Origin of the sequence: Bradyrhizobium sp. B124 (assembly GCF_038967635.1) — a bacterium.
In the GTDB taxonomy this organism is placed as follows: domain Bacteria; phylum Pseudomonadota; class Alphaproteobacteria; order Rhizobiales; family Xanthobacteraceae; genus Bradyrhizobium.
Window position 1 is genome coordinate 3,560,087 of record NZ_CP152413.1, and the last position, 111,141, is coordinate 3,671,227.

107 protein-coding genes, 1 tRNA gene and 21 pseudogenes (2 of these 129 only partly in view) are annotated in these 111,141 nt (G+C 59.9%); 76 read left to right on the forward strand and 53 right to left on the reverse strand.

The window, feature by feature from the left end; all coding sequences use genetic code 11:
- Positions 1–6, forward strand: a pseudogene (locus tag AAFG13_RS17060) (SOS response-associated peptidase); its annotated part reaches 96 nt to the left of the window's first position; the annotation flags it as partial.
- Between the two features lie 1,212 nt (positions 7–1,218).
- Here the strand turns inward: AAFG13_RS17060 and AAFG13_RS17065 are convergent.
- Positions 1,219–1,635 (reverse strand): hypothetical protein, encoded by a 417-nt coding sequence (locus AAFG13_RS17065; protein ID WP_342712717.1) that lies wholly within the window; start codon positions 1,633–1,635, stop codon positions 1,219–1,221.
- Positions 1,636–1,691: 56 nt separating this feature from the next.
- Here AAFG13_RS17065 and AAFG13_RS17070 point away from each other — a divergent pair, with 56 nt between their 5' ends.
- The 4 genes from AAFG13_RS17070 (at position 1,692) to AAFG13_RS17085 (ending at position 4,499) form a co-directional block, all read left to right on the forward strand.
- Positions 1,692–2,336: a response regulator gene (locus tag AAFG13_RS17070; protein ID WP_342712718.1), complete on the forward strand. Its 645-nt coding sequence runs from the start codon at positions 1,692–1,694 to the stop codon at positions 2,334–2,336.
- Between the two features lie 273 nt (positions 2,337–2,609).
- On the forward strand, positions 2,610–2,990 hold the full coding sequence (locus tag AAFG13_RS17075; protein WP_342712719.1) for a hypothetical protein: 381 nt from the start codon (positions 2,610–2,612) through the stop codon (positions 2,988–2,990).
- A gap of 223 nt (positions 2,991–3,213) precedes the next feature.
- The gene (locus tag AAFG13_RS17080) at positions 3,214–3,396 is read left to right on the forward strand and encodes a hypothetical protein (RefSeq protein WP_342712720.1); all 183 of its coding nucleotides are present in this window, start codon (positions 3,214–3,216) and stop codon (positions 3,394–3,396) included.
- Positions 3,397–4,259: 863 nt separating this feature from the next.
- Positions 4,260–4,499 (forward strand): hypothetical protein, encoded by a 240-nt coding sequence (locus AAFG13_RS17085; RefSeq protein ID WP_342712721.1) that lies wholly within the window; start codon positions 4,260–4,262, stop codon positions 4,497–4,499.
- 480 nt (positions 4,500–4,979) lie between these two features.
- Here the strand turns inward: AAFG13_RS17085 and AAFG13_RS17090 are convergent, their stop codons facing one another.
- On the reverse strand, positions 4,980–5,738 hold the full coding sequence (locus AAFG13_RS17090; RefSeq protein WP_342712722.1) for a hypothetical protein: 759 nt from the start codon (positions 5,736–5,738) through the stop codon (positions 4,980–4,982).
- Between the two features lie 247 nt (positions 5,739–5,985).
- On the opposite strand from AAFG13_RS17090, the gene AAFG13_RS17095 reads away from it, so the two are divergent.
- From AAFG13_RS17095 to AAFG13_RS17130, 8 genes and pseudogenes are all read left to right on the forward strand, one after another.
- Positions 5,986–7,507, forward strand: a protein-coding gene (locus AAFG13_RS17095) for an IS66 family transposase (RefSeq protein WP_342712723.1) whose coding sequence is annotated in 2 segments (ribosomal slippage) — positions 5,986–7,137 and positions 7,139–7,507 — 1,521 coding nt in all. Because the reading frame shifts where the segments join, the coding sequence is not laid out codon by codon here.
- 96 nt (positions 7,508–7,603) lie between these two features.
- A complete protein-coding gene (locus AAFG13_RS17100; RefSeq protein ID WP_342712724.1) occupies positions 7,604–7,855 on the forward strand; it encodes a hypothetical protein in 252 nt (83 codons plus the stop codon).
- 840 nt (positions 7,856–8,695) lie between these two features.
- A complete protein-coding gene (locus AAFG13_RS17105) occupies positions 8,696–8,911 on the forward strand; it encodes a dodecin family protein (protein ID WP_342712725.1) in 216 nt (71 codons plus the stop codon).
- 437 nt (positions 8,912–9,348) lie between these two features.
- Entirely contained in the window at positions 9,349–10,911 is a 1,563-nt protein-coding gene (phaC, locus tag AAFG13_RS17110) for a class I poly(R)-hydroxyalkanoic acid synthase (protein WP_342712726.1), read from the forward strand.
- A 172-nt stretch (positions 10,912–11,083) separates the two neighbouring features.
- A pseudogene (locus AAFG13_RS17115) lies at positions 11,084–11,497 on the forward strand (hypothetical protein).
- A 210-nt stretch (positions 11,498–11,707) separates the two neighbouring features.
- A complete protein-coding gene (locus tag AAFG13_RS17120; protein ID WP_342712727.1) occupies positions 11,708–11,902 on the forward strand; it encodes a hypothetical protein in 195 nt (64 codons plus the stop codon).
- A gap of 588 nt (positions 11,903–12,490) precedes the next feature.
- Positions 12,491–12,994 (forward strand): ferritin-like domain-containing protein, encoded by a 504-nt coding sequence (locus tag AAFG13_RS17125; protein ID WP_342712728.1) that lies wholly within the window; start codon positions 12,491–12,493, stop codon positions 12,992–12,994.
- Between the two features lie 120 nt (positions 12,995–13,114).
- Positions 13,115–14,032, forward strand: a complete 918-nt coding sequence (locus AAFG13_RS17130; protein ID WP_342712729.1) for a DUF72 domain-containing protein — start codon at positions 13,115–13,117, stop codon at positions 14,030–14,032.
- On the opposite strand, the gene AAFG13_RS17135 is transcribed toward AAFG13_RS17130, so the two are convergent.
- The 5 genes from AAFG13_RS17135 to AAFG13_RS17155 are packed head-to-tail and all read right to left on the reverse strand — an operon-like array spanning position 14,029 to position 16,994.
- Positions 14,029–14,754 carry a hypothetical protein gene (locus AAFG13_RS17135; protein ID WP_342712730.1) on the reverse strand — a complete coding sequence of 242 codons (726 nt, stop codon included), beginning with the start codon at positions 14,752–14,754 and terminating at the stop codon, positions 14,029–14,031. The two genes, AAFG13_RS17130 and AAFG13_RS17135, sit on opposite strands and share 4 nt — an antisense overlap.
- Positions 14,751–15,146, reverse strand: a complete 396-nt coding sequence (locus AAFG13_RS17140) for a phage holin family protein (protein ID WP_342712731.1) — start codon at positions 15,144–15,146, stop codon at positions 14,751–14,753. The genes AAFG13_RS17135 and AAFG13_RS17140 overlap by 4 nt, the downstream gene beginning before the upstream one ends.
- Entirely contained in the window at positions 15,143–15,685 is a 543-nt protein-coding gene (locus AAFG13_RS17145; RefSeq protein ID WP_342712732.1) for a hypothetical protein, read from the reverse strand. Before AAFG13_RS17145 ends, AAFG13_RS17140 begins: the two co-directional genes overlap by 4 nt.
- Positions 15,682–16,683 (reverse strand): DUF3618 domain-containing protein, encoded by a 1,002-nt coding sequence (locus tag AAFG13_RS17150; RefSeq protein ID WP_342712733.1) that lies wholly within the window; start codon positions 16,681–16,683, stop codon positions 15,682–15,684. The genes AAFG13_RS17145 and AAFG13_RS17150 overlap by 4 nt, the downstream gene beginning before the upstream one ends.
- A gap of 5 nt (positions 16,684–16,688) precedes the next feature.
- Positions 16,689–16,994 carry a YhjD/YihY/BrkB family envelope integrity protein gene (locus AAFG13_RS17155; RefSeq protein ID WP_342713350.1) on the reverse strand — a complete coding sequence of 102 codons (306 nt, stop codon included), beginning with the start codon at positions 16,992–16,994 and terminating at the stop codon, positions 16,689–16,691.
- A gap of 4 nt (positions 16,995–16,998) precedes the next feature.
- Between AAFG13_RS17155 and AAFG13_RS17160 the strand changes: the two are divergent.
- Positions 16,999–17,423: pseudogene (locus AAFG13_RS17160) on the forward strand (transposase); the annotation flags it as partial.
- A 116-nt stretch (positions 17,424–17,539) separates the two neighbouring features.
- On the opposite strand, the gene AAFG13_RS17165 reads toward AAFG13_RS17160, so the two are convergent.
- Both AAFG13_RS17165 and AAFG13_RS17170 read right to left on the reverse strand, forming a co-directional pair.
- Positions 17,540–17,743 carry a cold-shock protein gene (locus tag AAFG13_RS17165; protein ID WP_076865209.1) on the reverse strand — a complete coding sequence of 68 codons (204 nt, stop codon included), beginning with the start codon at positions 17,741–17,743 and terminating at the stop codon, positions 17,540–17,542.
- A 366-nt stretch (positions 17,744–18,109) separates the two neighbouring features.
- Positions 18,110–18,262 carry a hypothetical protein gene (locus AAFG13_RS17170; protein ID WP_342712734.1) on the reverse strand — a complete coding sequence of 51 codons (153 nt, stop codon included), beginning with the start codon at positions 18,260–18,262 and terminating at the stop codon, positions 18,110–18,112.
- A gap of 1,541 nt (positions 18,263–19,803) precedes the next feature.
- On the opposite strand from AAFG13_RS17170, the gene AAFG13_RS17175 reads away from it, so the two are divergent.
- Positions 19,804–20,214, forward strand: coding sequence for an ATP-binding protein (locus AAFG13_RS17175; RefSeq protein WP_342712735.1), 411 nt, complete (start codon positions 19,804–19,806; stop codon positions 20,212–20,214).
- 480 nt (positions 20,215–20,694) lie between these two features.
- Here the strand turns inward: AAFG13_RS17175 and AAFG13_RS17180 are convergent, their stop codons facing one another.
- Complete coding sequence (locus AAFG13_RS17180; protein ID WP_342712736.1) at positions 20,695–21,102, reverse strand: hypothetical protein; 408 nt, start codon at positions 21,100–21,102, stop codon at positions 20,695–20,697.
- Between the two features lie 3 nt (positions 21,103–21,105).
- Between AAFG13_RS17180 and AAFG13_RS17185 the strand changes: the two genes are divergently transcribed.
- The 4 genes and pseudogenes from AAFG13_RS17185 to AAFG13_RS17200 all read left to right on the forward strand — a co-directional run.
- On the forward strand, positions 21,106–21,351 hold the full coding sequence (locus AAFG13_RS17185) for a hypothetical protein (protein ID WP_212320283.1): 246 nt from the start codon (positions 21,106–21,108) through the stop codon (positions 21,349–21,351).
- Positions 21,352–21,499: 148 nt separating this feature from the next.
- A complete protein-coding gene (locus AAFG13_RS17190) occupies positions 21,500–21,802 on the forward strand; it encodes a GlsB/YeaQ/YmgE family stress response membrane protein (protein ID WP_342712737.1) in 303 nt (100 codons plus the stop codon).
- 85 nt (positions 21,803–21,887) lie between these two features.
- Positions 21,888–22,103, forward strand: a complete 216-nt coding sequence (locus AAFG13_RS17195; protein WP_342712738.1) for a hypothetical protein — start codon at positions 21,888–21,890, stop codon at positions 22,101–22,103.
- Positions 22,104–22,214: 111 nt separating this feature from the next.
- Positions 22,215–22,322: pseudogene (locus AAFG13_RS17200) on the forward strand (3'-5' exonuclease); the annotation flags it as partial.
- Between the two features lie 169 nt (positions 22,323–22,491).
- Here AAFG13_RS17200 and AAFG13_RS17205 read toward each other — a convergent pair.
- The 7 genes from AAFG13_RS17205 to AAFG13_RS17235 form a co-directional block, all read right to left on the reverse strand.
- Positions 22,492–23,742 (reverse strand): adenylate/guanylate cyclase domain-containing protein, encoded by a 1,251-nt coding sequence (locus tag AAFG13_RS17205; RefSeq protein ID WP_212320288.1) that lies wholly within the window; start codon positions 23,740–23,742, stop codon positions 22,492–22,494.
- Entirely contained in the window at positions 23,739–24,128 is a 390-nt protein-coding gene (locus AAFG13_RS17210; RefSeq protein ID WP_342712739.1) for a response regulator, read from the reverse strand. The genes AAFG13_RS17205 and AAFG13_RS17210 overlap by 4 nt, the downstream gene beginning before the upstream one ends.
- Positions 24,125–26,716 (reverse strand): ATP-binding protein, encoded by a 2,592-nt coding sequence (locus AAFG13_RS17215; RefSeq protein WP_342712740.1) that lies wholly within the window; start codon positions 26,714–26,716, stop codon positions 24,125–24,127. The genes AAFG13_RS17210 and AAFG13_RS17215 overlap by 4 nt, the downstream gene beginning before the upstream one ends.
- A gap of 248 nt (positions 26,717–26,964) precedes the next feature.
- A complete protein-coding gene (locus tag AAFG13_RS17220) occupies positions 26,965–27,945 on the reverse strand; it encodes an ABC transporter substrate-binding protein (RefSeq protein ID WP_342712741.1) in 981 nt (326 codons plus the stop codon).
- 133 nt (positions 27,946–28,078) lie between these two features.
- Positions 28,079–29,068, reverse strand: coding sequence for an ABC transporter substrate-binding protein (locus tag AAFG13_RS17225; RefSeq protein ID WP_342712742.1), 990 nt, complete (start codon positions 29,066–29,068; stop codon positions 28,079–28,081).
- A gap of 353 nt (positions 29,069–29,421) precedes the next feature.
- Positions 29,422–30,399, reverse strand: a complete 978-nt coding sequence (locus AAFG13_RS17230; protein ID WP_342712743.1) for an ABC transporter substrate-binding protein — start codon at positions 30,397–30,399, stop codon at positions 29,422–29,424.
- 235 nt (positions 30,400–30,634) lie between these two features.
- Entirely contained in the window at positions 30,635–31,615 is a 981-nt protein-coding gene (locus AAFG13_RS17235) for an ABC transporter substrate-binding protein (protein WP_342712744.1), read from the reverse strand.
- A gap of 674 nt (positions 31,616–32,289) precedes the next feature.
- On the opposite strand from AAFG13_RS17235, the pseudogene AAFG13_RS17240 reads away from it, so the two are divergent.
- From AAFG13_RS17240 to AAFG13_RS17250, 3 pseudogenes are all read left to right on the forward strand, one after another.
- Positions 32,290–32,493, forward strand: a pseudogene (locus tag AAFG13_RS17240) (Hsp20 family protein); the annotation flags it as partial.
- A gap of 72 nt (positions 32,494–32,565) precedes the next feature.
- Positions 32,566–32,885: pseudogene (locus AAFG13_RS17245) on the forward strand (hypothetical protein).
- Positions 32,886–33,234: 349 nt separating this feature from the next.
- A pseudogene (locus AAFG13_RS17250) lies at positions 33,235–34,031 on the forward strand (RNA polymerase factor sigma-32).
- A gap of 54 nt (positions 34,032–34,085) precedes the next feature.
- Here AAFG13_RS17250 and AAFG13_RS17255 read toward each other — a convergent pair.
- On the reverse strand, positions 34,086–34,568 hold the full coding sequence (locus AAFG13_RS17255; RefSeq protein ID WP_342712745.1) for an NUDIX domain-containing protein: 483 nt from the start codon (positions 34,566–34,568) through the stop codon (positions 34,086–34,088).
- Between the two features lie 30 nt (positions 34,569–34,598).
- On the opposite strand from AAFG13_RS17255, the gene AAFG13_RS17260 reads away from it, so the two are divergent.
- From AAFG13_RS17260 to AAFG13_RS17290, 7 genes and pseudogenes are all read left to right on the forward strand, one after another.
- On the forward strand, positions 34,599–34,868 hold the full coding sequence (locus AAFG13_RS17260) for a hypothetical protein (protein ID WP_342712746.1): 270 nt from the start codon (positions 34,599–34,601) through the stop codon (positions 34,866–34,868).
- A 33-nt stretch (positions 34,869–34,901) separates the two neighbouring features.
- Complete coding sequence (locus tag AAFG13_RS17265; RefSeq protein WP_342712747.1) at positions 34,902–35,438, forward strand: isochorismatase family cysteine hydrolase; 537 nt, start codon at positions 34,902–34,904, stop codon at positions 35,436–35,438.
- The gene (locus tag AAFG13_RS17270) at positions 35,435–35,755 is read left to right on the forward strand and encodes a hypothetical protein (protein ID WP_342712748.1); all 321 of its coding nucleotides are present in this window, start codon (positions 35,435–35,437) and stop codon (positions 35,753–35,755) included. Before AAFG13_RS17265 ends, AAFG13_RS17270 begins: the two co-directional genes overlap by 4 nt.
- A gap of 151 nt (positions 35,756–35,906) precedes the next feature.
- Entirely contained in the window at positions 35,907–36,029 is a 123-nt protein-coding gene (locus AAFG13_RS17275; protein WP_342712749.1) for a hypothetical protein, read from the forward strand.
- A gap of 18 nt (positions 36,030–36,047) precedes the next feature.
- Positions 36,048–36,599: pseudogene (locus AAFG13_RS17280) on the forward strand (HAD hydrolase-like protein); the annotation flags it as partial.
- 729 nt (positions 36,600–37,328) lie between these two features.
- On the forward strand, positions 37,329–38,900 hold the full coding sequence (locus AAFG13_RS17285) for an ATP-binding protein (protein WP_342712750.1): 1,572 nt from the start codon (positions 37,329–37,331) through the stop codon (positions 38,898–38,900).
- Positions 38,901–38,902: 2 nt separating this feature from the next.
- Positions 38,903–39,058 (forward strand): annotated as a pseudogene (locus AAFG13_RS17290) (DNA ligase); the annotation flags it as partial.
- Between the two features lie 136 nt (positions 39,059–39,194).
- On the opposite strand, the gene AAFG13_RS17295 reads toward AAFG13_RS17290, so the two are convergent.
- The gene (locus AAFG13_RS17295) at positions 39,195–39,653 is read right to left on the reverse strand and encodes a hypothetical protein (RefSeq protein WP_342712751.1); all 459 of its coding nucleotides are present in this window, start codon (positions 39,651–39,653) and stop codon (positions 39,195–39,197) included.
- Between the two features lie 483 nt (positions 39,654–40,136).
- On the opposite strand from AAFG13_RS17295, the pseudogene AAFG13_RS17300 reads away from it, so the two are divergent.
- Positions 40,137–40,367: pseudogene (locus AAFG13_RS17300) on the forward strand (DUF892 family protein); the annotation flags it as partial.
- Positions 40,368–40,911: 544 nt separating this feature from the next.
- Here AAFG13_RS17300 and AAFG13_RS17305 read toward each other — a convergent pair.
- On the reverse strand, positions 40,912–41,112 hold the full coding sequence (locus AAFG13_RS17305) for a hypothetical protein (protein WP_342712752.1): 201 nt from the start codon (positions 41,110–41,112) through the stop codon (positions 40,912–40,914).
- A 1,399-nt stretch (positions 41,113–42,511) separates the two neighbouring features.
- On the opposite strand from AAFG13_RS17305, the gene AAFG13_RS17310 reads away from it, so the two are divergent.
- From AAFG13_RS17310 to AAFG13_RS17320, 3 genes are all read left to right on the forward strand, one after another.
- Positions 42,512–42,685 (forward strand): hypothetical protein, encoded by a 174-nt coding sequence (locus AAFG13_RS17310; protein ID WP_342712753.1) that lies wholly within the window; start codon positions 42,512–42,514, stop codon positions 42,683–42,685.
- A gap of 1 nt (position 42,686) precedes the next feature.
- Positions 42,687–42,944: a hypothetical protein gene (locus AAFG13_RS17315; RefSeq protein ID WP_342712754.1), complete on the forward strand. Its 258-nt coding sequence runs from the start codon at positions 42,687–42,689 to the stop codon at positions 42,942–42,944.
- Between the two features lie 178 nt (positions 42,945–43,122).
- Entirely contained in the window at positions 43,123–43,587 is a 465-nt protein-coding gene (locus tag AAFG13_RS17320) for a response regulator (RefSeq protein ID WP_342712755.1), read from the forward strand.
- Between the two features lie 548 nt (positions 43,588–44,135).
- Here AAFG13_RS17320 and AAFG13_RS17325 read toward each other — a convergent pair.
- Complete coding sequence (locus AAFG13_RS17325) at positions 44,136–44,900, reverse strand: IS5 family transposase (RefSeq protein ID WP_342712756.1); 765 nt, start codon at positions 44,898–44,900, stop codon at positions 44,136–44,138.
- A gap of 671 nt (positions 44,901–45,571) precedes the next feature.
- On the opposite strand from AAFG13_RS17325, the gene AAFG13_RS17330 reads away from it, so the two are divergent.
- The gene (locus AAFG13_RS17330) at positions 45,572–49,039 is read left to right on the forward strand and encodes an autotransporter outer membrane beta-barrel domain-containing protein (protein WP_342712757.1); all 3,468 of its coding nucleotides are present in this window, start codon (positions 45,572–45,574) and stop codon (positions 49,037–49,039) included.
- 74 nt (positions 49,040–49,113) lie between these two features.
- Positions 49,114–49,902 carry an autotransporter outer membrane beta-barrel domain-containing protein gene (locus tag AAFG13_RS17335; protein ID WP_342712758.1) on the forward strand — a complete coding sequence of 263 codons (789 nt, stop codon included), beginning with the start codon at positions 49,114–49,116 and terminating at the stop codon, positions 49,900–49,902.
- A 337-nt stretch (positions 49,903–50,239) separates the two neighbouring features.
- Here AAFG13_RS17335 and AAFG13_RS17340 read toward each other — a convergent pair whose 3' ends face one another.
- The 3 genes from AAFG13_RS17340 to AAFG13_RS17350 all read right to left on the reverse strand — a co-directional run bounded on the left by AAFG13_RS17340 (position 50,240) and on the right by AAFG13_RS17350 (position 53,784).
- Positions 50,240–50,860, reverse strand: a complete 621-nt coding sequence (locus AAFG13_RS17340; RefSeq protein WP_342712759.1) for a hypothetical protein — start codon at positions 50,858–50,860, stop codon at positions 50,240–50,242.
- Between the two features lie 38 nt (positions 50,861–50,898).
- Positions 50,899–51,201, reverse strand: coding sequence for a hypothetical protein (locus tag AAFG13_RS17345; protein WP_342713351.1), 303 nt, complete (start codon positions 51,199–51,201; stop codon positions 50,899–50,901).
- A gap of 201 nt (positions 51,202–51,402) precedes the next feature.
- A complete protein-coding gene (locus AAFG13_RS17350) occupies positions 51,403–53,784 on the reverse strand; it encodes a PAS domain S-box protein (protein WP_342712760.1) in 2,382 nt (793 codons plus the stop codon).
- A 645-nt stretch (positions 53,785–54,429) separates the two neighbouring features.
- Here AAFG13_RS17350 and AAFG13_RS17355 point away from each other — a divergent pair.
- The 5 genes from AAFG13_RS17355 to AAFG13_RS17375 all read left to right on the forward strand — a co-directional run bounded on the left by AAFG13_RS17355 (position 54,430) and on the right by AAFG13_RS17375 (position 58,281).
- Complete coding sequence (locus tag AAFG13_RS17355; protein ID WP_342712761.1) at positions 54,430–54,609, forward strand: hypothetical protein; 180 nt, start codon at positions 54,430–54,432, stop codon at positions 54,607–54,609.
- Positions 54,610–55,527: 918 nt separating this feature from the next.
- Entirely contained in the window at positions 55,528–56,376 is an 849-nt protein-coding gene (locus AAFG13_RS17360; protein WP_342712762.1) for a Ku protein, read from the forward strand.
- 555 nt (positions 56,377–56,931) lie between these two features.
- Positions 56,932–57,432 (forward strand): hypothetical protein, encoded by a 501-nt coding sequence (locus tag AAFG13_RS17365; RefSeq protein WP_342712763.1) that lies wholly within the window; start codon positions 56,932–56,934, stop codon positions 57,430–57,432.
- A gap of 80 nt (positions 57,433–57,512) precedes the next feature.
- Positions 57,513–57,830, forward strand: coding sequence for a hypothetical protein (locus AAFG13_RS17370; RefSeq protein WP_342712764.1), 318 nt, complete (start codon positions 57,513–57,515; stop codon positions 57,828–57,830).
- 217 nt (positions 57,831–58,047) lie between these two features.
- Complete coding sequence (locus AAFG13_RS17375; RefSeq protein WP_342712765.1) at positions 58,048–58,281, forward strand: hypothetical protein; 234 nt, start codon at positions 58,048–58,050, stop codon at positions 58,279–58,281.
- Between the two features lie 30 nt (positions 58,282–58,311).
- Here the strand turns inward: AAFG13_RS17375 and AAFG13_RS17380 are convergent, their stop codons facing one another.
- From AAFG13_RS17380 to AAFG13_RS17395, 4 genes are all read right to left on the reverse strand, one after another.
- The gene (locus AAFG13_RS17380) at positions 58,312–58,488 is read right to left on the reverse strand and encodes a hypothetical protein (protein WP_342712766.1); all 177 of its coding nucleotides are present in this window, start codon (positions 58,486–58,488) and stop codon (positions 58,312–58,314) included.
- Between the two features lie 106 nt (positions 58,489–58,594).
- Entirely contained in the window at positions 58,595–58,771 is a 177-nt protein-coding gene (locus tag AAFG13_RS17385; protein ID WP_342712767.1) for a hypothetical protein, read from the reverse strand.
- Positions 58,772–58,856: 85 nt separating this feature from the next.
- Complete coding sequence (locus AAFG13_RS17390) at positions 58,857–59,066, reverse strand: hypothetical protein (protein ID WP_342712768.1); 210 nt, start codon at positions 59,064–59,066, stop codon at positions 58,857–58,859.
- Between the two features lie 442 nt (positions 59,067–59,508).
- Positions 59,509–60,690, reverse strand: a complete 1,182-nt coding sequence (locus AAFG13_RS17395) for a CoA-binding protein (RefSeq protein WP_342712769.1) — start codon at positions 60,688–60,690, stop codon at positions 59,509–59,511.
- Positions 60,691–61,118: 428 nt separating this feature from the next.
- On the opposite strand from AAFG13_RS17395, the gene AAFG13_RS17400 reads away from it, so the two are divergent.
- Positions 61,119–61,367 carry a hypothetical protein gene (locus AAFG13_RS17400; RefSeq protein WP_342712770.1) on the forward strand — a complete coding sequence of 83 codons (249 nt, stop codon included), beginning with the start codon at positions 61,119–61,121 and terminating at the stop codon, positions 61,365–61,367.
- 377 nt (positions 61,368–61,744) lie between these two features.
- Here the strand turns inward: AAFG13_RS17400 and AAFG13_RS17405 are convergent, their stop codons facing one another.
- Positions 61,745–62,071, reverse strand: coding sequence for a hypothetical protein (locus AAFG13_RS17405; protein WP_342712771.1), 327 nt, complete (start codon positions 62,069–62,071; stop codon positions 61,745–61,747).
- Positions 62,072–62,707: 636 nt separating this feature from the next.
- Here AAFG13_RS17405 and AAFG13_RS17410 point away from each other — a divergent pair.
- A pseudogene (locus tag AAFG13_RS17410) lies at positions 62,708–63,039 on the forward strand (PIN domain-containing protein).
- Between the two features lie 264 nt (positions 63,040–63,303).
- Positions 63,304–63,885, forward strand: coding sequence for an HAD hydrolase-like protein (locus tag AAFG13_RS17415; RefSeq protein ID WP_342712772.1), 582 nt, complete (start codon positions 63,304–63,306; stop codon positions 63,883–63,885).
- Between the two features lie 730 nt (positions 63,886–64,615).
- On the opposite strand, the gene AAFG13_RS17420 is transcribed toward AAFG13_RS17415, so the two are convergent.
- From AAFG13_RS17420 to AAFG13_RS17435, 4 genes are read right to left on the reverse strand one after another with little or no spacing between them, the layout of a single operon-like run.
- A complete protein-coding gene (locus AAFG13_RS17420; protein ID WP_342712773.1) occupies positions 64,616–65,344 on the reverse strand; it encodes a hypothetical protein in 729 nt (242 codons plus the stop codon).
- Positions 65,341–65,736: a phage holin family protein gene (locus tag AAFG13_RS17425; protein WP_342712774.1), complete on the reverse strand. Its 396-nt coding sequence runs from the start codon at positions 65,734–65,736 to the stop codon at positions 65,341–65,343. Before AAFG13_RS17425 ends, AAFG13_RS17420 begins: the two co-directional genes overlap by 4 nt.
- Positions 65,733–66,272, reverse strand: coding sequence for a hypothetical protein (locus AAFG13_RS17430; RefSeq protein ID WP_342712775.1), 540 nt, complete (start codon positions 66,270–66,272; stop codon positions 65,733–65,735). Before AAFG13_RS17430 ends, AAFG13_RS17425 begins: the two co-directional genes overlap by 4 nt.
- Positions 66,269–67,111: a DUF3618 domain-containing protein gene (locus tag AAFG13_RS17435; RefSeq protein WP_342712776.1), complete on the reverse strand. Its 843-nt coding sequence runs from the start codon at positions 67,109–67,111 to the stop codon at positions 66,269–66,271. The genes AAFG13_RS17430 and AAFG13_RS17435 overlap by 4 nt, the downstream gene beginning before the upstream one ends.
- Before the next feature lie 835 nt (positions 67,112–67,946).
- Here AAFG13_RS17435 and AAFG13_RS17440 point away from each other — a divergent pair.
- On the forward strand, positions 67,947–68,870 hold the full coding sequence (locus tag AAFG13_RS17440) for a YihY/virulence factor BrkB family protein (protein ID WP_342712777.1): 924 nt from the start codon (positions 67,947–67,949) through the stop codon (positions 68,868–68,870).
- 184 nt (positions 68,871–69,054) lie between these two features.
- Here the strand turns inward: AAFG13_RS17440 and AAFG13_RS17445 are convergent.
- Positions 69,055–69,298 (reverse strand): annotated as a pseudogene (locus AAFG13_RS17445) (hypothetical protein).
- An 895-nt stretch (positions 69,299–70,193) separates the two neighbouring features.
- On the opposite strand from AAFG13_RS17445, the gene AAFG13_RS17450 reads away from it, so the two are divergent.
- From AAFG13_RS17450 to AAFG13_RS17465, 4 genes are all read left to right on the forward strand, one after another.
- Positions 70,194–70,322, forward strand: a complete 129-nt coding sequence (locus tag AAFG13_RS17450) for a hypothetical protein (RefSeq protein ID WP_342712778.1) — start codon at positions 70,194–70,196, stop codon at positions 70,320–70,322.
- A gap of 81 nt (positions 70,323–70,403) precedes the next feature.
- On the forward strand, positions 70,404–70,766 hold the full coding sequence (locus AAFG13_RS17455; protein ID WP_092126131.1) for a PRC-barrel domain-containing protein: 363 nt from the start codon (positions 70,404–70,406) through the stop codon (positions 70,764–70,766).
- Between the two features lie 676 nt (positions 70,767–71,442).
- On the forward strand, positions 71,443–71,655 hold the full coding sequence (locus AAFG13_RS17460; RefSeq protein WP_342712779.1) for a hypothetical protein: 213 nt from the start codon (positions 71,443–71,445) through the stop codon (positions 71,653–71,655).
- 384 nt (positions 71,656–72,039) lie between these two features.
- Positions 72,040–72,321 carry a hypothetical protein gene (locus tag AAFG13_RS17465; protein WP_342712780.1) on the forward strand — a complete coding sequence of 94 codons (282 nt, stop codon included), beginning with the start codon at positions 72,040–72,042 and terminating at the stop codon, positions 72,319–72,321.
- A gap of 193 nt (positions 72,322–72,514) precedes the next feature.
- Here the strand turns inward: AAFG13_RS17465 and AAFG13_RS17470 are convergent.
- Positions 72,515–72,882: pseudogene (locus AAFG13_RS17470) on the reverse strand (DNA ligase); the annotation flags it as partial.
- Positions 72,883–73,148: 266 nt separating this feature from the next.
- Between AAFG13_RS17470 and AAFG13_RS17475 the strand changes: the two are divergent.
- From AAFG13_RS17475 to AAFG13_RS17495, 5 genes and pseudogenes are all read left to right on the forward strand, one after another.
- Positions 73,149–73,484 carry a nuclear transport factor 2 family protein gene (locus AAFG13_RS17475; protein ID WP_342712781.1) on the forward strand — a complete coding sequence of 112 codons (336 nt, stop codon included), beginning with the start codon at positions 73,149–73,151 and terminating at the stop codon, positions 73,482–73,484.
- 811 nt (positions 73,485–74,295) lie between these two features.
- Positions 74,296–74,695: pseudogene (locus AAFG13_RS17480) on the forward strand (hypothetical protein).
- The gene (locus AAFG13_RS17485; RefSeq protein WP_342712782.1) at positions 74,692–75,150 is read left to right on the forward strand and encodes a hypothetical protein; all 459 of its coding nucleotides are present in this window, start codon (positions 74,692–74,694) and stop codon (positions 75,148–75,150) included. Before AAFG13_RS17480 ends, AAFG13_RS17485 begins: the two are co-directional and overlap by 4 nt.
- Complete coding sequence (locus AAFG13_RS17490) at positions 75,147–75,413, forward strand: hypothetical protein (protein ID WP_342712783.1); 267 nt, start codon at positions 75,147–75,149, stop codon at positions 75,411–75,413. The genes AAFG13_RS17485 and AAFG13_RS17490 overlap by 4 nt, the downstream gene beginning before the upstream one ends.
- A gap of 189 nt (positions 75,414–75,602) precedes the next feature.
- Positions 75,603–75,818, forward strand: a complete 216-nt coding sequence (locus AAFG13_RS17495; protein WP_342712784.1) for a hypothetical protein — start codon at positions 75,603–75,605, stop codon at positions 75,816–75,818.
- A 742-nt stretch (positions 75,819–76,560) separates the two neighbouring features.
- On the opposite strand, the gene AAFG13_RS17500 is transcribed toward AAFG13_RS17495, so the two are convergent.
- Complete coding sequence (locus tag AAFG13_RS17500) at positions 76,561–76,932, reverse strand: hypothetical protein (protein ID WP_342712785.1); 372 nt, start codon at positions 76,930–76,932, stop codon at positions 76,561–76,563.
- A gap of 85 nt (positions 76,933–77,017) precedes the next feature.
- Between AAFG13_RS17500 and AAFG13_RS17505 the strand changes: the two genes are divergently transcribed.
- Positions 77,018–77,206, forward strand: a complete 189-nt coding sequence (locus AAFG13_RS17505) for a hypothetical protein (protein ID WP_342712786.1) — start codon at positions 77,018–77,020, stop codon at positions 77,204–77,206.
- Positions 77,207–78,270: 1,064 nt separating this feature from the next.
- On the opposite strand, the pseudogene AAFG13_RS17510 reads toward AAFG13_RS17505, so the two are convergent.
- The 3 genes and pseudogenes from AAFG13_RS17510 to AAFG13_RS17520 all read right to left on the reverse strand — a co-directional run bounded on the left by AAFG13_RS17510 (position 78,271) and on the right by AAFG13_RS17520 (position 80,330).
- Positions 78,271–78,828: pseudogene (locus tag AAFG13_RS17510) on the reverse strand (BamA/TamA family outer membrane protein).
- A 171-nt stretch (positions 78,829–78,999) separates the two neighbouring features.
- Positions 79,000–79,545 carry a PRC-barrel domain-containing protein gene (locus tag AAFG13_RS17515; protein WP_092117866.1) on the reverse strand — a complete coding sequence of 182 codons (546 nt, stop codon included), beginning with the start codon at positions 79,543–79,545 and terminating at the stop codon, positions 79,000–79,002.
- Between the two features lie 152 nt (positions 79,546–79,697).
- Positions 79,698–80,330 carry a hypothetical protein gene (locus AAFG13_RS17520; protein WP_342712787.1) on the reverse strand — a complete coding sequence of 211 codons (633 nt, stop codon included), beginning with the start codon at positions 80,328–80,330 and terminating at the stop codon, positions 79,698–79,700.
- 382 nt (positions 80,331–80,712) lie between these two features.
- On the opposite strand from AAFG13_RS17520, the gene AAFG13_RS17525 reads away from it, so the two are divergent.
- Both AAFG13_RS17525 and AAFG13_RS17530 read left to right on the forward strand, forming a co-directional pair.
- Complete coding sequence (locus AAFG13_RS17525) at positions 80,713–81,573, forward strand: SDR family oxidoreductase (RefSeq protein ID WP_342713352.1); 861 nt, start codon at positions 80,713–80,715, stop codon at positions 81,571–81,573.
- Positions 81,573–81,956 carry a hypothetical protein gene (locus AAFG13_RS17530; protein ID WP_342712788.1) on the forward strand — a complete coding sequence of 128 codons (384 nt, stop codon included), beginning with the start codon at positions 81,573–81,575 and terminating at the stop codon, positions 81,954–81,956. Before AAFG13_RS17525 ends, AAFG13_RS17530 begins: the two co-directional genes overlap by 1 nt.
- A 103-nt stretch (positions 81,957–82,059) precedes the next feature.
- Here AAFG13_RS17530 and AAFG13_RS17535 read toward each other — a convergent pair.
- Positions 82,060–82,299: pseudogene (locus AAFG13_RS17535) on the reverse strand (transposase); the annotation flags it as partial.
- Positions 82,300–82,335: 36 nt separating this feature from the next.
- Between AAFG13_RS17535 and AAFG13_RS17540 the strand changes: the two are divergent.
- The 4 genes and pseudogenes from AAFG13_RS17540 (at position 82,336) to AAFG13_RS17555 (ending at position 84,081) form a co-directional block, all read left to right on the forward strand.
- Positions 82,336–82,479 carry a hypothetical protein gene (locus AAFG13_RS17540; RefSeq protein ID WP_171947784.1) on the forward strand — a complete coding sequence of 48 codons (144 nt, stop codon included), beginning with the start codon at positions 82,336–82,338 and terminating at the stop codon, positions 82,477–82,479.
- A 122-nt stretch (positions 82,480–82,601) separates the two neighbouring features.
- On the forward strand, positions 82,602–82,733 hold the full coding sequence (locus AAFG13_RS17545) for a hypothetical protein (protein ID WP_338062332.1): 132 nt from the start codon (positions 82,602–82,604) through the stop codon (positions 82,731–82,733).
- 131 nt (positions 82,734–82,864) lie between these two features.
- A pseudogene (ligD, locus tag AAFG13_RS17550) lies at positions 82,865–83,772 on the forward strand (non-homologous end-joining DNA ligase).
- A 36-nt stretch (positions 83,773–83,808) separates the two neighbouring features.
- A complete protein-coding gene (locus AAFG13_RS17555; protein ID WP_342712789.1) occupies positions 83,809–84,081 on the forward strand; it encodes a hypothetical protein in 273 nt (90 codons plus the stop codon).
- 1,150 nt (positions 84,082–85,231) lie between these two features.
- Here AAFG13_RS17555 and AAFG13_RS17560 read toward each other — a convergent pair.
- Complete coding sequence (locus tag AAFG13_RS17560; RefSeq protein ID WP_342712790.1) at positions 85,232–85,417, reverse strand: hypothetical protein; 186 nt, start codon at positions 85,415–85,417, stop codon at positions 85,232–85,234.
- Positions 85,418–86,172: 755 nt separating this feature from the next.
- Here AAFG13_RS17560 and AAFG13_RS17565 point away from each other — a divergent pair.
- The 3 genes from AAFG13_RS17565 to AAFG13_RS17575 all read left to right on the forward strand — a co-directional run bounded on the left by AAFG13_RS17565 (position 86,173) and on the right by AAFG13_RS17575 (position 90,781).
- Positions 86,173–86,721, forward strand: coding sequence for a GDSL-type esterase/lipase family protein (locus tag AAFG13_RS17565; protein WP_342712791.1), 549 nt, complete (start codon positions 86,173–86,175; stop codon positions 86,719–86,721).
- Between the two features lie 3,440 nt (positions 86,722–90,161).
- Complete coding sequence (locus AAFG13_RS17570; protein WP_143046727.1) at positions 90,162–90,539, forward strand: hypothetical protein; 378 nt, start codon at positions 90,162–90,164, stop codon at positions 90,537–90,539.
- Positions 90,530–90,781, forward strand: a complete 252-nt coding sequence (locus AAFG13_RS17575) for a hypothetical protein (protein WP_342712792.1) — start codon at positions 90,530–90,532, stop codon at positions 90,779–90,781. The genes AAFG13_RS17570 and AAFG13_RS17575 overlap by 10 nt, the downstream gene beginning before the upstream one ends.
- 194 nt (positions 90,782–90,975) lie before the next feature.
- Here the strand turns inward: AAFG13_RS17575 and AAFG13_RS17580 are convergent, their stop codons facing one another.
- Positions 90,976–92,379, reverse strand: coding sequence for a TAXI family TRAP transporter solute-binding subunit (locus tag AAFG13_RS17580; protein WP_342712793.1), 1,404 nt, complete (start codon positions 92,377–92,379; stop codon positions 90,976–90,978).
- Between the two features lie 198 nt (positions 92,380–92,577).
- Here AAFG13_RS17580 and AAFG13_RS17585 point away from each other — a divergent pair, with 198 nt between their 5' ends.
- Entirely contained in the window at positions 92,578–92,940 is a 363-nt protein-coding gene (locus tag AAFG13_RS17585; RefSeq protein ID WP_092117893.1) for a DUF1236 domain-containing protein, read from the forward strand.
- A 568-nt stretch (positions 92,941–93,508) separates the two neighbouring features.
- Here AAFG13_RS17585 and AAFG13_RS17590 read toward each other — a convergent pair.
- On the reverse strand, positions 93,509–93,925 hold the full coding sequence (locus tag AAFG13_RS17590) for a hypothetical protein (RefSeq protein ID WP_342712794.1): 417 nt from the start codon (positions 93,923–93,925) through the stop codon (positions 93,509–93,511).
- A 667-nt stretch (positions 93,926–94,592) separates the two neighbouring features.
- Between AAFG13_RS17590 and AAFG13_RS17595 the strand changes: the two are divergent.
- Positions 94,593–94,907: pseudogene (locus tag AAFG13_RS17595) on the forward strand (DNA ligase); the annotation flags it as partial.
- Positions 94,908–95,042: 135 nt separating this feature from the next.
- Here the strand turns inward: AAFG13_RS17595 and AAFG13_RS17600 are convergent.
- Together AAFG13_RS17600 and AAFG13_RS17605 are read right to left on the reverse strand one after the other, a co-directional pair.
- Positions 95,043–95,360: a hypothetical protein gene (locus AAFG13_RS17600; protein ID WP_092117902.1), complete on the reverse strand. Its 318-nt coding sequence runs from the start codon at positions 95,358–95,360 to the stop codon at positions 95,043–95,045.
- A gap of 25 nt (positions 95,361–95,385) precedes the next feature.
- Positions 95,386–95,952 carry a DUF1236 domain-containing protein gene (locus tag AAFG13_RS17605; protein WP_342712796.1) on the reverse strand — a complete coding sequence of 189 codons (567 nt, stop codon included), beginning with the start codon at positions 95,950–95,952 and terminating at the stop codon, positions 95,386–95,388.
- A 385-nt stretch (positions 95,953–96,337) separates the two neighbouring features.
- Here AAFG13_RS17605 and AAFG13_RS17610 point away from each other — a divergent pair, with 385 nt between their 5' ends.
- From AAFG13_RS17610 to AAFG13_RS17625, 4 genes and pseudogenes are all read left to right on the forward strand, one after another.
- Positions 96,338–96,520 (forward strand): hypothetical protein, encoded by a 183-nt coding sequence (locus AAFG13_RS17610; protein WP_342712797.1) that lies wholly within the window; start codon positions 96,338–96,340, stop codon positions 96,518–96,520.
- Between the two features lie 201 nt (positions 96,521–96,721).
- On the forward strand, positions 96,722–96,949 hold the full coding sequence (locus AAFG13_RS17615; RefSeq protein ID WP_283086397.1) for a hypothetical protein: 228 nt from the start codon (positions 96,722–96,724) through the stop codon (positions 96,947–96,949).
- 818 nt (positions 96,950–97,767) lie between these two features.
- A complete protein-coding gene (locus AAFG13_RS17620) occupies positions 97,768–98,223 on the forward strand; it encodes an Hsp20 family protein (RefSeq protein ID WP_092117911.1) in 456 nt (151 codons plus the stop codon).
- 67 nt (positions 98,224–98,290) lie between these two features.
- Positions 98,291–98,613 (forward strand): annotated as a pseudogene (locus AAFG13_RS17625) (hypothetical protein).
- Positions 98,614–98,668: 55 nt separating this feature from the next.
- Here the strand turns inward: AAFG13_RS17625 and AAFG13_RS17630 are convergent.
- Positions 98,669–99,790, reverse strand: a complete 1,122-nt coding sequence (locus AAFG13_RS17630; protein ID WP_342712798.1) for an ATP-binding protein — start codon at positions 99,788–99,790, stop codon at positions 98,669–98,671.
- Between the two features lie 219 nt (positions 99,791–100,009).
- On the opposite strand from AAFG13_RS17630, the gene AAFG13_RS17635 reads away from it, so the two are divergent.
- Positions 100,010–100,207 (forward strand): hypothetical protein, encoded by a 198-nt coding sequence (locus AAFG13_RS17635; RefSeq protein WP_342712799.1) that lies wholly within the window; start codon positions 100,010–100,012, stop codon positions 100,205–100,207.
- Between the two features lie 474 nt (positions 100,208–100,681).
- Here AAFG13_RS17635 and AAFG13_RS17640 read toward each other — a convergent pair whose 3' ends face one another.
- Together AAFG13_RS17640 and AAFG13_RS17645 are read right to left on the reverse strand one after the other, a co-directional pair.
- Complete coding sequence (locus AAFG13_RS17640) at positions 100,682–100,960, reverse strand: hypothetical protein (protein ID WP_342712800.1); 279 nt, start codon at positions 100,958–100,960, stop codon at positions 100,682–100,684.
- 296 nt (positions 100,961–101,256) lie between these two features.
- Complete coding sequence (locus AAFG13_RS17645) at positions 101,257–101,655, reverse strand: hypothetical protein (protein WP_342713353.1); 399 nt, start codon at positions 101,653–101,655, stop codon at positions 101,257–101,259.
- Positions 101,656–101,746: 91 nt separating this feature from the next.
- Between AAFG13_RS17645 and AAFG13_RS17650 the strand changes: the two genes are divergently transcribed.
- Positions 101,747–101,822 (forward strand) — tRNA-Arg (locus tag AAFG13_RS17650).
- A 757-nt stretch (positions 101,823–102,579) separates the two neighbouring features.
- On the opposite strand, the gene AAFG13_RS17655 is transcribed toward AAFG13_RS17650, so the two are convergent.
- On the reverse strand, positions 102,580–103,149 hold the full coding sequence (locus AAFG13_RS17655) for a peptidase S14 (RefSeq protein WP_342712801.1): 570 nt from the start codon (positions 103,147–103,149) through the stop codon (positions 102,580–102,582).
- 962 nt (positions 103,150–104,111) lie between these two features.
- On the opposite strand from AAFG13_RS17655, the pseudogene AAFG13_RS17660 reads away from it, so the two are divergent.
- Positions 104,112–104,320 (forward strand): annotated as a pseudogene (locus tag AAFG13_RS17660) (hypothetical protein).
- 1,650 nt (positions 104,321–105,970) lie between these two features.
- Here the strand turns inward: AAFG13_RS17660 and AAFG13_RS17665 are convergent.
- The gene (locus AAFG13_RS17665; protein ID WP_342712802.1) at positions 105,971–106,225 is read right to left on the reverse strand and encodes a hypothetical protein; all 255 of its coding nucleotides are present in this window, start codon (positions 106,223–106,225) and stop codon (positions 105,971–105,973) included.
- 25 nt (positions 106,226–106,250) lie between these two features.
- Complete coding sequence (locus AAFG13_RS17670) at positions 106,251–106,430, reverse strand: hypothetical protein (RefSeq protein WP_342712803.1); 180 nt, start codon at positions 106,428–106,430, stop codon at positions 106,251–106,253.
- A gap of 71 nt (positions 106,431–106,501) precedes the next feature.
- Between AAFG13_RS17670 and AAFG13_RS17675 the strand changes: the two genes are divergently transcribed.
- From AAFG13_RS17675 to AAFG13_RS17685, 3 genes and pseudogenes are all read left to right on the forward strand, one after another.
- Positions 106,502–106,909, forward strand: coding sequence for a hypothetical protein (locus AAFG13_RS17675; RefSeq protein ID WP_342712804.1), 408 nt, complete (start codon positions 106,502–106,504; stop codon positions 106,907–106,909).
- A 157-nt stretch (positions 106,910–107,066) separates the two neighbouring features.
- Positions 107,067–107,724 (forward strand): annotated as a pseudogene (locus AAFG13_RS17680) (Ku protein); the annotation flags it as partial.
- Between the two features lie 530 nt (positions 107,725–108,254).
- Positions 108,255–108,416, forward strand: coding sequence for a hypothetical protein (locus AAFG13_RS17685; RefSeq protein WP_342712805.1), 162 nt, complete (start codon positions 108,255–108,257; stop codon positions 108,414–108,416).
- A 191-nt stretch (positions 108,417–108,607) separates the two neighbouring features.
- Here AAFG13_RS17685 and AAFG13_RS17690 read toward each other — a convergent pair whose 3' ends face one another.
- Both AAFG13_RS17690 and AAFG13_RS17695 read right to left on the reverse strand, forming a co-directional pair.
- A complete protein-coding gene (locus AAFG13_RS17690; RefSeq protein WP_342713354.1) occupies positions 108,608–108,850 on the reverse strand; it encodes a hypothetical protein in 243 nt (80 codons plus the stop codon).
- A 193-nt stretch (positions 108,851–109,043) separates the two neighbouring features.
- The gene (locus AAFG13_RS17695) at positions 109,044–110,549 is read right to left on the reverse strand and encodes an FAD-dependent oxidoreductase (RefSeq protein WP_342712806.1); all 1,506 of its coding nucleotides are present in this window, start codon (positions 110,547–110,549) and stop codon (positions 109,044–109,046) included.
- A gap of 193 nt (positions 110,550–110,742) precedes the next feature.
- On the opposite strand from AAFG13_RS17695, the gene AAFG13_RS17700 reads away from it, so the two are divergent.
- Positions 110,743–111,141, forward strand: partial view of a ferritin-like domain-containing protein gene (locus tag AAFG13_RS17700; RefSeq protein ID WP_092117678.1) — the 5' portion only. It continues 117 nt past the right edge of the window; the window shows 399 of its 516 coding nt (coding positions 1–399); its start codon is at positions 110,743–110,745; the stop codon falls past the right edge of the window.

Below are 111,141 nucleotides of genomic sequence, written 5' to 3' on the forward strand. Positions count from 1 at the left end.
TTATGAGGGCAACCGGAAGATGTTCAGCCAAGCGCAGCTTTAAGATCGAGCGATCCTAGACAGCAAGTTGACCGCCCTTGGCTTCGGCGGTGCGACCTTTGCGACGGCAACGGGCGAAAGGTCTGATCGGTAGTGATCCGACAAGGGTGTAACGCCCGCATGAGCCCTGATACGGCGCCGTGCTAAACGATGCAACCGATGCAACACCGCCGGAATTGCAGAATTGATCGTCGTATAAGACTTTATTAGGGCATCAGAAATACCGTTAGGTCGTCTGGACCCCTATTGCTCGGCCCTGACTTTGTTGTGACGTGACCCCGCCACGTTCTCAGCGCGGCGGGTCACGGAGCCGCAGAGCTGCCTTGCGGTCACGGCCAACGACGCCCAAAGCGAACGGCGCACCATTTTTCAAGTACCAACGCATTATCGAAACAACGGACGACCAACATGCCGCTCGCTGTTTGTCTTATCTGTCAGGTAGAACGGAAGTTGATCGGGCTTTCGCCTATTGCGGAACGCTATCAGCTTAGGTCGTTCGAGTGTCCGATCTGCAAGAACGTGCTTGACCTCGTTGAGCACGAAAACAAGCGCGTCCCGGTATACGGCGTTCCGCGAGCGCTGCAGCCAACCTCATGATCCGAACACTTCTCATTGCGGCAATTTTGGCCACGGGCTTGTACGTTGCAGATCAGCATTTCGCAGGAGCCAAATACACCGACGCGATTCGCCGGATGACGGCTCAGATGCGTCATTCTTTTAGGATTTAATCAGACACAGGCGCTAAATCGATGGATGACAAAGTCAAAATTCGTTGTCCAGCCTGCACGCGCGTCTTCAGAGAGAAGGCCAATCGAATTCGCGACGGCCTGCAAGTCAACTGTCACAATTGCAATAAGCTGATAACTTTGACGAAGGAGACTGAAGACCCGTTTCTACGTCGGGCACTGAAGACCGCTCGTGAAATGAGAGCGGCGCAGGACGCGGCCGCCTTCGCGAAGACCTACAGCACTGCGGCGACTGCTCCGAAGCGTGAACCGTCCTAGTCTTTGCTCTTCGAACGATGCGGTCGCGCTGGGCTGACTTCGAATAGTTCATAGTCAATGGCGGCGCCCGTTCCTTGGGCGGCGGCCGAAGCCGCCGCCGGTGAGGTTACGCCGTTGCACCCGCGACGCGGAGCACCGCATCGGCAAGCTCTCGGCTGAGGAGCAGACCCCGCCCCTATTCGCCGCCGTCATAGTTGCCCCGCTGTGCCTCTTCGAAGAGCGTCACTGCGCGCGCAAGGATCAGAACGCCGGTCATCGTTTGCGGTGGATGCTTCCGAATTTTGGATAACAGCGAGTGGATTTCGCGCGCCCGCTCTTGCGCTGCATCCTTTGCGGCGGCGATGCCTGATGCATCGATCGCGTTCACGCAGTCGACCTCGTATCCCTGCGCCGCGGCGATGCGCCCGGTCAGGTCCGCTTCCAGCCGTTGCCGAGCCTTCTTCCCTCCCCAATCCTCGGGGTCTTTACGGACCGCGGCAGGGAGCGGTCGGAGGCAATCCGACCTGAGTACGTTGAACGTGGGTTGCCCAAAGCCGCCCGCCTGCTCGAAGCAGCCATGGAAGGCGCGCCGATCGGCCGCGGACGTGATCACGATCGACGCCGGTGGCTTGGGCCAGAGTTCGGCAGCGACGGCCGGAAAATGGCCGCGTGGCGCTTCACATGCTCGAGGCAAATCCACATGTCAAGTTGCTATTTACGGACGTTGGATTGCCGGGCGGCATGAACGGGCGGCAATTGGCGGATGAGGCACGGCGACAGCGACGAGGACTGAAAGTCCTGTTCACTACCGGCTACGCGCGCAATGCGATTGTACACGGCGGACGGCTCGATCCAGGCGTCGAATTGATTACAAAACCGTTCTCGCAAGCCGCGTTGGCCGCGAAGCTACGAGACATACTCGATGCAAGTCGAGAGCCTGGTCGGGTCCTGCTCGTCGAGGATGAAGTCTTAATCCAGATGCTTGCGACCGAGTATCTGGAAGCTGCGGGGTTTAAGGTGAATGCGGCGGGTTCGGCAACCGAGGCGATGAATAAGTTGGCGCGAGTGCCGGGCGGGCTGGACGCTGTCGTAATTGACATTGGCCTGCCCGATCGCAAAGGCGATGTCTTGATCGAAGAAATAAGAGCAATCTTCCCCGCACTTCCAATCGTCCTTGCCTCCGGGCATAACGCGCGTGACCTGCGCGCAAGTTTCAAAAGCCACGACCGGATCGTGGTCATATCTAAGCCATACACGGCTTCAGATTTGATAACCGCTCTTCGCAGCCTGGGCATCAAGGTTGTCGGACATTGACTAGGACGCGCGCCCATAAACACCGGCATGATGCGGCACAGCGTGGGCCAATATCCCGCCGAAAAGCAGCGATCCGATCTGCTTAACTGCCTGCCTGTCCGAGCCGCGGTTGTTCCCTCCGGCCCAGACTGGCTGCATGAGATCAAGCACGACGGCTACCGCCTGCGCCTGGAGCGCGAGGGGGAACGTATCCGGTTGATCACTAGTCTAAGGGTGCCATCGCGCAACTACATGTGTGCGGGGCTCAGTTGCGTGGAGTCGTGGAGTTGCGTCATGCGTCGGTCCAATTGGACCCCGTCGATCGTCCCCTCGACGGATCAGACCGTCTACCTGGTCGCCGACGACTTGGGCCCGATCGGCCGCGCCTGGCGCGAGGCCGACCTCGAGGCGACCGACCTCGAGACGGTGATCCGGAACCTGCTTGCCGGCGAATATTGCAGCCCAATCCGGGTGGTCGGCTTCAACGCCGCCGAGGGTTGGAGTGAGGACGGCTCGGAGGATATCGCGCTCGAGCTGCAGCGGCGCTGCGACCTGCAGCAGATCGAGATCCCGGCCCCGATCGAGGCCTTCGTTGATCGCCATACCGGCGGCCGGCGTCAGCTGACGCTGCGGCTGGGTGCTGGCCTTTTTCCGACACTTGGTGGCCCAGTTTGAATTTCGCAGTGGCCTGTTATTTGACCTCAATCCGTTTCCGTTCTCGGTCGTCCCTCGGTCCCTTGATCTAGATCAAAGAGATCTAGTCCTAGGAGAACAAAAAGATCTCCCCGCCGCGCCTATCACGCCTGCAAGCTTCCGCAGGGGCCGCCCCGATCCAAAAAAGCGAAGTGTGGCAGGATCACTGGCTTGTAGCTGGCCACCGTCGGCGCATAGTCACCCGATGATCGAGCAGCTACCAGCTTTCATGGCTTGCAAAAATCCCGGCACCGGCTGGAGGATCGACATTCTGTGGCCCGATGGCGAAACGGAAGTCGTCAAGGGTTTTGTTACGGAGCACGACGCCATCAAGTGGATTTCTGAGCACTCGACGACGTGGCAAGAAAGTCCGAACCAACCGCGTTAGACGATTGACCCACCATTGGTGATCGCCCCCCATCGGCAACCGATTCCTAGCGGCTTTTCTCTGCGTATCATAGGCGCGATCATCGGCGCATGCCCTGGCGCCGCAAGCCCGCTCACTTCCTTCGCTACTGGACCGGTCCCGTCGATCGCAACGCCGGCTTTAAGGACGGTGCTTGTCGGCGCCAATCCGACCATTGCAGGAACTGAGGTGCATATCCGATTGTTTGCTTAGTACGAAGACATTGGAGGTTTCAGTGCGGGACCGATTAGCATTGATGTTCGTCATGCTGTCCTGCGGATTAGCCGCGGCGCAGCCTGCGACAAAAGGGGACGTCAATGCGCCAACTGGGCGTTCGGCGCCCGAAGACAAAGGTCAATTGCAGCCCCAAGGCTGGACTGGGCCGCTTAACACCGGCTCAGGCGGAGCGCCACCGGAAAGCCCCCAGGGACAAAGTCCGCCAGGGATGCAGCCGGCGCCGGACGGATCGACAAAAACGACGGTCGCGCCTCCTAAATAAGTAGGGCAGCGCCGAAATAGGACAAGCTAGCTGACCTTCATATTTTAATGCGAGCGTCCGAGCGGAAATGCAAAATGGCATCATGTCTGATCGTCACACTGACAAAGTAGAGTACGGCTTCCTCGGCGTTGCCGCAGCCGCACTTGTCGTCAGCGTCGGCTGGTTGCTGATTGGGTGGCGATCCATCGTCATGGATGACTGTACCTTGGCCTCAGCTTGTTCCCCCTAGCTGGGGCCATTCTTTGGGATAATGAGGGCCGCAGTGGGTCGCCGCCTCTCGCCAGTTACTGCTATATTATCCTGATGGACCTCCTTCTCCGCCCCACGGTCACAGCCGGCGACCGCCATGGCTGACCCAAAGATCACCTTAGGCGAGATGCGGGAGATGGGCGTCCGCGGCCTGCTCGTCTACTGCTCTGATCACCAATGCAGCCATTCGGTCGAGCTGAATCCGGCCGGCGTCGATCAATGGCCGGATGACGTCAGGCTCTCCGATCTCGAGCCTAAGTTCACCTGCAAGGCTTGCGGGCGCCGCGGAGCCGATGTTAGGCCCCACTTCCCGCAGGCTAGAATGGGCGCGCGCTGATGATGACCGCACTTACTCCGACCCCGAGAAAGCCGCCCGCTGGATCATGGAAGCACGCGCGGGCGTTTGAGCCCATCCAGGATGGCGGTATCACGTCATTAACGCGGATTGTTTTTGCCTCGACTTTTTCCCTAACTCATACTTCTAACGGACCTACGGTATTATGAGCCAAGAGCAGTTTCGGACAGTCGAAGGGAGATTCAAGGTCTATTTTTCATGCCGCGGCTGCGGCACTATTTATTCTGCGTCGCAGGAGCGAAGCTCCACTCCTGCCTCAGGCCTCTATAGCTGCTTAACTTGCGGCAAGCCCGTCCATCATTGGTCGGGGATCTACGATTACACCCACTGGAAGCGCGTCTTTAAGGCATAAGCAAAACGGCCCCAGCATCCGGCTTGCTGACGTAATCCAACTGTTCAAGCTGATACGATGAAAACCGTCTGGATATATGTCGATACCAGTAAGCAGGTTGGTGATCCTGATCACCTCAAGGTGTTCGAGACCATCGAAGCCGCAGAAGCCTGGTTCGAGGAGAACGACCCGGAAGGCGTGTCGTTTGAATATAAGGTCAGCGCCTGATCAGGCATTCCCGGCCGGCGTCGCCGCTTGGAGAGAACTAAGCGCTTCCTGCTGCTGTTGAGCCTGCGCAGTGTCACACCATGCTGCGATTTCCCGTACCACCTTGTCGGCATCCCGCGCGAGGTCCGCGGCAGCGGTTGCGGCTTCGGCGAGCCGAAGACGAGAACTTCTGCGGCGGCGCCGGCAAGGAGTTCGACGACGTTCTCATGAGCGGCCCGCAACCACGATTCGAGATCTTTCCTGGATTCCCCGGGATGCGGCGCATGTTGATCAACCACGTCGCAAATCGAGCCGACCTGTGCACCGCTTTCGGCAAGCGAGAGATAAACTGGACTTCCCCCGCCAATCATCGCGCAGCCGGCAAACCCAAGCTCAGGACTGGGCACCACTGTCACCGAATGTACGGGCCGATCGCGCAGCCGCGCCACTAAGCAGTGACCCGCCTCATGTATGGCGATGCGACGCAAGTCATGCTCGGGCGTTTTGTCATGCCGAGGCTCGCCTGCCACCATATCGGCCAACATGCAAAAGCCTTGGCGATCCGCTGGGACCGGACCGCAGCCAGCGCCCGGTCCCAGCGTCGCCGCATCGCGGCCGTCCATCCGGGCCGCGATTTTGCAACGGTCAACCTCCGTCGCAAAAATGGAAGTTGCATGTTTCATTCAATAAGATCCTCGGCGAGACGCGATAGCTTGGCGCGCGTGCATCCGGGCCAAACTGGCGCGAACCCGCGGATCTGTGATGTGAGTTGAGATCGATCGAATCATTGCGGAACTGTCAGCAGGACAGGCCACAATGCTCGCCTCATGCAGAGACCAGTCCGTGGCCGTGAACGTAAGATCGTCGTCGTCCCAGCTTATCCGCGCTGGATCGACTACGCGGCCCTCACTGTCAGTTACAAACCATTCGTTGCGCGCCGAGCGAGCGGCCCGTTTGGCCGCGGAAGCCGAGGCCCAGGCGGGGACATTGCTGATCGAGAAGCTCAAGCTCACGATCAAGAAGCTCCGACACGAGCAGTTCGGACAGTCCTCCGAGCGAGGCGCATTGCTGGACCAGCTCGAGCTACAGCTCGCCGATCTGGAGGAGAACGCCGTGCAAGCCGAGACCGCGGCGCAGATGGCAGCCGAGAAGATCGCGGTGCCATCGTTCGAGCGTCGCAAGCCAGCCCGCCGGCCCCTGCCGGAGCATTTGCCGCGGGAGCGCATTGTCTATCCAGTGCCTGCCATGTGCCCATGCTGCGGCGACAGCCGATTGCGCAAAATTGGCGAGGACGTGACCGAGACGCTGGAGCTCGTTCCGCGCCAGTGGAAGGTGATCCAGCACGTGCGCGAGAAGCTCGTCTGCCGGGCCTGCGAAGCGATCACCCAGCCGCCGGCTCCCTCGCATCCGATTGCGCGCGGTCGTGCAGGGCCCAAGCTGCTGGCCCATGTCCTGTTCGCCAAATACGGCTTGCACCTGCCGCTTCATCGCCAGAGCGACGTCTACCAGCGTGAAGGCATCGATCTCGACGTATCGACGCTCGCGGACTGGGTAGGCGCCTCGGCGGCAACCCTGATGCCTCTGGTCGATGCGATCCAAAGCCACGTCTTCGCAGCCGAGCGCATCCACGCAGATGACACCACGGTGCCGGTCCTCGCCAAGGGCAAGACCCGGACCGGCCGACTCTGGACCTACGTGCGCGACGACCGTCCGTTTGCCGGCCCAGATCCGCCGGCGGCCGTGTTCTTCTACTCGCCCGATCGTGGCGGTGCGCATCCGGAGCAGCATCTGGCCGGCTATGCCGGGCTGATGCAGGCCGACGCCTACGCCGGCTTTGGCAGGCTCTACGAGGCCAATCGTAAGGGCGGCCCGATCATCGAGGCCGCGTGCTGGTCGCACGGCAGACGCAAGTTCTTTGATCTGGCACGGCTCACCAAGGCGCCGATCGCGGCCGAGGCGGTCAAGCGCATCGGTGTCCTGTTCGCCATCGAACGTGAGATCAACGGTCTTGCTCCCGAGGTGCACCTGCGTGTGCGCCAGGAACGTAGCCGCCACCTGATCGTCGAGCTGGAGGCGTGGTTGCAGCGAGCAGCGCGCCGAGCTCTCCAGGATCAACGACACGACCAAAGCGATCAATTACTGCATCAGCCGCTGGCATGCATTTAGCCGCTTCCTTGATGACGGCCGGCTTTGCATGTCGAACAATGCCGCCGAGCGCGAACTACGGGCGGTCGCTGTGGGACGGAAAAATTGGACCTTCGCCGGGTCCGACGAGGGCGGCCGGCGTGCGGCCGCCATCTACAGCCTCATCGCTACGGCAAAACTCAATGACATCGATCCGCAGGCTTGGCTTGCCGACGTGCTGGCGCGCCTACCGGATCACCCCGCCAAGCGCATTTACGAACTCCTGCCTTGGAAGTGGCAGCCTCAAAGCGTTGCTCACGCCGCTTAAGGGCGATACTGTCGAGACTGCGATACGGCCTCCTACGGACTGGCTTGGACAGCCCGCGATGTACACTCCCAACCGCGAGCGACGAAAGGACGAGCGATGGCATTGGGAAAGGGAAAATATGACGAGCTCTGCCGCGAGATCCGCGAGAAGGTCGGCCTCGGTGGTGGGGAGATCCGACAAAGCGGCGGCGTGCTGCTGATCGTGATGGGCGGCGAGCACGGCAACGGTTTCTCGTGTCAGGCCGATATGGATACGACGCTTGCGCTCCCGGATCTGTTGGAGCGCGTAGCTCGCCAGATCCGGGAGACGGGTCCGTTCATTCCTAATCGAAGTAGTAAACCGCGATGAGCACGAGAAGGGCCAAAGCCCTGAAAAGCATCATCCAGGCCGCTTAAGCGCGATCAGCCTTCCGCCAAAAAACGGTTTGCCCGGGGGCCTTCGCCGGATGCGTACCTCACGCAAGCATGACGACGAGGTGCGGACCGCACTTGGAAGCTCCGTCGAGGCGTTAGCGTGAGCCGATCAGCAAGCTGGCAACTGACAAGACTAAGCAAGAGCTATTCGCCACGCTGGCGGCGCATCACCGCGCACTAGCCGATGCAGTCCGTCGCGTCAGTTGCCGAGATGGGATTTCTGTTCGGCCGGGAACCTGCCCTCGCCGGAACCAGTAACGGCATCCATTGCGCTCGACCGAGGTGGCGTCCGATTTTTTTGAGTCATAAGGAATTCTCCCTGACGAGTCATTTTTTCGCTCGCTGCAGGTTCGGTCAGCAATTGTCTACGAGACGATGAAGTAGCGCAGGCAATTCAAGTGATTGGCCTACTTCGCAACTAGGAGCGCCCTTTAGGCCATATCCATCACTCGGAAGTCGATCGAAATACCGCGGAAAGTCGCCCGCCAGTTCGCGGCGGACAAGCGCGCCTATTTTGCCGAGCAGGATGACATCCGACGTGACTGAATCGCGGTCGGCACCAGGCACATGACCCTCGAGCACATGCAGACGGCACGAAGCTGCGTCTCACCGAAGTTTAAACGGCTCTTCGAACAGATGCGGTGAGACGACGTATGCGTTCCCCCGTGCCGGCGTTGGCCGTCCTGCACGTATCGTCGCCGATATCTTGATGCTAGGCTCGACAACGGCAGGGTGCACCTGCTCCCTGCTTCACACTGAACGGGAGGAGGACGACATGCCTGAGAGCGTCTACAAGGTCATAGAGCTGATCGGTACCAGCAACGACTCCTGGGAAAAGGCCGCAACCAATGCGGTCGAGCAAGCTGCAAAATGTCTGCGAGATCTCCGCGTTGCCGAGGTCGTCAAACTCGATATGCAACTGGATGAAAAGGGAAAAGTAGAAGCCTATCGCGCCAAGCTCAACGTATCGTTCAAGTTCGAGGGCACCTGAACCTCACCACCTCGCCCCGCAAGCGGGGCGAGGTTTGGCCCATTGGAGAAAGATGTCAGGCGCGGTCGCCGGATTTCATGCCTTTGTTCAGACGAGATGGCTTGGAGACGCGCTCGACCACGGCAGGGAGACAGAATGCCCAGCCGCCTCGCGCGCTAGGCTTTTCCCTGGAGAGCGGCGGCGTAGGTGCTCCACTCGTTCGTCTCCTTCGTGCGACGCAAACCCCGAACCGCGCAGACAATGGCGCGCCGCCCAGGAGAGCATATTGCGATCCATGGATCCTGATTGCCTCGTTGTCTTAGATTTCCACGGTGTTAGTCTTTCGAAAAACGCCCTAAGGAGGGAGCCATGGCAGATCGATCGACACAACCACCGACTTGGAACCCCTCCTCATCGCAGGCCAATTGCACGCGATAGCGAAGCAGAGCCAATCGCTCATGAAGCGCTTTGCCGCGCGCCAGACCGACGCCACCAGAATCGGCATGGGAGACACCTCGACGCTCGGATTCGACTTCATCGACCTCATGACGAACATGATGTCCGACCCTACCCCGGCCGCGAAGGCCCAGATCGACCTCTTCAACGAGAGCGTAGCGCTTTGGCAGAAGACCGCAGAGCGCATATGGACAACACGCCCTTCCGAACCCGAAAAGCCGTCGGACAAGCGATTCAAACACCCGGATTGGACCGAGAACGCGGTCTTCAACTACGTCAAGGAGAGCTATCTCGTTGCCGCCAAGTCGATCCTTTCGACCGTCAGGGACATCAAGGGCATGGATGAAGGCACGGCTCGCAAGGTCGATTTCTACACGCGTCAGTTCGTCGACGCCATTTCTCCCTCGAACTTCGTCGCAACCAACCCTGAGGTCCTCAAGGCCACGCTGGATACCGGGGGACAGAACCTGCTCCGCGGGCTGGAGAACCTGCTTTCCGATCTCGATCGCGGCGACGGCCGCCTGTCGATCACGATGACCGATATGAAGGCTTTCCGGCTCGGCGAAAACATCGCGACGACGCCGGGAAAAATCGTCTTCCAGAACAACCTGATGCAGCTGATCCAGTACACTCCCTCGACGGCCGACGTTCGGAAGCGGCCGCTTCTCATCATTCCGCCGTGGATCAACAAGTTCTACGTTCTCGACCTCCAGCCGAAGAACTCCCTTATCAAGTGGGCGGTCGACCAGGGCCATACCGTATTCGTGATCTCATGGGTCAATCCGGACGAGAAGCTCGCCGGAAAGGGCTTCGAAGACTACATGCTCGAGGGTCCCGTAGCGGCTTTGGATGCGGTCCAGAGAGCCACTGGCGAGCGGCAGGTCAACGCGGTCGGCTACTGCCTTGGCGGCACCCTGCTCGCCTCGACGGCTGCCTACCTTGCGGCGAATGATGACGACCGCATCGCAAGCGCGACCTATTTCGTGACGCTGGTGGATTTCTCGGAGGTCGGCGACATGGCCGTCTTTATCGACAAGGAGCAACTCGCCTCCCTGGAATGGCGCATGCGCGAGCGCGGATATCTCGAAGCCCATGACATGGCAACGTCGTTCAACATGTTGCGTGCGAACGACCTGATCTGGTCCTTCGTCGTCAACAACTATCTGCTCGGCAAGGAGCACCTTCCGTTCGACCTCCTGTTCTGGAATTCGGACTCGACGCGGATGCCGGCGGCCATGCACTCGTTCTACTTAAGGAAGATGTATCTCGAAAATCTTCTGGCCAAGCCTGGTGGCATTGTGCTCGCTGGCACGCCGATCGACCTGTCCGGGATCAAGATCCCGACCTTCATCCTGTCGACGCGTGAGGACCATATCGCACCCTGGAAATCAACCTACGCGGCCACGCGGCTGTACTCGGGTCCAGTCAAATTCGTATTGTCGGCATCAGGCCACATGGCGGGTGTCATCAGCGCGCCGGGAAGCAAGTATGGCCACTGGACCAATGACGAGTTGCCGGCCGATCCCGACCAATGGTTCTCCGACGCAACCAGCCATCAGGGCTAGTAATGTTCCCGGCATGGATTGGTTCCTATCATCAGTGACCTGTTTCGATTTTGCGAGTGGTCTTTTGGCCAGTGCCTAACGTCATAGCCGGCGCCCATTGACCAAGTCCGGTGCAGGCTGCACGACAGCTCTAGTGGCTTCCCACCCTGGTGGATCGCCCAGATCATTGGGAATGGGATCCAAGCCTCCCGAGTACATGTTCGGTTCGACGGTCAGGCATCTGGCCGAGCCTGGCGCCGATGCTCGACGGGATGCCGACATATTGGCCTGCCAGGCGTGGAACGCCCGGATGCTCGCCTTCCAGGGACCGGCCCTGCCTCCCCGGCCCCTCGGTGACGCGCTCAACGCCGGGCATCAGTACCTCGAGGTGAAGTGCCTTGGCTGCGAGACCAACCAGACGGTCGCGCTCGACATCGTCCGGCGGCCGAAATGGACGCCGATCCATGAGCTTGAGCGGTACAAGCGGTGTAAGGGCTGTTCCCGCGAGCAGGGCTAATCCGTTCAAGCGGAGCCCCTCGTGGCGCTGCGGACGACTAAGATCTCGGCCATACATCCGCCGGCGACATGGTGGCCGGGAGAGCGCTAGGGTCGGGTCGTCGCTTTGTTGCTTCCAAGAAGCAAAATTAAAACGATTGACGAAATCCGCAGGTAACATTTGACGGCTAGCCTTTTCCCCATATATCGGCGGGGCATGTAGCGAATGCTGGTCGGATCTGCATGAGCCTATGCGAGCAATAGGACGATTGCCCGTACCTTCACGGTGTTGGCGCCCGGCGTCGATTGCTAAATCGGCCGCATGCCCACCACGCATATACACAGAGGCGTCACCTTCAGCGTAGCTCGGCAATACGAGGATCAATTCGAGATCGTCATCGAGCTTGGCGATGAAACGGTACACGGAACGGTGCGCACGAGGCTGCCCGAGTTGGCAAAGCGGCGGGCCGAAATGCTGATAAACCGCAAGCTCAATGAGAAGATCAGACCAGTTTGAAAATGCGAGAGCTTTCCGACTGATGCACAAAAGCGAGTCATCCAACGATGAAGATGAAGGGCGACCGTCCCTACTCCGCCCCGGCCTCTGCGATGGACTTTGGGCGAGTTGCCAGGTTTCGGCGATGAAATCCGACGACCCGTATGTCAGCCCGTATCCGATCGCTTACGGATCGCACCGACCGCTTTTTTCGCCACGGGCCGCGTTCCTTTTCGGGAACGGGGCAGCCCCGCGCAACGATTAAAAGACCGTTTCTTTCGTTCACATAGACATCGAACATCAAGACTCTCCCGGACCGCCGAATATAGGGGGACCGGTCGAATGCGTGGTGACGCAAACGTCACAATGATCGGGAATAGCTACGCGGCCTGGTTCGCCTAAGTTTATGCATGGCCCGCCGCGCCACGGCTTCAAGCGCTCCGAGGGTGGTCTTCCCGCGCTGCGCTGCGCGAAGCAGCCGCATGGCGACGAACTTGCGGCTCTCGTGATCTCCGCAAGGGAGCATCAGGAGCGCCCGATCAGAACGCCACAGGAACCCTATTTTCGCAGAATGGTTTGCTCCTCATGTGAACCCCCACGGAGGAAGCCATGGGCTTTTTCACAAAAGACATCAAAACCCTTGATGATCTCTTCGTCCACACGCTGCGGGACATTTATTACGCAGAGCAGCAGATAGCCAAAAACCTTCCCGACATGGTCGAGAAAGCGACAGACCAGTCCCTAAAGACCGGCTTTGAAACTCACCTCGCCGAGACCAAGGAACAGATAGTCCGCCTTGAAAAGGTCTTTCAGATGCATGGCGTCGAAGCCAAAGGCGTCAACTGCCCCGCCATCGACGGCATCCTGAAGGAAGCCAGCGAAGTTGCTGGCGACGTTGACGACAAGAGCGTGCTCGACGCCGCGCTGATCGCAGCCGCGCAGGCCGTCGAGCACTACGAGATCACGCGCTACGGCACCCTGATCGCATGGGCGAACATGCTTGACCGCAGCGACTGCGCCTCCGTCCTGCAGCAGAATCTCGACGAGGAAAAAGCAACGGACAGCAAGCTGAACACGATGGCGCTGAAGAGCGTGAACCGTAAGACAGCGTAGTAGAGGCGTGTAAGCGGAAAACCAAGGGCTGCTCAGACCGGTCGGACAGCCCTTTGCTTTTAAGTAACGAGCATGCTCCAGCCACCAGCCGGCACGCCCAATGACGAGATTTAGGGAGGCATGCCGCGCGCGCTGAAAGAAGATAAAGGGCCGATTTCCGTCCGCGAAGAGTGGCGCGCAAGGCGGAAGATTCGCCGGGAAAAGCAGCGCCAAGACAACATCCGTCGCGCGGCCAAAATGCATGCCGCCCGGTTGGCGAGCGACACGCACACCCCGAGACTCCCCCGTCCGCTGAAACAACCCCTCTACGTAGGATGCTCCGGCTGGCGCTACTGGAAATGGCGGGACTCGTTTTACGAAGGGGTGCGGCAGAACGACTGGTTCGAGCTTTATCTGAAGCGCTTCGACACCGTCGAAATCAACGCCTCGTTTTACTCGTGGCCCACTGTCGCCGGTGTCCAGTCTTGGCGCCGGCAGCCCGGACGGAAAAAGTTCGTCTACACCGTCAAGGTCTGTGAACTCATCACGCACATCAAGAGGTTCAAAGGCACGAAGACGCTGGTGAAGGATTTCGGGATGATCGCCGATATCCTGGGCGACCGGATGGGCTGCTTCCTGTTTCAGCTTCCGCCCAGCTATCGCTACACCAGGGGCCGGCTCAATAACATTGTCGGCCAGCTTGATCCTGCCCGCCGCAACGTCGTGGAATTTCGGCACGCCAGCTGGTGGAATGAAGAGGTTTACGGCGCCTTTCGTGAAGCAGGCATCATCTTCTGCTCCTGCAGTGGGCCTAGACTACCGGACGGACTGATCCGGACCGCGGATGAAGTTTATGTCAGGTTGCATGGTCCCAAGCGCTGGTATCGGCACGACTATACAAAGGAAGAGCTGACGGTGTGGACCGACAGGATTAACGCCAGCCGAGCCAAACGAGCCTGGGTCTATTTCAATAACGATAATGACGCCTATGCGCCGAAAAACGCCACCGCACTGCGGCGCATGTTGCGAAGCTTTGGGCCGCCAACCTCCGCGGCCTAACGCGTCCTTAGATGCTCAAGCACCACATTTGCCGCAGTCCGGCCAGTTTCTTGCAGCCGCTCGAGAGTTTCGGAGCCGATGTCGTCAGCTTCAGCCTTGAGCGCATCGGAGGCTTCGCGCACGCTTTGGGATACCGCTTCCGCCCGAGCATTCAGGTCCTTTTTGACGCTGTCGCTGAGCTTTCCGGCCCATTTGTTTTCGAATTCTGACCCACTGAACGCGCCGGCTACCGCCACTCCAACCGTCAAACCTATTGCGCCGATCAGAAGCGGTTGTCTCTCGAGCAGCGCCGAGAAGGATGATTGGACCTCTGCGATCGTCTCCTTTCGGGGCAGTGCATCGCCGAGCTTGCCCAAGTTTTTCTGAGCATAGGTAACGCCTTCATCCAACCCCTGCTTGACTGCATCCGCGGCGCTCGACATGGCAGCCGACGCCGTGCTTTTCGCATCGCGCACGGTGTCGCCCAAGTGTTGTGATAATCCGGCTTCCGTTTCCGGAGCGGTCGGCGGACTGCTCGTGAATTTTGGCGCGCTCGGCCGCAGATTGGCTCCAATATCGGCGAGCGGTCCTGTTGCCCCGCTCACCGATTTTGCCGCGTTCTTCAGCGTCTCGTTACCCAACAAGAGCCATATCGCGCCTCCGCCGATCAGCGCGGCGGCAAGCGGATTTTCCCGGACCGCGTCGCTCAGATTATCCAGAAAGCCTGATCGTGTGCCGGTCATCTCACCATTTCCTTCACGCTAATCTTGTCCTTCTCTAGCTGACGCACCGTTTCGCGAAGCGCCAAATTGCGGGCGTCCAGGCGGTTCATGCCGACGGCGAACAACACGCCGGCAACCGCTCCCGCAACGATGGCTGAGACAAGGTATGAACTCGGCTGCGACCAGCCGGCCGAGATCAAGGCTGCTGACAGCGCAAAAAGCGCCATGACGAGCGCGGGAATGACTAGAACGGCGCCCCCGGCGAAGAAGTCTCCAGCGCTGCCGATCTGCTGCACGTTCTCGCCCGCTTCGGCCTTGGCGAGATCAATCTCATTCTGGAAGAGCCTGGCGAACTGCGAGAGCGCCTCGCCAAGGAGGGTCGAAATCGCCTGAAGATCCGATTGAGTGTTCATGATGCATCCTCGCCGCCCGAGGATGTCTGACTTCCTGACGCCTTGAAGAAGCGTATTGCGGCGAAGCCAGCGAGCACCGACAATCCGAGAAAGGCAGCCGGCTGCCGTTTCGCGAAGTCGGACGCCCCGTCCACGAGATCACGAAAAGTTCCATTGCGGATCTTCTCGGCAGCGTCTTCGACGTAGTCAGCGGCGGAATTGATGCCGCGCGCGGCAAATGGTGCGTCGCTTTCGAAAGCATGGCCGGCTTGCCGAATGTTTCCGGCGAGCCGAGTCACGAAATCTGCCCCCGAGCGCTGCTGCTCCTCGGCCTTGTCCTGGAAGCGATCCGCGGCTCCCTCCGCCACGTCCTGTGCCGCGTCAGCCGCCTCCTTGAACTTGTCACGCGCGGCCTCGGTTGAGGCCCGCAGCGCATCGCCCGCGCGTTGTTCGACGTCGGCGCCTGCTTCGGCGATTTGGTCCTTCAGAGTGTTAGAGGCGGTCGAATCCTGTGCCTGAGAAGACGCGGCTTGTCGAATATGGGTCTCAAATTCGCTCATGACGATTTCTCTTCGGTTCGAGAGGGATTGAATGCCGCCGTCACCATGTCGTCGGCTGCTTCCTTCAGTCTTTCGGACAAATCCCGGGTCATCCGGCTGGCGTGTTTGCTGAGATCCGCATCCGACACGCTCTTGGCAGCGGCATCGGCAGCCGACAGTACCGCGTCCCTGGCCGTCTCGAATCCCGACTGAGCTGCCTTGCCTGCAGCACGTTTGACACCATCACTCGCCTCGCCGATTGCAGAGGCTTCAGCCCTTGTGTTGGGAAGAGAGGCCGCAATAATCGCTCCGATCGCGACCCCCACACCGGCGATCAAGGCGGCGTTGTCGTGGAAGACCTGACGCACGGCTTCCGGCGCGGCCGTCGCCTTTTCGCGCGCGGTCGAGCGGGCTCGATCGATGCTATCGTTTGTCGCGTCCGAGGCGGTGTCGATGCCTGCCCTCACTCGATCGACTGTCTGGGCTACCCGCTCTTTCAGGTCGCCGGCAAGCCCGGTCGCCGTGGCTTGCGCTTCGCTCGCCAGGTCGGCGGCCTTATGCCCCGTTGCGGATATCGCATCAGCTATACCTTCCCCTAGGGATTGAGCGCGTTCGGCTGCCTCACCTCCCATTTTCTTGGCCTTATCGATCGTAGGCCCCGTCGCCTCCTTGGCGCGCCTGCGAACGGTCTTCGACGTCAGGGCAAGACCGGCACCGATCATCAGAAGGGGAAGTGGAAAAACACGAGCCAGCCGCAGCACGGGCACCGCAACCGCAGTCCCCGCAGCGATCGTCTGGATCGGGTTTTCCATGGCTTGCTGCTGAAGCGAGTCGAGCCAACCTTGGGCTTTTCGGCCGACAAACTCGGAGACTTCTGACTTGATCCCCTGCGGGGAGACCTTGTAGCGCAAGTCTTCTGCGGTATCGGTGATCTGCTCTCTTAACCGATCGACGGTTGCCGAAAGCTGCGCGCGGCTCCGCTCGGACTCGCGCCTCAATTCCTCAACGGATATTGTCATGGCTGTCACCGATCTATCGTTCTTGTTTGAAGCGAACTCACGCTTTGTTGAATCGTTCCTCTGGCAGCCTCGCCTGCGGACGTGCACTCATCGGCGATGGCCTTGGTCAACTCGGCGCCAAACAGGAATCTCTGGGCGGAATAGTAGGTCCAAAACATCGGAATGATCAGCGCACCCGCTGCGCCATAGGTCGAGCTCGGCGCCGTCCGCCCGAGGTAAATGCCGACGAGCGATTTGCCGACCTTAAAGAATACGGCGGTGACGAATGCGCCCAGCATGAGCTCGCGCCACGGTATCGCTGTATCGGGCAGGACAGGTGCCGATCCGCCGGGCGTTGCCTATGTCTAGTCTATGGCCCCGATAGCAAAGCCGATCGGCCGATCGCCCATCTCGCAGGCTTCGAAGGGATCCTGCAGGTCGATGGCTATGCCGGCTATGGCAAGCTCGCCGAGCGTGGCGATGTCCAACTTGCATTCTGCTGGTCGCACATGCGACCTGGCCACACCCGGTCCCGCGCCCATTGCCAGCGAGGCGCTCAAGCATATCGCCGAGTTCTACGCCATTGAAAGGGACAGCCGTGGTCGCGGCGCCGAGGAGCGCCGTCTCGTTCGGCAGCAGAAAATCCGGGCGCTGCCGGAAGCGTCGAGCGATGGCTCCGCGCGAAGCTCGCGTTGATCAGCCAAAAGGGCAAGTTGGCCGACGCCATTCGCTGTGCGCTCTCACGCTGGGAGGGCCTGACGCGGGCGCGCCGCGCACGCCGAGGTCGCCATTCTCACCCCCGAGCGGGTTGGGGGTGTGTGGGCGCCGGGAGTATTCCCCAGACTTGCGACGCTGCCGGTTGTTCCTGAAGTCTGCGTCAGCCCACCCGCAGGTTTTCGGCTGAAGTCTTGCCCCGATTTTCCCTCTCTTCGTAGCTTACCTTTGCACCCTCATTGAGGCTGCTGAGACCGGCCTTTTCGACCGCAGAAATATGCACGAATACGTCTTTGCCACCGTTGTCGGGCTGAATGAACCCGTAGCCCTTGGTGGGATTAAACCATTTGACAGTACCTGTAGCCACGTCGTCTCTCCAATTTAAGTAAGGCTCCCAGCCTAGCGCTCGCGCGGGACATCGCAAGCCGGAACCGGGCGCCTATGCACTCCTCGCGACGAAACCGTTTCCGCGTTAGCAAACCAGAAACCAGATCGGCGCAGGCTTCTTTGCGGGACGGGACCGTTGGGGACTTAGATCGGTCGCGTTTCGGGAGGAGCTGGCGTACCGGCCCTGGCGCCAGCTCTTCTTCCTAACTTGTGTGAACCAGGCACAAGCGTTGCTAGGTTATCGGTGCTGGGGATTTCAGGGCCCAGAGGCTGGAAGAACAGGGCGCCGTCGGGACAAACGATTTCGGGCCCGGCGGCGTACTTTTCCCGCTTGCGTGAATCGGCACTATGCTGCCTTGACAGCGTCATTCCGTGCTAACTCTTCCCTGCACTCGGCGGCGAAAGACTTCAGTCGATCAATCGTGAGTTTGTCAAAGGCTCCTTTGGCCATCCGTTCAGCGCGGGCGAGTTGCTCTTTCAGGTACTCGATACGATCCATGTGCCGATCCTCCGGCCTGGACAACTTGAAGTAAATTGTCCCGTTCCGAGCATGCTCTCGACGTGCCTAACGGAGTATGAAGCGGCGCTGTCGGCTTTCAGTTTTAACGGGCGCGGCGCCCGATACCGAAACGCAGTGCCCTTCGGCGCACTAGCCGGTCCATAGGAACTAGTTCGTGCGGAGCTCGCCCGAGATGGTGCTGTCCGAATTAGGGGCACACGCGACGGGGAACTAGGACACCTTCCGGTTGGTTAAATTGTCGCGGCGAATCCCTTGTCGCCGGGAGGCCAGTTCGGTGCGGCTGTATTCTGATCGGATCGACAGTGGAGAAATTGCCTTCGCAAGCATGGTGGCGGGGTCGTTCATCGCGCTTCTTGGCAGCATTGCGTGGCTATTGATGGGATGCCGTTTGCGACGTGAAGCTGGGCACGCGCTGTGCTGACTCCTCACATGTCGGGATTTTGCGTACCTTCCTGGGGGCTAGATCAGCGCCGCCAGCGAGTATTTTAAGCAGGCGGCGTTGTTGTTCGCGGGGTGCGATAATCGCCACCGCGGTTCTGCTTCCTAATAAAATAACCCATGTGAATCTACGTGGTAATATTGCCACGTATACGCGGCGTCGTGACGAGAACTTCCGTTCTCGCTTGTCTCATCTCCGGATTCGGTGTGCGATCAAGTTGACCAATCTCGACTGACGCGGGACTGGCCATGCGGCCTCAGCAATCGCCCCTCGGGCCTCCAAGGGTTGCTGGGGCCGCGTCGTGTGTTTCTAAGCTCCGAGCAAAGCCGCTCTAAATCGTACGCCGGATGCCGCCGAAACGGGCAATTGAATTGCAGGTAGTACAATGCGCGTCGCGTGCCATGCCCTGAAGCCGACGCGAAGATAAATCCGGCGGCGGCGGAAGATAGGGCGTGTCAAGCCGCCCTTCTTCGCTTCTCTGGCACCTGTCGCTCGACATGCGAAGGGCCGCTTCCGAAGAAGCGGCCCCGCCATGATTCGTGGACGATTACCAGCCGCGTGTGCCGAAGCTGAAGCCGATACCCGGCCCGCCGCCGTAGTAACCATGGCCGCGACGCCCGGCGCGGGCCAGTACTGTTCGTAACCGGCACGGCAACAGTTTCACACTCCGTTGGCCACGCGAACGTTGCCGGTTTTTCGATCTTAGGAACGACCCGATTCGTCCCAAGTTCACCGTTCGAAGCAAAAGCGCAGTGGCTGAGGTGGGCGCTGGCGATCAGTTCGCATGCATGTCGGTGGTGGCAGTATTCTCACTCGCGCTGATCGTGACGTCTGTTCGCAGAATCGAGAGCGGCAAAGAACCTCGCAATGCCGGCCGTGCAAAAGGTCCGCGCCCCCGCTAGCCGGGCAAGGCAAAAAGACGCCGCTTCTTTCACGCTGGCTGCCTTTGAACTGTTTGAGGGCAATGCGGTCGGCTGAGTTGTTGCATCAACACGCGCCAGGCAGTCGACGACTATCTAAGGGGTACTGGAAAACGGTCAGGTGAGTTTTTGTTCACCGGCCGTCGTGTCCACACCGCTGCATGACAACGCGCCAATATGCCGTGTCTGCATGGATCGGAAGCGCCGGGCTGGACCCGAAGCTGTTTGGGAGGCATTCACTGCGGCGAACAAAAGCGACCGACAAGGCCATTCCGCTGGGCCTTCTGATCAACGAGATCGTGACGAACTCCGCCAAGCATGCTTACCCGAACGGATCGGGCGAGATCCGCGTTTCGGGCGCACGGCACGCCACCGGTTTGCGGGTGGAAGTATCAGATCAGGGTATCGGTCTGCCGAAGGATTTCGATATCGACCAACCTCGGGCGAGTCTTGGCTTCAAGGTGATCAAGAGCTTGATCGCCCAGCTGGAGGCACGCATTGCAGTGACGTCCAATTCGCCAAAAGGCGTCATGATCCAGCTTGACGTGCCCTTGGACGAGAACACGTCTTGAGCCGCAGCGAACATCGAAGAGGAAGGCCTCCCCTCACAAGGGAACAAAGCAGCGTTCCGACCGGGGCAACCCCGAAATATCCCCCGGAAAACATCATGTACCGCCGTGGCTGCGCCGCTGATTGCCGACCAACCGGAAGCTCGGACAGCAACATTCAGAACGTTCGCATGGTCTGCAATGAAGAAGGTCGTTGCTGGCGCGAACGCGGCGAGCGGTGCGTCGTCATTCGCGACTCCTATGGCTAGGCCCTCGAGAGCGTTACATCGATCGTCCGGCCTTGAAGACCGCAGGGTATCGACTTCCGCGCTCCCAGGGTCAGCGGTGGCATCGGCACCGATCGCTCCTGAATCGAACGAAGCTATCAGCGGAAGGCCGTCGAGAATCCGCGGCCTTTTCTAACTGCTCGACTTTTGAGAACCGCATCGGGCTGAACGGACCAAGGCGGCTGAAGCCGCTCTTTGCGTGGATCGTCGGACCGGCTTAGCCCTCGATGATATCGACGAGCTCGTGGCGGACGAAGAATGACCGTGCACCAAGACGAAATCGCATCCGGACCTCCGGATAGATTTCCACGATGCGGTCAACACCGGATGATACGCTGGCCGGGACGGCCGTGCCGATCGGGACGTTGAAGTCCACGTTGGTGACTTCGACGATGAAGCCGGAGAAGGTCGAGGAAGTGAACTGGGCAGGCTTTTCGGCGGGAGGCGTTGCGGTTGCTGTGGTGGCGGCGTTGCCGGTCGTCTTGCTGACTACAGCTTTTCTCGGCGCACCACTTGCACCGCGATTCAGATATAGGTGGTATTCGAGGAACTTTAGAAGGATGCCCTTGTTGTGTCGGTGGTCCCCGAACGCAGCGGGATCGCCAACCGCCACATGCAGCAGCATCACATGAACAACTTTCTTACGTCCCTGGCCGTATTCGGCCTTCTGGGAGCGGCAGTCATTGCCACGCCGGGCTTTGCTCCTCAGGTGGCGGCGGGCGAGACTTCCGTGTTGACGAAATCCGACCGGCTGGAAATTTCGGCGGTTGCGCGAAATTGCTCGCAGCACGTTTGGCCCCGCTTCGACGCGCAGTGTCTGCGCAGCAATGAAGCGATGGTTCCCAAAGTCTCGACAGTCACCGCCCGTCGCTAGGTGAAGCGGCATTTGCCGACGGGACGAACTGGAAGACCTTCATGAGGAGCTCGAATGGCCAAAACGTCATTCGGATCGGCCCTGCCTGTAGTACAACGTCTCGTTACGCTAATGGACGCCATTCGAACCAACGATTGAGGTATCAAAAATGAATATGTCGGGCGAAAGCCTCTTGATCATATTGTTCGTAGGTCTCGTCGCCGGCTGGTTGGCGGGTCAAATCGTACGAGGGACCGGATTTGGGATCATTGGTGATTTGATTATCGGTATCCTAGGGGCCTTTGTCGGCAGTTGGTTGATGCCTCGGCTCGGCATCCATCTTGGCAACGGCATCATTAGCGCGATCATGAACGCTACCATCGGCGCGATATTGCTGCTCTTCGTCGTGCGGCTGGTCCGCGGTAGCGCTGGATGGGGCAGCAGATGGCGCGGTCGTCGATGGGGATGGTGATACATCCCGGCGCGGCGGCAGCGGCACCATGCGGTGAGACGAAAGCAATGACGAGAACCGACTTTTGCGCCGGATCGCTGCCAGCATGAAGGATTTTTCGAATGCGTCGTTTCCGCCTGAAACGATCGCCATCATGAAAGCTGCCTTGGATACAGCGGTAGCTTCACTTCCCGATCCGGTCAGTTCTTCGCATGTCCAGGCGATAGCGGAGACGATCCTTCGCACCGCCAAGGACGGCGAGCGAGATCCCGTCATACTGCAGAGAATGGCATTGATCGAGCTTGGTATCTCAGCACGTTGATGCCCGCAGCAGCTCCGGCTTCAGCCCACTCATTTGTTGGCAGGCGGCAGCCGCAAGCCTCGGGCTCATCGAAGCACTCCTCCAGTCGAATTTAACTGTGTATTATAGTGCCGGCGGCGCGGCTACCGCTGGAGCGACGGCAGCGATGGCCGGCCTTGGTCCTGGTACATCGACGTCTGCGAGGCAGCACTCGATGCCGAACTCGCATTTCTCCGGTCAGGATAGTCGCGGACATCTCGCAACAGTGCCGTTAACCGAACTCTTTGCAGTCACCTTTCAGCAGCAAGAGCTGCCGTTCACAAATGGTACGCTAAGCTAGCAAGCTATCCGACTGCTAGTGGCACCGCCCTTGCCGCGCAGGAGTTAATCTGCAAATGGAGCTGAAACATCAGCCCACTTCTATCTGAACGCCCTTGCCGCCGTTGAGTAGACGTCTCAAATGGAAGCCCGTGAGGGGGTCATCGGCTTGCATTCCGACCAACGACGCGAAAGCCTGCACTGCCGAGATCTCGCCCGCCTCGAGTTTCGCGAAAGCCGCCGCATACTGCTCAGTGGCTGGTGCAGCGAACGCGCCCGGCAGTAGTGGCTCATGGGCGCGGAGGGGTTCACGCCGACCTCGCAGCAGGAGATCGCCGACCGGGCGGCCGCTAAAGCTATCAGCTGCGTTGGCGACCACAGCGCTGACGCAGATGCGCGTTCCCAATAGCTTGTTCGCACTCTCGAGCCGCGCGGCAATATTGATGGTGTCTCCGTAAGCGGTGTAGTCAAAAAAGCGGCTCCCGCCGAAATTTCCGACGAGCGCGGGCCCGGCGTGCGCGCCGATGCGGGTTGCGCCGAAGCTTACGCCCTTACTCTTCCATCGCCCGCGAAACTCCTGCGCCCAGCTGTCGAGGTCGAGGGCGCAGGCTACTGCGCGGGTGGCGTAATCGGGCTGATCACCGGGCGCATTGAATAACACCTGGATTGCGTCGCCGATCACCTTTGCCACAGTGCCCTCATGAGCAAATACGACGTCGGTCATGCCGCCCACATATTCGTTAAGTAGCTCGCTCAAGACTTCCGGCGCGGCGGCTTCCACCAGTGAGGTAAAGCCGGTGATGTCGGTGAAGATCGCGGCGACTTCCCGCCTGTGCACTTCCATGCCGCTTGCTCCGGCACTCGCCGCCAGGCGCTTGGCGATCTCGGGAGAGAAATAGCGGGCGAGCGAAGCATGGGCGCGCTCTGCCTCAAGCTGCCGACGCCGCGCCTCGCGCAACATCTCGACATGCCGGACTGTCTTGGCGATGGTCGCTTCCAGGTCGACAAAATCGATTGGCTTCGTCAGAAAGTCGAACGCTCCGCGATTCATTGCGGTGCGGATGTTGCTCATGTCGCCATATGCCGAAACGATGATGGTCGACTTCTTCACCTCGGCCTCCTGCAAGCTTTGCAGGAGCGACAATCCATCCATCCGTGGCATGTTGATGTCGGTTACCACCAGATCGATTTGCGGGTGCAGTTCGATCAGTTGGAGAGCTTCAATTCCATCACGAGCGAATAGAAAACTGACGGCCTCGTCGCGGATCTGCTTGCGGAATTTTTGCAAGACCAGTGTCTCGAGGTCTGGCTCATCATCAACCACGAGGATGGTCGAGCTCATGCCGCTTGCCCGAGTCGTGAATCGATTTCCAGGCGCACCAGAGCGAAGTCAATCGGCTTGGTTAGGAATCCTTGCGCGCCCTGTTCGATTGCTTTGCGTCTCGTTTCCGCATCTCCATAGGCCGTGATCATGACGACCGGTACGTCAGGTCTTCGCGCTCGCACCATCGGCAGCATTTCGAGTCCGCTCATGCCGGGCATGTTGATGTCAGACAGGATCAAGATCAGCGTGGCATCTCGAAGTTCTTCGGCGCGTTCCAGTGCCATTGGCGCGGACGTTGCGAATTCTATCTTGAATCGACCGGCACGGAGATCGCGCCGGAACTGCTGTCGAAACAGCGCCTCAATATCGGGCTCGTCGTCGACGACAAGGACATAAACGCTCAATTCCTGCCTCCAGCATGGTTTTGCGCTGCCAGTGCGCGTCGCAGCGTGATTATGAATTCGGTAAATACGCCCGGCTCAGTCTGGACATTGATTGTGCCGCCGTGCTGTTTCACGATGATATCGTGGCTCATCGATAGCCCCAGTCCCGTTCCCTCGCCCGGCGGCTTGGTCGTGAAGAATGGATTGAAGATCTTCTCCCTGACCTCCGGCGGAATACCGGCGCCGTTGTCGCGGATGTGGACTTCGACCCTGTCTCCCAAATTGTTAGTACTTGCCGTCAATGTTGGCTCAAAATCCTCACCTTCGACGTCTTTGCGCTTGCTCGCGGCGTAGAAGCCGTTGGAGATCAGGTTGAGGAAGACGCGGGTAATTTCCTGGGGATAGCAATCGATCAGCCCGGCGTCTGGAGCCAGCTCGCGTTTAAGCGTGATATTGAATCTGGGCTTCTCCGCGCGCGCGCCATGATAGGCAAGATTGAGACTTTCCTCGACGATCGCGTTGATATCAGTCGGCTGACGCTCGCCTGAACCTTCCCGGGAATGCAGCAGCATGTTTTTGACGATGGAATCGGCGCGCTTGCCGTGCTGCACGACTTTATCGAGATTGCCCCTCAGCATTTGCGTGAGCTCGCCAACCTCTTCTCTGGTCCTGTCATCGAGAGCGGCTGAGTGCAGCAGCTGGTCGAGCTCGTCGATCAGCTCAGTCGAAAGTGCCGAGAAGTTGTTGACGAAGTTTAGCGGGTTTTTGATCTCATGAGCGATACCTGCGGTGAGCTGGCCGAGCGAAGCGAGCTTCTCGGTCTGGACCAGGCGGTCTTGCGCCGTGCGCAGATCATCGAGCGAGCGCGACAGTTCCCTCGTCCGCTTACGCAGTTCGTTCAGCAAGCGGGCATTCTCGATCGCAATGACGGCTTGGGCCGCGAAGTGCTGAAGCAGTGCGATCTGCTTCTCCGAGAACAGGCGCCTTTCCTGTCGGAAGATCATGACATTGCCGACGACGCGATTGTCCTTTCTCAACGGCACCGCGAGAAGGCTGCGCGCTCCGCCAAGATCAACCAGCGCGCGCCTATTCGGTTCGCCGCTGCGATAAGCCGCGGACTCCAGGAGATCGGCGATTTCGACAAAGTCCTCACCTTCCAACAAGCGCGCCGGCGCCGTGTCCGGACCATAATGTAGCGGGTGGTTCCGCCGGTGTTCGTCATATGCCGGGGGTAAGCCCCGCGTGGCGGCGGTGTGAAAGGACACGCCATCGAATGTGTTCAGCACGCCAAAATCTGCGCCGCAGAGCTGCATTGCGTTATCGAGCATCGCGTCAAAGACGGGAATGAGATCGCCGGGCGAGCGGCTGATTACACTCAACACCTCCGCGGTCGCGGTCTGTTGCTGGAGAGTTTCTCTCAGTTCCGCCGTGCGCGCCTCGACCTTTTTCTCCAGGTCCGCATAGGATTCCTGAAGGCGAGCGGCCATGTCGTTGAACTGCTCCGCAAGGCCTTCGAGCTCGTCGCCAGTCCTGATCGAGATGCGCTGTGAGAAATCACCGGCACCGATCCGAGCTGCGCCGACCCCCAGGGCGTTGATTGGACCCACCATCCGTCGCGCCAGGAAGATACCGGCGAGTACAGCGAGGGTCGATGCGGCCAACAGCAGGAGGGCAAGGCGTTTCAAGGCGGCATACAGCGAGGCATAGGCCTCCTCGACCGGAAGCTCCACGAACATGGTCCAGTGCAGCGGCGAAATCGGCACAGAAGCGGTGAGCACCTGCTGACCCTGTATATTAGGTTCACCTTGCAAATCTTCGCCCACGCCCCCGCCACTCAGTGCCGCCCGCACCTGTGGAAGATTGGACATGTCGGTGTTGCGCAGCACGAGGCTGATGTCCGGGTGCGCGATAAGACGCCCCTGCGGGCCGACGACATAGGCGTGGCCGTGCTCGCCGACTCTGATCTGGGAGACCACATCCCAAATAAGTTTCAGGTTGACTTCAGCGACGCTTACGCCGGCGTCCTTGCGCGTGCCGGCGAGTGCCAGCGTCATGTAAGGTTCAGACTCGCGGCGGAAGTAAACCGGGCCGTAATAGACCTTGTGGGCCACCGCCTCGGTGAACTTTGGATCCTTAGAAAAATCGATCTCGCTTCCAATCACATCCATGGCAAGCCGCGAGACCCGCAACCGCTCCTTGCCGGTCGCGTCGAGCTGGGCGAGCTCGGTAATGGCGGGTACCTGGTGGAGCAACCGCAACGCATCGAAGCGGCGCTGTTCCATCGAGCTCGCCGACCACGGCAGCTGGGTCGTCCAGCCAATCTGGTTTTCAGTCTCCTTGATGAACTGGCTGATCTTCGCCGCCGCCGCTTCCGCCTGCTCGTGCTGAATGCGTATCAGCGATGCCTTGTGCTCGCTGTAATAGAAGAAGACCTCGAATATGCCGTTGGAGAGCAGGGCGATGCCGACGACCGCTACGAACAGCGCGACGTACTTGATGAAGAGGCGGCTGCGCACCCGCCCGGACGGCTGGATTGTTGACGCGCGCTCCTCCAGGGCGGCCGCAAGCCCACGGGCTTGAGACGCATCCGGGTGGAGGGAAACACTCATGCACGGAGCCTATCAACAAACCGCCCGCCTGTCTCTTGCTGCAATGCGGGAGCGAGGCAGTAGTTCGGGGCCGGTCGGCGTTTTGTACGTCCTCCGTACGGAGGCTGCGGGGATACTGGGATCTGGCCGTGCCTCCAGCACTCACAAGGTAACAGGCGGTTTGTCTCTGAGAGCTGGTCTTCCTGCGGTAACCACGCGCTTCAGCTCAGCGTCAGGACCGGACTTATGCAGCAGAGTGGAGCAGGCACCTATTCGATGACATCGCCGGCGCGGGCCAGCAACGTCGGCGGAATAGCTATGGCAAGCTCCTGCGCTGTCTTGAGGTTCACGGTCAGCTCAAATCGCACAGGCTGCTCCACGGGCAAGTCGGCCGGCCTTGCACCGTTTAGAATTTTTGCCACATACCCCGCTGAACGGCGATACATGTCCGCGAAATTCGGACCATAAGACAAGAGACCGCCCTCCCTGACATAGGCCACCGCCTCCCAGATCGACGGCAGACGATGACGTGTGGCAAGATCAATCAGTCGCGCGCGATGAAAATTGAAAAAAGGCGATGCGAAGACCGCCAGCCCATTGACGCCCCTGCGGACAGCTTCCGCGAACGCAGTCTCGAACTGCTCCACTCCTGCTTCAACGGGGTCGAATTCGACACCGAGCGCCTTGGCAGTTGCCGCAGCTTCCTCAAGCCCGCCCCCACCCATGCTTGGGTCGCGCAACCCCATCACACGCGTGACCGACGGCGCCGCCTCCTTGAGGATTTCGATGCGTTTGCTTTCAAGATCGGTGTTCGACATCGATAGACCGGTGACATTGCCGGTCGGCCGCGCCAGTGATGTGACGACACCGTTGGCGATTGCATCGCCGACGATGGCAAAGACTATAGGAGCCTTGGTCCCAGCTCTGGTCAACGCGTGGACAGCCTGAGGACCAGCCGTCACGATGACGTCGTATCCGCCCTTATTGACTTCCTCGGCGAGTCGCACGAGGCGGGCGGGATCGCCCTCGGCCCAGAGATAGTCGACGGCGATATTGCGGCCCTCGACCAATCCGTTCTCGCGCAGCCCCTGCTTGAACCCCTCAATCTGGCGGGGGTCGAGTACTGCAGCTCCTGTTGCTCCGAGATAGACGATCCGTGCCGTGCGGCCCACACTCTGCTGCGCGACGGCAACGGACGGAGGCGCCATCCCCAACGCACCAATCAACGTGATGAATTCGCGTCGCCTCATTCGATCGCTCCGTCAACGCCATCGTTGGCCGGTCCACATCGTCACAATCAGCGCTTGTCGGCCACCCGACTAAACGATCTTCGCGGTCCGCTTATGGCCCACAATCAGACTAGTGCCACGCAACATGAGCGCCTTATTCGATCACTTCGTCGGCAGTCGCAAGTAGCGAGGCCGGTATGTCCAAGCCGAGGCCCTTCGCGGTTTTCAAGTTCACCACCAGCTCAAATTTAGTCGGCAACTGCACCGGCAGGTTAGCCGGTTTCTCGCCCTTGAGAATGCGATCTGCATAGATGGCTGCCTGTCGAAATAACTCTATCAAGTCGACTCCATAGGACATCAGGCCCCCATCGGCAACGGCCGCACGCAACGCATAGATTGTCGGCAACCGATAACGTGCAGCGAGCTCAACGAATAGTTTACGCTGAGAGTTGGTTGTAGGATCGGACGGCACAATCAGACCGTAATCCGCCCCTTGTCCCCATTGACTCATTGCTGCTTCGACCGCGGTTGCTTCGCGCACCGAAGCCGAAATGACGTTGACGGCAAAGCCGGGAGCCGCGGTTTCCAGCAACGCAAGGATGCGTTTGTGCGTAGCATTGTCGGGATTCATCAAAACGGCAACGCGAGCCACTTGTGGCGCAACTTGCTTGAGTAGCCCAAGCAATTTCGCACCCAAGCTTGGCTCCATCACCGTAAAGCCCGTCACATTGCCTCCAGGATGGGCGAGGCTTTGCACTATGCCATCTCCCACCGGATCGCCCCCACCTATGAAGATGACGGGGATCATCTGGGTAGACGTCTGTGCCGCCTTCATCGCCGCATCACCATTCGCCAGCAGCACGTCGGGTGAGTCGCGTAAGGCTCGCTCCGTTGCAGATCGCACCCACTCGGCATCACCGGTACCCCATCGGAAACTAACCTGGAGATTTCCGCCGATTGTCCAGCCAGCCTTCTCGAGCTGGCGCTGAAAGACTGTGGCACGGAGCTGTCCCTGGGGATCGTTCTCGGGGTACAACATGACGACGCCGATCCGACGCACCTGCTGAGGCCGCTGCGCGCGAGCCACAAACGGAGAACTGGCGGCGGCTCCTGCAAAAATAAAGATGAGTTCGCGCCGCCTCATGATTCCCTTCTCAATAGGGCTTCACTGGTTTCGATGCGTGTTCACTATCGTCCGGCTCAGAGTGGAAGACACATGATACTAACACATATTCCAGCGTGCTTCGTAAGGATCGCCTAGGATTAAGTCTGCTTGGGTCGTCCAAGAGTGGACGCGCCGGCGTGCCGGAGCAATATCAGGACTATCCTCATACCAACCGCAGCCAGGTAAGGTGCCGCCTCAAGGTCGGAACAGGGCTCATGCAACGCTGCCACGCACTATCGCGAGCGAGTAGCGCCGGCCGCACTTAAGGGCGCCTTTGCGGCCGTCAGATTGATCACGAATTCCAGTTTGACATTAACGGAAGTGGCGAGATCTCATTCGATTACCTCGTCGGCTCGGGCAAGCAGTCCGGGCGATACAGTAAGACCGAGCGCCTTGGCGCTCTTCAAATTGAAGAACAGCTCTACTTTGGTAGATAGCTGTACCGGCAGGTCGCCAGGCTTCTCACCTTTGAGAATCCGGCCGACGTAGAGGCCAGCGTGGTGGTACGAATCGATAATGCTCCCGCCATAGCTCATCACACCGCCAGCCGCGGTGAATTCTCGATACTGATAGATCGCAGGCATTGCCAGGCGAAGCGAGGTCGCTCCTAGTTTTTCTGCTCGGCTGGTGAAGAGCTGATCGGTGCCGACTATCAGGGCGCCCACGCCCAACCCTGGCAGACTGGCGAACACTGCGTCCAGCTCTTCGTCGCTGCGCGCGTACAATACTTGCAGCTCGAGCCCCAGTGAGCCGGCTGCTGCCTGAACGGCCGGTACAACAGACTTAGCCAGGGGATTGGTCGGGTTGACGAGAAGACCAGCGATCTTCACGTTGGGCATCAATTCATGCATCAATTCGAGGCGCTTTGGCGCGGTCTCGACGTTAATGTGCGCCGCGCCTGTAAGATTGCCGCCGGGTCGGCTAAGGCTATCAACGAGCCCTGTCCGTACAGGATCGCCGCCAATCGCAAAGACAATCGGTACGGTCGTGGTCGCTAGTTTCAGAGCCAACGCCGCCGGCGTGGTGACCGCAACGATCACGCTTACCTGACGACGAACCAGATCGGCCGCCAGCGCCGGCAGACGCTCATACTGCCCGTCGGCCCAGACATACTCGATCTTCACATTCTGGCCCTCGACGAAGCCCGCCTCGCCAAGGCTCTTCCGAAATGCTCCGATCATGGGCGCATAGTCGCGCGACGACGTGCTGCTGAGCAAACCGATTATCGGCATAGGTTGCTGCCCTCTTGCGGCAAACGGCCAGATCATCGCCGCCGCACTCAGCACCGCGATGAACTTACGCCGCTGCATATCTCCTCCAGGGAACACGCACGCTTGTCAGTGTTCAGAGCTCAACGTGTTGCGTGAGCCGAAGCGCACCTTACGATCGGGTAGCGAACGAGCCGAACGTCTAAGTCGGGTCAAGAACGCCGCTTTGGCGGTCGACGGGTCGTTTCCGGTTTGCCGTCATCGGACGTCGCCGGGGCTGTCCGATGTTCCGCATTTCAGGTCACAAGGACCTTATAGATCGCAGCAAACGGAACCCCTATTCGATCACCTGGTCGGCGCGGGTAAGTAGCGTGGCCGGTAGAGTAAGACCAAGCGCTTTGGCGGTTTTGAGGTTGATGACCATTTCGAATTTGCTCGGCTGTAAGATCGGCAACTTGTTCGGCTTCTCGCCCGCCAGGATTCGGCCGACGTATCGTCCCGCCATGCGCAGTTCGTCTGTGAAAGTCACGCCATAGGCGATTAGACCACCGGCGAGCGCGAACAAGCGATGGAAATAGATCGTCGGTATGGCATGCTGAGCCGCAAGCTCGACGAGCTGAGCCGGCTGACTGTAGAAGAATGTATCGGTGCCGATCATTAGAGCCGCGCCCGCCTGTCGGGCGAGTGCCGCGAATGCAGTAGCAATCTCACCCTCGTTGCTCGCGGCCAATACGCGCAGTTCTCGGCCGGTTTGTTGCGCCGCCGCTCGCGCGTCATAGGCTTCGGTTTCGGCATTCGGATTACGCTGATTGACCAGTAGGGCGAATGCGGCCGTGGGCGCGACCTCGGCGAGGATCTCGACCCGCTTTCCCGTCAGGACGTCGATAAACAGAGTTACGCCCGTGATATTCCCGGTCGGTCGGCTCAAACTGCCGACCAGGCCATATTTTACCGGATCGTCCCCGGTCGCGACCACAATAGGGATAGTTGATGTGGCGGCCTTGGCCGCAAGCCCCGCGACAGCACCGCCCACCGCCGCGATAACGGTAACCTGGCGTTTTACCAGATTGGCGGCCAACGACGGTAGCTTATCGTACTGGCCCGCCGCCCACGCAAATTCAATGGCGATATTCCGCCCCTCGACATAGCCGGCCTCTTTGAGGCCGCCGCGAAAGGCCGCCACTAGTGGGGCAAAGGCATCAGCCGATCCGCTGCACAGAAATCCAATCACCGGCATGGCCGGCTGCTCTGCGTGCACCGCCAGCGGCAAAGACACCGCCGTGCCGCCGAGAAGCGTGATGAACTGGCGTCGTCGCATTTGACCCGCCGACAACACATCTTTGCGCAATGCACAAAGCTTAGCACTTTGCGACCGAGCGGCGAATGAAAAAGAGCAAGTAGCCAACCTCAGAAGCTGGTCGGGCCCCACGTCTCAGTTCTGTGTAAAAACGCGAAGACGCTCAATCGCGATAGAAGAAATTATTCGTCCAAGACCCCTATGGTCGCCCAACTCACAAGCGAATTCAACTTAGAAGTCGAATGAAAAATTTCATTCTCGTCGCGTTTCGATTTTTTGAGTTTTTACACAGCCAGGGTCAAACTCGGAAGTCGGAACGCGCGATCGCGACGTCCGCTTCACTTCCGGCACCGGACCTTCAATAGCCAGCGCGGCCCTTCCGAGAAGGGCGAATAGGCGAAATCGCGCTCATATTTTGCAATGAAAGAGGCCGCCAACTGAGGCGGCCTCCCGACGTGCGGTTCGCACTTGGGTTATTGCTACAGTCCTTCGACAACGTAGGCGCGGAAAGTTGCATAATTGTCGCCAATTTTACGCGCTGCCCTCTTCTTTCCGGGCGGGTACCGGAAAGCGCTACTTCTCAACTTCGACGACGTAACGTCGGATCACCTTGGTTGCCTTATCACGTAGGGGTGCAAGGTCCGTCCATGCTTTCGACTTGTAGAATGCTACTGCGTCATCCATGCTGTCCCATTCGACGATGGCTGCACTCTTGGGAGGCGACCCGGGCCTTCAGGCGGCAGTTCAATCTGGCCGACTACGTCCAGGTCAGGAACGCCTCGTTCGACAACGGGCTGCTGCTGATCGAGCTGGTCCGGGAAATCCCCGAGGCTATGAAACCGCGGCGGATCGCCATCAACGGCAGCAACGTCCATCAGCTCGAAGCCAAGGCGGCTTGAGCGAATATCCCGCGGCGGCCCGGCCTCGTTGTGTCGGGCTGCCGCCCCACTCGTCTTCGAATGGAGGAACACATGCGGCCGACGACCGCCACCCACGACAACGTTTTCGATTTCCAGGCGCTGCTGCATCCGGGCACCGCGTTCGAGCATCCCACGTGGTAGCGCATCCGGACCTGACCCTGGCCGAGAAACGCGCGATTCTGGCCTCCTGGGCTTCCGACGCTTCCGCGATTGCCTCATGTCCCGCCCTGCGGGCCCCGGCAGGCCTCAAGGCTCCCGTCAGCATCGACACCATCCTCGAGGCCTTGTGCGGGCTTGATGGCGGCCGGCGCAACCCGCCCGGTGGCACGCCAAAACGGCGGTTCCCGACGGCGCGGACGCTGGCAGCTTGAGGAGGGTCGCATGGACGATATCCTTTTACCCCGTCACGTGATCGACCGGGTCGAGCATCGCTGGGCGGCCCGGCTGCAGCAGACGCGAAGGCATGGTCCAGCGAGAGGGACAGATCGCTCCGTCTTCGGCCTGCGCAGTCCTGCGGTCCGCAGACGATCCCGGCGCGCCGCGGCTCCTGCGCTCACGGCCGATCAGACCGCAAGGGTTTCGAAAGGCCATCAGCGGGCAGCTCGAGCCAGTTCATTTTAGGATCGAAGGGAGGTGAGCAATGGGGGCACTGCATCTGTTCCAACGCTGTCGCTCGACGCCGGGCTGACGCATTATCTTGCGGAAATCCGCAAGTTTCCTATGCTGCTGCCCGAGCAGGAGGCGGCCTATGCGGCACGCTTGCGAGAGCATGGCGACCGTGACGCCGCCTAACATATTGTCCCAGCCATCTGCGGCTCGTCGCTAAGATCGCCATGCGATATCGCGGCTACGGGCTACCGATTTCGGACGTTATTTCCGAAGGCAATCTGGCCCTCATGCGGGCGGGCAAGCGTTTTGAGCCCGAGCGCGGCTTCCGGCTCGCGACCTACGCTATGTGGTGGATCAAGTCTTCGATACAGGAATACATCCTGCGCTCATGGTCGCTGGTGAAAATGGGGAGCAGCGCAGCCCAGCGGAAACTGTTTTTCAAGCTTCGCAGGACAAAAGCGCAAATCTCGGCACTTGAGGACGGCGACCTCCGTCCGGAGCACACCGCGAGGATTGCCAGGAAGCTTGGCGTGCAGGAGAACGAGGTCGTCGAGATGAACCGGCGCCTTGGCGGTGACATGTCGCTCAACGCTTTGGTGCATGCAGACGAGGCGGGCGAAATACAGGACTGGCTGGTCGATCCGGCGTCCGGTCCCGAAGACGTGTACGCGGGCGAGGAGGAAGACAGACAGCGGCGTCAGGCGCTTGCTGGCGCCATGGAAGTCCTCACCGCCCGGGAGCGAGACATATTTGAGGCGCGCTTCCTGTCCGAACCATCGGTCAGGCTTGAGGATCTCGCAACACGATATCGCGTTTCTCGCGAGCGGGTGCGCCAGATTGAAGTTCGCGCATTTGAAAAAATAGGTGCTGCCGTACGCGCTCGCTTCGCGAACAAAGCAGTGCATTGAGAGGAGCCGTTCTGCGATCTCCTTTCACATCCGTCAACACCGTTCGCGGGAATCTCATCGTAAAGCTTCACTGAGACGGTCAAGAAACACTGCCTGACCTTTCAGAATCTTATCGCCGGCCTGCGGCATGCCGAACCAGCCGGCGCGGTCGAGCTCGGGAAAGCTTTGCTGCCTCCCGGAACGTGGCGGCCACTCTACCTCGAACGGATTGCTCCTGAGCTCGTCCGGATTCCAGTCGTCCTCCGCGGCCCAGACATGCACGGTCCTGCCGCCGGGCTGTTTCGCATCGCCAAGGGACACAAAAGCGCCGCGCGGAGTGTAACCTGTCCCCTCCGCAAATTCACGTTTGGCCGCTTCGAGCGGCGGCTCACCAAAAGCGATAAGACCTTTGGGAATGGTCCACGCGCCAAGATCCTTTTTCTTCCAGAAAGGTCCTCCCGGGTGGCCGAGCAAAACTTCCACGCCTTCGTCTTTCCGGCGGAAGAGAAGAATGCCGGCGCTTGCTTTTGGCAGCGATGTTGCCCTTACGGTGCGCATCTACCTGACGCGGGCCTCGCGTGAAGACGCATGGCGGCGCGTCACCTTCCCGGCGGCGGCTTTTCGCTTCGCGAGATGCGCAAGGATCTGCACAAGGGGCATTGCATTCAGGACGCGGTCCGGAGGCACGCCGCCCTTGCGCGCCATTTCAACACCCCAATGCATGTGGTCGAGCTCACGTATGGAGTGAGCATCAGGATTGATGCTGAAGATATCGGTGAGGGCACCCCCCGCGATGACACGTTCCAGCGGCTGCGACAACGCGGCAAGGCTGTCCGCCGCGCGCGCATAGGCCTTTGAGCGATAAGGATTTCCGAAGCGACAGACTGGAAGATGCGCTGGCTTGATCGCGTGCTGCCGAACATCGTAGCGATCACAGCCGCCCATCCGAAGCGGACGATCTTTACGCGCTTCATCCCGGCAAGGAAGCCTGGCCAGGGCGTCGGCATGTGGCGGCACTATTATGAGCGGTGGGGCTCTATGACCATCGACGAGCTGGGACCCGAGATGATCGGGCTTGTGCCGGACCTCGCGAAATTCGTGCCTCCCGCTCGGACCTTCGACAAGCATGTCTATTCGCCGTGGACCGGGAGCGACCTGCATCAGCAACTGCGCAGCGCCGGCATCGATACTGTAATCATCACCGGCGGCGAGACCGATGTTTGTGTTCTCAGCACAATGCTGGGTGCAATAGATTGGGGCTTCCGGGTTATCCTGGTGACTGACGCGCTGTGCAGTTCTGCCGACGAGACGCACGACGCAATGATGAATGTCTACACGAACCGCTTCGGCGAGCAGGTTGAGACTGTTACGACTGAAATCCTCCTCGGGAGCTGGCGCGCTGAATTACCCGGGCGCAAGGTGTCATGACTGCCGGACCCTGCCACCTTGTCGAGATCCTGCTGCCGAAGCAGTCCGGCAACGGCAAGCCTGTCGGGAAGGAGTGGTTCGAGGGCCTTTTGGAAGAATTGACGGATAAGTTCGGCGGAGCGACCAGTTTTGTAAGATCGCCCGGAAAGGGCCTGTGGCAAAGCGGCGGTCAAACCGAAGGCGACACCATCGCCGTCATCGAAGTCATGGCCGAGAGCATCGACCCGGATTATTGGCGCTCCTTCCGCGAGCGGCTGGAACGCGAACTAGCCCAGGAAGAAATTATCATCCGCGCGCAGGAGATCAGGCGGCTTTAGACCGGCCAAGAGGCTGCGATGATCCCGGCCGCTACCGGGCGGAACGTTAAGGGCGGAGTGATGCCCGCCCCGGAAATGGCGAATGCCGTCCAGCGCTGGAACTCTAGGTAAACCCGTTTGTTCTCAATCGGGGTATCCCGCGGAGAGTCCAATGTTTTCAGGCTTCATTTTCGATGTGGAAGGGACGCTTGTCGACAGTGTGCCGCAAAACCTGCGAAGCCTGCAGGACGCTTTGGAGCGCTCCGGCTACCGGATTCCCTATCAGACCCTTTAGCTTTATTCCGGCCTCGACGGGGACCAGACTTTGCAACTCGCGATTCCGGAAGCTTCGGAAGAGGAGCGGAAGGATATCCTGAAGGTGCAAGGCACGATATACGAGCGCGATTACCTTTCCAGCGTGAAGCCGTTCGACGGCATACGCGATGTATTTCGTGTTCTGACAGAGAGCGGCGTACGCGTCGCGCTGGCGACCGATTGCAAGGGGCTCCCTTTCAAGCGTTACATCACCTTATTAAACGCCGACGAGTTCATTACCGCAACCGCATGCGGCGATGATGTCGAGCACGGAAAACCGGATCCTCGCCTGGTCGGCGTGGCGCTGCGCAAGCTTGCGCTGCCGGGCCCGCAGGCGGTCATGGTCGGTGACACGCCGTACGATGCCGAGGCTGGCCTCGAAGCCGGAACGAAAGCGGCCGGTGTCCTCACTGGCGGCTTTAGCGCCGACGTTCTGACCGGAGCAGGATGTTTTGCAGTGGGCGAAGATTTGCGTCGCCTTTTGCCGAGCCTCCTGAGCGGCGAAGCTTTTGCTCCCACGATCCAGCCAGACTTGCTCAAGAGCGCGTGAGAATTACGGAAACGTTTTCCGCCAAACAAACCTCGGGACAGATTGTCCCGGCAAGCATTTTCGTGTGGCTCTGCGTGGACCGCTTCCGGTTTAATAATCCTCGTGCGGACAAATTCCGCATCGGGGCCTTTCAACCCCGTGCTCGGAGCCCATCCGCTTTGGATAATTCGCCAGACCGCTAGAACGGCCCTCCCGCCGGTCGCATAAGCCATTAACATCGGCAAGACTGAACCGTACGGAAGAAGGTCGGGGGACTTTGGTGATCAGTCGGGGTTCGGAATGGCACCGTTGAGAGCCGCATATTCATGCGCCCGGCACCGTGTTCAACAATCAGTTCAAAGGCCCGAAACGCTTGGGGCGATTATTTCACCAGCCTCGAACAGGCGACGCCCGCTATCCGCGCGACCGCGGTGACGGACTATTATTGCACCGATACCAACCAGCACGTCTTGCGGGAGATGAAGGAAAGCGGCCGGCTGCCACAGGTCGGGCTCATCTTCCCCAATGTCGAGCTACGGCTCGATGTCGCGACGGTGAAAGAGCGCTGGACCAACGTCCACCTTCTCGTCTGCGCCGACGATCCGAACCATGTAGCGGAGGTGGAGCGCTTTCTCAGCCGGCTGAGATTCGAAGCCTTCGGCGACAACTTCGCCTGCACGCGAGAAGATCTCGCCGAGCTAGGGCGGAGGTCCAAGCCGGAGCTGACCGATGAGCGGGCCGCGTTCCGCCATGGCGCTTCGCAATTCAAGGTCAACTTCGGAAAATTACGCGAGGAGTTCGGCAAGAGCGATTGGGCAAAAAGAGAACATCCTGATCGCAGTTGCCGGCGCCGAAACCGACGGCACGTCCGGCATCCGCGATGCCAATGACGCGACTTTGCGTCAGGAAATCGAGAAGTTCGCGCACGTCATTTTTGCCAGCAGCCCGGCGCAGCGCGATTTCTGGTTGGGTCGGAAAAGCGGCGTCGGAGTGGACCAGCTTCGCGAGCGATATAACGGGTGCAAACCGTGCCTGCACGGCAGCGATGCGCATACGCAGGCGACCGTCGCCAAGCCCGATGGCGATCGCTATTCCTGGATAAAAGGCGCGTTGGAATTCGATGCTCTACGCCACGCCTATATCGATCCTGCCGGTCGGGCGTATGTCGGCCCCCGTCCTCCTTTTCGGGCTACACCCGCACGTGTCATCGCGGAGATCGAATTGACGGGCGCGGACTGGGCACAGACCCCGAAGGTCGCCCTCAATCCCGGTTTGGTCGCCATTATTGGCGCTCGGGGCTCCGGCAAGACTGCGCTTGCGGACGCGATCGCCGCGGGATGTGACGCTACGGATGGCCGATTGAGCAATGCATCATTTATCGTGCGGGCGCGCGAGCATCTCGACGGCGTAGGCGTCCGGCTGAGCTGGAAGACCGGAGATCCGTCGGCGCGCCCCTTGCTCGACGATTCGTTTGATCCGTCGCTCTATCCGCGAGCGCGGTACCTCTCCCAGAAGTTCGTGGAGGAGCTTTTCCGAATTAATCGCGCACCGATGGCCCTGCGGACGACCAAGCAGAACTTTGTCGGGGCGCATCTCGACGACAAGGCGTGGGAGGTATTCCGGCAGACTTACGCCGGCAACGTCGATGGGACATTGACCGACCGGCTCGCGAAGGCCGTGCAGGAGACGGCTGCCTGGCGGGGTAAGGAACTGCCGCCTAAAGCGAACGATCAGGAGCCCTATGTGTCGGCCGACGCCGAGCTGAAGCAATTGTCGCTTGGTGAACTCGAGGCGGAGATCGGCCGCATTCAGGGTCTCATCAACATCGATACCGATACGGCCAATCGCCTCAGAACAATCACTACCAAGATCGGGGATGAGAACGCCGCGCTGAAACGCCTGAAGGATTTGCTGAATGATTGTGAAGGCGCCGCGGCGCGTACCACACAACTCCAAGTCGATCGAGAGCAGGCCTATTTACGTGTCTTCGAGTCCATCGTAGCGGAAGAGCAAGTGCTGCATGCGCTTTATCGTCCGCTCATGGACCGACTCGCGCAGGCGACTGGCACGCTGCGCAAGTTGTCCTTCTCGGTGTCTCGCCATGCGGACGTGTATCGCTGGGCGATGGATGGCGAAACCTTGTTCGACAAGCGGCGCACCGGTCCTTTCAAGGGTGTCGGCACGTTGGAGGCCTGGGCCGCTACACTTCTGAAGCCAGCGTGGGAAACGGGCGATCCGAAAGCCGTCGCCAAGGCTATGGCCGGTTTTCGTCAGGCCCACCAAGGCGAGTTGCTCGGTCTGTCTGAGGTGCCACGAGCCTGACGCCGCTGATCCGAAAGACGCAGCCCTACACCAAGCTCATTGCCCATAAGGCTATCTGGGTGGAGCCGGAGGTGCTGGTTGAGATCGAATACCGTGCCAAGTCAGCCGAGGGTAAGGTACGGCATCCGTTCTTTCGGGGCGTCCGGGAGGATGTGTGAGCGCCATCCCTTCTCCATAACAACAAGGGAAAAAGACGCATCTGCAACGGGTTCAGCATACCTATTTAAAGCATGAGCTTCTGCACAATCTGTATGACGCAAACAGACTATATTTCATTTGAAGCCTAACACCGGATCACCTCTCAACCCGTCGACGTTGGTGCGAGTGCTTGGCGCCCACTTTCTCCACCGCGCCGCTCGGTACTTGCTCAATCGTCCTTCTTCCATCCCATTGGATGTAGATGAAATTGGGTTTGAAGCCTTGCACGATTCCCTTGCGCGTCAGCCAATCCGGCGACCTGTTCTTGCGCGTGATCGCCTTGGCACAAGGGCGTTTGAGCTGGACCTCTTCGCCGCGACGGAACTGGTTCTTGTCTTGTTGGTCTAACACTATCTCAGTGCGCAAGGGATCGGAAAAATGTCTCCGGCCGCCCGCGTGGGCGCTGATCTCTGCATATTGAGGGAGCTCTAGCAGGGTGTCCTTTGCCAAACCTGGAGCTAGGTCATCCGCCCGCGCGCGAAGCTCCTTGGCCCGCTCTGCTAATCGTACGCCGAGTGTATCGGTCTGAATAACTGCGCGCCGTGCCTGTCCCATGTACTTGCCTCCCCAGGATGCCAGCGGTTCCTCTTTTACAGCGCCGCTCGGGAATGAAAGTGGAGGTTATTTTTGAGACGCGGCAGGAAGATGGTGCCTTGATGAATTAACTCGGGCCCTTAAAGGACCTCAAGATGAGCCGTCGCTGCCGGCGGCTCATCTTGACGAGCGAGGCGTGATTTCGGTCAGTGGCATGTCCGCTCAATCGGGCGCGGGATCCCATCGAGCATTTTGCGCGGAGGGTCTGGACCGATTCTGAGCCCCCGCAAAAACGGTCAAGGGGGCGGCAGAAGATTGGCGGCCCATAAGGCTTATTATCTCGATGGCGAAATACTCCTCCGATAAGCGTGTTTCAACGTCGGTAAGCGTGGGTAGCAATAGTGCTCGATAGCGCTCGATGTTTCGCTCATGCGTCCGCATCAGCGCAATATCCCGCTCGTCCATAATGCGCCTACCTTGGCCAAGAGTCGGCGCGGCGCAGAGGACCTTGTCTTGATCGGCGCCGCGCAGCGGGTCGAGCACTATGAAATTTCCGGGTATACAACCACCCGCGACCTGGCCCAGCAGCTGCGGCACAGCGCCATCGTCGCTCTTCTTTCCAAATCACTAGCCGAAGAGGAAAATGCCGACCAGCTACTAAATCAGGTCGCACGCTCTTTGATGTCTATGGCGAAGATGCCGGCGGCCATTGAGCAGACAGGAGAAACAGAGTGAACTCGCGGGGAGCGGCCGCCGCTCGGTGGCTACGGTCGAATCGATGGCAGCGGAATGTTCGAACAAGCCAGGCAGGCCCGATGCTAACGAGGCAGGGCATACCGAACGGTGAACGATGGACCGTCCCCAGCTGGAGGTTCATAAACGACTTCGTCGGCTGGCCCCATAAGCTGGCGCATGGCGTTGCAGGCCATTGGGTGCCTGTTCTGATCCGGGCTTACGATCCGGTGCAATTCGCCTGCGTTGATCTCGACATGCGGACGCCCTTGTCTGGCCGCCCGACCGATTTGAGCCTCGGCCTCTTCGCGGAATTCTTCCGTGGTGGGCATGGCACGCCCTCATTCCAATCGATTGGCTTACAACTGATCAAAAATGTAATCGCCCACTCTAGCAGGTTGCCGCGGCTTCACAACCTTAGTTAGCAGTGACTTATTGTTCGCGTTCTCCGAATTACTGGATGCGAGCTCCTATCCCATCCGGGTCATTGACGCAGGACACGCATGCGATTGATCCTGGTCGATCAATATGGGCGGCCATGACAGTCTCAGAAAAAATAGTTCGCGCCGTTCGCGAGCAGCCAGGTCAAACTGAACGTCAACTCGCTGATCGACTCTTCGGAGAGAACGCAGCGATACAGCGCGTCAACCCAACGTGCCGAAAGCTGGTCGCGCAGGGCCTGCTCTTGCGTCATGGCAAGGGGTGGCGCGCTGATCCATTCCGTTATCACCCGGCGAAGTCGGCTCATTAAGCCTCCTGCGCCCCGCAATACGGAATTTCCTGTCACCGCTCCGCAACATGCGGGATGTTCCGGCTGCTGGAACAGCAGTCTAGAGTCGACTGCTCGAAATCTTTGCGGCAGCCTCGATCTCAACCGGGACTGAAGTATTATCATTGCACCGACGGGCAATTTTCCCGGACGGGCGCAGTGCGCAGTGCATTGCGGCCTTTTACAGCTCTTGCGCGAAACACTGTGCTTTTGTTCATCGATGCAGTAGCGGTCGGCGCTGTCGTGATCGGGACAATTTTTGTCATCGTCGACCATCTAGGCAGCCGGTCCAAGAAAGCGACTCCCACGTTGGGCGATTCCTGGAGTGGTTATGCCTACACTTGCGATCATCGACGCATGCCCTTTCTCCGCTGACGCGGCTAAAGGACGCTTTAGGCGCTCCAAGGAGGATTGATGATCGTCTATTTTTCATGCTCCAGCTGCGACGCGGTTTATTCTGCGGTTCAAGAGCGGAGCGCCGCTCCCGTGATCAGCTCAGGCCTCTTTAGCTGCCCAAGATGCGGGAATCCCGTCCATCATTGGATCGGAATCTATTGTTTCACTGACTGGAAACGCGTGGGATTGCGCGAAGGGAAAATCCGGTTGAACTCGCTTCGGTCTAATGGTTTGGGTGCACCCGAGGTCACAGCGCTTGCCCGTGGATCCTCTAAGGAATGAAGATAGAACCAAGCGCCAGTGCGCCGATTGCGACCGCAAGCAATCCGATGATGAGAACCCAGTCGAAGCGTTTCTGCGTCATGTCATCCTACTGGGGAACCAGCTAACATTTCGGGCGCACTCCTCTGCAGATGCGTTCGAGCCGAGACTGTAGCTCATAGAGATCCTCCGGCGCGGCTACCACGGTTGTACGAAACCCCGAACCGCCGGTCCTCACTGACCTGAAAGAAGACGGGCGACCCAAATCGTTCCATGATCAATCGATGAACCTGATTGAAGGGCCATCATGATCTTAGTCGACGGGAGGCAGCCACCAATGAACGGGCGTCCAGCCGGAGACGCCACCGTCGCGACCCAGCTCGGGGGATTGAGCTGGGGCTAACGCGGCATAGGAGGCTGAGCGGCCCGCCTCCATTCTTGACGGTACCGCTTTCCCGAATTTCGTCCACAAAGATTCGGAGTTGCTGCAACGCGCTAATACCTTTGCTCCACGATCAAAAGCCAAGGCGCTGCGGAGTGGCCAAGAATTAGTCCATCTAGATGATGGTCCTTGACACAATCTGTGTGACGCAAACAGGCTGTGCCCTCGGACCCCGAAGAGCGATGGGTTAAGTCCCGTGTTTTTGATCGCCCCTGTTGGCGTGCTATCATGTCTCGCGGCCATCCGCCGGTTGGTCGAGATCGGGCTGAAGGCGAAGAAATGACGACGACCGACCTTCGGGAGCTGGAAGAAATGCCGGTGAAGCTAGAAGCCACCGCTCGCAAGCTTCCGCAGGGGCGGCTCGGTCGCGACGATCTACTTCGAGATATCGCTAATTTTCGTGCTCAATTGGTCGCCCGGCTACGAAGCGAAGGGCTCAAGGTGAAGACGTAGATTGGATATGATTAAGACCGCGATGGAATGGCTGGAATTACCGCACTGGCTCATCATCGCGGGAGCTGTGTTGGTAGTGGTCGGCCTTCTTGGGCTTGTCGTCAGCCGGCGGCAGCCGGCCGAAGCTCAGGACGAACCGGCCGCCGAACCAAACCCCGAACCGGATCATCCCAAACTGCCACCCCTGCCGGACCTTGTTGACTCACGGCCACGAAAGCGTCGCTCCGATCCCCGAATAAAAAACAGTTCTAACCAATAACAACGTTCCTAAGCGTTCAGGGGTGGACCGCCATCACCTAAAATAACCTATGTGAATCCGACGCGGCAAAATTGCAACGTTTTCCCGCGCATGCGCGACCGCTGACTTTTCGAGCTTGTCCCGCCGCTGAAATCAAATCACGGTTAGTCGACCAATCTCGACTGACGCGGGACTGGCCATGTGGACCCCAGCAATCGCCCGCTGGGCCTCCAAGGGTTGCTGGGGCCGCTCACAAGGCCAGATTTTTGCTCGCTCTAAACCAGGCACTCCAGTGACGGCACCAGCGACCTACTCTGTCTTCGTGGTCGAAGACGAGCCGATGATCAGGATGCTGATCGTGGAAATGCTAGAGGAGCTCGGTCATACCGTCGCAGCCGAAGCCGCTCACTTCGAACAAGCGCTTGATCTGGCAAGCAGTAGTCAGTTCAACTTTGCGATCCTAGATATAAACCTTGCCGGCAGATCAAGTTTACCGGTGGCGGAGGTTATCAAGGCACGCAAGCTCCCCTTCATCTTATCAACCGGCTACGGCGCGAACGGCATTCCGCCCGAATTTGCCGGTGTTCCTGCTATCGAGAAGCCTTTCACCATTGAAGCACTAGGTCGGAAGATCAACGAACTTATGAAGGGAACGTTATCTTAGCCGATGCCCCCTAGACGCTACCTCTGCGATCGAATGATTAAGCCGCGCTTGTTAGGACAGTAGCAGGTGATTGCTATCGAATAGACACCTCGAACATTTCGCGCGTCCGTCGACACATTTTGAGGCCATCGGCAGTGCTTCTAGAAGGCCGATGCGAGCTTTGAGGCAGTCTTAGGATAATGAGTAGACGAGCGACGCAATTAAAATGATGACCAGCGAAGCCGAGACTAAGAAAAGTAGATAATCATGCGACATGATGGTTACCGGTCCCGTGGCCATCGCGCTTGCTTCAGCGACGATTTGGGTTCTCGGCATTGATGTTTAAAACGAACAAAGTGTTCTGAAATTCGTCTGTCACCTCCATGCGCCAGTCGTGTCCTGGCCGCAACCGGCCGTCCAAGCTCGCCAACATCTGTCCAGCCGTAACTGTCGCCTCTTTCCAAGCTGCATGCTTGTCCGGCAGCTCTTCGCCTTCGTGGTCGCGTTCTGTCGTGTCGTGGTAGACGTTGAAAAAGTATCGTGGCATGGAAGTGAAGCAATTAATCCTACTAGGGCGTGGACTCATTACGCGCAGCCAGCCATAGTCGGATGGATGCGAGCTGGACGAAGGCGAGGTAGTTGGCGGCGAGTTTGTCGTATCGCGTCGCGACCCGACGACATTGCTTGATCCGATTGAAGAACCGCTCGACCTGGTTGCGAGCGCGGTAGAGATAAGGGCTGAAGCAGATCGGATCGCTGCGGTTGCTTTTCGGCGGGATGTTGGCCCAGGCGCCTTTCTTCATAGTAAGCTCTCGGATCCAATCGGCGTCATAGCCTTTGTCTGCGAGCAGCATTGATCCGGACTTCAGACGAGACAGGAGTTTACCCGCGAGCCGATTGTCGTGGGCTTCGCCGGGGCTCAGCGCCAGCCGTACAGGCAGGCCACTACTATCCACGAGAGCATGAATCTTGCTGGTCAACCCGCCCCGTGACCGCCCCATTGATTGCCTTCGGTTCCTGCTGATGCACGCCCCATGCTGATGCACGCGGACAATGGAAGTGTCGATCATCTGGACAGCCGCATCATGCGCGGCGGCGAGCGCATCTATCATACGGCTCCATACGCCGGCTCGCCGCCAGCGGATGAAGCGGTTGTAGCAAGTGGTGTAGGGACCGAACGCCTCCGGTAGATCGCGCCAGGGTGCTCCGGATCGCAAGACGCAGAAGATGCTATTGAGGACACGACCGTCGCTAACCCAAGGAACGCCGCGCGGCTTGTTGGGCAGCATTGGCCTTATAGCAGCCCATTCAAAATCGGCGAGTTCATAGCGCATGATTCGAGCCCCAGTTTCGGAGTTTGAATCACAGGCATCCCGCCAAACGCAACGCTCCCGGCCCTAGCTCCGGGAGACACTCGCGTCTTCGCCGGGGGCTCATTGTCGGAGTGAGACGCGTCATTCGGTCTCCTCTGTAGAGGGCGGCGTTGCAATCAGGGCACACTACTGGTTGTTGTACATTGAAGGCTCCTCAGCCTTATTGACGCAATCAGAAACAATCCCTTAGCGTAGCGACGGGCTGAATCCGCCATCGCTACGCCAAGCTGAATCCGAGGCTGACGCATGCGGCAAGAGGAAGAGTTGGGCGCACAATGCGCGAATGCATTGGAGCTGTTGCGATTGGATCGAAGGCCCGCCTGATGGCTGAAGTCCGCGCGTGGAAGCACGGCAAGGCTTCCAGGGCGCCTGTTGCTTGGCGCGGCTTTGTCGGCTCGGCCGGTGTGGCTCAGGCCGCAACCACGCTGGTTCGGACAAAGCGTCGCTTCGGAACGCCATCGCCGCCGCGCATGCGGAATCCCGCGCCTCTGCAACCACGCTCACGCCTCCGCGCGCCTCTCGGCAAGAATGTTGCCTACCAGTGACCTGTCGACGGTCCTGCCGCGCAGGCCTGCCCATCGCCGGGCCACTTCACCAAACGCAATTCACACAGCAGAGTCGAGAGAACGGTCATGTCGTCGATAGGGATCGCCGTCGTCCGCCAGAGTGGAGCGGCCCCACGCTCCGCCATGTCATGGCTCGGCTCCGCATCGCTGATCGCTCTGACGGCGATGCTGGCGTTCGTGCCGCACAACGCTCATGCATCCAACGAATGCGGCGCGCCGGTTGGCGGCGTGGTCACCTGCTCTGGCAGCAATTATCCTCCGCCTGGCATCTCGTATGGTCAGGACGGTCTCACCCTGATTCTCAACAGTCCCAATATGGTTGTCCAGAAGACCACCAGCGGTAACGGCGCCGTCTATATCAGTACGTCGGCAGCCAACATCAATGACATCGTCGTCAATGCGCTCCTCTTCCAGTCAATTCAATCGATTGGAACTCTAGCGAACGGCATTTCCGTCGCGAACAGCGGGACTGCTGGCAACTCCATCGTCCGGGTGGATACCGGCACCGTGACAGGGAACAGCAATTCCGCCGGCACAGGGGCGGTTCTTGCGTTGATCAACAACGGCGCCGGCACAGGCAATGCCCTGATCACCCTCAATGGCGGGCAGCTCGTCAATACGGGGGCTGGAGGCAATGGCGCGGTCGCCAACAATGGAGGAATGGGCAACGCTACCGTCACGATGACGGGCGGCTCGGTCAGCACCAACACCGGCACGGGCCTGCGTGCGATCGTCAGCAATGCCGCCTCGTCCGGCACGGCCAGCGTCGCCATCAGCGGCGGAACGGTTACGACCGCTTCGGGCACGGGCGTGTTGAGCCAGTCAGAGCGCGGCAGTGCCGGCGTCATCATGACGGCCGGCACGCTCACGGTCCAGGGCGGCGCCAACCCCGCCCTGAACGCCGTGGTCAACAATGCCGCCGGCACTGGCGCGGCCAGCATCGCTGTCAACGGCGGCACCGTCACGAACAACGGCAGCGGTGATGGCCTGTTTGCCAACAACAAGGGCACTGGGACCTACAACATCAGCATCACCGGCGGCACGGTGACCGGCGGTTCCGGCACGGGCGCCGCGATTCATGCCGCCGGCGCCGCGGGGGGCACCATCACCATCGGCTCGGCTGCCACGGTCAACGCCGGAGCCTCGGGCATCGCCCTCAACCAGACGGGCGGAGCGGCCACCATTACCACGGCGGGCGCCGTAACCGGAAACATCAATCTCGGCATCGCCAGCAATGTGCTGGATATCACGGGCGGCACCATCGCGGGCAACATCAGCGGCGGCGGCAACAGCGCCTTGAAGTTCGATCTCGGCGCGGGCACCTTCGTCTATGGCGCCGCCAATTCGATCAGCGGCATGAACAGCGTCGCCATGAACTCGGGCTCAGCCCGAATCGACGGCAGCCTTGCCACCAACACGCTTGCCGTCAATGGCGGCAGTCTGATCGTCAACGGCGCCGCCACGGTCTCAAGCGGGACGACGATCTCGGCGGGCACGCTGCAGCTCGGCAATGGCGGCTCCTCGGGCTCGATCACCGGCGATGTGACGAACAACGGCATGCTCGCCTTCGACAGGTCGGACGCCTATACCTTCGCCGGGCGGATCTCGGGCAGCGGCGCGGTCAATCAGATCGGCTCCGGCACGACCGTCCTGACCGGCAACAACAGTTACACAGGTGGGACGACGATCTCGGCTGGTACGCTGATCGTCAATGGCGATCAATCGGCGGCGACCGGGCTCACCACGGTTCAGAGCGGCGCCACGCTCGGTGGTAACGGCACCATCGGCGGCAGCGTCACTGTGGCGAATGGCGGCACCCTCTCGCCCGGCACTGTCGGTAATGCTCCGGGCACGCTGACGATCCAGAAGGATCTGGTGCTGAACGGACGATCGGTCCTGAACTTCAATTTCGGCCAGGCCAACGTGGTGGGCGGCCCGCTCAACGATTTGACCAAGGTCAACGGCAACCTGACGCTCGCCGGCACGCTCAATGTCACCGCCTCACCCGGCGGCAGCTTCAACCCTGGTGTCTACCGCGTGATCAGCTACGCGGGCACGTTGACGAACAATGGACTCGCTGTCGGCACAATTCCGTCACCCGGCTATTACGTGCAGACTTCGATTGCCAATCAGGTGAATCTCGTCAACACGACGGGAGTGACGCTCAATTTCTGGGATGGCACCGCGGGTCCGAAGAACAATGGCGTGGTCAACGGTGGCAACGGCGTCTGGCAGAACTCCGCCGGCAACGACAGCTGGACGACCGCGGACGGCGCGATCAACGCGCCCTACAGCAACGGCTCGTTCGCAATCTTCGCCGGCACCGCCGGCACGGTGACCATCGACAACAGCCTCGGCCAGGTCAGCGCCTCCGGCATGCAGTTCGCGACCGACGGCTATCATCTGGTCGGCGGCGCCATCGCGCTCGTCGGCGCGCCCACCATTATTCGCGTCGGCGACGGCACGACAGCCGGTGCCGGCTATGTGGCGACCATCGACAATGTGCTTATCGGCAATTCGCAGTTGGTGAAGGCCGATCTCGGAACCTTGGTACTGAACGGCCTCAACACTTACACCGGCGGCACGGCCGTGACCAAAGGCACGCTCTCGATCTCCAGCGACGCCAATCTGGGCGCGTCGGGCACTTCGCTCACACTCGACACCGGTAGGCTGCAGACCACGACCAACATCACCAGCGATCGTAACGTCACCATACCGACGACCGGCACCTTCCTGACGAAGGCCGGCACCACTCTCACGTTGAATGGCACGGTCTCCGGCGCCGGCGACCTCGTGAAGGATGGCGGCGGCACGCTGCTCTTCAATGGTCTTGCCACGAACGCTGGTAGCACGACGGTTGCCGGCGGCACGCTGCAGGCGGGCAGAAGCAGCGTCTTGAGTGCGCTCTCTAGCTTTTCTGTACTGAGTGGCGGGACGCTCGATCTGAATGGCCAAGGTCAGACCATCGCAAGCCTGAGCAATGCCGGCACGGTCAAGCTGGGTGGTACGCTGGGCACCACACTGACGGTGACCGGCAACTACGGCGGTAATGGCGGGCTGCTCACGCTCAATACGGCCCTTGGCAATGACGCGTCGACGACCGACAGATTGGTTGTGCAGGGGGGCACCTCGGGCACGACCTCGGTCAAGGCGACCAAGGTCGGAGGCCTTGGCGCGCAGACCGTTGAAGGCATCAAGATCATCGATGTTGCCGGAGCGTCGAACGGCACGTTCGCGCTGCTCGGAGATTACGTGTTTCAAGGCCAGCAGGCGGTGGTTGGCGGCGCCTACGCCTATACGCTGCAGAAGAACGGCATCAGCACACCCGCGGATGGCGACTGGTATTTGCGCTCGAGCCTGATCAATCCGGCTCCCGCCACACCAGCCGGACCGCTCTACCAGCCGGGCGTACCGCTCTACGAGAACTATGCCCAGGTGCTGCTCGGCATGAACGAGGCGCCTTCGCTTCAGCAGCGCGTCGGCAACCGCTACTGGGGCGGCACGCGAGCGAAGCGATGGCGCGCATGGGCGTGACGCCGGCCGCGCCGACCGATCCTTCATGGACGCAGTCCGCATTCTGGGGCCGCATCGAGGGGGAGTAAGTCAGCTTGCAGCCATCCAACACCACCGGTTCGACCTACAACGCTGACCAGATGAAGGCGCAGGCCGGGCTCGACGGCCTTGCGCTCGAGAATGCTTACGGCCAGTTGATCGTCGGCCTCACCGCGCAATATGGTCTGACCACGGCTTACGTTAATTCGTTCTTCGGCAATGGCACGATCCGCGCGTCGGGCAGCGGTGTCGGCGCCACAGCGACCTGGTACGGCGACAACAGCTTCTATGTCGACGGCCAATCGCAGACGATGTTCTACCGCGCCGATCTGTCGTCGGCGCTGACTGGCAGCATGACCCATGGCAATGAAGGCGTCGGCTATGCCTTCAGCGTCGAGGGCGGCAAACGGATCGGCGTCGGCAACGGTTTCTGGCTGACGCCGCAGGCGCAGCTTGCCTACTCCAGAGTCGAGTTCGATCCGTTCACCGACCGCTTCGGCGCGCAGGTCTCGCTTGGCAACGCCGACAGCCTGCTCGGCCGCGTCGGACTCGCGCTCAACCACCAGCGCACCTGGAACGACGGCAGCGGCATCGTGCGCTCCGACGTCTATGCGATCGGCAACCTGCACTACGAGTTCCTCAACGGCAGCAGGGTCGACGTCGCCGGCACCAGCTTCGCCAGCGCCAACGACCGGCTGTGGGGCAGCATCGGCGGCGGCGGCACCTATAGCTGGGCAAGCGGCCGCTACGCCGTGTTCGGCGAGGTCAGCTACCGCGCCAGCCTCGACAATCCGAACGAGAGCCACAGCTACAAGGGCACCGGCGGCTTCCGCGTGACGTGGTGATACGGTTTTGGCGCGCCACGGCCGATGAAGATGGGTACTATTGTTCACGGTAGCGCTACGACACCGCAATCCGCCACGCGGTCAAAATCCTGAATCTGCGACTATCCGCGAACTCGCGCTACGCCTGTCATGTTGCCGCCCATGCTGGCACTGGACGATCTTGACTGCCGCGTCTGTGACGCCGACGACAGCTAGGCCCATCGCGCCATTTTGCGTCTGCTCAAAAGCGATCGTTGTCAGAGTGAAGCGGAGAATTTATGAGTACGCGCCCTAGTGGGATGCGACGGTAGCGATCTCCGTAAGGAAGGGCGGCCCGCCTAGGCGGGCCGCCGGTAATTCATCGCACTCCGGTGCCATAGAGCTGGCGTTCTCTCCGGACCTCCTCAGCGCCATAAGGCGCAGCGGATGGATCATAGCTCTTCCACCCTGCCTTCTGCCAGGCTGCGCTCCGGTCGCGCAGGTTGACGGCGGACTGATCCAGGATCGCTTCGTATCGCGCCCGGTCCGCATCCGGCACGCGAGCCGAAACCAGCGTGCCGCCGCGCCTCAAACCCTCGGCGTAGAGTGGAGCTTCCTCATCGGATACACCGGCCTGCGTCAACGCCCCGACCACCCCGCCCGTAGCGCCGCCAGCAACGGCACCCAGGGCAGCAGACGCGAGCCAGCCGGCTGCCACGACGGGACCCAGGCCGGGGATCGCCAACAAACCAAGGCCCGCGAGCAAGCCGGCCGCGCCACCGAGACCTGCGCCGACCCCGGCTCCCGTAGCCGCACCTTCGGCCCGATCGTCAACACCGTCGCGATCGCGATCGACCTTCTTGTCGCAACTGTACCAGTTGTCGGAATTGTTCGCGACGATGCTCAAATCCGAATGCGTCAGGCCCGCCGCCTCCAGGCTGCTCACCGCGCGCTGCGCATCGGAATAGTTATCGTAGAGGCGTGAGATGGTAACGGTCATGGTGAAACCCTTTCAATTTTTGGCTGTTGCGCGCTGCGTTATTTGGCCGCGTTCACGTTGCCCTGGAAATCCAGACTGACGTCGGTCGACGCGCCGCCTTTACTAGCTTTTCCGCGCCAAACGCCGTTATCATCCTTCTTCAGCGATCTGACGTTGGTGTAGCCTGCTTCCTCAATCTTCGATTTGGCCTGGCCCTCGGTGAAGCTGTTTGCGCCTTCAACCGGCTTGTTGGAGTTGTTTTGGCCGGAACTGTTGACCGCGTTGTTGTTGGGCCGATCGGTCGCCGGTGGATTTTGTGCAAATGACGGACCGGCCAGAAGCGAAGCAGCCGTCAGCAGCATAAGAAATTTCTTGTTCACATTGTCCTCCATTAGTTGCACGTCACAACATATGCGGGTCTGAGAAGTTCCAGTTTTCCCGGTAACTTGGAGGTGGAGGTGGACCGCAGGACGCGAAGCGCGAGAGTTCGCCGACGCTTCGGGCGCATGGCCTCGACGGCATCGCCATCTTCACGGGCCATGCGCTGTCAAGAAGCTGGCCCTTCAGCACTGTCGAGAGACAGCCTTAACTTCCAACGCCGTTGTCAGGGCTTCGCGGAGCGCTTCAGGCGAGTAAGGCTTCACGAGCAGCACCGCCCCCAAATGTTCGGCTTCGGATTGGAGCCCGCCATCACCCGTCGCGAGAACCAGGCGGAGATCGGCACGGTGCGCGCGGGCATCGCTCGCGAGCTGCAGACCGGAGACCCCCGGCAAGCCTACGTCCGTGAGAAGGATGTCTACGAGATCTTCAGTCAGGATCTTGTAAGCTTCCTGGGCGGTGCTGGCCTGTCTTACCTCACATCCGAGATCGTCTAGCATCTCCGTCGTCACAGGGCGGATCAGTTCGTCGTCTTCGACGAGCAACACCATCGTTCCCTTAAGAGCGTGCTTGTTCGTCGATTGCTGCGATCCTTGAGAGGTGACGCGTCTTTGACCGTGATTGGCCAACACATGCCTGATTTTTCGTGCGAGTGCTTCGCGCGTGTAGGGCTTAGGCAGGAGCTCCACCCCCGGATCGAGCCGCCCGCCGTGCACAATGGCATTCTGTGTGTAGCCGGAGGTGAAAAGGACAGCAACGCTGGGCAACCGATCCTTGGCTTTTCGCGCCAACTCTGGACTGCGCATCGCGCCAGGCATCATCACGTCGGTAAAGATCAGATCTATCGGCATGCCGCTATCGACGATAGCGAGCGCGGCCGCCGCATCCCTCGCTCTGACCACGCGGTAACCGAGCTCCGTAAGCATGGCTTCGGCGACCTCGCGAACCTCGTTGTCATCCTCAACGACAAGGATAGTTTCCTGCCCACCTTTTACTTCACCGGGGGGAGCAACGACCAGAGTGTCCTCGCTCGCCACCTCTCGAGGGAAGTACAACTTCACCGTCGTTCCGGCACCAACCTCACTATAGATTTTGACGTGTCCACCTGATTGCTTGAGGAAACCATAGACCATGGCAAGCCCGAGGCCCGTGCCCTTGTCCTCCGCCTTGGTCGTGAAGAATGGCTCAAAGACCCGGTCTAGCAACTCTGGCGGTATCCCGGCCCCGGTGTCCGTCACCGCGATCATCACGTATTGGCCCGGCACGACCTCGTCGTGCCGACGGGCATACTCGTCGTCGAAAAAGGCGTTGCTCGCCTCGATGGTCAGCCGGCCTTCGCCATTCATAGCGTCGCGGGCGTTAATCGCGAGGTTGAGGATGGCATTTTCGAGCTGATCGGGGTCGATCAGACTGTTCCACAGTCCGCCGGCAACCATCGTCTCGATCTCGATTTCTCCGCCAAGTGCGCGACGCAGCAGTTCATCCATGCCCTTGATCAGGCGGCCGACGTTCACCACCCTCGGTTCCAGCGGCTGGCGTCTTGCGAACGCAAGCAACTGCGAAGCAAGCTTTGACCCGCGTGCGACGCTCGCGAGGGCGTTCTGAACCCGCATCTCGGCTCGTGGATTACCGGCGATGTCTTTGTTGAGCAATTGCAGGTTTCCGCTAATCACCTGCAGCAGGTTGTTGAAATCATGAGCTACGCCGCCAGTGAGCTGCCCGATCGCCTCCAGCTTTTGAGAACGGATCATCGTCGCTTGCGCGTTCTGAAGGGCTGCTTCCGCCTCGCGACGTTCAGTGATATCCCGTGTCACCTTGGCGAAGCCGATGAGCTTGCCCTCTTCATCCCGGATCGCGTCGATCACGACGTGCGCCCAGAAGGCAGTACCGTCCTTGCGGAGCCTTTGGCCTTCGTTCTCCCACCGTCCCTCCCGAAGTGCGGTTTCCAGTCCAATGCGAGGAAGACCCGCGGCGCGATCCGCTACGGTGTAAAAGTTGGAGAAGTGACGACCAATGATTTCTTCGGGGGCATAACCTTTGATGCGCTGGGCGCCCGCGTTCCAACTGGCCACACGGCCGTTCGGATCCAACATGTAGATGGCGTAGTCGGTCACGCCCTGCACCAGCATCCGGAATTGCTCTTCGCTTTCTCGCAATTTTGCCTCGGCGGCCCTTCGCTCGGTCAAGTCGCGGGTGATTTTGGCGAAGCCGACGAGCTCGCCTTCGGGCGAGCGGATCGCGTCTATCACCACATGAGCCCAGAACTGACTACCATCCTTGCGCACCCGCCAGCCCTCGCGCTCGAAGCGGCCGGTGCGAGCCGCCTCCTCCAACGCCAGGCCGGGCACGTTCTGAGCCCGCTCAGCGTCCGTGTAGAAGGTTGAGAAATGATGCCCGATGATCTCATTAGCTGCGTAGCCCTTGAAGCGCTTCGCGCCTGGGTTCCAGCTGGTTACATGCCCCTCGCGATCCAGCATGTAAATCGCGTAGTCGGTGATCGACTCGATAAGAAGCCGATAGCGGCCCTCGTTAGATTGTGCCGCTGCGAAGCGATCAGAGCTTTCCATTCAAATCCTTTCAAGAGCAGCCATTCCCGCGGGCTCTGAAGGAAAGCTCGCTTTAGGGGCAAAGGTAATTGGCCCAGCGCCCTTCGGAGCGAGCCAGCCAATCGTTGCCAGTTAGCAAGACTTTAACACCACTTATCGCCCTGCGTTCCTGAACAGCGATCCAAGCGTCACCTGGGCTGAAATAAACTTGCTGACCGAATTTGGCGCAGTAGTCCTCATCCTTCATCTTATTGCAGATGCGAAGTCCTTGCGGGCGCTGACTGATAATTTTCCTCCTTTTTAGCCTTTTCCGATAAGTTCCTAGACGCGAACAAAATATAGATCTGGCCAGCCTTGGCGTTGCGTAGAACTATGGAGGTCTCAGCGCCAACGTTGCCGTCGAGATGAGGTCGCCTGGAGGCGGACCGCTTTCCATTTCAACGGAGATTAACAGTGGAGCAGCTACAGCGACGTCGCATCAAACATGAAAAGAGCTCCCGTGAACACCTAGCGGAAGAGGCTCAATACTTCCGCGATGAAGCCCTCAAACTTCGGCCAGGGACGGCTCGCGAACTGCTTTTGCGTCGGGCCCGTCAGACGGAAACCGCTTCGCGCATGGATGACTGGTTGAAGTCTCCGGGATTAAAATCGCCAGAGTAGACTTTCATGCCAACTGGCTATTACGCCTATTTCATCGGACCGGATGGTCACATCCAAGATCGGGTTGTCATCCTGGTCGATGACGACGAGGAAGCGAAGAGCTTAGCCCGGCAGCTGGTTGACGGTCACGATATCGAGCTATGGCAAGGCGCGCGAAAGGTAGCGGCCTTGCCCTCGGAGAAGTAAGCGAGATTCACGCGGCGCCCAGTGGACTGGCGGCTAGGCGCGATGTCCCATTGCGTCAAACGAGTTTTGCGAACCAATTGCAGCAATCGTCGCTCGTCCTCAGGAAACGATGGCTTTCCTGGCAGAATCCCATCTCTACTAGCGTTCTCGCCGACCGCCTTGGTGGCTGCCATTCGATCTCAGCCGTCCGGTGGGGACCCAGATCCGCATTCCAACGCAGCAATACCGGGCATAAGTTCTGCATCCTGCGGGCCGGCTTGACACCTCAATGCTATAATGTGGTGGCCTTCCCTTGATTCGAGGCCACACCATGATGATCAATGTACAACGCCGCTTGCCGCTAAGGCCGCCCGCCCCGCCTATCGCAGTCTCGAAGGCTGGGCGCTCGGCACGCTGATCGAGCACCACGCCATTCGCGAGTGCGAACACCACGGCCACGCGCTCGATCGCAGCGATCCAGATGCGAGGAACAGAGCCCGCGAAGCAGCTTGGAACCACCCGTTCCCCGGCGCCACCCCCAAGCAGTGTCTAGCCGCGATCGAGGACGTCTTGCGCGGGATTGGCGATAGCTGTCCGGACTGCTAGATCCTAAAATGGACGTTTGTGGGGGTGTTGCGCCCGCTGGGCCTGCACCGTATCTTGCTCCAGGCGTGCTCTCTCATGCCGTCGCAGCCGGCCTGCTCGCATGACGCCGTAGACGAGCGCGACGCCGAGCACACAAGCACCGATGAACCATAACCAGACCATCGGATAAGACGTCTCCCCCAGCACTGTCACCTCCCTTGAGTCGTTTCCCGGAAAGTGCTGGACGCGAGAGCGGTTCGTATCGGCTAATGCACCTAAAGTCGCGCTTGTCGACTCCACATCGCTGACCGGTGTCCTATATTGATGCCATTCAGTGTAGGTGGAGTTTTGAGTATGGCCCCGCGCGCCAATTGGAAGGGCTTTTTGCGACTGTCCCTGGTGACGTGTCCAATCGCACTGTTCCCGGCGACCTCTGAATCCGACAAGATCAGTTTCAATCAGATCAACAAAAAGACCGGTCACCGTATCAAGTATCTGAAGGTCGATGCCGATACCGACGAAGAAGTTGAGTCCGACGACATCATCAAGGGCTTCAAGGTCGACACCGATCAATACCTCGAAGTGACCAAGGACGAGCTCGAGAACATCGCGCTGGAGTCGACGCGCACCATCGAGATCGACGAGTTCGTGCCGAGGAGCGAGATCGACGATCTCTATCTCGTACGACCGTACTACATCGTTCCTGACGGCAAGGTCGGCCACGACGCTTATGCGGTTATCCGGGAAACCATCCGCTCGCTCGATAAAGTCGCCCTCGGCCGAGTGGTCTTGACCAATCGCGAGCACATCATCGCTCTCGAGGCGCGCGACAAGGGTCTCGTGGGCATGCTGCTTCGCTACCCCTATGAAGTTCGTAACGCCGCGGAATACTTCGACGACATCCAGGGTGTGAAGATCACGAAGGATATGCTGGAGCTCGCCAAGCACATCGTCGAGCAGAAGTCCGGCCACTTCGAGCCAGAGAAGTTTGAAGACCACTACGAGCAGGCTTTGCAGGAACTGCTCGACCAGAAGCGCAAGGGCCTTCCGATTGCGACCGCCCGAAGGCCGGCACCGAGCAATGTGTTCAATTTGATGGACGCTTTGAAGCAAAGCATCAGAAGCGGCGACAAAACTAAGCCAACGACAAAACCCGCGAAAGCGAAGAAGGCGACGGCCAAGCCTCGCCGTAAGGCAAGTTAAGGTGCCTTGCAGTTCTGCCTACCTGTCCGCGTCACGGTTATTTCATACGGTCCGGATTGGCAGCATTGGGGTCTCGAGCCCGCGCGACTGGCAGCCATCCTTTGATGGTCTACACATGAGCCGCCGGCGGATCGATCGGGCGCGAAGCTTTTTCGGTTTGAAGACAACTCCCACCTCGCTGCTGCGGCTCCATCGGAAAAGCACGAGAATACCTATCGTCCGATGTGCTTAAATTCGTTACTGCGCCTAATCAATCATTCGAAGATGCGAATGGGCCACCCAAGGAGCGGTCGTCGGGGTCCATAGAGACTAGGCGCGCACTTCGTCCATATTCTCGCGGCGATCGTGGTGGTGGGGCTGTTCTTTGCGGTCGCTTGCTTCCGCTTAGGCGGCGCTCATAGTGACTGGCCAAATCCATCAGACGCTTCTTGATGAAGGGGTCGGCCTTCTCGGCAAGCTCCTTGACGGTCTTTAATCGCTCGCGGCAAAATTCATCGTCCATTGTCAGAAATTCTGCTAATGTAGGGAGTTCACATTCGTTCAGTTGAGTTGCGTATGAAGCGGGCCACAAAAATTGCTGAAATGCCGGGCTTTATAAAGCCCCAGCTCGCAATCCTGAGGACCAAGGCGCCGACTGGCGACTACCTCCACGAGATAAAGTACGACGGCTACCGCATGCAGCTCCATGTGGACCACGGAGCCAAGAAGGCCTTCACAAGGAATGGCCTGGATTGGACGAAGCGGTTCTCGCTGATCGCCGTCGCCTTCGAGATACCCGGTCAGGCCATCATCGACGGTGAGGTAGTGGTCGTCCACGAGGGCCGAACCAATTTCTCCGAGCTCCAGGCCGACCTCGCCAGAGGCGACCAGGATCGGTTGCTCTATTATGCCTTCGATCTTCTATGGCTCGATGGGAAGGACTTGCGGAGAACGCCGCAGGTTGGGCGCAAGGCAATGTTGCAGGGTCTATTCAATACTCATCAGATCGAACCTCCCGTTCTCTACAGCGAGCACGTCGAAGGTGACGGCCAGGCTCTCTTCGCGCCGCCAAGCTGAACTACGAGGGGATCGTTTCGAAGCGAGCCGATGCGCCGTATCGGTCAGATAGGAACGAGGCCTGGCTGAAAATCAAAACCGTGCAACGAGGAGAATTTCCGGTCGTCGGATTCATCAAAGACCCTGCGGGTGTTGCTGCGCTCTATCTTGGGAGGCGGGAAGGCAACGATCTGGTCTACATGGGGAAGGTTGGGACGGGCTGGAATCGGACGACCTCGGCGAAGATCCGCAAGGCGCTCGATACCGTAGTGAGCCCCAAGGCCAAACTGACAAAGCCAATCAAGAAACCCAAGGCCACGTGGGTCGAGCCGAAGTTCTATGCGGATATTGAATACCGGGACATCACGTCCGAAGGCCTGCTGAGAGCTAACTCGTTTAAGGGTCTTTCGGAAAACTAGGGGGCCCGCCAGCGGGCCGTCCGTCCATTTTTTCACATCAGAGCCCATGCGGTCGAGTTTATCGCAGCACCCGCACTTCAGCTCGGTCCTCCCGCTGTCCCCGGGAATGGGATAAGGAGTTGGCCGCACTCGGTACATCGCGTAATCGAGTCCATCGCGTTCCAACGCTGGAACTTTATCGACGCCCCTGCGTTCCTGCTTTTTTAGGGAGGGTCCCATGGAAGCCGCGGTTGACCGGGTCATGCAAACCTACGGCATGTTGGTGAGTATGACGGAAGAGGAATTGCAAGCAGAGCGCCAGCGGCTTGTTGAACACCTCTCCGGTATCGAGGCCGACGAAAAGGCGCTGGCAGTCGAAGGTCTGCGGTTTCTCAGGGGCTACCGGCCCTCGCGCACCCGCACTACAAAGCGATTATGTGGAGGTAAACCGCTAGGGGCATCGCCACGCTGACAATGACGATGCCGATGAAGAAGCGACCCATTATTTCTTCTCGCGGCGGACGCCCTTAAACTTTTTCGCCGATTTCTTGACGGCCATGAACTCGCCGCCCTTCTTGTTCCGTTTGGTCGAGGTCTTGGTGAGCGGGTTCTTCAACTGAGACCGCTTCCTCACCGCACCCTTGCGAGCATTGTCTCCAACAGGCTTGTTGACTGCCATGGTACCTCCATAATGATTAAGAGCACGAATTGGTCGGTCGGTTACCGGCACGAGATCAGAAGCGAAAAACCGCCTGTGAGAGGCGGTTTCTCAGAATCCGAAATACTTAGTGGCCGCTGCCGGGCGGTGTAGTCTTTGGCGCCTTGCCGTCCTCGACACGACCTTCGTTGCGCAGATCGCGTCCTTCCTGAGCCTTTTTCTGACTCTCGGGATCCTTCTTATGCTCGTTCATCTCTTCCTTGATGTAACCAGCACCTTCTTTGATCTCGCCTTTGACGCTCATGGTAGTCTCCTCTGTAGTTGAGGCAACAACGTCGTGAGTGACGGGACGTTCCTGAATGTGGAACCCGCTGAAAGGCCACCTTACCTCAATGAGTGGTCGCCGCCGGTATCGAGCCGATCACGCGCATATCCTCACTGCGAATAGTCACGGCGCGCCCGGTCTCTCGTGCTATCTTCCGGGCGACTCTCATTGCGGCATCCTCATTTGTGTATTCGAGCACGATGATGCTCCCTTTCCCCGAGAACGCGGCCGGGTTCGATACATCGAGGACAATCAAAGGCGGCTTCTGGATCATTGCAGTGTGTGCGTAAGTTTATCCTAGAAAACGCCAAGCCATGCTAACGTTCAACGCGACAAACGACACCGCGGCGCCGCCGACAAAGGCGGTCTCGACGCCATCGAATTCATCCGGGTTTTCCGACATCGTCGTGCTCCTAGATTGGAGCGCGTGGCTCGGGAGACATCAGCCACTCGGTCAAATGAGCGGTGGTCTCATTATGCCGCGCCTTTCTTAGCAATGCTTCCCGCTCTCGGCATGGGGGAAGCTGTCTAGCTTGTTGGCGCAGCTCTCTAGCTTCCTGGGTAAGACGTTCTTCAAGCGGGACAGTCTGAGCAACCCTGCGCCGTCGTCGCTTCATGACACCTACCTCGTCTTATGGGTCTTAGCCGTAGGTATGGATTCACGAATCTTAATATGTCGATGGTGGCCGATCAGTTCCAAAGTGAACGTGGAGAGATTACGATTTAGGGGACATCCACGCATGGCCCAGAACCTCGGCAATCCCTGTGCTCTGTAAGTAAGAATGAATATGTCCTATCGAAATGAGCGCCTCTGAGCTCGCGGCGGTCATGTCGAGAGGATTGCTGGGGGTCGCGAAAGAAGGCAACACAGCGGCGAGTTTCGCTTTCGTTTCGGCCGAGATGTCAGAAAGCGGCATTCCCATGCGTTCAGCGCTGTCAGCGATCATGACGCTCACCGCGCCGCTGTGGCTCATGGCAACGGTACGGCCCTTTCGGATCAGATGATCCTTCAGATAGAGCGGCACCGTACGAATCAGTCCGTTCATGTCGTGGGCACGCCAGATCCCGTGGCGAGCAAGAAACGCGTTCACCGCGACGTCGTCGCCGACGATGGCGCCGGTGTGAGAGGACGCTGCGGCGGCGCCGATCTTGCTGGCACCGCTCTTTAGCGCGATGATGTACGCGCCGCGCTGCCTCGCGGTAGCGGCAGCAGAAGCAAGCCGCTCCGGATCAGTCAAAGATTCCAGATAGACCAAAATAAGTTTGATCTGCTCGTCGCGCGCAAGTTCCTCTGCGATCGTGCTGGCGCTGATGTCGGCGTCGTTACCGGTCGCAACGATGTAACGCACGCCGTAGCCGGCCTTCCGCAGCAGCGCGTAGGGCATTACGCTCGCCGCGCCGCTTTGGCTAATCACGGCGACGGGACCATCCTGCGGATCGATTTCCATGAACATCGTGCTGAAATTCAAGATGGCGCCATTGGAGAAGTTGGCCGTCCCTTGGGCGTTGGGACCGACCAGGCGCATATTCTTGGCCTGAGCCACCTTCACCAGCTCGGCTTCGATGCCTTTTCCTTCCTCTCCCAACTCGCCGAAGCCCGACGCCATGATGACTACCGCGCCGACGCCGCGGTCAGCGCAAAGCCTTACTTGGTCGAGCACGGACTCGCTTCCGACGGCGATGATCGCCGCGTCCGGCGAGGTCTTGAGCGATTCGATGCTGTCGTACGCGTCGATCCCTTGGATTTGCTTGCGCGCGGGATTGATCGGCAGAATCCGGCCCTGGTAGCCGAACTTCTTCATATAGTGGATCGGGCGTCCACCGACCTTGTTCGGATTGTCGGACGCGCCGATGACGGCGATGCTTTTCGGGTGGAAGAGGGACTCCAGAATGGTCATTCACTCACCGATTTGCGGGCGCGGACGGCCGGCGGTCGTTAACTGTCGGTGTAGTCTAGATGTCTGGGAGCCATCCGATAGCTGTATGGCGTGCGATACGTGATATCGAGGATTGTTATGGCCTTTTCGATGGCCGGCGATCGCCGGGGTTAGCGTGCTCGGGCGGGATTCCTCTCGCGTTGCTCTCGTCAGGTGCCTCGGCGTCGCCGACGCATTCTAGAAATGGGTTTGCTCGCCGCCGTGGAAGTGAAACCGGTCATCCAAAGGGAGATCCGAACAATGCGGCACTTCGTCGGGATCGAAGTTCGCCAATTGGTCTCGCATGTACGCCGGATGCGCACCCTCTGTCGAAGCCGCCAGAGGCTGCTCGCCGACGGTCTCTGCGATGTTTGCGGATCGACCGTTCCTTTCGAAGTCTCGAAACCGGCATGCACCTCGTCCTGCCCCTCGAAAGCGAAGCCGACGACCAAGCGCTGTCCAATCTCTGCGCCCAGCAGAAGCTGGTTCTGAGACCGCTGTCGCCCTACTACCTCGGAAGACGTCGCCGGAAAGGATTGCTGTTCGGCTTTTCGGCCTTCAGCACGGAGGAGATCATCCAGGGTCTACACCGCCTCGCGACGCTCCGTCGCGAGATCTCCCCGTTCATTCCCAACGTAGTGGAAAGATCCTCGCAATGATGCCTCTACGTCGGCCGGGCCGCCCGCTCGGAACGCAGCATCGGGTGCAGCTATTCCTTTTTACCGCGGGAAACTCCGCCTGACTGATAAGGTTTGTGCAATTTCCTTATCAGTTAGACTTGGCGCTGCATCAAATGCGCCAGTTACTCGAAGCCACTTAATGGGCAATCCATTTGCTCGTAAAATTGTGCCTAAAGGCTTATCAGTCACGTCTTGGCCTGGCGGCTCCCACTGCATAACTGAGGCGGGAGCTTACGCCTTGAATCTGCCGACGGATCATTAGAGAAGCGAACCTTCTCGTGGGCAGCTGAATTTGTCTCGAACTCCCGCTGGTCGAGACCGAGCAGCGGGTTGGCCTTTGCCGCAGCGATGTAGAGCTAGGCCTTCGAACCCAGGGTCTTCAATACAGCCAGGCATTCGGATGTCATCGCCTTCATAATATCGCGAACAGGCCGTTCAGCCTTGATGCTCCCAACAATTTGCCCTGACATGTAACCCATGTAATCCACTGCGTTGGCCCGTTCGAGCCGTTTAAGCGCGGGTGCCACGAGTAACTTTTGTGCTGCGAGCGGCAGTGGCTCTGGCGCGTCGGGCGCGTCCCATGCGTCTGTCCATTTGCTTCGCAAACCACGCAGCGGCTTTCCGGTGTCGTACTTGCGCTGGATCGCGTCTTGCGAGCGCGCCGCGATGAACCGCTTGCGCATATCCGGAGACAGCTCGCTCTCCCAAGTGACTATCGACCGCATCACGTTCCCTACGGCTCGGTTACCAATCGGTTCGCAAAGAGTATCGATGCTTCAGCCTTTTGGAAGTCGTGCTGACAGCGTGTTGGACACTGTCAAGATCGGCACCGTCCCGGACGTTTGCTGTCAGCGTCCACTTGGTGTCACCGGCGCTTCCTGTTTCGTCAACCTCGAGTTCGACGGAGACAACGTATTCGCCACCGGGGAAAGCGCGAATCTCCCTTAGCGCGATTAGCTCTAAGTCCTTTGCTGAGATGAAAGTCGTGACCACCGCAGGCTCCAGCCGAAGCTCGTCCAGTCTCAGTTCAAAAACTGGGAAGCGACTGTCCGGTTCCTCGCCTGCACCAATCGTGCGGAGGCGCGGTAAAAAGGGCGCAAATACCCCTCAGACCCTACCGCGTATGGAAGGTTCGGGGGCTTAAGCGAGGTACTGGGAGCAAAACGATCCCCCTTTGCTAGATTCGAAAATGCGGAAAGCTCCGTTCGTCTGGACGTGGCCACCAACATAGGGGTTCGAATGGAACGCCACGAATTGCACACTCAAAGCTCTCGATATTTTCAAGTAGCGACGGCGCGCGGGTCGCTTTCGATCATGCGATGAGAGCTCGTTTGCCCGCCTTAGCTCATCGAGAGGCGCTCTCCGGCGTCACCATCTCCGAACTATTGTTCGGTATCGGCGCGCTAGCGCGTGGCAAGCGCGAGGACAGGCTGACAGCTGCGCTCGACGGCGTACCACGACCCGCATCCTGCCTGCCGCCGCGGCGCGGCGCGCCGTCAAGGCGCGCGCGGCCGGAAAAGGCTTCGCCAAGCCCGATGGCTACATCGCCGCGATCGCCGCGGCGCACGGGTTTGCCGTGGCATCGCGCGACACGAGTGCGTTCAGCGCTGCCGGTCTGACGATAATCGATCCCTGGACCATGACCAGCTGATAGGGTGTCGAGCGGGCGCGTCACAGAACAAGCTGCACCAGCCCGTCGCCGTAGGCATCGCGAGCGTGACGGGATCACCGTCGAGGCCGGCCACGATCCTCGATCTGCTGAACAAACCGTCCCATTCCGCTAAGGCGGCCGGGGCCTCCTGGACGGCGAAGCACCCGACGACGCCGTCAGCCGAGCCTACTACTCGGCCTTCAATACGGCCCGTGCGCCAACTGCCTCCAGGCTGCCTACAGGAAGCGCTCAAAATGCGCGGCCATGCCCTTTTCATACGAAACCTTTCAGCTCTATTCGGGCCTTAATGGCGATGAGACACTGAAGCTTGTTACGCCGTCGTTCAAGGAAGACGAGCGAAAGCAAATGCTCAAGGATGCTGGGAAATACTACGAGCAAACCTATCTTCCCTTGGTCCGGCCCTTCGAGGGCGTGCGCGCGCTTTTCACCGCAATCAAGCAATCGGGTGGCGCCATCGCCTTCGCAACGGACTGCAAAGGAGCGCCGCTGAAGGTCTATCGCGGCCTCCTCGGCGTCGACGACCTTGTCGATTATATCGCTTGCGGCGATGATATTCCCAAGGGCAAGCCCGATCCCGCGGTGATTGATCTCGCAGTCAAAGAGCTTGGCCTCCCTGCCGGGCGTTGCGTGATGACCGGCGATACGCCTTACGATTGCGCCGCTGCGGCCGCCGGAGGCGTGACCGCGATGGGTCTTTTGAGCGGCGGTTTCGCGCGCGACGCGCTGCTCGAAGCAGGCGCCATTGATGTTCTGGAACAAATCGCAGAGCTTGAGGGGCTCTTCTTCGACGAGGAAAAGGACCCTCACGAAAGAAGACATTTCTGACTGCGGAGTGAGCGTGTGCGCCCGTCGGCCTTTAAGGCCACGATTTATGTCGTGGGATACGCGGCGCGTGGTCGTGTTCGATGGTAAGCCGCATTCGGCCCGAGAGCCAGCTTCTATCGTTTGGCGGGAGGGCCGCTCTTGTTTCCAGGGAGCCCCTTTACGTTTGCTGGATCCTGTTCCTGCACTGGCAGGTTCGACCCCACAGTACCCTGCTTGGCCGCTGGACCGCTTTTGCCTCCGGGCGCCCCGCTGATTCCGGCCCCCGAATTCTGAGCGCTCGGTGACGAGGTCGCGCTGGATGGCGTACTGGCATGCGGGGGCTCTCCGGGTGGATGGGCAGAAGCCCCGGGCCGTTCCTGGTCGCCTACATAACCGGAGGCGCCGGAGTTATTCGTCTTAACACCCTTGTCGGCCTCTTCTTGCATACTCTGACCGGGTGCAGGCGTCTGGGCCGTTGCTGGGGCCAGTGCTGCGACGCTAATGATCACCGCTGGAATCAAATATGCCTTCATGGCTTCCTCCTCGGCTTGCGTACCAATACATCCGGTATCTCAACATCTCATTCGAGCGAAACTTAACGCTGAGAAGCTTGCTGCAAGAGGCCCTGAGTGCGAGGAGAGCAGCTCGGATGGATAGTGCACTGCGTTCGCGTCTCTTGGGCTGGACATTGCCGCACGGCCTTAGGCGCCAAATTCTATATCCCGAAAGAAGCTTCCACACGTGGCGTAGGCTATCGCTCGCTCAGATTTTCGCGAACTGCATTCATCCCGCTTTTGCCGACCTCTTGCAACCGTTCTAGAGTTTCCGCTCCCATGTCACTGGCTTCGGCCCTGAGCGTATCAGAGGCTTCGCGCATGCTCTGCGACACCGCTCCGGCTCGCGTTTTCATGTCAGCTTTAACACCGTCGCTGAACTCGCCAACCCATTCGTTCTCGAGATCGGACGCACTGAGCGCGCTCCCGAGAGCCGCTCCCACCGCAACGCCCATTGCACCAAGCAGAAGCGGTTGTCTTTCGAGCAGATCCGAAAGAGAGGACTGCACCTGCGCAATGGTTTCCCTTTGGGGCAACTTATCACCGACCTTACCGAAGCTTTCCTGCGCATAGGCGACGCCCTTATCTAGTCGATCCTTGATCGTACCTGCTGCGTTTGACACGGCATCGGACGCCGCGCTCCCAGCGTCGCGGAGCGTATCGCTGAGGGGCTGTGATGATCCGACGTCCATCTCGGAGGCCGTCGGAGGACTGTTGGTGAATTTTGGCGTCGGCCGGGCATCAGGCGCGTCGGTACCGGCTTTCGGCCAAACCGCCTCGCTTACCGAGCTAGCCGCGCTCTTCACTCTCGCGTTGCCGATTAACAGCCAAAGGGCGCCACCCCCAATGAGAATGCCGGCAAGTGGATTTTCGCGCACCGCTTCGCGCAAATTGTCAAGAAAGCCGCCGCTTTGTGTGCTGCTCATCGCGCCATTTCCTTTACGGTGTTCTTGTCCTTCTCGAGCTGGCGGATCGTTTCGCGGGGCGCCAGATTGCGCGCGTCCAGCCGGTTCATGCCGACCGCAAACAACACGCCAGCGATGACCGCGGCCACGACTGCTGAGACAAGATAGGAGATCGGCGGTGACCAGCCGGCCGCGATTAAGGCGGCGGACAGCGCGAAAAGCGCCATGACAAGCGCCGGGATGACCAAGATCGCGCCTGCGGCGAAGAAGCCTACCGCATGACTAACCTGCCGGATCTTCTCGTCGAGCTCGGCCTTGGCGAGATCGACCTCGTTCTGGAAGAGCTTGGCGAACTGCGAGAGGGCGTCGCCGAGCAGGGCCGAGATCGTCCGAATATCCGATTGCGTAGTCATGACGCGTCCTCGCTTCGTGAGGACGAAGACTCTTTCCCCGAAGCCTTTAGGAAACGGACAGCGGCGAAGCCGGCGAGCACGGACAGTCCAAGAAAAGCGGCGGGCTGCCGCCTGGCGAAATCGGTTGCCCCTTCAACGAGATCGCGGAAAGTGCCCTCGCGAACCTTTCCGGCGGCGCCTTGCACATAGTCGGCGGCGGAATTTATCCCGCGCGCAGCAAAGGGAGCGTCGGTCTCGAAAGCATGGGCGGCTTGGCGGATGTTGCCAGCAAACCGGCTTACGAAATCCGCCCCCGAGCGCTGTTGCGCCTCGGCCTTGTCGCGGAAGCGATCAGCGGCTCCTTCGGCCACCTCCATGGCCTGGTCGGCAGCCTCCTTGAACTTGTCGCGTGCGAGGTCGGTTGAGGCTCTAAGCGCATCGCCTGCGCGTTGCCTTACCTCCGCGCCAGCATCGGCCACCTGGTCCCTCAGGTTCGAGGCGGTCGAGCCTTGGCTTTGAGAAGAGCCTTTCTGGGTATAAGGGTCGAAGTCGGTCATGACGGTCTCTCTTCCGTTCGCGAAGGATCAAATGCCGCTGTCACGATGTCGTCGGCCGCTTCCTTCAGTTTGTCGGACATATCCTGTGTCATGCGGGTGGCATGTTTGCCGAGATCCGCATCCGATACGCTTTTCTTGGCAGCATCGGCTGCCGACAACATTGCTTCTTTGGCAGTCTCAAACCCGGACTGGGCGGCTTTGCTTGCGGCATGCTTCAGGTTATCGCTTGCCTTGCCGATCGCGGCAGCTTCGGCCTTGGTATCGGGAAGGGAAGCCGCGATAATCGCGCCGATCCCAATCCCGAGGCCGCTGATCAGTGCGGCGTTCTCATGGAACACCTGACGGACGGTTTCCGGCGCAGCAGTGGCCTTGTCACGCGTGGTTGAGCGAGCCCGCTCGAGTCCGTCTTTGGCCGCTTCGGACGCAGCATCGAAGCCGGCTTTCACCTTGCCGCTTGTCTGGGTCGCCCGGTCCTTCAGGTCGCTTACGAGATCGGTCGCCTTTGCTTGGGCTTCGCTCGCGAGTTCCGCGGCGTGTCGCCCGGTCGCGGCCACCGTAGCTGCCGCGTCCTCGTTGAAGGACTGCATCCGCCCGGCGGCTTCGCCGGCCATTGCTCTGGTCCTTTCTACCGCCGGGGCTGCCACTTCCGCGGCGCGGGTACGCACAGTCTTCGAACTCAGGGCAACGCCGGCCACAATCATCAGGAGGGGCAGCGGAAAGCCGCGTGCCAGCCGCAGCGCAGGAACCGCGACGGCGGTCCCGGCAGCAAGCGCCTGCATCGGGTTATCCATCGCTTGTTGCTTCAGCGTATCGAGCCAGCTTTGTGTCTTGCGGCTCACGAACTCGGACACCTCCGACTTGATGCCTTGGCGAGACCTTGTAGCGGAGGTCTTCTGCGGTGTCAGTTATCTGCTCTCTTAGCCGATCAACGGTCGCCGCGAGCTGCGCGCGGCTCCGCTCGGACTCTTCTCGCAACTCCTGAACGGATCGCGTCGTCATGGCCATCACCGCCTTAGTGCCTTTATCGCGCTTGTTCAAAAACGAACGCGCCCTCTGAATCGTTCCTCGGTGACCCTGGGGGTCACGTGCCTCTACACTCGTGGCGCCGGACTTCGCCGGCTCGGCGCTGAAAGCACCGCGCCGTCCCATCGGACAAAGCTTTGCGCCGCTCATACAGAGTTTCGATGAGCAGCGTCCCAGCCCGACCCCAATCGGCCCACTCACGGCACCAGCTGCGAGCCTAAAGGGAGACCGATGAGAGGGGCTGGTATGGCGGGTCACCCCGGAGTGGCCGCGCAGCCTATCGCTGGCCGCCTTCCCCACCCCGTACGAGGACGCCTGGAAAGTCGTAACCAGGAGGGACGGAGCGCAGCAGAGGCGATTAGCAAACGTGGTCGTGTCGTGCCGCGGCCGGGGCGCCCGAGACCTGAAGCCAGCCAGGCGACGACCCGGGAAGAATTCGAGGCCGCCATCAGGCTCGACCGACGGACCTATCCGCACAGCACCTCCTTAAACGGCGAGCGAGGTAGGTCAAACACGTCAGCGCGATAGTAATCCAGCGCCCCCGACGTGTTGCGCTCAGCGCCGCGGGAGCCGCGGCCCGGACGGAGCCCGGCCTGATTGGAACAACGCGGGGCCTGCAAGCCTTGAAGTACGTTCAATCAGGACGTGGCCATGGCGGCGACTTGGAGAATTCTCAAGCAGGCCATGAGCGGTTTTCTCGCCCATGAAGCATTAAGCAGGGGCGCCGCTATCGCCTTCTATGTTGTGACTTCACTCGCGCCCGTCCTCCTGATCGTGGTGGCGATTGCCGGCCTCGTATTCGGGGCGGACGCAGTGCGTGGCAGCCTCGTGAAGGAACTGAGTGGACTGTTCGGGCAGCAAGGCGGCGAACTGATCCAAACCATGCTCGCGCGGTCAAGCGACAAATCATCCGGCGCGGCGGCGTCGATTCTGGGTGCGGTGACTGTGATCATCACGGCGTCCGGCGTCTTCAGCGAAATGCAGAGCGGATTGAACCGCGCCTGGGAGGTCAAATCACCCGATCAACCTTGGTCTTCCTTGATCCGCACGCGCGCTGCGAGCCTGGGGCTCGTCGCTGCGCTGGGCTTCCTTCTGATGGTTTCCTTGGCCGCAAGTACGGCCCTCGGCGCGCTCGGCAATTATTTCGGCACGCACGCGGCTTTCGCGCTCCCGTTGCTGTCGCTTTTGAATACCGTCGTCTCGATAGCGCTGTTTACCGCGCTGTTTGCCGCCATCTTCAAGGTGCTGCCGGACGCGCCCATCGCCTGGCGCGACGTCATCGTCGGGGGCTTCGTCACTGCTATCCTGTTCACGATCGGAAAATCGTTGATCGGCTGGTACCTCGGGACGACTGCTGCCAGCTCCGGCTACGGCGCGGCTGGCGCCCTACTCTTGATTCTGCTGTGGGCCTATTATTCCGCGCAAATTCTTTTGTTTGGCGCCGAACTCACGCGCGCCATGGCCGGGCCCACGCCAAAACCCGGCGATCAACAAGAGAATGGGGACGGTCGCCCGAAACCAGCCTTGCTTCAGCTGGACGATCGTGACACTTGGCAGCCGCACCGCTTCATGTAGATTCCGACAGGGTGAGACTGGCGCGGATGTCGAGCGCATAAGTCGCCGCAACCGGGTCACGCGTGCCAAGGAACGGGCGGCACAAGCGACGCAACGCGCCTCCGGTGACGCGGGGCGGGTTCAAGCGAGACACCCGGCACGGAGCCCACCAACCGCCGCCGTACGAAACCGCAGGCCGTCTCAATCACCAGCGATGCCAGTACGCCATCCCCAAGGGTGCGGTCCATAGAACCGGGGGCCGTAATATCCATAGGCGCCGTAAAGTTCGGACGCCAGTGGCAGCGGCCCCATGGATTACAGACCCAGCGCAACTGATCCAGGTTCGCGTTGTCGCCGGCAAGGCGGCCCGCTTCCGGCAACCCGTTCGGCATCGCCCAAGCCGAGTTGGCAACAAGGGTTATGCCTCCGAACAGGGAGAGCCCGATCACAGCTTACTTGAGTTTCATGGCAGCCTCCTTTGTCGGAAGCTACAACTTCGCGCAGTCAGTTTGTTGCACAAACGTGCGGTGGCTTTTCATGTTTGTGAACAAGCCTTAGCGACGCCCGCCTATCACTGCTTCTTCCGCGAGAGCTGATTTTGATGGGTGGATTTCGGGCGGGGGACGATCTCGACCCCGGGGTTCGAGAGGATGACTTCCGCCATCAACCAACGGCCCAGCGATTGCGACCGAGTCTGGATCCGTTTTCCGGCCAGCCTTGGGGGTTTGAACAAAAAAAGCCGGAGGCAGTCAATAATTTCGGCGGGAGGTCGAGGACATTGAGCCCCAGTTGTTCGACGCGGATCAGACTACGGTCAGCGGCGCCGGGTCGGCGCTCGCCGGCTGACGCTTCTTCGAGATATTGAACGGCTCGTTGCAACAACGCTGCGGCAACCGCGTCCTCTCTTGGAGGAGACGGCCATGACTGACGAAGATCGCTACAAGCTGCACGCCACAGTCGAGCAATACTGTGCCTTGCTGGCGGAGACCACTGACCCGATGGGGACGGCTGTTGTTGAGAGACATCCTGGCGGAACTTGAATATGCGGAGAACCAGCTCTCGGCCGGCTCAGTTGACGAAGCTGCGCAAAGCCCACCTTCGCACAAAACGCCCCCGGCGGGTGAAGGCGGGCCCTCGGGCACCGGAGGGTGAGGGACCCACGCGACTGACAACGGCATGGCATACCCCGAAACGCTCCGAATGGATTCCCTGGCTTGTGTTCACTTTTGGCCCGTCTTACGCCAGGCTCTTTGATAAACTCTGCATTGACCCAGTCGATGAGCATAAGCTTTGCCCTGCTTAGCCGGGTTCCGCGGTATTCGCACCTCGACGCGGGCGACCTCGATGAATGATCTCCTTGAGTGCCTGCGACGTGCCATCCTGCAATCGGGTCGTGCCGATCTGATGATTGCCGCGACCGCGTCCTTCCTTGCCTGGATGATCGTGCAGGGTCTTAGGGGCGTGGCCGGCTGAGTAATTTTCCATCGTGCGCGCAATCCAGGAACATCTCGCCTTCGGCACCGTTTGTCCGTTTTCAAAGCAGAGGAGGGCCTCATGGCCACAGAACAACGTGAGACAGGCACCCTGATCGGTAGCGATAAGGTGGAAGGCACGGCCGTTTACGGCGCCGACAATCAAAAGATCGGCTCGATCGAGCGGGTGATGATCGACAAGCTGAGTGGCAAGGTTTCCTATGCGGTGCTGAGCTTCGGCGGCTTCCTCGGCATCGGCGATGATCACTACCCCCTGCCCTGGCAATCGCTGAAGTACGACACAGCACTCGGCGGATACCGGACCAACATCACCCAGCAGCAGCTGGAAGGCGCACCAAAGTACGCCGATGAGACGAGCTGGAATTGGGAGGATACTTCGCGGACACGCGCTGTTAACGACTACTATGGCGTCACGGGTCTCTAGCGAGGCTTCGCGCAATCAGATCGTTGGTATCGTCGAGCCTCGGAAGATGCCACGTCCTAGAAGGAGCCGTTGCCTACCTCCGCACCGCGCATCAATTGCTTGGAACGGCAACATGCGTTCACGTCAAGCTGCTCGCACGGACCGCGTTTGCTTTGCCAACCTTGCTATCGCTCCAAGCGGGGGACGTTCGGCGCAATAATCGGACCAAGCCTTGGACTTTTTGAGAAGTGGCGGCGCGCTGAGGATCTAGGGCGATGACGCCCGAGGTGGCGGCGGCGCTGGCGAGCCTCGAATATGGGTGCACCGACTTTCGGCGCCGGAGGAGGAGACCTTTTTTCGCGGGTTCGACCTCCTCGAGGCGCACGGCGTCCCGGGCCGGCACTGGATGGCCTACATGTCATCGGGTTCGACAAGCGGGAGACGTGGGACCGCATCAATCACCGGTTCGACCGGATGGTCGCGCGCGGGGTCCGCCCCTACCCCATGCCCTTCGGTCAGACGCGCCGCGACCTGAAGCACTTCCATCGTTGGGCGGTGATCACCCCTTCTCGGAATACGACCCGAAGATCGCATCCACCAGGTCTGCGGCACTACGTCGGCAGGGCCATGGCGTCCGGAGCCCAGCGGCGGCTTTTCTGGTTAGGAACGGTCTTCCCCCACGCCGGTTTCAGATATCATGAGTGAGAGTTTGCCGATCCTGATCGAGAATGCAGTCCAGATCGCCTGGGAGTTTCTCGAAGGGTCTGGCGAGATAGTCGACGGTTATGAAACGAGCCAGTTTCTCGTGAACACGATACGGAGAATGGTTTTAGCGGGTGAGCGACGAAAGATCATGCTCGCTAACCGCGCCATCGAAGCTTACCGGAAGCGCACGCCTCAAGCCGCATGATCGATCCCAATTGTCCCATCTGCCATGGTCTGGGCTGGGTGTGCGAGAACTATCCGCACCTCGCTTGGACCGAAAAGCCTACTTGCTGCCAGTGCGGTGCGGGGATGCCCTGCGAGTGCCAGAAATCAAAGGATGTCGACGAAGGCGTTCTTACCCCCGACATCGGCGCTGTTATCTCTCGCGACGAACGTCCGTGAACCTCTTCCCCGATTTTTTGCCAGTCCTGAATTGGCTGCCATTTTACTGCGCTTGGTCAGCGTCTTGGTAAGTGGGTTCTTCAACTCCGGGCGCTTCTCTTCTTCACGGCACCCTTGCGTATCATGGAACTAGTCGCGTCGGCATCGGTTATGCCACCGGTACAATTAGTAATTGCCGGAGGAGCCCATGTTACGCATTTCGTTCGCGCTCTTGCTTGCGCTGCTCGTGTCACCAGTGCTGGCCGATGACAAGGGGGTCGATCCCTCTGCCCTGCAAGCCTGCAAGCCTATCGGACAGTCTGCCAAAGGTGAGCTCATCTACGGCATGGACTGCGCAGCGCTCAAGCCGGAGAACAAGGTCGAGGTCCTGCCGAACATGCCTCCTACCAACATGAAGGACACCGTGATCCCAAAGTCTGGTGGGGCACAAAATCCAGAAAACACGCCCACAACAGGCGAAGTGAAATAGGTGTGCCGCCTATGCGCCACGTTGAAGGCGGCTGGAAGATTATGCGACGGAGTGCGGAGGAGGAACGGAAGCTCCTCGAAATCAGAAAGCAGGGTAAAACCTTGCGTGAGATCGCGCAGAGGCTCGGGCGCACCGAAGCAACATGTGAAGGCAGACTCCGCAAGTTCACTGCGGCTCGTCTGATGGCGAAGCTCTAGCCTTTGAAATCATCTCGCAAGCCCCTGAAGAAAGGGGGCCGGAGCTTGCCCTCCGCGGACTTCGCTCGGTACTCGACCTCAGCAAGCAGCTCGGGCTCAATCCAGATGCCCGTGTAGGCGATGCGACGAGTGTAAGGCTGGGTTTTGCGGATCAACGGCGTGAGTTTCTCGCGAAGATCAGCGGCCGACGCCTTGTCGAACCCGTGATCCACCTTTCCCGCGTAAATCAGCTCGTCGCCCTTTCGACGATGTAGATGCCGTCCCACTTCGTGCCGTCGAGCGAGAAGCCCGCGATGGTCAGCGTCTCCCGCTGTGCACACGTCACCTTGACCCAATCACGACTATGTCCGGTCGGATATCGGCTACCCACGCGTCGTTAAGCGTCAGAATTCATCCGTTCGGATTGAATTTTGGTCCTAACATCCAGCGAGAAATGAATTCCCTATGCCATGAACGAAAGCGCTGCATCAGGCCACCCGGCGGGAAATGTAGCCGACGGTCAGTGGTCGGCGGTCGGCGTGGCTGTTAGGGAACCGAAACAAAAAGTCAGACTGAGAGGTCCTTATTCAGTAGGCTCCCCTCCTGGACGCGTTCTAACCTCGTCTTTTATTCGGCACGTAGGTGAGGAATATGTCCTTTGACCCGATGGCCGCTGCGGTTGATTGGCTGGATGCCTACCGCGCTGGCGAGCTTGAAGAAATCCTTGGCATGTATGCCGATGATGCTGTGATCTACTGCGATTGTGGAGGCCACAAGACGCTGACCGGTAGGGAAGCGATCCGCGCTTACTGGATCGACAGCCTTAAGCGTTATCCGGCCTTCGCACTGGACAACCTGAAGCCAAAATGCAACGAAATCATGATTTCGTATATAACCACCAACGGCTTAGTCTGCGCGATTCTAACTTTCACTGCATCGGGGCAGATTAAAACTGTTAGCTGCGGTCCCGCGAATTGCGCGGTTTAATTTTTCGCAGAGTTCCTCAGCGCCCGCAGGGTTTGCAGTAGCTCCGCTTCTAGGTCGCGGATGTGCTCAGCCGTGGGGCCCTCAATATACTCTTTCGCGAGTTCGCGGCAGCGCAGAAGCTTCCGTTCGATCGCCGCCACATTCCTTAGATTCTCGTCCATATTGCTTTAGACGCGACATCTGCGCGATTGTTCAGTTAAATCCGCTCTGAACGGGCGCAGCGGCTTGAATCATGACGCCTCAGCGGCAAGACATTACGGCCTCAGCGTGGGGAAAACGCTGAGGCCGTGTGCTTCCTATGCTGTCGTTGTCCGCCCGTTGCCACTAAAAGACGGACTTCTGGGTCTAAACAATTTCGTTCAATCAAAGGCCGAGCGCCCAGTCGCCACATCATCGATGTCAGGTCAGGTTCCCAAATCACATATGTGAATCACTAATCCTTTATTGCCACTTTTTCCCGGGTTCTTCATTTCATTTTCCTAAGTTCCGGTTCGCCTGCATCAGCGTTTTTGCGCGCGATTGAAGACCTTGCCGGAAATGCCGCCGCTCGCCATGCAGCACGCTCGCCGCTGTAAGAGCGAACGGCTCCCATTGAAGGCCGAAGGCGAGGACCACCGGTCCATGGGACTTTACAACCAACCGGCCTAATCATTGCTCCAGTACACATACGCTTGACCAACGTCTTGCCTTCGATCCTTTGCGACACTCAATTCCTAGCGGCTCCCCGACCATCCGATTCAGGCAGATGACTAGGTGCGTCATGGCTTCGTAGCACCACCCCACACCTCTCTCCGGCGGCGACCGCAAGGCGCTGACGAAAGAACTGGCGCGCGCCCGCGCGGTGACGACCATCCTCGCCATCCGCTCGGCCGAGAAGCGCGCGGCCGGCGAAGCCCTGATCCGCGATGGCCGACGACCTCCTGTGCCGGAGCTGGAACGAGAGGATGTGGGCCGATGGCGGTCCGATCGATCCATCGCCCTCGATCGACCAGGCCGTCAACGCTGGTCATCCGTGGCTCAAGATTAAGTGCTCGCGGTGCAAGACGCCTCGCGCAGTTGACCTCGCCGCGCTTCCCCACCATGTCGCCACGACATTCGTTCACGACCTCGCTGGCCGGCTGCGGTGCCAGAAGTGCCGCAAGGCAGGAAAGCGCCCGGCCGCCGAGCTGCTGCAGCTTTGGCAACGCTCGCCAATTGGAGATGAGAGGTGACGGAGCTGACGCGCCGGCGCGACAAGGAGTTGGCTCGGGAGAAATGGAACATCTTCCACGGCGACGTATGCATCGGCGCGATCGGGCTGCGAGCCGGTGTGCCGAACCACGCCGATCAATGGGAATGGAAGTGCGGCTTCCATCCTGGTTGCGACAGGACGACCGGCGGACCGACCGGGACCTTTGAGCAGGCTCGCGCGGCGTTCGAGGCCAAATGGCAGCAGCTGCTGCCGACCCTGACCGAGGCAGACTTCCAGGCCTGCCGAGACCAGCGCGACTGGACCGAGCGCAAGCAGGCGATGTGGGAACGCGGCGAGAAACTGCCTTCTCAACAGCCGTCGTCGCTAATGCGCTGTCCCTGCGGCGCGATGTTTGATAGCCACCGGCCGGCCGAGAGCCACGTGCACCGCCAGCACATCTATGCCGCTCAGAAGAGAGATGGAATTCGCCGATGAAACTGAAGGAAGAGCGGCCATGGGCCGACCCCGAGAAAGCTGCCCGCAGGATCATGGAGCACGCCAAGGCATTCGTGCCGATCCAGGACGGCAGGATCTACATCGAGAAGATCAACTATCCCTTCATCGACAAGGACGGCGCGTCGCCGGCCGAGTATGGCGCAGGCCTCAAATATTGTCTCGACCATGGTTGGTTGACCCGTCACGAGAGCGGCACCTACGTGAAGATCCTGGAGCCTGGCAGCGCGCTCTTCGCCCCATGAAAAAGGGGCCGCCTAACGCCAGCGGCCCCTCCCGGAAAATGAAAACTGATCTTGATGAAATTGCCCGGTATCAAGACGTTAGCGTGCTTTGCCTCAAACGCAGATTCACCGTTTTCGCGCTTGACGAGCTAGAATCAACTTCTAAATGGGTCCCGTATTCTACCCGCGAGAATTGCAGGGAATCTCTCGATGAAAGAAATGCAAACGCACTTGGAGAAGCTTCGTGTCGAGGCGGAAGAGTGTGAGCTGATCAGCAAGCTGGCGACGAATACGATCAAGAAGGAATTGTTCGCCAAGCTGGCGGCACAGCACCGCACACTAGCCGATGACGTCGAGCGCACCATGAAGGACATAGGAACTTTGCGTTCTCTCCCGGATTACAGCCCCGTTCCCGTAAGGAACTAGACGAGGGAAAGGGTCATAATGGGCCAAATTCGACGCCGGGTCGTCCCCACGAATTCACTTGAAGCGCGGCTTGTAGAGCGAGCTAAAGAGTTACGCGAACAGGCCGCCGCACTCGCCCCAGGTATCGAGAAAGAGGCCCTGTTGAAGCTGGCTCAGCAAGCTGAAGCTGGCGCTAGCATGACTGGATGGCTGCGCGGTCCCGCGTTTCAGTCCTCAACATGAACCGATCAGCGAAGCCAAGTGCCGCGCTAAAGCTGGCAGCCGGTGCGTCTGTTTTGCTCGCCCTGCTGCTCATGGGTTTTATTTTTACTGCGTTCTAACGCGCGCTTCGGTGTCGCTGCGGTGCGCGCCGGCCGACACGAGAACAAGCTGCGCGACGAGGACGAAACATCAGTGCTTGACGTGAATGTCGACGAAGTTGGTCACGACCCAGCCGACGCCGCCGCTCAGACCGACAGCGACCCAATAGAGCCAACGGCTGGCATTGCGCACGCCGGTCGCCTGCACTTGGACATTCTGGACGGCTTGGACGTCGGCTTCATGTCGGCGATGTCCTTGGTCGCCGTCGCGACCTGCGCGCCCATCGCGGTCATGTCGGCCCGCAGGTCGTCAACTATGCGCAGGCCGAGCTTATTGAAGCCGGCGGCGTCACGGTTAAAGGCGATCGAAAGAATGACGCCTCGCCTTTGCCATCCGGCGAGAGCTCGTCGAAACCAGGCCGCAGCCGCCGACAGATCGCCAGTTAGCGCGGCACGTCATGGCTTGAGAACATCTCGAGCGCGACGGCCCACGGGATATCGACGACCCCGCGCAGCTTGCGCGCCCGCCCGGCCGCGGCCGGCCCCGTGACGCCACAGCACCTCACCAGCGCCTTGAGCATCACGTCCGGGATCTTGCCGGACCATTCGGCCAGGAACTGCTGCCACGTCGTCTGGCCGACGTCATAGCCGCAGCCGATCGTGACGCCGGACTGTTCCCCGGGCCACGTCGGCCAGCGCAGACGCTTTGAATACCAGGCCTCGCTGGTTACCTCCGCCGAGACGATCAGGTCGAAGGCCGCACGCGAGATCCCGTGCAAATCGGTAGCGCTCGCAGAAGCCACTGCGTTGGTCATCTTGATAGTCCTTTTTGTGGAAGGAGTGGAGGAACGCCTCTGCGGAGCCGTCGTTAGCGGGAAAAGCCAAGCCCGAAAGAAAGCGATGACGCCGAAGGAATGCAGAGACCGCGCCGAGCACTGCCGGCAGGCCAAAGCGACGATCGAGGACGACTTCACGCGGCGCTATCTGGCGGCCTTGGAGCAGAGCTACCGCGTCCTGGCCAATACCCAGGAAGCCGTGCGGCAAGCGTTAAAGGACTGGTCCGACCATAACGATCAAACAAAACAATAGCTTGCGCGCAAGAGCCTTTCAGGCAACAGGCGGATGTCGCAAATTAGCCCGACTCTCAACAAGCTCACAGCTGTCCGTCCATGTCAGAATGCATCTTTGAACCGCGCGACATAATCGGGGCTCCCGTAGACCCACATAGGCTCGTCGCATTGGCTTGGGCCGTGGTCGGTCATACAAGCAGCGCTCCAAGGCGGAGCCGCGACCTCGCGCCCCACGGTTTCGAATGCCTGAGGGGGAATGTCGCCTTCGCGCGCTTGCGCCTGGCCTTCGTGCGTTCGCGCTTGAATGGTGGCCGGCGTAGCTAGTGGGGCGACGAGTAGCAGTGCTGCCAGAAGATAGTTCGTCCTCATCGTTCGGTCCTCGTTTGCGAATGGCTCGTCTCTCTTCGTCGTCAACACGAAATTTTCGTGGCGCTCGAAATCGGATCATCGAGTTACTGCCTGCGGTAATCAGAAAATCGCGACAGTCCATGGGACGACCACTAAATTTGCTTTTAAACCACTTAACGCCAACAGCCGTGACGAAAGCTGCTGCGCTGCCGTATCGCGAGCCCGCGCACGCGAGGCGCCAGCTCGTGGCAGCGTTCACGATCAGTCAATTTGTTTGAAGCCAACGAGTACCCACAGAATACGCAGACTAGCACTCAATTTTTGTTGGCTCTGCCGGATTGCGGATTTACATCGAGCCACGACATCGAGCAACCAATTAGGCACAACATAAGATCCACGTTCGTGGCAACGTTCTGCTCGCGATTGTAACGTGATCATCGCAGTCGTCGACGTGGCTGGCATCCTCGACAAGGTGGGCCCGGCCAATGAATCGCAGGGCAGCCGGCAGAGGATCACGGCTTCGGCATTGTCGAGGGCTAGCGCTTTCATCACATGGCGGAGGCCCCCATGAGAGGACCACTGCTTGGCACCAATCCCGCTATCAATCGTGAAGATGCGAAGGTCGATAAAATGATAAACTCGATCTGCCGGAGCTGCTGATCCCTGCGGAAATGTCGGCTCACCATTGACGGCCGCCAATCAGTTTACGCATTTGACCAAGGCGCGAGGCCGCATTCAATTCCCGTCAGAATCCTCCAGCAGTGAAGCCAAAGCGCTGAACCACGTCATAGGCGCCCTTTGTGACCGGCACGGCATAGTTCGCTGTAAGCCAGCCGAATGGCGAGGCCAGGTCAGTCCGACGCCGACGGACGAGCGGATGGCATTCTTGTTGGCGACCTGCAACGCGGTTCCGCCGAGCGTGTTCGCGCCGCTATAGCCAAAGACGCTGCCAGGATCGACGAAGGCCGACGCCGTGAGTCCGTATTCGTTGGGCACGCTAGGGATTCCGCTTTGCAGCTGCGCCGTCGTCGCTACCGCCGACATTGTCCATCGTGGTGCCGGGCGTTAGGTCGCGCGGACCGAAGCGTTGGTCGCAAATCCGCGGACCATGATAGGCCCGCCGAAGAAACTGTTCATCAGCGGCACCTGCTGTCCGCCCCAACCGGTGATGTAGCCGCCTTGGGCGCGGACCAGGCCGGCGACGTCACTGCTGAGCGACTGGTAGTAGCGCACGTCCTGAGCGGTCCGCAGGAATTTGACATCGCCGCCGAGGCCGGCAAGATCCTGGATCATCACCGGACGCGCCCGTAATCAGTCCGAGGCCCAGGACCCCGAGCAGCCGCGGCTTGCTCGATCCGACCGCCGGGCCATGCCAAGTTACCGGGTTGTTCGATTTCGGAGTCCATGGTTGTCTCAATTGAGCTGCCGCCTCGATATGCATTTACCGAGGCGGCAGAAGCCGGTTCAGTATTTGAACTGCGGCATGGCCTTCAATTGGTCCTTGGTCGCGTTGTAGATGGCGTGGTCGGGATACCAATATCCGTTGGCCTTACGATCCTCCGCCGTCGTCGTCGCCGCGCCCGTGGTCGTGGCCGTACCGCTCGCGGCAGTGCGGGCCGTGCCATCGGCGTTCGTCGCCGGACGGTTCGTCGTGGACGTCGTGGTGCTTGCGGTCGTCGACCGGGGCGGTTCGTTCGACCACCTCAGCTTGTCGTAGGCGACGGCCACGTAGTGTTCGCCCATGCCGAGGAAGCCGCCGACGCCCAGGACCACGTTCTCGACCTTGCCGGACTTGTCCAGGATGACATCATTGATGTCGCCGATCTTTTCATTGGCGTCGTTGTAGACGTTGACGCCGACAAGCTTGGAAGCCCGCCATTCCCCTTCCTTGTGCGATGAGGCGGCGGCGATGCTGTCGGTTGCGGCGGTCTTGGTAGAGGGGGTTTGGGCCGATGCCGTGCACGTGAACAATGCCGTGGTCAGCAAGGCGGCGGCGAGATACTTGGTCATGTGTCCTCCATTCGTTTCAGTGGTTGATATTTAAGCTTGAGCAATCCGTCCCGCTCAGTGGTTCAGCAGCATGATGAGAATGATCAGCGGAATCGGAATTCCCACGAGCCAAAGCAAAATCGGCATGGTGTCTCTCCTTTCGTTTTCGAGGGTTAGCGGTTGATCGCGGGGGTGTACGCCTTCTTGCCCCAGGTGCCGTCGCGAAGTCCGCCACCCTCGGTGGCCGCGAGCGACGCCGAGAACGCGCCGATAAAAAGGGACAGCGTCAGCCAGATCGCGGTCTGCATCGCCGCCTTGCGTGCTGCGTCCAGATCGGCCTTCACCTGGGTGATGACGTCGTTGACGCGCTTCTCGGCGTCGGCCTGGCTCAACCCTGTGCGGGCAGAGACGACCTTGGCCACGTAGGCGCGGTCGGCGGGATTAAGATCGCTGTCGTTGTGGAAGCTGGTCGCAAACAGGCGGACCATCTCGCCACGCGTGTCGGACGGGCTCTGTTGACCTTGAGCCGACGGATTGTCCGAGCGGAGCAGCGTGTCGACATAGCCGTTCATCGGCGAGGATTGAGCAGCGTTGGCCGCGCCCTGCGTGGCGCCGACGAGCGTTCCGCCCACCAGCGAACTTGCCGGAGAGGCAAGCAGAACAGCGCCGAGGACGGAAGCGGCTGCCCAAGCCAGAAAGCCGTGCGCGGTATCGCGAAAGTGCACTTCCGTTGTCTGGACGCCGACCCACTTGGTCCGGAGACGGCCGGCAAGATAGCCACCGATGGCTGACGAGATCATCGCCATTACGATGAAGTACAGCCCCGTACCGATCTTGAACGTCGACGCGGAAACACGGGAACTGCCCCAGGGCGAAACAACCGAAAATCCCATACCGGCGCCGAATGACAAAAGCACCAGCGTCAGAGCGAGAGATGCCACCGCACCCGCCAAGACGGCGGCCCAGGACACCCCGGGCACTGACGGTTCAACCAAACCCACCTGCGCGTTCTGTCTAAAACTTTGTTCCATTCAATCCTCCCAGCAGCCGAAGTGGCTGCCCACAAAATTCCCAGATGGAACGAAGGTTCCCGTATGGAAACTTATCGATGAGAGATCGCATCTTTCCGGAGGGAGGAACCGTGGGCCTCCCCAATCATTCCGTATCGATCATCGGAGAGAAGCGCGAATGACGCCCGACTATCCCAAGCCACCATTCCCTGCCCAGAAGCAGCCGACGCCGGGCTCAACCGACGCCATGCAGCCGCGTCCGGATCACGGCGAGACAAGTTACAAGGGTTCGGGCAAGCTGAAGGGGATGAAGGCCGTCATCACCGGTGGGGACAGCGGCATAGGCCGCGCAGTCGCGATCGCGTTTGCACGCGAAGGCGCAGACGTCCTGATCGCGTTTCTCAACGAGACCGAAGAAGCCACCGAGGTCAAGAAACTCATCGAGAAAGAAGGCCGGAAGGCCGTGCTGATGCCCGGCGACCTGCAGGACGCCAAGCATTGCCGAGAAGTCATCAAGAAGGCAGTGGACGGTCTCGGCGGCCTCGACATCCTCGTCAACAATGCTGCCCACCAGGCCACGTTCAGGGACATCGGCGACATATCGGACGAGGAATGGGAGAAGACCTTCCGGACCAACATCCATTCGATGTTCTACCTGACAAAGGCGGCCGTGCCGCACATGAAGCCCGGGAGCGCCATCATCAACACCGCGTCCGTCAACTCGGACATGCCGAACCCGATGCTCCTGGCTTACGCGACCACCAAGGGCGCGATCCAGAATTTCACCGGCGGCCTTGCGCAGATGCTCGCAGAAAAGGGCATTCGCGCCAATGCCGTGGCTCCGGGTCCGATCTGGACCCCCTTGATCCCATCGACGATGCCCGATGACGCCGTGAAGAACTTCGGCAAGCAGGTGCCGATGAAACGGCCCGGCCAGCCTGCCGAACTCGCGACGGCCTATGTCATGCTGGCAGACCCCCTGTCGAGCTACACGTCCGGAACGACGATCGCCGTGACCGGCGGCAAGCCGTTCATCTGATGGCCGGCCTCAAGCATCCCGTGACGCCCGACGGCCGGTATTTCGTCGTCCGCGGCAAACTTTGGCGGCTGGCCAATCCGGGTTTGTCGGCGGCGGTACGGTCTGCGCTGGTGCGCGAACTGATGGCTGCGCGCAGCGCCGTCAGGTCGGCCAAGCTCTCGAAGGACGTTACCGCCGAAGCTGCAGCACATCACGCGGTCGACATCGCCAAACGGAAGCTCGGCGAGCGCGGTCCCGTGTGGTGGACGGACGGGGCGCCCGATCTGAACAGGCATATGATCAAGAACACGCCGTACGCCTCCTGGTATTCAGGCCTGAGGACGGCTGGCCGGCGTGAGCAGCGGACTCAATCTGTCGACATGGATGGCGGACAAATGCCGTAGCCGGGCTGCGACCGACAAACCGACGATCGACAACTTGCCGGGATTACGATCAATCCAGGTCATTTGGCCGCCGTCATCGGTGCGGAGGAGGTTCAGCGTGCTAGAACTCTTCGCCAGTGAAGAACTGGAAATACGCGTCGTGGACCCAGCGCTCGCACACCCGCTCATCGGACAGGCCATAAATGTGCTTGAGCAGCAGCAGCCCCATCATGAAGCGGGTCGCAATCCCCGGTCGACCGTTCTCGCTATAGGGCGGCGCGATCTCGCCGTCGATCCAGTCCCAATCGACCTTGCCGGCGAGCTGAACCAGCTCGTGCTTCATATCCCTGCTGATCCTCGCCATTCCAACAAGCCTGGTCGAGCCTTCAGGCTCATCGCGATGGCAGTGGCCGGCGAAGGCCATTGGATCACCGGCACCGTCATGATGATCGCCGCCTACGGCTGCAGCCTCTTGTTCGTCGAACGCCTGTTTCGAATCGTGCGGCCCAAATTATTGAGCCTGCCGTGGTTTGCGCGGCTGTGAAATGGGCCCTGCTCGAAGGCGGTTGGACTTTTTCTGCCGGGTTGACCTTCGACCGACCGCGGATGGGAACCAAACTTGATCATTGCCCCTAGTTTTCACCACACCTAATTAAGGACCTTCGCATGAGCATCGATGACCGCCGCCGCGACAAGAACGGGGAAATCAGCCGGAAGCACGGCAACACCCTCGTCAGCAAGCTGCGCCGGATCTACGGGTCCTCTTTGGAGCCGGGGAATCCGAAACGGCCAAGCTGAGCGATGTGCTGACGACGTTGCATGAGACGTCCTTCACACAGCTTATCAAGGATCATGAAAGCGGCGGACTGGATGAAAAGGTCAGGAAGGCCGCACTGGCCTGAACTGTTTGCCGGTGACAGAGTTCGAGTATGGCGTTCCAGCGGAGAAAACCAGCGGCGATCGGCGTCAAGGCGCGGTTTCCGGGGATTCGTCGAACCCGCACTTGCCACCTCGATCGAACGAGGGCCGCAGGGCGAGCGCTGGATCCATGAAATCAAGTTCGACGGCTATCGGGTTCAGCTTCACATCGCTAATGAAGACGTCAAGGTATTCACGCGTCGCGGCAACGACTGGACCAGGCGCTTCAGGAAGATCGCACGACGTGTTCCTGATCAGCGCCTCCTCGACGGCGAGGTCGTCGTGCCTGCTGCGGACGGGACCACCGACCTGTCGGTGCTGCAAAACGAGCTCAAGGGGGAAGTCAGACAAGATCGCGATGGTCGCGTTCGACCTGCTATACCTCAACGGCCACGACCTCCGCAAACTGCCGCTGGTCGAGCGCAAAACCTTCTGAAGAAGATGATCGCCAAGACCGCAATTCAGTTCAGCTAAAGCTTCGAAGTCGAGGGTCCCGAGATGTTCCAGCATGCCTGCGGCGTCGGTCTTGAGGGCGTTGTCTCCAAGGTCAGGGACAGTCGCAGTTCAGGCCGCGACAGAGATTGGGTCAAGAAGACCTGTGCGCAGCGGGAGACGCTGTCCATCGCCGGCTTCGCCACGAAGGAAAACAAGTTCGGCGGGCTTTACCTGGGCCGGCTTCAAGGGCACGGATCTTGTCTACGCCCAAGGTCGACCAAGGTTTCGATGGCGTCTCGGCGAAGGATCTCCAGGCAACTCTGAAACCGCTGGTCCGAAAGACGCAACCCTATGCCAAGCGGCGGATCGCTCACCGGGGAATCTGGGTCGAGCCGTCTTTGCTCGCGGAAATCGAATTCCGGGCGAAGTCCGCCGAGGGTAAAGGGCGGCATCCGTTTTTCAAGGCATCCGCGAGGATCTCTGATGGCCAAGGATTCGTTTGACCGGTGGTGGGAGTGGGTTGAAAAACCCTGCAGACAGCCCGCTGACGATTTCAGCCTATTTGCATGATGCCGTGATGCAGTTCCGCCGGAGCAGCGGCTTAACCGGACCAATGCGACTCACCGACCGCCGTGTGGCGACTGTCTTGGAGGCGAAGCTCCGTAAGATGATCGGCACCAAGCCGAATTACTGCAGGCCCGAGATCGTTTTTGATCGGGACAACGTTGTCGCATTGGAGGCGGAAGAGATGCGTGCGGCAGGCCACGCGAGGTACACCGCTTTTGGAGCGTGAATGACAAGGGGAGAAGGCTGCGGCGTACTCTCCTTGCCTTCCTGACGATGTTTGATAGCATTAGACAGTGCAAGCGAAGTACACCGCCACTGGCAGCGCGCATTCTATTCCCTCATTCCATTTGCAACGGCCACGATGAATTCAGAGTGGATGCGCAAAGCTCGTTTCGCGGTGACCGCTGCTTCGTTGAGCTGCGCGGTGATATTGCTCGCGATGGCAGCTCCCCATTCCGTCTCGAGTGGAGCGCGCTCGGCAACAATCGGCAGTGCAGCAAATCCGGGTTCGTCTTAACGACGTGCCGTCAGGTCCTGCCCGTTTGCTCTCTCCTTTGGCATAGGCCCTGCAATCTAAGCTGTGCTGGGGATTTCAGTGTCTCAGTTCAGGAAGAAAACGCTGCCGGGCATGTATTTGTGAGACCGGCAGCGTAATTTTTGGGACAGTCAGGACAGCATGCCGATGCCGATCGTCGCCAGCTTGCGGCTGAGCAGGATCGCGTACGCGCCAGCCTGAGCCGGTACGGTGCAACCAAGAAACCGATCAGGCGCATTCGCTGCCACCGATCAGAATGACCGTCGCCGGCCGTTTGGTCTCGTCCGGTTCGGCGAGGAAGTTCGTCACGAGCTCGCCAGCGAGCTTGTGCACGATCAGCGCATCCTCGTCATTCTCGGGGCGTGCTGCGCGGCGACGTTGATGGCCTGCCTCCAATGCGAGGGCTGGGTCTTCATGCCATTGCCCCCTGCTGCCAGTCCTGGGTGCCCACCTGCTCCAGGATGCCGTCCCAGTCGCCTCTGCCGCTGTCGTTGTCCTCCTCTAGATCGTCGGCGCCGCCGGCAGCCCAGCGTGCTTCCGGTTGATCGCGCGCTAAGGATATACGGCGCGCCTCGCCGACCGTGGCGAGACGAAGGGATCCCAGCCCACAGCTTTCCAGATATCTGATGCAACTGTACATCGCAGGGCGAGAGAGACCAGCACCGATTGACAGTTCATGGGATGTCGTACCTTCGCGACCTGATCGGAGGATCGATTCCAGCAATTGAACAGGGAACGAGCTGGCCGGGACTAGCGTTTCTGCGCTTCACGCTGCGAGCCGATGATATTCCACTCTCTCCAATGGGTCGGATGAACCAGCACGGGGCGATTTGAACGGCATTTACCATCCGCCGAGAACTTGGCAACAGGGGAAGATGAGCGCGTGGAGGCCGTCCGAGTCTACCACGGCCAATTCCAGAACGCGGTTGAACGGCGCGGTTTCAATATACGGCGCGGTTTCAATATGGTGCCAAATCATGAAAGAGAGGATAGGCAGCCGGTTGCGCTGGATGTTGACGCCGATCAACTGACTGATGCGTGTGCTAATTTCATTTTGCGAGTGTCCTAATTAGGACAGCACCGCCGAACTCTTGTTGATCTAGCCATCCGCGTCCGCGACTCCTAGCGGCTTCTCTCCGTGCGCGCTCGGCGCGATCGTTGGTGCGTGCGCCAGCGTCGTTATACGAAATGGTCCGGCCGCTCCTTCCCGCCCGGTAGCCTTGCGGAATGGCTCGCTGGCGGCCACGTCAGCTGCAACATTCGGGGCCACGGAGGCTGCGATCGGATGGTGGATGTTCGTCTCGATGCCCTGCCGCAGGATCAACCATGGTCCAGGGTGGGCTGGCGCTTGGTCTGTACGGTCTGCGGCGTGGCCGGCGCCGTGCACATCGTTCCCAATTGGCACGACATTGACGGTCGCGCTGTGCCGTTCAGCAATGACTGGAGCACGCCCGCACGAAGCGGTTCCTAAGCCGAAGCTACTCCTTCAGGAGTACAAAACCATTGGGCGCGTCGAGAGTCTTATCTTCGTCAGGATTTTGCACCACCGTCCTGGGGCTAGAGTCAGCGCCGTCCGCGTGTATTTTAAGCGGGCGGCGTTGTTGTTTTCGCGGAGGTTTGGGATGAATATAACCCATGTGAATTTGCTTCCACGTTGGGCGCAAGGTTGGCCATGAGCCCAGTCGGAATGTTCGAGAATCTAACTGGAGCAGCGGGCAGCGACTGGCCGAATCTCAGCCAATACCGAGACAGCAATCTTGCGATAACGGCGCCGCTGCGCGGGTGTTCATCGGGGATTCTCTGACCCAAGCATGGCCTCACGTCGATCCCGAGCTGTTCTCGAACGGGATCGTCGGGCGTGGCATCGCTGGGCAGACCACACCTCAGATACTGCTGCGTTTCATGGCAGACGTCATCGCACTCAGGCCCAAGGTGGTTCACATTCTGTGTGGCTGCAATGACATCGCTGGCAATACCGGCCCGACGACATTCCGCGACTATCAGAACAACGTGCTGGCGATGCTGACACTTGCTGATGCGCATGGCCTGCGTGTGATTCTCGGCAACTATGCCGACTACGACCAGTTCGCATGGGTGCCAGAAGTCGGTCCCAAACCTTGGATCCGGCGCATGAATGCCTGGATCGAGGATACCGCAAGAATGCGGGGGTACGTCTTCGCCGACTATCGAGCTACATTCGGAACAATCGATGACGCCAGAAAGGCGGCGATCATGCCTGATGGTGTCCATCCCAATGTCGCGGGTTATGCTTTGATGCGGCCTGTCGCGCTCGGAGCGCTGGAGCAAGCCTTCGAACAGGCAGGCGCATAGCGGCGACAACGCCCATCACTCCGAAGACCGCCTAGGACGGCACCGGATATGCAACAAGTGCCGCCGGACGCGCTTCGTTCCTGTAAGAAATTGATCGCCCCACAAACGTCCCTGATTTCTATAAAAAGTGCCAAGGCGCGCGGCGTCCTAATCTGCCGTAGCGAATGTCCTAATTTGGAAGCACTCGTTTACGGCGATCTTCTTTTTCGCCGAGCGTTGCAGCGTTAGCGCTGGAACAGGTGGTGCGAGAGGAAATTTGACGCTATCCTGAAGTTGCCAAACGTTCGGCTGTAGGGCTGTTTGGTACGGGATACCTCCCGGCCTCGGCGTGCACGGCTCTGAGGCGGTATTTTAATCGATCACGGTCCTGTTTCAGAAGACTTATTCTCCGGCGTGGAGGTTGTGTCATGTGCAGTGACAGTCTCCTTGGAAGCATTTGCATCGTATTATTGGGGCTGAGCCCACTAATCATCATCGGCGTTACAATGTACGGGCAGTAAAACGGATTGGGAAAAGCGTCTTTTGATTCATACGTGGGGGCTGCTGCCGCCAGCTAGCCTGCGACATGCGCCGTGTCATTGCGACCGTCGATGCCGCCGCATGATGGTGTTTAGTTCCACGCCTTGACCAATCCGTGGTTTGACCAAGCGGTCGTCACCCGATTGCTAGCGGCTTCTCGGCGCGATCATGGGGGCATGCGCCGGCGCCGAAAGCCCGCTCACTTGCTCCTCGGTGGCCCGGTCCCGGCGACGGCCGATTACCTAACAAATCACCTTGCGAAGGTTGCTTCATCACGCTGGTCATTGCGGGTGGGCAATTGGAGCGACTCCGGATGATACCTCACCTCGCGCCATCTTCCCGCCCTCGCGCGCCCAGACCCGGCGGGCACATTATCTGCCGCTTAGGTTCGCTGGGGCGTTTGGGGGGCAGTTGTGCGATATGGTTTGTGCGCCATGGTGGTTTGGACGACATCGTCGTCATCAGCATCGAAGATCAAGTAACCAATGACCATGCATCCGGCGCACACGCCGAAAAATGATCAAAGCCGCCTTTAGCCACCGTCCCATACCGGCCGCCACAATCAAACTGACCCGCTGCCGAAAACGGCCCCAGCGTGAGTTGCGCTGAGGCCGTCATTCCGTCTGCTGGGGCGCGGGCGCCAGTAAATATGCCGCCTCGGTTCAGCAGTGCGCCGGTACATCCGCGGCAGCCTAAACTGTACCCGACGTCGCCGCATGCTTGCGGAGGTCTCCCGAGGTACTCCACACAGGGCGCCTCAGCAGGAAGAACAGAACGCCGCCAGCGCCAAACCACTACGGGCCCGGCGGCGTACCTTTCCCGCTTGGGTGAATCGGCCGAGTAACGAAAGCGACCCTGGCGCCGGGAGCGCCAAGGTCGCCACTAAAACTCCCAGTCGAGGATGGGCACCTGAAAGGGTGCGTGTATCTACTCCAGCCGTTGCCACTAGTTCCGGGGCTTCTGGGCCACGAAACCTTTTTCCCGAAGCGCGAAGCAGTCTTGAAACACACGCGGCCTAACCTTCGATCGCCCAGAAGGAGCAACGGCCATGACGAACTCAGTGTCGATCCGCAAAGTGCGCATGCTGGTGGTCGTAAATCTGCTCGCCTCCGTCGCAGTTCTGTTAGCGATGGCCGCGCCCCATCCCGTATCGAGTGCTACCCTCGGCAGCGAATGGCAATGTAGCAAGGCGGCCTTTGTTCTAACTACGTGCCGTCAAGCTCTCTGAGCGGTCTGCCAAACGACAGCGACCCCGGCGCAGGGAGCGCCAGGGTCGCCACTAAACTCCCGGTCGGGGGGGCACCAGATCGCGGGAGCAGTGGATTACTCCCGACATTGCCACTTGTTCCCGACAATCGGCGTCAGCTAACCCGCAGGGTCTCAGCGGGACGTTTTGCCGCGGCTCTTGGTAACTAACCTTTGCACCCTCATTGAGGCTGCTCAGACCGGCCTTTTCGACGGCCGCGATGCGCCCGGCAGGTTTTTCAAAAAAATAGCAACTTGGACATGGGCACTAACGTTAAGCGTCGCACTGGGAATTTTCAGGACCCGGATTTGGGAATGAACGCCGCCGGGCACGTATTTCTGAGACCGGCGGCGTCTTTTCTCGGGACGATTTGTTCAGGCGCAGTCGTTGCCACCGATCAGAGCGTTCACGGGAGCCGACTTCTTCTCCTCCTCGTCGACGGCGAGGAAGGCAGTCACCAAGCCGCAGCACTATCAACGCATCCTCTGTGCCCTCGGGAATAGCGTGGCGGCGATGCCAGGCCTGCGCTTTCATGCCATCGCTCCCTGCCGCCAATCCTGTGTGCCGGCCAGCTCGTGGAGCCCGTCATGGTCGCCTATGCCGGATTCGGCAGGGTCGGCCTCGAGATCACGGCGCCCGCCTGCGGCCCCTCGCGCTTGGCTATGAGTGTGGTCCAGGCTGCCAAGGCAAGGTTTTTGGTCGGCAGGATCTTGCTCGGCGTCGATTTACGATCGCAAAGACCTTGTCACGAACATCTATATCGCGCTGATGGAGCGCCGCATTCGCAGAGAGGACGTTCCGAAGCGCATCAGCGAGTTTACTAAGGAGCACACGAAGCTGTTCCTCAACCGGCAGGACGGCAAGAAACGCACGCCACTCTCACTCAGCGACTTTATCTTCGATAGCCGGCGACAAACTCGAGAACAGCCCATGCCAGACACCACCCCGCGACTGCGCGGCACAGAGGCGATTGTCCATGAACTCGACCGACAGGGCGTCGCCGAGGTATCGCGAGCGAATTCCTTTACTTCCGCCCAGCCTAGCGTTCGTCTCTTTTTAGGACGGGTAAGCGGCGTCACGACGTGCAAGCCTTGCCCAAACGGCACGAGGCCGAGTTCGAGAAGGCGATCGCGGATTTCCTTTGCGGCGTCGATGACCGCTTCGAATGCGACGTCCGCCTCCGCCCCATGGCGCGTTCGCTCTTTGCCAAAGGTCCTCGTCTATTGCGCGCGGATAATAACCTTGGATCGCCCGTCGGATATCCGCTCGCCCCGCCGCCGAGTAGAATCCTCCTTTGGCCTGCTCCGGGGGAGGAAAATCTGACGTAGCTGTACGCTGAAGGCTTCATAAGTATATGGGTGACATCAATACTTTGCTTACCAGTAAAATGTAGCGCAATATTCTCATGATGTGACACAAATACTAAAGCATATCGTCTCGTGGGATTTCGAGATCCCGCATCAAATCAACACTTTTACGGTTTCGCCAAAAGTATTTGAGTCTGCCCATAGAGCGGAGCAGATAGACCGCGGGCAGCGCGCAGATCCGCAAGGACTATGATTTGTTAATCCAGGACTTGGTAAGAAGCTGCTCAGCGTGGCCCTGCTCTGGCGGCGATCGGCGATCGGTACGAAGTCAATTCGGCGGGGCATTGCCCGCCTCGGCCGGAGTTTTCGTGGAAATCGTGCTGTCCGCCTGGATGCCGCCCGTGATGATGATCTTCGGGTCCATCGCGGTCGTCGAGATTCTGGCCGGCCGCGATGCGGGGTGGCAGACGCAGAGGCGCGATGACGGCACCTTGGAGCGCCGCCAACGCTATCGAAAATATGGCATTCCAACCTTGTGCGGCATTGCGATGGCGGCAAGCGCGTACGCGGTTTCGCTGCCACTTCTGCTCTGGATGTCGCCGGTCATCGCGGGGCTACTGTTCGCGGTTCCCATAGGCGCGCTGACTGCCAGGCCCACGTCAGGCAAGTTGTTCACCATCCCCGAAGAACGAGCGCCCCCTCCGGTCCTGCGTCGGGCGAACGAATTGAGCGCGTCGTGGACGTAGGGATCAAACCCGCGTTGATGGAGCTGCGCGAAGACGCCAAACTCCCAGCCTTTCACATCGCACAGCTGCCGCCTCCTCGCGCCGCTCGACCTGACACGATCGATGCAAACCTGGCGGTCGGCCGTGCCAAGGTCGAAGCGAGCGACACGTTCGAACAGGGCGTTGCGCGTCTCACGTCCCGGGAGTCTTTTTCGATCCTGAACGACAGCGCCATGCTGTCGGCGTTTTTGCAAAAGCGATGAACACGCGCCGGGCGCACGGAGACCCGGCCTCGAAGCAAGATAGAAGTAGTCCGCTCCTTTTGCACTGAATTCCACCGGATCGATCGGACCCTCGACCCGTCATGGAATGAAAATCAATACTACTTCGTGGTACAACGGGCAGCTTGGCAACAGCGGCCGACTGACCCGATAGAGACTCGCATTCCCGGGTGCGCCTACCGGCAAGAGGCAAGGGTTGGACCCGGAGATCTTGCTTGATCGGAGGGGCCGCTTTGCAACGCCGCTCGCCTTTCGGCGACGGCATGATCGAACAGTTCAAGGACCAGGCCGAATGCGGCCAGGTCATCTTGTTCGATCGCTCCATCATCGTAGCACTTCAGGGTTTCGCCGATGATCGCGTCGACTTCGCGTTGCGATGTCAGCAGGTCCTGTTCGGACCCGGCATTCCGAAGCTCCGAGACCACGGCGAGAATGCGGTTGCGGTGGCTGATGTTGTCGTCCCGTTCGTCCCGGTTCAGATAGCGACGCAGCCAGGCGGCAGCCGAACCGATCCCGGAAAGAAGAAGCAACGCGAACCAGAAGTAATCGCTGTACTTGTCCAGAAAGGTCCGCTCGGTCCCGTTGATGACCGCTGCGGCGCCCCGGTGCACGGAGGGCTCCGCCTCCTTCTCCGTCTCGGGCTTCGTGATGTGCGCGGCGCCGGAGACACGATGCGTGATCGTGTCGCGGACAGCGAAAAGCTGTCGGTAGAAGGCCGCCGCCTTGGCTTCGGACAGTTCTTTTCTGGCCAGGATGAGATGGTTGACGCTGATGGTGTCGACCTTGTCCTCAGGCCAGGCCGGTTTCGCGTTGAAGACACTGCCGGGAATTTCCTCGGCTTCGTAGCGGGCGTGCTTCAGGGCGATGGCCTCGGACGTTTCGACCGGAAGAAACTTCGGAGCTCCGCGCGATCGCGAAGTCGCGGCGATCGCGGCGGCAGTGATCTTGCTATCGAGCGGGCCGACGGCGAGATAGGCGTCGAGAGTGGCGTCTTGCCCAAGCTTTTCGATCTCTTCGGTCCCGAATTGGACCGTCGTAACCTTGTCCGGCTCCACGCCGGAGGCGACGAGAATGGTCCGTAGAAGTGCGAGGTTGGCTCCGGTCCTTCCGATGATGGCGACCTTGCGACCCGCCAGATCGGTGATCCCTCCGATCTTCCCGGTGGCCGTTTTCTTTGAGTCCTTGCGAGGTCCCCCGGAAGGCGACCACAGGACGACGTAGTTCTTCCGCAGGACCGCCAGTGTCTGCGCATCGGCAGGCATGCCAAGGTCGCCGCGACCGATTGCCAGGTCGGTTTTGCCGGCGCCCAGCAGAGCCAGGGATTCGGCCGCTCCTTCAGTCGTGATCGGGGAGAGCCTGACGGTCCTGCTTTCCTCCCCGAAAGCCTCGGCCATCGCTTGGACCACCTGATGATCGTCGCTGCCTGCGGGTCCGACGGCGATCCGGAGGGTCTCGGGCTGCAAGACGTAGAAGAGGGCGGCCGCAGCGGCGCCAAAAACAACAAAGCCCAATGCCAGCACGATCAGTAGCCTTTGTTGGCGTCGATCGTGAGCACTCCTGACTGTATCGGACGGTGACATCAGCAGAACCTACGTGAACAAACGCCCGCTTGGGAGCTACAAGTGCGCCGCCGGTAGTTTGGGCGAACCAGTGTATGACCGGAATGTTCCGTCGCGCCCGCGAGAAAAAGTTCACGGCAGGCCTGGCTTCAACTGAGAAAGATTACTTCTTCGGGCGCCGATGGCGGAACCTTGCTATCATTCTCGATGCTCCCGCAAATGGCGGCGATAAGAAAACATGAACGAGCTTCTACCGTCGACCGCGATGCGCTCATCTCGACGGGCGCGATGGCCACGTCCACGGTGGTCACCACCACAGGCACCGGCCATGCCGCCACCGTACAGATGGAGCCCGAATACCGCACCAAAATCCGCACCTACGTCACCGAACACAAGATCCGTCCGATACAGAGCCCCGAGAAGATCGTTGTCGGTTCACGGGTGCCGCGCGATGTTGAGCTCGAGGCAGTCCCCGCGGAATGGGCCCCTCACTCACCAAGTACCGCTAACTACATCTATTCGGGCGAACGCGTGATGCTGGTCGACCCGCCGACGCGCACCGTGGTCCAGGAAGTGGATTAAGCGAAGCGGCGCGCGCCGCCTGAAAGCGACCCGCCCCGCTCAACGTCCGGCACGGGACGCAAAAGCGAGCCTTAATTCCGAGACGGCGGTCCATGCCGATCATCCGATATTTCGTACCGTAGGCCGGCTTCTGCTGACGCTGCTCTTTGCCGCGAACCGGTACCTGCCGGCCCCGACCGAGCGCGAGGGCGCGACCGATACCGACAGGACGAGCATCCGACCAGCTCGGCGAGAAGTCTTCCGAGTAGATCGTTTCGACACGCGTCCGCGCGCCGACGTCCCGAAGGTCGTGCAGGCCGAGCAGATGCCCGACGAACCGCAGCAGCCGCTTCGGGAGGCGATGGTCGCCCTCCCTGCAGCGCCTCCTTCCGAGATCAAGAAAGAAATGCCGGGCGGAGCAGCGCCCGCATGTCAAGCGACTGACGAGGATGTCAAGAGCTCCCGAACGTCGGCTGGCTTTCGGACGGCACAACCTGTTCTTCGGCGACTGGTGAGCGGAAGGCCGGTCCCAATGAAAAGGGCCGCGCCTTCGGGTGCGCGGCCTCGGTTGCGTTCGGATGGACTGGTCTCACCAGTGGTAGTGGCGATGCCAGCGGTGCCGTACGACCGGATAGGATTCGCGGTAATAGGCGTAGGCGGGGCGCACGACGCGGCGATAACGGTTGCCGTAAGATACAGGCGCCGTGTAGTAAGTCGTGGTGTAGCCGCCGCCCCAGCGATAGGGTTCGTCGTAGCCATAGTCGTAGGCATAGGGACCGCCATAATAGCCGGCTCCATAGTAGCCGGGGCCGCCGTAGTAGCCATAGCCGGGTCCCCAGCCGTACGCCGAGGAGGCAAGCCCCCCGATTACAGCACCCGCAACCAGTCCGCCGGCGATACCCGGTCCCCAGCCACCTCGCCAGTGAGCTTCGGCAGGAGACGTCGTGGCCACCGAGGCCAGACCAAGGGCGCCGACCATCAGCGCCGACATTGCAATCTTCTTCATCCGGGACTCCTTTCACATCGCGCATGTCCCAGATAACGGGAAAAATAGGCAATGGTTGCTGCTGCCCCCGGCGGCGAAGGGCAATGGGAGCTCGGCGCCGGGCAGCGTCGCTCGAAGCTTCGCTTGGAACACAAGCGCTCATCGCGCAGAGGAGTTAGGTCCGGATGCTGCGGCGCGAGAAGAGCTGCGCAAAGAGGCATCTGAAGTGGCGGCGTTAACTATGTTGAATTCGCCAACTGAATTTCTTGCGTTAGGCTCCGCCTCTCTCGCCTTTGGGGGTCTATGTTCGATTTGGCCACGACTGCGCTTCTGCGCACCATACTCGACGAGGTCTGCGAAGACATCTCGCATTTCGAAACCGGCGCTCGCCCTCACGTCGCTTCTAGGATTGAGAGCGGCGACGGAGGTCGATTGCGCAAGTACGGCTTCGCGGGTGCCCAACTCGGCTACCTCTTGGACGGCGCGGCCCTCTTCCACTAGGAGGGCGCTCGACGTTTGCCACGCTCTGCTGGAAGTCCTTGCCTTCCAATTGCCGGCCACGGGTTCGCCCGCACTCGCCCTCCTGCTGGAAAACGCCCGCAAGCCAACCGTGCGTGGGCCGAGCAGTCGCCCTTTGGACTCATCGCTGAAGCGACGCGGCTATCACTGGAGCGACGGTAGCGATGACGAAAGCTCCAAGATCCTGGGTCGCGAGATGTTCTCGCATGCCTGTAAGCTCGGGCTGGAAAGCGTCATATCGACGGTGCGCGACAGCGTCTACGCGAGCGGCCGTGGCAACAACTGGGTGAAGAAGGCTTGCGCGCAGCGCGAGACCCTGACCATCGCGGGCTTCGCGCTCGACGAAAGCAAATGGGACGGCAATTATCTCGGCCAGCGTAAGGGCGCCGATCTCGTCTACGCCGGCTAGGTCGACCACGGGTTTGACGAGACTACCGCCGCCGACCAGCAGAAGCGCCTGAAGCCGCTGATCCGGAAGACGCGGGGCCGCGGGTCCCGGCTTCGAGCCGCGCCAGCAGTTGCTCTTTCTGTCTAGCAATCTGGCAAGAGCGGACCTCCGATCACCGCAACGTAAATATCCGTATGGAAAGGGCCGCTCGGGGAGCGGCCCTTTCATTGGTCACCAACGGCCGGTGCCGAAGCTGAAGCCGATGCTCGGGCCGCCGCCGTAGTAGCCGTAGCCGCGATCGTAGTATTCTGGTCCGCCGTAGTAGCCGTAGCTCCGGCGCACGACGTAGCCGTCGTCGTCGCCGTAATAGCGCTGGACATAGCGGGGACCGCGGGTCCGGAAGCAGCGGCCGTACTCGTTGCAAACGAGCCGGACCTGGTCGATGCCCGATAACTCGGGTGAACCGACCGCGGTCGGATTGAGCGGAGCGGCGGAGGCTGCCGACGCCAACAAGGCCGTCGCGAAAGCTCCAAGTGCAATTGTCTTCATTATCGGTCTCCTTCCTTGGCACAAATCAGTCGATCTCTTCGATGACACGACGTTCCTGCGGTTCGACGATGTAGGTGCGGCTATCCCGGTGAATGTATCGGTATTCCCGCAAACTTGGCGCCTCGCGATAGACCTCGTCCGGGAAAGCATCAATCTCCACGCCGTCCGGCACTCGCTCGCCTCGGCGGATCTCGGTTCGCACCGTACTGCCGGTCGTTTGCCGTTCGCGCTCGACGGGACGCGCCTTGGCGTGCTTGCGGATCACCTCGCGGTCACGATCGCTGAAGGTGACATTGCGCTGCTCGGAGCGCGCCGGCGCTGCCGCCGTCGAGCGGCCCGAGTACGGCATCACGGCGACGATCTTGTAGCTGGAGGGCTCCACGATGACGATCTCGTCTTTCACCAGAACGAAGTCGTGGCCTCGGTATTGGGGCACGCTCTCGACCACCTCCGCCGGCAGCGGCTGCAGGCGGACGTCGCGCGGCACGACCGTGCCAACCGACAGCGAGAAGTTCACGTTGTTGAGGGGCTGCACGTTCAGGTGCGAAATCGACCTGCTGATCCGCGTCCGCTGCTGATCGTTGATGTTCACCGACGCGTTCACATTGGTGTTCGACGAGCGATCGGCCGTGTTCTGCTGGTTGTTCGGCTGCTGGGCCGTGTTGGTCGAGTTGCTGCCGGTCGGAGACTGCGCCTGATTGCTGGTCGAGGCCGGCGGATTCGCGCTCTGGGTCTGGCCGGTCGAGGGCGAATTGGTCTGCGCTTGGTTTGAGGGCGTAGTGGTCTGGTTGGAAGGCTGGCTGGTCTGGGCTTGATTGGTCGAGTTGCCGGGGGTCGGCGCCTGCGTGGCGTTGGACCCGGTCCCGGAATTGGACGACTGTGTCGCAGCGTTCTGACCGGTCGAGGAAGGCTGCTGCGTCTGGGCCGAGTTCGTCGAAGGATTGCTGGTCTGCCCGGACGAATTGGACGACGGTGTAGTGAACGAGGAGGACGGCGTCGTTGAAGTGGAAGCCTGCGGTCGTTGCGCGGTCGGCGAATTCGAGCTCGAAGTGTTGGGAGACGACTGGGCAAATGCCGAAGTCGCAATCGCGACTGCAGCCGTCGTAGCCAAAAAGAAGTGCTTGTTCATCTGGAATCTCCTTCATGCGGTCGCCCGTTAACACGCGATGGTGGGCGGAGTTCCTGATCGGGAAAACTCCGCAATCAGAATTGCACGTGCGCCGACGATTGATTCCGGCGAGAGAAAGATTGCTGCGACACCGCAGCAGCACGCTACGGCAGGGCCGTCGGGAACAGGTGGAACTTGTAACTGAACCCGTCGTTGGCAGTGACTACTTACGAACCATTGGAGGAAGCACATCATGAAGAAGCTGATCCTGTGCGGCGCCCTCGCCGCTTTCGCCCTCGGCACGCAGGCCGCCAGCGCCGCCGAATTCTACATCGTCCGCGACGCGACAACCAAGAAGTGCACCGTTGTCGACACCAAGCCGACGACGACCACCACCACCGTCGTAGGCGACGGGGTTTACAAGACCAAGACTGAAGCCGAGTCCGCCGTGAAGACCACCAAGGTCTGCACCGAACAGTAAGGCCACAGGCCCTGTGGGCCGGTCGGAAACGTTCGAAAAGAAGTTTGGAGGAATGCCCGTATTGATTGTGTGGGCCGTTCCCGCCGCTCTCGGCGGCGTCGGCTATTTCTTGGTTCACTTGCACTAAGCGAGTCCCGCGAACGGCTCGTCCAGCAACCGGACGGGCCGTTCTCGTTTCTCTTCTTGCGAGCGCTCCGCCACGCAAAAAAGCCTCCCCGAGGCCCCTTCTCTCCGCGAGCGTTCGCTTCGGTCCGTTCCGAAAGGCTCCATCGCAGGGAGATCGAGGATTCGGAATCGTCAACGACGTTCGGTGGTCACCAGGCGAAACGGCAGCGACCGCCTCCCCTTCGGAGCGGAGGCAAGCCCGCGTGAGAAGCCGCGAGGGCGAGGGAGCGGCAACGTCGCGATGGCGACCGCCAAAGCTAAGGCCGCACTCGAAAGGCCGAACGGGAGCATGACGGCATCGCAACCGCCATCGAGGCCGACCGGGCCGCATTAGAAAAGCGCTCGCAAGCCGACAACGCCCGTTGGGAGAAGCAGAGGCAAAAGCTCGACCTCGCCGTGCGCCGGGCCAGCAGATAGCTCACGGCGAAGGGGAGCGCCCTTAAGGTGCCCTGCCCGCGCGGCCGGAGCGTCCCGGCAGAGCAACCCAGATCAAAAAATTTTGCCCCCTCTTGAAACCAAAAAAGGTTTTTGTAATTTCTAAGTCGCCACCCCAGGGTGGCTCCCGGGCGCCTTGATGGGCCCGGGAATGCAAGACGGGCACCGGTCGTGTCCGGTGCCGCTATTAACCATTTTGCTCCTAGGAGGATCTGGCTATGCGCACTTATGACTTCGCACCCCTCTTCCGGTCGACCATCGGTTTCGATCGTCTATTCGACCTCGCCGAGACCGCTCAGCGCTGCGCCGAGGAAGGCTATCCGCCCTACAACATTGAACGGCTGGCCGAAGATCGTTACCAGATCACGCTGGCGGTCGCGGGTTTCTCGCCGAATGAAATCGCAATCACTGCAGAGCAGAACGTCGTCACCATCGAAGGCGGTAAGACCGAGAAAGCCGAGCGCGAGTTCCTTTACAGGGGTATCTCGACCCGGCACTTCAAACGGCAGTTCAACCTGGCCGACTACGTCCAGGTCAAGAAAGCATCCTTCGACAACGGTCTGCTAACGATTGAACTGGTCCGAGAAATTCCGGAAGCCATGAAGCCGCGGCGGATCGCCATTAACGGCGCGGCGCAGGCCAACGTGCACCAGCTAGAGTCCAAGGCGGCCTGAGCGAACCCATATAGCGGCGGCCCGGACTTCGGGCTGCCGCCCCACTCGTCTTCGAACGGAGGAAACTATGCGGCAGACGACCGCCACAGACGACAACGTCTTCGACCTTCAAGCGCTCCTTCACCCGGCACCATCTTCGAGCACCCCAAGGACGTGGTGATGCATCCGTGCCTGACGATGGCCGAGAAGCCGGCAATCCTCGCCTCTTGGGCTTCCGATGCTTCGGCGATCGCCTCTTGTCCTGCGCTACGCGTTCCGGAAGGACTGAAGATGCCCGTCAGCATCGACGCCATCCTCGAAGCTTTGTGCGAGCTTGATGGTGGCCCACAGAACCCGCCCGGTGGAAAGCCGCAGCGTCGGTTTTCCACGGCGCGCGCGCAGGCCGCCTGAAGTAAGGGTCGCAATTCGTCTACCCGGCAGGTGAACGCTGGCGACTGAGCGGCAATCAGAAACGATTCCTTCCGTCCGGCAGGAGGTGTGCGATCTCCGTGGCAAGTTGGGCTTGCGTGTAAGGTTTCGCGAGACGCGCGACGTCTACCAGTTCACTTCCTTCCAGCTCAGCGAACCCCGTCGCAAGCAAGATCGGAAGTCGAGGATATTGGCGGCGCACTTCCCGGGCCAGTTCAATTCCTGTCATCCCTGGCATCGCGTGGTCAGTTATCAAAAGATCGGCAGCCAATCCACTTTCAAGAAGCCTCAACGCCTCTATGGCGGAGTGCGCTTCAATTACCTGATGTCCCAGGTCTTCCAGTAGGTCGACAGTACTGCCGGCGATCAGCAGATCGTCATCGACAAAGAGAATCCTCGCTCGGCCCGAGGCTTTAGTCTCGAGATTCGGCGCGCGTCCGGAAGGCAACGTCGTTTCAGTGGCAACGGGAAGCCAAAGTCTGGCGGTTGTTCCGCTTGAGGGGGCGCTTTCGAGCCGCAGGGCACCACCGGATTGTTGCGCTAGGCCGAACACCATTGACAAACCCAAACCCGTGCCCTTGCCCACTCCCTTCGTTGAAAAGAACGGTTCTACGGCTCTGGCCAGCGTCTCTGTGCCCATTCCTTCTCCAGTATCTTGCACCGAAAGCACCACGTATCGGCCCGGCTGGACACCAAGCTGATCGTAGACCTCGACAATTTGCTCAGACAGCTCGATCGTGAGGACGCCGCCCGTAATCATCGCGTCCCGTGCATTCACGGCGAGATTGAGCAGAGCCATTTCGAGCTGGTTCGGGTCGACGTCGACGACCGGCATTTTGTCTTCGGCTCGGAGCTCGATCCGAACCATCGGGCCCACCGAGCGATCTATGAGGCCTATCATGTTCTCGACAAGGCTTCGGACATCTGTGGCTTGCGCCTTCAGTTCCTGCTTCCGCGCAAAGGCAAGTAGCCTCTGTGTCAGAGTGGCGCCGCGGCGGGCACCCTCCATGGCCCCATCGAGGAGCCTGTGAAGTCGCGCATCTTCGCCTAGTTTTTTGGAAAGCAGGTCGAGGTTACCGATGACAGCCATAAGCAGGTTATTAAAATCGTGCGCTACACCGCCGACTAGTTGGCGACTTTCGAGAGCGGAGGACCGCACCGGCAGGTGTCGAAAGAGAAGCCCACAAGGTATTCAGGCAGGCGGAAGCGAAAGAAGCTTTGAACGATTACGCAAAAGCGCAAAGTCACTCCGCGAGAATCGTGAAAAGCTAAAGGCCGAGCGCTTGGCTCGAGAGGCCAAGAGCCGCGAGCCAACCGGAAAGGCGCATTAGGAACCCAGCAGCGCGCGACTCGTAACCCGATGTACAAAGACGCGATCATGGACGAGCTGAGACAGATTGAGCTCGATATGGTCGAAGGCGAAAGGCGGCTCGCAGAGCTTGAGGCCCGTTTAGTTGAATTGAAGCGGTTGAACGAAGACACCACCAAGGTTCGAGGCCAGCTCGATGTGATGCGTAAAACTCAGCTCGACCGGGAGCAGAACCGCCAACGCCTGCTTTCGCTTCTCCATCCCTAACGGAAGGCAATCGCCGATGAGTCCTAGAGAACGCAATGACATGCCTTGGATAATCGGAGCTGCCGCTTTGGCTTTCGTCCTAGCGATCGTGGCGGGAGGATTGACCTACTTCCATTAACCCGCCGGTCCCCATTCTTGGCGGCGCGTCTACCGAACGAATGATCGAGCCTCGCTTGCGACAGACCGTGCAGGTGAACCGCGGCTCTAGATCGGACAAACGCATCTCGTCCGGCCATCGCGACGCGTCCATCTGGACATTATGGGAGCACTGATAGTCCTTGCAGAAACAACGATACGCGTCGCGCCGGTTTCACGCACCGAACGTGATCTTGGTGGGATAGTCCTTCATGTGCGCGATTACAGCGCTCCCTGGACGGGGCCGCAACCCACGAAAGCTAGGGTAGCGCCGCTGCCTAGGCCTAAGACGTCGGTCAAGAGGGCGTCTCGGCCCCGTGAATAAAGAGCCGCCCAGTCTCAGATCATGGCGCCATACCAAATCACGAGCGCGAAGATCACCAGCAACGCAATGGTGATGATGATCTGTTCACCGATGGGTATCGGTTGTTTGTCCATGACCCGCCCTGAATCGAAACACCCCCCGGGAAGGGCTTGGGGAACGCGGGGCTGGGCGCGCCTTTCCGGTCCGGAAGAGCTGCCACTCACGGTACCGGGAAAAAGTAGCAATCGGTACTGCGCTGGCGGGCTACTCCAGAAGGTGTCCATAGCCAGCGACAAGATCGAGAACGATTTCATTGTGATCCACGAGGGCCACCACGTTGGCCAATCAGGCGGGCGACCGAGCGCAGCCCGGCATTTTGGACCCACACCATCACCGTCCCGCTGCCGGTCCCGCCGGACAGCACAGGCGGGCGCGCCGCATCTGGAAGGAGCCAAGGGCCGCTTCCGGGAAGTGGGAGAGCCACGTCAGGGGATGCTCACCCGAACAGAAGCCACGCCATGCTGGCAAGAAGCGCGATGAACGACACCGCCACCATGCGAATCTCCACACTGTCTATCCCATCAGAATGCAGCCGCATCGAACCCGAAGGTCACGCCTCGTCAACAGTGAGGTGCCTTGCCGCTCGGCCATCTCTCCAATAGAAACGATCATTCATCGAAGGCGGATTGGAGGACCTGGTCGGACGCGAACTAAGGCCGGACGATGAGTTGAAGAAGTGCGTGCTGCTCTGCGCCAAGTGCCACCGTGAGGTCCATGCAGGCTCGCGCGAGAGCCCGACCGTGAGCAGCTTCGACGAGGCGAAGTTCTGGGTCGACCCGTACATCGCGCGCGGCCTGCCGACCCCGAAAGGCTCAGTGCCGAGAGTAAAACCGGAAGACCCCTTAACCACCGGTTCGACCGCATCTTCCCTGTTGAACAGGGACAGCGGGAAATAGCTGAGCGACTGGAGGTCCGCGTTGAGCACCAGCGCGGGGCAGTACTGGAACATGGTCACCTCCTCGCGTTTGATGGTGGGCACGGCCGGACGTTTCACCGACAACCTCTCCGTTATGAGCGGATGGCTCTGGATTGCGCTACACGCGCTCGTGGGCCAACTGGACGGCCAGCGGATTTCTACTCCGCCGCATGTGGGTTCGAGTCCTGCCGAGCGCGCCAGTATCAATCATCGGTCTTCTCGATGAACTGTTTCTTCAACTGGAATTGGCCGCTGTCCTGTCTACCGGTACCAACCGCCATCGACCTCGGCCTCGAAGGTGTAGCTCGCCTCGGATGACACTTCGTTGGCTGGGCAGTCAATGGATCCGTGTCGGCGAGGACTTGGCTGTCGAACTCTACACCGCAGGGGCATCGCATCCGCGGGCACGGAATTTGAGAAGGCAGCTTTTCGCCCCGCGCCCACATGCGAGCATGGTTTGGAATGCTGGCGGCTATCCCAGTTCATCCAGCTACCTGAAGGGAGGCAATTGGTCGGCGTAGTCTTATCGCCGCCCCTGAAGAAGGTGCCGGCACTAACCGGCTCTCCGCCGCGTCGCCCCCTCGCACCCGCTCCGGATTGGCACTGCCAGCGGGACTCGAACCGCTCGAGCTCTTTGGACGCGGAAACTCCCGAACGCTAATTGCCAAGGGAACACTGCCGCACTACTCTTCCAGTCCCGTGTCATCCTGTAGAGCGCGCGACGAGGCAAGCCGTTGGCGCTTGGCAACAATGAAGCTGTTAACAGAGTATATTGAGCACGCCTTGCAATTTGAACGCCTTGCCGCCGAGGAGAGCGATCCTGCGCTCAAGGCCCAGTTCGCTCAGCAAGCGAAGGAGTATCGGAAGTTGGCCGCCGCTCGCGCCGAGCGTTACGGGCTCCCCCCACCGAGCCCTCCGTCTGAGGCTGAGTAAGCGTTGTCGCGTCGTTTCGGAGCGTTACAGAACGGTCTCGATCAGACCCAACGTCTTCGCCTCCTGGGCCTCCAAATACCAGTTTGACGGCGCCTTCTGCATGACCTCGTCGATCGTCACGTTCGATCCCAGGATGAGATTTTCAAAGCCCTCGTTCTGCATAGCGATCGAGCATTCGATTTCGTTGAGCGTCGCCCTTACGACCGCGATGCATGCCGTTAATGGGCCATCGATCACCAAGCTCTTCGAAAGCTTGCGTTCATGGATCATCAGCCGCGTGCCGCGCGCGAGGTATCGGTTCGACCGCGCGAAGAAGCTCATGAACGTAACGCCGGCCGAATAAATCACAGCCTTACCAAGGAATACGAAGCGCCGTTGCGGCTCCGTCTCGCTCGCGAACCGCACGTCCTCCCCCATCATTCGGGCGACCTCCGGATCGCCACCTAAGGTCGACAATTCGATGACGACTAGGTCTTTATCGGCCGCGTTGTCGAACTGCGTTCGAAAAGCGGTGTACATCTTGTAATCGACGACGCCTGAAAGGCTGATGGCCGGCGACTTAAAGGCAGTAGCAGGCAACGTGGCATGTTCCATTGGATCAATCCTACTTTGGAAAACATGGTCTCTGACGGCATGCAGATGCCGTGCCGAGTTTCCGGCCCGAATGGTGTCCCCCTTACGGGCTCTGGTTGCTGCGGAAGATGACCCGCGCGATGATGCGAAGGTAGAGAGGGCTAAGCGCAGCGCAGAATAAGCAGCGCGACTTGGAGCCAGACGAGGCCGCCAATCTCCCGAACGACAAACTAGATCTGCGGCCCCCATGGAGGTGGGATAGCATCACCAACGGCCTCGATCGCAGGTTGAAGGGCGCGCTGGGCGCCGGTTGGCAATTCTGGCTTTTCGTAAAACGCGGCGAAGATTAACACCCACGCGAGTATCAGGGGACCGCTCCAAACGAGTGGACTTTTACGTGATAGCCAAGCCAGGGCGGCGGCGATCGTTCTTGTTGCGGTGCAGCACCATCCGTCGATGCCCATCAGATGAGCACGATCGGCTCAGTCGGTACGAAACTTGCCGAGAGAACGACGGTTCCAAGTACCCGTGAAGTCAGCGGAGGAAGCGTAGGAACTTGAAAGCCGCTGGAACGTCGGTTTATTGCTCGTCGGCGAAGCTTCAAAAACGTCCCATTGCCGGCGAGAACACCTTAAGCGCCTTTCGGATGGGCGGCCTTGGCTTCGCTCGGAGCTGCGCGCTGGAAGCACCAACCATGACCACGACGGATACAAGAATAGCTATCCTCACGGAGTGGGACCGTTGAATTGGGACGCAGCCGGGTCTAACAAGCCCAACGGGGCGTGACGCCTTCAGATTTTTCTTAGAGCTTCGATCATCGAATTCGGCCTTGCTCGATTTCGGCTCTGACGATGACAAATGGCAAGTTGTTCACGGTTGGCTGTTGAGCGCTGGCCGCGTGACAGACTGAAGCGCCTCCGGCTAGGAACGCTTGACGATTGCGATGATTGCTTTCCGAAACAGTCGTTTGTGGAGGATTTATCATGGCATTGGAAGCGAACGAGGCCGGCAACCTGATCGGAAGCGATAAGGTCGAAGGCACGGAGCGGACAGCCAGAAGATCGGCAGCATCGAACGGAATCACCGGGAGCCAGCTTCAGGCGCGCCGAAGTATCGTGAGGAGACAAGCTGGAACTGGAGTGATCCGGTAGTTGGCCGGTCGGTGAACGAATACTACGGCGTCCCATTCTGACAGCATCAACTCCCCAGGGCGCGCTCGTTCCCCGGCCCGCTGAACTGTATTTGCGCATGTCCGGTCAACGCGAACTCTACCATAGCTCTAACGGGGATCGCTGGACGCTCTGCAGCGAGGATGACGGACGCGTATTTGCGCTGCACGAGGCCCATCTACCCTCGGGCGGCGCCTTTAAGAGGATAGAGATTTCGGACTTTCTTTCTCACGGAAAGGGCGGACCCGAGCAGCAAGCTCTCCTTAAATTAATCGCTGCACTCGTTCATGGGAATTGAGCGCCGGCTCGCCGCCCGTGATGGCGGATACACACTCACCCTTGCGAACCCACCGGTCTCTGGAACCTAAGCGATCCGCTCAGCGTTCTTAGCGTTTGAAGGCTAGACAATGTCAATCGAAGAGACAGATGTAGGTGTTAGAGAAACGCTGAGTGAGTTTTCTCAGCGGCTTCCCAGCGAGCGAGCGAGCCCGATATGGATCGATCGTCTCGGTGCAGCAACCCGTGTAGCTCCGCTTGAGATGCTTGCCGCGGCCTTTCTCATCGGAGCACTTCTGGGGCGTCGTCGACGCTAGCAAAACGCCGGCTCAGAAGCGCCGCGCGATGATCAGCATTCACTGTTACCTCTCACCCATAAAAGGTTCGGCGGCCGAAGCCGCCGCCTGTCGATACTACGCCGTTGCCGCCGCGACGCGAAGCATCGCCTCGGCAAGGTCGTAGCCGAGAAGCAGTCCCCGACCCTGCTCTCCGTAGCCATGACCGCCTCGCTGTGCATCTTCGAAAAGGGTCATAGCGCGCGCGAAGATCAGCACGCCGGCCACCGTTCGCGGACGATGCTTCCGAATTTTGGACAACAGCGAGTGGATTTTGGGCGCCCGCTCGCGCGCAGCGTTCTTTGCGGCGGCGAACCCGACGCCTCGATCGCATTCGCGCAGTCGGCCTCGTACCCCTTCACCGCGAGGATGCGGCTGGTCAGGTCCGCTTCCAGCCGTTGCCGAGCCCTCTTCCCTCCCCAATCGTTGGGCTCTTTACGGCCGTGTCGAGGAGCGACCGGAGGCGATCGGACCTGAGCACGTTGAACGGGGGCTGCCTAAAGCCGTCGGCCTGCTCAAAGCAGCCTTGGAAGGCGCGCCGGTCGGCCGCAGATGCGATCACGATCGACGCCGGCGGTTTCGGGCCCATAGTTCGGCAGCGAGCGCCCTGGTTTGCTCCACGCGCGCTAGAGCAAGCCGGTAGGCAGTCTGCTTCGCGTCCAATTCGTCGCCCGGGGGTCAGCAATTCGCAAATCCGCCGCAAGATACCTAGGCGCGCTACGGAGAGGCTGGTAAGAGTTTGCCCTTCCGAGGAAAGGCATGGTGATAGTTCATTTTTCGTGCCGCGGCTGCGGCGCTGTTTATTCTGCGGTTCAAAAGCGGCGCCCCGCTCACGTGATCAGTTCTGGACTTTCTAGCTGCGAACGTTGCGGGACTATCGTGCATCATTGGTCGGGAATCTATGGTTACGCCGACTGGAAACGCATCGGGCACGGTGGCGATGGAAAAGAGGCGCCTCGGTAGAACGGCCCCAGCTCGGGGATAAGCACTGAGGCCGATCCATGATGACGTCACGCACACACTCTTTCGGTGGGCGGCTCATACCTTGAGGCGGCCTCACTTCTATCTCGATGCTCGCAATCCCTGCGGCGTTAGCCATTCGCTCATACGGGCCGCCTCTTCGTGCTGCTGTGCCCTCCTCAGCAGCGATTCCCGCTCCTGACCCGGCGAAAGCCCTTTTGCCCGGCGGCGCAACTCTTGAGCTTCTTGTGCAAGGCGCCCTTCAAGGGAATGAATTTGTTTAACCCGGCGTCGCTTCTGCACGGTCACTCGCTCCGCTGAAAAATTCCCGGCGAAAGGAATCAGTAAGCGCAGCACTGCCAAAAGTTCCTTTAATCGGAACCTACGGGCCGGAGCGAACGTCGCTCATGGCCCGCTCGACTTCATCAGCCAGGGTCCGGTAGTGCGTGGCCAGCTGGGCGAACAGCTCTTTCTTGGTCGCGTTGGTTGCGAGCTTGCTGATTAGCTCGCACTCCTCAGCTTCGATCCGAAGCTTCTCCAAGTGCGCTCGCATGTCCTGCATGGGAAAATCCCCTCCGGACGGGCATCATCCCATGCGGAACCTGTCGCGGATAGTGGCCTTTGGGAGAACGGATGGCGTCGCTTAATCGCAATTTGGACACTCCCAAAATCCACTTAGGACACTGGTACAGACAGCTGCCGCTGGGCCGGTACTGGCCGGAATACTCAATAGGAACGCTGCGGTTTGGTTTGGTTTGGTTTGGGTATCGGAGATCTGAAAATGAGCGCCCGATGCCTCGATACTACTTCGACCTGAAAGACACGAGCGGAACTGCCGTTGATGAGGAAGGCCTTGACCTACGGGATTTGGAAGCGGCGCAGAGCGAAGCCGCGCTATCCTTAGGAGGCATGGCTCGGGATGCAGTCGTCAGCGCCAATCAGAACGGGACCGAGCATATGGAAATCGCGGTCCGGGATGAGGATGGACCGGTGATGGTCGTTCGCTTTTTCTTTGAGATCTGCTCGAAAAAGAAGAGCTAGCGCGCCGGCAAGGCAGGCCACGGTCGATGGAAACACCCGGCGCCAGGCGGCCTGTTAAAAGGTGCCTCGATGAGTTCTGACCGGTCGCCCTGGTTTCTAAAAGAATGGCTCCAGCGAGGGGCTGGAGCCGCCGGGTGTCGAGGTCAGTGGACCCGCACTCGATGCCGACGCCGGCGAAGAAGTCGCGTCCGACGACATCATCAAGGGCTACAAGGTCGACACCGATCAATATCTTGAAGTGACCAAGGACGAGATCGAGAACATCGCGTTGGAGTCGAAGCGCACCATCGAGATCGACGAGTTCGTGCCGAGGAAGCGAGATCGACGATCTCTATCTCGTGCGCCCTACTACATCGTTCCCGATGGCAAGGTAGGACACGACGCTTATGCGGTCATCCGCGAAACCATCCGCTCGCTCGATAAAATCGCCCTCGCCCGTATGGTCTTGACCAACCGCGGGCACGTCATCACCCTCGAGGCGCGCGACAGGGGTCTGATGGACATGCTGCTTCGCTACCCCTATGAAGTTCGCAACGCCGCGGAATACTTCGGCGACATCCGTGAAGATCACGAAGGATATGTTGGAACTCGCCAAGCATATCGTCGAGCAGAAGTCCGGTCACTTTGAGCCCGAAAAGTTTGAAGACCACTACGAGCAGGCTTTGCATGAACTGCTCGACCAGAAGCGGAAGGGCCTTCCGATTGCGACCGCCCGGAGGCCGGCACCGAGCAATGTGTTCAATTTGATGGACGCGTTGAAGCAAAGCATCGAGGGCGGCGACAAAGCTAAGCCAGCGACGAAACCGACGAAGGCGAAGAAGGCACCGGCCAAGCGTCTCACCGAGATAAACCGTTCTGTCCATGAACGCCGGCTTCATGCGCTTGGGCCAGGGCGGCTACCTGCAGGCCTTCACAATCTCAGGCCGACTTTCGTCGCGCCCGGTCGCGGAGCCTCTTTCGCAGATTGGCATCAGGGCCGGCCTGCTTTGGCCGCCGCGGCCTTTCTCCGGCTTCTAGGTCGGCTTCTTCGGCCTTGCACTTGGCCTCGGCCGCGGCGCCGCCGACGCTCTACCGCAGTCCATCAGATCGACGACGAACGGGTTCGGCACCGTGTATAAGAAACGCTTCTGGGCAGATTTAATTACTGCGTTGGGGACTTTGCTGGTCCGCAAGAGTTGCACCGTCGTTCAGCTCGCTTCGGAGGCAATATCAAGTATGAATCTGATGGAAGCCGAATCCGTCGCTCAATTGCCGCGCGGAGCAGAGTGGCAATATGAGCCGAAGTGGGACGGATTCCGTTGTCTTTTGATACGCGAGGGCTGCCGAATTCGCATGCAATCCAAAGGTGGTCCGCGACCTTGTTCGCTACTTTCCGGAGATTGCTGCGGCCGCGGCGACCTTATCGCAGAAAACGCTCACGCTGGATGGCGAATTGATCATCGAGCTTGAGGCCGGGTATTCGTTCGACGCGTTCCAGCGCATCCACCCGGCCGTGAGCCGGGTTTAAGCGCCTTGCCGAGGAGACGCCCGCGACGTTCATGGTTTTTGACCTGCTGCAATCGGGCACGAGAGACCTTGCGTACTTTCGCTTATGAAGCGTCGTGCCGCTCTTGAAAACCTTTCGCGACACACTTTCGAGGTAGGCGGCATCTTTCGTCTGTCACCGGCAAGCCGCAACTATGCGGATGCCGAGGCTGCTCAACACCGTGAATGAAGATCATGACGGCGTCGTCGCCAAACGCCTTGCCCGCAATCCCCGAGGGGCCTGGTGACTGGCGCGATAGCAGCGGACTGCCTTCTCGAAACCGTAAAGCTGTGTGAGTTGGAAAAACGGACGGCCCAAAGCAGCATTGCGGTGCTGGCGACCGTGCTGCCGAGGCTTGGAATCTCGCGATCGATGATGATGACCTGCCGACCCTGCCGGGTCAGGCGCTCAGCCACCAGGGCACCCGTGATACCAGCGCCTATTACCAGGACTTCGCAGCGAAAGTTGTCGGCAATCGGCTCGCCGGACGGTGGCGGCAGAACCGCCCATGGTGTGCGGGCGCTGCGCAAGTCGTCCTGTCCGATATCTTCGTCTTTGAAGGTGAGGAAAAGCTCCCGAAAATAGGTGAAGTGATCTCGTCACGCAGGCTCATCTTTGAACGGGTCGCAAGGCCGAAACGGCCGGCGCATTGATCGGCTGGCCATTGGGCGCGAAGATCGAGCCGTGGCATGGACAGTCCCAGCAGGTCTCGAAGCTGTTCCAGTGCAGATGGCAGCCGATATGGGTACAGCTTGCCGAATGCAAATGCAGCTCGCCCGCTTTGTCCCTGTAGGCAGCGATCTTCTCAAGACCACGGCGCAGGATGGCGCCCTCACCCGGCTTAAGCTCCTCAACCGAGGCGATTTCACCCGGCGCCACGTACTCGGCGAGGTTTTGCAGGATCGTCATGTTCTCGCGCAGGAAATTCCGCGCCGCTGCGAGAGGTTTGCGATCCGGCGCATAGACAGGCCTCCAGGGGTGATCCCCGCCGAGAATGAGAGATGAGTTCAGAATCGCGCCCATCACACCATGGGTCAGCCCTTGACCGGAGTCGCCCATTGCGAGGTATATGCGCTCGCTGCCGGGCTCGCGGCCGATGAAGCCGGCATAATCGATGGTATCGAGTACCTGTCCCGACCAGCGGTGCGTGACCCTGCCAACAGCCGGGATCAATTCACGCGCCCAGCTCTCCAGCCGGGCAAAGCGCTGGTTGGCGTCATCCGCCTCGCCGCTTTTGTGGTCTTCGCCGCCGACAAGAACGAAATCATGATGGTCCGGACCCGCTTGCAGCCGCACATAGTGGTAGGGATCCTCGGTGTCCCAGTAGAGCCCCTCCGGAAGTTCACCCCGCGCGATCGCAAAAGCGACCACGTAAGTGCGATAGGGAGCGACCTTGGAATGCAGCTGGAAGCGGTCGGCAATTGAGGCGTTGGTCGCGATCACGGCGTGACCCGCGGTGATCTGCCCGTGTGAGGTTCGCAGCGCAACGCCGCCGTCCCGTTCGGCAACTTCTTCGACCGGACTGTTGGCGAAGAAGCGAACACCGTTCGTTTCGCAGACTGCGGCAATTCCGGCAAGATATCTGAGGGGATGGATTTTTGCCTGGCGTGGATAGCGAAGCACGTGGCGTTTCTCACAGCCTTTGAGCGGCACGCCGACCAGCCGATGGACCGGCGCGCCGACTTCCTGCACCGCTTCCAGTTCCTGATCGATGATGTCGGCCGGCATGCCGTTGCCCTGAAACAGGTACCCATCCAGTCGCATAAAGTCGCAGGCAATCTTCTCGCTCGCCTGAATCTCCTCGATCCGATCGACGGCGGCGGCCTGACTTTCGTAGAATAGCTTGGCGATTTCAGCGCCGCGCAGTTTCTTGAATTCGGTCATCAGATCGTCGCAGAGCGGCGCAAGGTGCGCTGAAGTCCGCGCGGTCATACCACGTGCGATACCCTTGCGATCGATGACGATGACCGACTGGCCACGCTTGGAGAGTTCATAGGCGGTCGAAAGCCCGGCCATTCCGGAGCCGACGACGGCTACATCGCAATGCGCATCGCCTTTGAGCTCAGCCGCCTCTGGGAGTATCTCCGTGTCCATCCATAGCGAGGTACTGACCATCCTGATCTCCGCGCAATATGGCAAAACGCCCGCTCGGTGCCGCAGTTCCTCCTGCGGCGGGAAACGGCCTCCGCGCCCCTTCGCAGGGATGGTCAGAACGGCGACCCCGACCGTTGTGGCCACTGCGGCAAAGGCTGCGAGGAACAAAGCCCAATGCGCGCCGTTCCATCGGTTTGAACCAAGGAGTGACGTCATGGGACTATTCACAAAAGACATCAAGACGATGGATGATCTGCTGCTGCACGGTTTGCAGGACATCTATTATGCCGAGCAGCAGATCCTCAAGGCGCTACCGAAAATGATCGACAAGGCCACCAACCGGGATTTGGTCGCGGGCCTCAAGGGCCATCTCGAAGAAACGAACAAGCAGGTCGAGCGTCTCGAGAAGGCCTTTCAGAAACTGGGCAAGTCGGCGAGCGGTACGCAATGTCCTGCCATCGACGGCATCATCAAGGAAGCGGATGAGACGGCCGGCGAGATCGAAGACAAGACGGTACTCGATGCGGCGATCGTCGCGAACGCGCAGGCTGTCGAACATTACGAGATATGCCGCTACGGCACGCTGATCGCTTGGGCGGAAGAACTCGGCCAC

Coding starts and splice junctions, on each gene's coding strand:
- AAFG13_RS17075 (WP_342712719.1), top strand. CDS start 2,610: ATGCGTCGGTCCAATTGGACCCCGTCGATCGTCCCCTCGACGGATCAG.
- AAFG13_RS17080 (WP_342712720.1), top strand. CDS start 3,214: ATGATCGAGCAGCTACCAGCTTTCATGGCTTGCAAAAATCCCGGCACC.
- AAFG13_RS17085 (WP_342712721.1), top strand. CDS start 4,260: ATGGCTGACCCAAAGATCACCTTAGGCGAGATGCGGGAGATGGGCGTC.
- AAFG13_RS17090 (WP_342712722.1), bottom strand. CDS start 5,738: ATGAAACATGCAACTTCCATTTTTGCGACGGAGGTTGACCGTTGCAAA.
- AAFG13_RS17100 (WP_342712724.1), top strand. CDS start 7,604: ATGGCATTGGGAAAGGGAAAATATGACGAGCTCTGCCGCGAGATCCGC.
- AAFG13_RS17105 (WP_342712725.1), top strand. CDS start 8,696: ATGCCTGAGAGCGTCTACAAGGTCATAGAGCTGATCGGTACCAGCAAC.
- phaC (WP_342712726.1), top strand. CDS start 9,349: ATGAAGCGCTTTGCCGCGCGCCAGACCGACGCCACCAGAATCGGCATG.
- AAFG13_RS17120 (WP_342712727.1), top strand. CDS start 11,708: ATGCCCACCACGCATATACACAGAGGCGTCACCTTCAGCGTAGCTCGG.
- AAFG13_RS17125 (WP_342712728.1), top strand. CDS start 12,491: ATGGGCTTTTTCACAAAAGACATCAAAACCCTTGATGATCTCTTCGTC.
- AAFG13_RS17130 (WP_342712729.1), top strand. CDS start 13,115: ATGCCGCGCGCGCTGAAAGAAGATAAAGGGCCGATTTCCGTCCGCGAA.
- AAFG13_RS17135 (WP_342712730.1), bottom strand. CDS start 14,754: ATGACCGGCACACGATCAGGCTTTCTGGATAATCTGAGCGACGCGGTC.
- AAFG13_RS17140 (WP_342712731.1), bottom strand. CDS start 15,146: ATGAACACTCAATCGGATCTTCAGGCGATTTCGACCCTCCTTGGCGAG.
- AAFG13_RS17145 (WP_342712732.1), bottom strand. CDS start 15,685: ATGAGCGAATTTGAGACCCATATTCGACAAGCCGCGTCTTCTCAGGCA.
- AAFG13_RS17150 (WP_342712733.1), bottom strand. CDS start 16,683: ATGACAATATCCGTTGAGGAATTGAGGCGCGAGTCCGAGCGGAGCCGC.
- AAFG13_RS17170 (WP_342712734.1), bottom strand. CDS start 18,262: ATGGATCGTATCGAGTACCTGAAAGAGCAACTCGCCCGCGCTGAACGG.
- AAFG13_RS17175 (WP_342712735.1), top strand. CDS start 19,804: ATGACAACGCGCCAATATGCCGTGTCTGCATGGATCGGAAGCGCCGGG.
- AAFG13_RS17180 (WP_342712736.1), bottom strand. CDS start 21,102: ATGCTGCTGCATGTGGCGGTTGGCGATCCCGCTGCGTTCGGGGACCAC.
- AAFG13_RS17185 (WP_212320283.1), top strand. CDS start 21,106: ATGAACAACTTTCTTACGTCCCTGGCCGTATTCGGCCTTCTGGGAGCG.
- AAFG13_RS17190 (WP_342712737.1), top strand. CDS start 21,500: ATGAATATGTCGGGCGAAAGCCTCTTGATCATATTGTTCGTAGGTCTC.
- AAFG13_RS17195 (WP_342712738.1), top strand. CDS start 21,888: ATGAAGGATTTTTCGAATGCGTCGTTTCCGCCTGAAACGATCGCCATC.
- AAFG13_RS17205 (WP_212320288.1), bottom strand. CDS start 23,742: ATGAGCTCGACCATCCTCGTGGTTGATGATGAGCCAGACCTCGAGACA.
- AAFG13_RS17215 (WP_342712740.1), bottom strand. CDS start 26,716: ATGAGTGTTTCCCTCCACCCGGATGCGTCTCAAGCCCGTGGGCTTGCG.
- AAFG13_RS17220 (WP_342712741.1), bottom strand. CDS start 27,945: ATGAGGCGACGCGAATTCATCACGTTGATTGGTGCGTTGGGGATGGCG.
- AAFG13_RS17225 (WP_342712742.1), bottom strand. CDS start 29,068: ATGAGGCGGCGCGAACTCATCTTTATTTTTGCAGGAGCCGCCGCCAGT.
- AAFG13_RS17230 (WP_342712743.1), bottom strand. CDS start 30,399: ATGCAGCGGCGTAAGTTCATCGCGGTGCTGAGTGCGGCGGCGATGATC.
- AAFG13_RS17235 (WP_342712744.1), bottom strand. CDS start 31,615: ATGCGACGACGCCAGTTCATCACGCTTCTCGGCGGCACGGCGGTGTCT.
- AAFG13_RS17255 (WP_342712745.1), bottom strand. CDS start 34,568: ATGCGCACCGTAAGGGCAACATCGCTGCCAAAAGCAAGCGCCGGCATT.
- AAFG13_RS17260 (WP_342712746.1), top strand. CDS start 34,599: ATGGCGGCGCGTCACCTTCCCGGCGGCGGCTTTTCGCTTCGCGAGATG.
- AAFG13_RS17265 (WP_342712747.1), top strand. CDS start 34,902: ATGCGCTGGCTTGATCGCGTGCTGCCGAACATCGTAGCGATCACAGCC.
- AAFG13_RS17270 (WP_342712748.1), top strand. CDS start 35,435: ATGACTGCCGGACCCTGCCACCTTGTCGAGATCCTGCTGCCGAAGCAG.
- AAFG13_RS17275 (WP_342712749.1), top strand. CDS start 35,907: ATGTTTTCAGGCTTCATTTTCGATGTGGAAGGGACGCTTGTCGACAGT.
- AAFG13_RS17285 (WP_342712750.1), top strand. CDS start 37,329: ATGGCGCTTCGCAATTCAAGGTCAACTTCGGAAAATTACGCGAGGAGT.
- AAFG13_RS17295 (WP_342712751.1), bottom strand. CDS start 39,653: ATGGGACAGGCACGGCGCGCAGTTATTCAGACCGATACACTCGGCGTA.
- AAFG13_RS17305 (WP_342712752.1), bottom strand. CDS start 41,112: ATGAGCCGACTTCGCCGGGTGATAACGGAATGGATCAGCGCGCCACCC.
- AAFG13_RS17310 (WP_342712753.1), top strand. CDS start 42,512: ATGACGACGACCGACCTTCGGGAGCTGGAAGAAATGCCGGTGAAGCTA.
- AAFG13_RS17320 (WP_342712755.1), top strand. CDS start 43,123: ATGTGGACCCCAGCAATCGCCCGCTGGGCCTCCAAGGGTTGCTGGGGC.
- AAFG13_RS17325 (WP_342712756.1), bottom strand. CDS start 44,900: ATGCGCTATGAACTCGCCGATTTTGAATGGGCTGCTATAAGGCCAATG.
- AAFG13_RS17330 (WP_342712757.1), top strand. CDS start 45,572: ATGTCGTCGATAGGGATCGCCGTCGTCCGCCAGAGTGGAGCGGCCCCA.
- AAFG13_RS17340 (WP_342712759.1), bottom strand. CDS start 50,860: ATGACCGTTACCATCTCACGCCTCTACGATAACTATTCCGATGCGCAG.
- AAFG13_RS17345 (WP_342713351.1), bottom strand. CDS start 51,201: ATGCTGCTGACGGCTGCTTCGCTTCTGGCCGGTCCGTCATTTGCACAA.
- AAFG13_RS17350 (WP_342712760.1), bottom strand. CDS start 53,784: ATGGAAAGCTCTGATCGCTTCGCAGCGGCACAATCTAACGAGGGCCGC.
- AAFG13_RS17355 (WP_342712761.1), top strand. CDS start 54,430: ATGCCAACTGGCTATTACGCCTATTTCATCGGACCGGATGGTCACATC.
- AAFG13_RS17360 (WP_342712762.1), top strand. CDS start 55,528: ATGGCCCCGCGCGCCAATTGGAAGGGCTTTTTGCGACTGTCCCTGGTG.
- AAFG13_RS17365 (WP_342712763.1), top strand. CDS start 56,932: ATGAAGCGGGCCACAAAAATTGCTGAAATGCCGGGCTTTATAAAGCCC.
- AAFG13_RS17375 (WP_342712765.1), top strand. CDS start 58,048: ATGGAAGCCGCGGTTGACCGGGTCATGCAAACCTACGGCATGTTGGTG.
- AAFG13_RS17380 (WP_342712766.1), bottom strand. CDS start 58,488: ATGGCAGTCAACAAGCCTGTTGGAGACAATGCTCGCAAGGGTGCGGTG.
- AAFG13_RS17385 (WP_342712767.1), bottom strand. CDS start 58,771: ATGAGCGTCAAAGGCGAGATCAAAGAAGGTGCTGGTTACATCAAGGAA.
- AAFG13_RS17390 (WP_342712768.1), bottom strand. CDS start 59,066: ATGATCCAGAAGCCGCCTTTGATTGTCCTCGATGTATCGAACCCGGCC.
- AAFG13_RS17395 (WP_342712769.1), bottom strand. CDS start 60,690: ATGACCATTCTGGAGTCCCTCTTCCACCCGAAAAGCATCGCCGTCATC.
- AAFG13_RS17400 (WP_342712770.1), top strand. CDS start 61,119: ATGCACCTCGTCCTGCCCCTCGAAAGCGAAGCCGACGACCAAGCGCTG.
- AAFG13_RS17405 (WP_342712771.1), bottom strand. CDS start 62,071: ATGCGCAAGCGGTTCATCGCGGCGCGCTCGCAAGACGCGATCCAGCGC.
- AAFG13_RS17415 (WP_342712772.1), top strand. CDS start 63,304: ATGCCCTTTTCATACGAAACCTTTCAGCTCTATTCGGGCCTTAATGGC.
- AAFG13_RS17420 (WP_342712773.1), bottom strand. CDS start 65,344: ATGAGCAGCACACAAAGCGGCGGCTTTCTTGACAATTTGCGCGAAGCG.
- AAFG13_RS17425 (WP_342712774.1), bottom strand. CDS start 65,736: ATGACTACGCAATCGGATATTCGGACGATCTCGGCCCTGCTCGGCGAC.
- AAFG13_RS17430 (WP_342712775.1), bottom strand. CDS start 66,272: ATGACCGACTTCGACCCTTATACCCAGAAAGGCTCTTCTCAAAGCCAA.
- AAFG13_RS17440 (WP_342712777.1), top strand. CDS start 67,947: ATGGCGGCGACTTGGAGAATTCTCAAGCAGGCCATGAGCGGTTTTCTC.
- AAFG13_RS17450 (WP_342712778.1), top strand. CDS start 70,194: ATGAATGATCTCCTTGAGTGCCTGCGACGTGCCATCCTGCAATCGGGT.
- AAFG13_RS17455 (WP_092126131.1), top strand. CDS start 70,404: ATGGCCACAGAACAACGTGAGACAGGCACCCTGATCGGTAGCGATAAG.
- AAFG13_RS17460 (WP_342712779.1), top strand. CDS start 71,443: ATGAGTGAGAGTTTGCCGATCCTGATCGAGAATGCAGTCCAGATCGCC.
- AAFG13_RS17465 (WP_342712780.1), top strand. CDS start 72,040: ATGTTACGCATTTCGTTCGCGCTCTTGCTTGCGCTGCTCGTGTCACCA.
- AAFG13_RS17475 (WP_342712781.1), top strand. CDS start 73,149: ATGTCCTTTGACCCGATGGCCGCTGCGGTTGATTGGCTGGATGCCTAC.
- AAFG13_RS17490 (WP_342712783.1), top strand. CDS start 75,147: ATGAAACTGAAGGAAGAGCGGCCATGGGCCGACCCCGAGAAAGCTGCC.
- AAFG13_RS17495 (WP_342712784.1), top strand. CDS start 75,603: ATGAAAGAAATGCAAACGCACTTGGAGAAGCTTCGTGTCGAGGCGGAA.
- AAFG13_RS17500 (WP_342712785.1), bottom strand. CDS start 76,932: ATGACCAACGCAGTGGCTTCTGCGAGCGCTACCGATTTGCACGGGATC.
- AAFG13_RS17505 (WP_342712786.1), top strand. CDS start 77,018: ATGACGCCGAAGGAATGCAGAGACCGCGCCGAGCACTGCCGGCAGGCC.
- AAFG13_RS17515 (WP_092117866.1), bottom strand. CDS start 79,545: ATGACCAAGTATCTCGCCGCCGCCTTGCTGACCACGGCATTGTTCACG.
- AAFG13_RS17520 (WP_342712787.1), bottom strand. CDS start 80,330: ATGGCGATGATCTCGTCAGCCATCGGTGGCTATCTTGCCGGCCGTCTC.
- AAFG13_RS17525 (WP_342713352.1), top strand. CDS start 80,713: ATGACGCCCGACTATCCCAAGCCACCATTCCCTGCCCAGAAGCAGCCG.
- AAFG13_RS17530 (WP_342712788.1), top strand. CDS start 81,573: ATGGCCGGCCTCAAGCATCCCGTGACGCCCGACGGCCGGTATTTCGTC.
- AAFG13_RS17540 (WP_171947784.1), top strand. CDS start 82,336: ATGGCAGTGGCCGGCGAAGGCCATTGGATCACCGGCACCGTCATGATG.
- AAFG13_RS17545 (WP_338062332.1), top strand. CDS start 82,602: ATGAGCATCGATGACCGCCGCCGCGACAAGAACGGGGAAATCAGCCGG.
- AAFG13_RS17580 (WP_342712793.1), bottom strand. CDS start 92,379: ATGTCACCGTCCGATACAGTCAGGAGTGCTCACGATCGACGCCAACAA.
- AAFG13_RS17585 (WP_092117893.1), top strand. CDS start 92,578: ATGGCGGCGATAAGAAAACATGAACGAGCTTCTACCGTCGACCGCGAT.
- AAFG13_RS17590 (WP_342712794.1), bottom strand. CDS start 93,925: ATGAAGAAGATTGCAATGTCGGCGCTGATGGTCGGCGCCCTTGGTCTG.
- AAFG13_RS17600 (WP_092117902.1), bottom strand. CDS start 95,360: ATGAAGACAATTGCACTTGGAGCTTTCGCGACGGCCTTGTTGGCGTCG.
- AAFG13_RS17615 (WP_283086397.1), top strand. CDS start 96,722: ATGAAGAAGCTGATCCTGTGCGGCGCCCTCGCCGCTTTCGCCCTCGGC.
- AAFG13_RS17620 (WP_092117911.1), top strand. CDS start 97,768: ATGCGCACTTATGACTTCGCACCCCTCTTCCGGTCGACCATCGGTTTC.
- AAFG13_RS17635 (WP_342712799.1), top strand. CDS start 100,010: ATGGACGAGCTGAGACAGATTGAGCTCGATATGGTCGAAGGCGAAAGG.
- AAFG13_RS17640 (WP_342712800.1), bottom strand. CDS start 100,960: ATGAAATCGTTCTCGATCTTGTCGCTGGCTATGGACACCTTCTGGAGT.
- AAFG13_RS17645 (WP_342713353.1), bottom strand. CDS start 101,655: ATGTTCCAGTACTGCCCCGCGCTGGTGCTCAACGCGGACCTCCAGTCG.
- AAFG13_RS17655 (WP_342712801.1), bottom strand. CDS start 103,149: ATGGAACATGCCACGTTGCCTGCTACTGCCTTTAAGTCGCCGGCCATC.
- AAFG13_RS17670 (WP_342712803.1), bottom strand. CDS start 106,430: ATGCAGGACATGCGAGCGCACTTGGAGAAGCTTCGGATCGAAGCTGAG.
- AAFG13_RS17675 (WP_342712804.1), top strand. CDS start 106,502: ATGGCGTCGCTTAATCGCAATTTGGACACTCCCAAAATCCACTTAGGA.
- AAFG13_RS17695 (WP_342712806.1), bottom strand. CDS start 110,549: ATGGTCAGTACCTCGCTATGGATGGACACGGAGATACTCCCAGAGGCG.